At 66.9% G+C, this 115343-nt stretch carries 97 protein-coding genes, 1 tRNA gene and 1 riboswitch (2 of these 99 cut by a window edge); of the genes, 56 read left to right on the forward strand and 42 right to left on the reverse strand.

Annotation, left to right across the window (positions count from 1 at the left end; genetic code table 11):
- Positions 1-613, forward strand: the end of a protein-coding gene (locus CSC70_RS00535; protein WP_162454687.1) for a bifunctional DedA family/phosphatase PAP2 family protein. The gene continues 1388 nt to the left of window position 1, outside the view; only the last 613 of its 2001 coding nucleotides appear in the window; its start codon lies off the left edge, out of view; the stop codon is at positions 611-613.
- Between the two features lie 24 nt (positions 614-637).
- Here the strand turns inward: CSC70_RS00535 and CSC70_RS00540 are convergent, their stop codons facing one another.
- From CSC70_RS00540 to CSC70_RS00550, 3 genes are all read right to left on the reverse strand, one after another.
- On the reverse strand, positions 638-1213 hold the full coding sequence (locus CSC70_RS00540; protein ID WP_162454688.1) for an LON peptidase substrate-binding domain-containing protein: 576 nt from the start codon (positions 1211-1213) through the stop codon (positions 638-640).
- A gap of 47 nt (positions 1214-1260) precedes the next feature.
- Entirely contained in the window at positions 1261-2592 is a 1332-nt protein-coding gene (gene mpl, locus CSC70_RS00545) for a UDP-N-acetylmuramate:L-alanyl-gamma-D-glutamyl-meso-diaminopimelate ligase (protein ID WP_162455302.1), read from the reverse strand.
- A gap of 125 nt (positions 2593-2717) precedes the next feature.
- Positions 2718-3296: an adenylate kinase gene (locus tag CSC70_RS00550; RefSeq protein WP_162454689.1), complete on the reverse strand. Its 579-nt coding sequence runs from the start codon at positions 3294-3296 to the stop codon at positions 2718-2720.
- Between the two features lie 125 nt (positions 3297-3421).
- Between CSC70_RS00550 and CSC70_RS00555 the strand changes: the two genes are divergently transcribed.
- Positions 3422-4678 carry a 6-phosphofructokinase gene (locus CSC70_RS00555; protein WP_162455303.1) on the forward strand — a complete coding sequence of 419 codons (1257 nt, stop codon included), beginning with the start codon at positions 3422-3424 and terminating at the stop codon, positions 4676-4678.
- A gap of 16 nt (positions 4679-4694) precedes the next feature.
- Here CSC70_RS00555 and CSC70_RS00560 read toward each other — a convergent pair whose 3' ends face one another.
- A complete protein-coding gene (locus CSC70_RS00560; RefSeq protein ID WP_162454690.1) occupies positions 4695-5207 on the reverse strand; it encodes a hypothetical protein in 513 nt (170 codons plus the stop codon).
- Between the two features lie 262 nt (positions 5208-5469).
- On the opposite strand from CSC70_RS00560, the gene CSC70_RS00565 reads away from it, so the two are divergent.
- The 4 genes from CSC70_RS00565 (at position 5470) to ppa (ending at position 10163) form a co-directional block, all read left to right on the forward strand.
- The gene (locus tag CSC70_RS00565; RefSeq protein ID WP_162454691.1) at positions 5470-7497 is read left to right on the forward strand and encodes a sodium-translocating pyrophosphatase; all 2028 of its coding nucleotides are present in this window, start codon (positions 5470-5472) and stop codon (positions 7495-7497) included.
- 155 nt (positions 7498-7652) lie between these two features.
- Entirely contained in the window at positions 7653-8702 is a 1050-nt protein-coding gene (locus tag CSC70_RS00570; RefSeq protein ID WP_162454692.1) for a L,D-transpeptidase, read from the forward strand.
- A 57-nt stretch (positions 8703-8759) separates the two neighbouring features.
- Entirely contained in the window at positions 8760-9518 is a 759-nt protein-coding gene (locus CSC70_RS00575) for a murein L,D-transpeptidase catalytic domain family protein (protein ID WP_162454693.1), read from the forward strand.
- 117 nt (positions 9519-9635) lie between these two features.
- Positions 9636-10163, forward strand: a complete 528-nt coding sequence (gene ppa / locus CSC70_RS00580) for an inorganic diphosphatase (RefSeq protein WP_162454694.1) — start codon at positions 9636-9638, stop codon at positions 10161-10163.
- Between the two features lie 64 nt (positions 10164-10227).
- Here the strand turns inward: ppa and CSC70_RS00585 are convergent, their stop codons facing one another.
- From CSC70_RS00585 to ilvD, 4 genes are all read right to left on the reverse strand, one after another.
- Positions 10228-12093 (reverse strand): sulfotransferase, encoded by a 1866-nt coding sequence (locus tag CSC70_RS00585; protein ID WP_162454695.1) that lies wholly within the window; start codon positions 12091-12093, stop codon positions 10228-10230.
- Between the two features lie 194 nt (positions 12094-12287).
- On the reverse strand, positions 12288-12452 hold the full coding sequence (locus CSC70_RS14525; protein WP_170293791.1) for a hypothetical protein: 165 nt from the start codon (positions 12450-12452) through the stop codon (positions 12288-12290).
- A gap of 65 nt (positions 12453-12517) precedes the next feature.
- The gene (gene thiC, locus CSC70_RS00590) at positions 12518-14395 is read right to left on the reverse strand and encodes a phosphomethylpyrimidine synthase ThiC (RefSeq protein WP_162455304.1); all 1878 of its coding nucleotides are present in this window, start codon (positions 14393-14395) and stop codon (positions 12518-12520) included.
- Between the two features lie 100 nt (positions 14396-14495).
- Positions 14496-14591: riboswitch (TPP riboswitch) on the reverse strand.
- Positions 14592-14608: 17 nt separating this feature from the next.
- Entirely contained in the window at positions 14609-16450 is a 1842-nt protein-coding gene (ilvD, locus tag CSC70_RS00595) for a dihydroxy-acid dehydratase (protein ID WP_162454696.1), read from the reverse strand.
- 325 nt (positions 16451-16775) lie between these two features.
- Here ilvD and ilvC point away from each other — a divergent pair, with 325 nt between their 5' ends.
- The 5 genes from ilvC (at position 16776) to CSC70_RS00620 (ending at position 22582) form a co-directional block, all read left to right on the forward strand.
- Complete coding sequence (ilvC, locus tag CSC70_RS00600; protein ID WP_281349585.1) at positions 16776-17831, forward strand: ketol-acid reductoisomerase; 1056 nt, start codon at positions 16776-16778, stop codon at positions 17829-17831.
- Positions 17828-19561, forward strand: a complete 1734-nt coding sequence (gene ilvG / locus CSC70_RS00605; protein WP_162454698.1) for an acetolactate synthase 2 catalytic subunit — start codon at positions 17828-17830, stop codon at positions 19559-19561. Before ilvC ends, ilvG begins: the two co-directional genes overlap by 4 nt.
- A complete protein-coding gene (locus CSC70_RS00610) occupies positions 19545-19799 on the forward strand; it encodes an ACT domain-containing protein (protein ID WP_162454699.1) in 255 nt (84 codons plus the stop codon). The genes ilvG and CSC70_RS00610 overlap by 17 nt, the downstream gene beginning before the upstream one ends.
- Positions 19800-19883: 84 nt before the next feature.
- Positions 19884-21032, forward strand: coding sequence for a threonine dehydratase (locus CSC70_RS00615; protein ID WP_162454700.1), 1149 nt, complete (start codon positions 19884-19886; stop codon positions 21030-21032).
- Positions 21029-22582, forward strand: a complete 1554-nt coding sequence (locus tag CSC70_RS00620; RefSeq protein WP_162454701.1) for a 2-isopropylmalate synthase — start codon at positions 21029-21031, stop codon at positions 22580-22582. The genes CSC70_RS00615 and CSC70_RS00620 overlap by 4 nt, the downstream gene beginning before the upstream one ends.
- A gap of 25 nt (positions 22583-22607) precedes the next feature.
- On the opposite strand, the gene leuB is transcribed toward CSC70_RS00620, so the two are convergent.
- The 4 genes from leuB to leuC are packed head-to-tail and all read right to left on the reverse strand — an operon-like array spanning position 22608 to position 26406.
- Positions 22608-23678, reverse strand: a complete 1071-nt coding sequence (gene leuB, locus CSC70_RS00625; RefSeq protein ID WP_162454702.1) for a 3-isopropylmalate dehydrogenase — start codon at positions 23676-23678, stop codon at positions 22608-22610.
- A gap of 51 nt (positions 23679-23729) precedes the next feature.
- Positions 23730-24284: a YbhB/YbcL family Raf kinase inhibitor-like protein gene (locus CSC70_RS00630; protein WP_162454703.1), complete on the reverse strand. Its 555-nt coding sequence runs from the start codon at positions 24282-24284 to the stop codon at positions 23730-23732.
- 47 nt (positions 24285-24331) lie between these two features.
- The gene (gene leuD / locus CSC70_RS00635; protein WP_162454704.1) at positions 24332-24985 is read right to left on the reverse strand and encodes a 3-isopropylmalate dehydratase small subunit; all 654 of its coding nucleotides are present in this window, start codon (positions 24983-24985) and stop codon (positions 24332-24334) included.
- A complete protein-coding gene (gene leuC, locus CSC70_RS00640; RefSeq protein ID WP_162454705.1) occupies positions 24982-26406 on the reverse strand; it encodes a 3-isopropylmalate dehydratase large subunit in 1425 nt (474 codons plus the stop codon). The genes leuD and leuC overlap by 4 nt, the downstream gene beginning before the upstream one ends.
- Positions 26407-26533: 127 nt before the next feature.
- On the opposite strand from leuC, the gene CSC70_RS00645 reads away from it, so the two are divergent.
- Entirely contained in the window at positions 26534-27418 is an 885-nt protein-coding gene (locus tag CSC70_RS00645; RefSeq protein ID WP_162454706.1) for a LysR family transcriptional regulator, read from the forward strand.
- Positions 27419-27424: 6 nt separating this feature from the next.
- Here CSC70_RS00645 and CSC70_RS00650 read toward each other — a convergent pair whose 3' ends face one another.
- The gene (locus CSC70_RS00650) at positions 27425-27970 is read right to left on the reverse strand and encodes a DUF2165 family protein (RefSeq protein WP_162454707.1); all 546 of its coding nucleotides are present in this window, start codon (positions 27968-27970) and stop codon (positions 27425-27427) included.
- 133 nt (positions 27971-28103) lie between these two features.
- On the opposite strand from CSC70_RS00650, the gene CSC70_RS00655 reads away from it, so the two are divergent.
- The 8 genes from CSC70_RS00655 to CSC70_RS00690 all read left to right on the forward strand — a co-directional run bounded on the left by CSC70_RS00655 (position 28104) and on the right by CSC70_RS00690 (position 35844).
- Positions 28104-29282 (forward strand): dipeptidase, encoded by a 1179-nt coding sequence (locus CSC70_RS00655; protein ID WP_246189310.1) that lies wholly within the window; start codon positions 28104-28106, stop codon positions 29280-29282.
- Positions 29283-29427: 145 nt separating this feature from the next.
- Positions 29428-30087: a thermostable hemolysin gene (locus tag CSC70_RS00660; protein WP_162454709.1), complete on the forward strand. Its 660-nt coding sequence runs from the start codon at positions 29428-29430 to the stop codon at positions 30085-30087.
- Positions 30084-31559, forward strand: a complete 1476-nt coding sequence (locus tag CSC70_RS00665; protein WP_162454710.1) for an AMP-binding protein — start codon at positions 30084-30086, stop codon at positions 31557-31559. Before CSC70_RS00660 ends, CSC70_RS00665 begins: the two co-directional genes overlap by 4 nt.
- Positions 31559-32242: an iron-containing redox enzyme family protein gene (locus tag CSC70_RS00670; RefSeq protein WP_162454711.1), complete on the forward strand. Its 684-nt coding sequence runs from the start codon at positions 31559-31561 to the stop codon at positions 32240-32242. The genes CSC70_RS00665 and CSC70_RS00670 overlap by 1 nt, the downstream gene beginning before the upstream one ends.
- A complete protein-coding gene (locus tag CSC70_RS00675; RefSeq protein WP_162455305.1) occupies positions 32242-33081 on the forward strand; it encodes an SDR family oxidoreductase in 840 nt (279 codons plus the stop codon). Before CSC70_RS00670 ends, CSC70_RS00675 begins: the two co-directional genes overlap by 1 nt.
- Positions 33062-33730 carry a tetratricopeptide repeat protein gene (locus tag CSC70_RS00680; protein ID WP_162454712.1) on the forward strand — a complete coding sequence of 223 codons (669 nt, stop codon included), beginning with the start codon at positions 33062-33064 and terminating at the stop codon, positions 33728-33730. The genes CSC70_RS00675 and CSC70_RS00680 overlap by 20 nt, the downstream gene beginning before the upstream one ends.
- Before the next feature lie 21 nt (positions 33731-33751).
- Complete coding sequence (locus tag CSC70_RS00685) at positions 33752-34441, forward strand: response regulator transcription factor (RefSeq protein WP_162454713.1); 690 nt, start codon at positions 33752-33754, stop codon at positions 34439-34441.
- Between the two features lie 17 nt (positions 34442-34458).
- A complete protein-coding gene (locus CSC70_RS00690; RefSeq protein ID WP_162455306.1) occupies positions 34459-35844 on the forward strand; it encodes an ATP-binding protein in 1386 nt (461 codons plus the stop codon).
- 17 nt (positions 35845-35861) lie between these two features.
- Here the strand turns inward: CSC70_RS00690 and CSC70_RS00695 are convergent, their stop codons facing one another.
- Together CSC70_RS00695 and CSC70_RS00700 are read right to left on the reverse strand one after the other, a co-directional pair.
- Positions 35862-39041: an efflux RND transporter permease subunit gene (locus CSC70_RS00695; protein ID WP_162454714.1), complete on the reverse strand. Its 3180-nt coding sequence runs from the start codon at positions 39039-39041 to the stop codon at positions 35862-35864.
- A 94-nt stretch (positions 39042-39135) separates the two neighbouring features.
- Positions 39136-40239 carry an efflux RND transporter periplasmic adaptor subunit gene (locus CSC70_RS00700; RefSeq protein WP_162454715.1) on the reverse strand — a complete coding sequence of 368 codons (1104 nt, stop codon included), beginning with the start codon at positions 40237-40239 and terminating at the stop codon, positions 39136-39138.
- Positions 40240-40317: 78 nt separating this feature from the next.
- Between CSC70_RS00700 and CSC70_RS00705 the strand changes: the two genes are divergently transcribed.
- The 3 genes from CSC70_RS00705 (at position 40318) to CSC70_RS00715 (ending at position 43167) form a co-directional block, all read left to right on the forward strand.
- Positions 40318-40986, forward strand: coding sequence for a TetR/AcrR family transcriptional regulator (locus CSC70_RS00705; RefSeq protein WP_162454716.1), 669 nt, complete (start codon positions 40318-40320; stop codon positions 40984-40986).
- A 145-nt stretch (positions 40987-41131) separates the two neighbouring features.
- Positions 41132-41788 (forward strand): protein-L-isoaspartate O-methyltransferase family protein, encoded by a 657-nt coding sequence (locus CSC70_RS00710; RefSeq protein WP_162454717.1) that lies wholly within the window; start codon positions 41132-41134, stop codon positions 41786-41788.
- 20 nt (positions 41789-41808) lie between these two features.
- The gene (locus CSC70_RS00715; RefSeq protein WP_162454718.1) at positions 41809-43167 is read left to right on the forward strand and encodes a TolC family outer membrane protein; all 1359 of its coding nucleotides are present in this window, start codon (positions 41809-41811) and stop codon (positions 43165-43167) included.
- Between the two features lie 97 nt (positions 43168-43264).
- Here CSC70_RS00715 and CSC70_RS00720 read toward each other — a convergent pair whose 3' ends face one another.
- Positions 43265-43903 carry a DUF4136 domain-containing protein gene (locus tag CSC70_RS00720; protein WP_162454719.1) on the reverse strand — a complete coding sequence of 213 codons (639 nt, stop codon included), beginning with the start codon at positions 43901-43903 and terminating at the stop codon, positions 43265-43267.
- A gap of 40 nt (positions 43904-43943) precedes the next feature.
- Complete coding sequence (locus tag CSC70_RS00725) at positions 43944-44492, reverse strand: DUF4136 domain-containing protein (RefSeq protein WP_162454720.1); 549 nt, start codon at positions 44490-44492, stop codon at positions 43944-43946.
- A gap of 311 nt (positions 44493-44803) precedes the next feature.
- Between CSC70_RS00725 and CSC70_RS00730 the strand changes: the two genes are divergently transcribed.
- The gene (locus tag CSC70_RS00730) at positions 44804-45211 is read left to right on the forward strand and encodes a hypothetical protein (RefSeq protein WP_162454721.1); all 408 of its coding nucleotides are present in this window, start codon (positions 44804-44806) and stop codon (positions 45209-45211) included.
- A 145-nt stretch (positions 45212-45356) separates the two neighbouring features.
- Here CSC70_RS00730 and CSC70_RS00735 read toward each other — a convergent pair whose 3' ends face one another.
- Both CSC70_RS00735 and CSC70_RS00740 read right to left on the reverse strand, forming a co-directional pair.
- Positions 45357-46883 (reverse strand): phospholipase D-like domain-containing protein, encoded by a 1527-nt coding sequence (locus CSC70_RS00735; protein ID WP_162454722.1) that lies wholly within the window; start codon positions 46881-46883, stop codon positions 45357-45359.
- A gap of 154 nt (positions 46884-47037) precedes the next feature.
- Entirely contained in the window at positions 47038-49014 is a 1977-nt protein-coding gene (locus CSC70_RS00740) for an alkyl/aryl-sulfatase (protein ID WP_162454723.1), read from the reverse strand.
- 519 nt (positions 49015-49533) lie between these two features.
- On the opposite strand from CSC70_RS00740, the gene CSC70_RS00745 reads away from it, so the two are divergent.
- Complete coding sequence (locus tag CSC70_RS00745) at positions 49534-50205, forward strand: Crp/Fnr family transcriptional regulator (RefSeq protein WP_211369384.1); 672 nt, start codon at positions 49534-49536, stop codon at positions 50203-50205.
- A gap of 1 nt (position 50206) precedes the next feature.
- Here the strand turns inward: CSC70_RS00745 and CSC70_RS00750 are convergent.
- The 3 genes from CSC70_RS00750 to dtd all read right to left on the reverse strand — a co-directional run bounded on the left by CSC70_RS00750 (position 50207) and on the right by dtd (position 52787).
- Positions 50207-50282 (reverse strand) — tRNA-Ile (locus CSC70_RS00750).
- A 97-nt stretch (positions 50283-50379) separates the two neighbouring features.
- Positions 50380-52257 carry an RNA polymerase sigma factor RpoD gene (gene rpoD, locus CSC70_RS00755; RefSeq protein WP_162454725.1) on the reverse strand — a complete coding sequence of 626 codons (1878 nt, stop codon included), beginning with the start codon at positions 52255-52257 and terminating at the stop codon, positions 50380-50382.
- Positions 52258-52346: 89 nt separating this feature from the next.
- Positions 52347-52787 carry a D-aminoacyl-tRNA deacylase gene (dtd, locus tag CSC70_RS00760; RefSeq protein WP_162454726.1) on the reverse strand — a complete coding sequence of 147 codons (441 nt, stop codon included), beginning with the start codon at positions 52785-52787 and terminating at the stop codon, positions 52347-52349.
- A gap of 83 nt (positions 52788-52870) precedes the next feature.
- Here dtd and CSC70_RS00765 point away from each other — a divergent pair, with 83 nt between their 5' ends.
- From CSC70_RS00765 to CSC70_RS00785, 5 genes are read left to right on the forward strand one after another with little or no spacing between them, the layout of a single operon-like run.
- Positions 52871-53785, forward strand: coding sequence for a lauroyl acyltransferase (locus tag CSC70_RS00765; protein ID WP_162454727.1), 915 nt, complete (start codon positions 52871-52873; stop codon positions 53783-53785).
- Positions 53782-54312 carry a PH domain-containing protein gene (locus CSC70_RS00770; protein ID WP_162454728.1) on the forward strand — a complete coding sequence of 177 codons (531 nt, stop codon included), beginning with the start codon at positions 53782-53784 and terminating at the stop codon, positions 54310-54312. The genes CSC70_RS00765 and CSC70_RS00770 overlap by 4 nt, the downstream gene beginning before the upstream one ends.
- The gene (locus CSC70_RS00775; protein ID WP_162454729.1) at positions 54258-55841 is read left to right on the forward strand and encodes a PH domain-containing protein; all 1584 of its coding nucleotides are present in this window, start codon (positions 54258-54260) and stop codon (positions 55839-55841) included. Before CSC70_RS00770 ends, CSC70_RS00775 begins: the two co-directional genes overlap by 55 nt.
- A 59-nt stretch (positions 55842-55900) precedes the next feature.
- Positions 55901-56671: a glycosyltransferase family 2 protein gene (locus tag CSC70_RS00780; protein WP_162454730.1), complete on the forward strand. Its 771-nt coding sequence runs from the start codon at positions 55901-55903 to the stop codon at positions 56669-56671.
- Positions 56668-57714 (forward strand): glycosyltransferase family 9 protein, encoded by a 1047-nt coding sequence (locus tag CSC70_RS00785; RefSeq protein ID WP_162454731.1) that lies wholly within the window; start codon positions 56668-56670, stop codon positions 57712-57714. Before CSC70_RS00780 ends, CSC70_RS00785 begins: the two co-directional genes overlap by 4 nt.
- Here CSC70_RS00785 and CSC70_RS00790 read toward each other — a convergent pair.
- The 5 genes from CSC70_RS00790 to def all read right to left on the reverse strand — a co-directional run bounded on the left by CSC70_RS00790 (position 57695) and on the right by def (position 62606).
- Positions 57695-58555 carry a glycosyltransferase family 2 protein gene (locus CSC70_RS00790; RefSeq protein WP_162454732.1) on the reverse strand — a complete coding sequence of 287 codons (861 nt, stop codon included), beginning with the start codon at positions 58553-58555 and terminating at the stop codon, positions 57695-57697. The genes CSC70_RS00785 and CSC70_RS00790 overlap by 20 nt on opposite strands.
- Before the next feature lie 64 nt (positions 58556-58619).
- A complete protein-coding gene (locus CSC70_RS00795) occupies positions 58620-59648 on the reverse strand; it encodes a CDP-glycerol glycerophosphotransferase family protein (protein ID WP_162454733.1) in 1029 nt (342 codons plus the stop codon).
- A gap of 102 nt (positions 59649-59750) precedes the next feature.
- Positions 59751-61049 (reverse strand): 16S rRNA (cytosine(967)-C(5))-methyltransferase RsmB, encoded by a 1299-nt coding sequence (gene rsmB / locus CSC70_RS00800; RefSeq protein WP_162454734.1) that lies wholly within the window; start codon positions 61047-61049, stop codon positions 59751-59753.
- Entirely contained in the window at positions 61046-61978 is a 933-nt protein-coding gene (gene fmt / locus CSC70_RS00805) for a methionyl-tRNA formyltransferase (RefSeq protein WP_162454735.1), read from the reverse strand. The genes rsmB and fmt overlap by 4 nt, the downstream gene beginning before the upstream one ends.
- Before the next feature lie 112 nt (positions 61979-62090).
- Positions 62091-62606 carry a peptide deformylase gene (def, locus tag CSC70_RS00810; RefSeq protein ID WP_162454736.1) on the reverse strand — a complete coding sequence of 172 codons (516 nt, stop codon included), beginning with the start codon at positions 62604-62606 and terminating at the stop codon, positions 62091-62093.
- A gap of 133 nt (positions 62607-62739) precedes the next feature.
- Between def and CSC70_RS00815 the strand changes: the two genes are divergently transcribed.
- From CSC70_RS00815 to CSC70_RS00845, 7 genes are all read left to right on the forward strand, one after another.
- Positions 62740-63867, forward strand: coding sequence for a LysM peptidoglycan-binding domain-containing protein (locus CSC70_RS00815; RefSeq protein ID WP_162454737.1), 1128 nt, complete (start codon positions 62740-62742; stop codon positions 63865-63867).
- Positions 63868-63946: 79 nt separating this feature from the next.
- Positions 63947-65074, forward strand: coding sequence for a DNA-processing protein DprA (gene dprA / locus CSC70_RS00820; protein ID WP_162454738.1), 1128 nt, complete (start codon positions 63947-63949; stop codon positions 65072-65074).
- A 46-nt stretch (positions 65075-65120) separates the two neighbouring features.
- Positions 65121-65594, forward strand: coding sequence for a DUF494 family protein (locus tag CSC70_RS00825; protein ID WP_162454739.1), 474 nt, complete (start codon positions 65121-65123; stop codon positions 65592-65594).
- Positions 65595-65669: 75 nt separating this feature from the next.
- On the forward strand, positions 65670-66101 hold the full coding sequence (locus CSC70_RS00830) for a pilin (RefSeq protein ID WP_162454740.1): 432 nt from the start codon (positions 65670-65672) through the stop codon (positions 66099-66101).
- Between the two features lie 56 nt (positions 66102-66157).
- Positions 66158-67270, forward strand: coding sequence for an RDD family protein (locus CSC70_RS00835; RefSeq protein ID WP_162454741.1), 1113 nt, complete (start codon positions 66158-66160; stop codon positions 67268-67270).
- Positions 67267-68184 carry an RDD family protein gene (locus CSC70_RS00840; RefSeq protein WP_162454742.1) on the forward strand — a complete coding sequence of 306 codons (918 nt, stop codon included), beginning with the start codon at positions 67267-67269 and terminating at the stop codon, positions 68182-68184. The genes CSC70_RS00835 and CSC70_RS00840 overlap by 4 nt, the downstream gene beginning before the upstream one ends.
- 151 nt (positions 68185-68335) lie before the next feature.
- The gene (locus tag CSC70_RS00845; protein ID WP_162454743.1) at positions 68336-70843 is read left to right on the forward strand and encodes a DNA topoisomerase I; all 2508 of its coding nucleotides are present in this window, start codon (positions 68336-68338) and stop codon (positions 70841-70843) included.
- A 50-nt stretch (positions 70844-70893) separates the two neighbouring features.
- Here CSC70_RS00845 and CSC70_RS00850 read toward each other — a convergent pair whose 3' ends face one another.
- Positions 70894-72258 (reverse strand): glutamate--cysteine ligase, encoded by a 1365-nt coding sequence (locus CSC70_RS00850; RefSeq protein WP_162454744.1) that lies wholly within the window; start codon positions 72256-72258, stop codon positions 70894-70896.
- Between the two features lie 208 nt (positions 72259-72466).
- Between CSC70_RS00850 and CSC70_RS00855 the strand changes: the two genes are divergently transcribed.
- Together CSC70_RS00855 and CSC70_RS00860 are read left to right on the forward strand one after the other, a co-directional pair.
- Positions 72467-73183: a VIT1/CCC1 transporter family protein gene (locus CSC70_RS00855; protein ID WP_162454745.1), complete on the forward strand. Its 717-nt coding sequence runs from the start codon at positions 72467-72469 to the stop codon at positions 73181-73183.
- 114 nt (positions 73184-73297) lie between these two features.
- On the forward strand, positions 73298-75145 hold the full coding sequence (locus CSC70_RS00860; protein WP_162454746.1) for a glycoside hydrolase family 13 protein: 1848 nt from the start codon (positions 73298-73300) through the stop codon (positions 75143-75145).
- Positions 75146-75154: 9 nt separating this feature from the next.
- On the opposite strand, the gene yihA is transcribed toward CSC70_RS00860, so the two are convergent.
- Complete coding sequence (gene yihA / locus CSC70_RS00865) at positions 75155-75766, reverse strand: ribosome biogenesis GTP-binding protein YihA/YsxC (protein WP_162454747.1); 612 nt, start codon at positions 75764-75766, stop codon at positions 75155-75157.
- Positions 75767-75915: 149 nt separating this feature from the next.
- Here yihA and CSC70_RS00870 point away from each other — a divergent pair, with 149 nt between their 5' ends.
- From CSC70_RS00870 to CSC70_RS00885, 4 genes are all read left to right on the forward strand, one after another.
- Positions 75916-76728 (forward strand): c-type cytochrome, encoded by an 813-nt coding sequence (locus CSC70_RS00870; protein ID WP_162454748.1) that lies wholly within the window; start codon positions 75916-75918, stop codon positions 76726-76728.
- A 112-nt stretch (positions 76729-76840) separates the two neighbouring features.
- Positions 76841-77509, forward strand: a complete 669-nt coding sequence (locus CSC70_RS00875) for a thiol:disulfide interchange protein DsbA/DsbL (RefSeq protein ID WP_162454749.1) — start codon at positions 76841-76843, stop codon at positions 77507-77509.
- Positions 77510-77585: 76 nt separating this feature from the next.
- Positions 77586-78428 carry a thiol:disulfide interchange protein DsbA/DsbL gene (locus tag CSC70_RS00880; protein ID WP_162454750.1) on the forward strand — a complete coding sequence of 281 codons (843 nt, stop codon included), beginning with the start codon at positions 77586-77588 and terminating at the stop codon, positions 78426-78428.
- Between the two features lie 24 nt (positions 78429-78452).
- Complete coding sequence (locus CSC70_RS00885; protein WP_162454751.1) at positions 78453-79253, forward strand: endonuclease/exonuclease/phosphatase family protein; 801 nt, start codon at positions 78453-78455, stop codon at positions 79251-79253.
- Here the strand turns inward: CSC70_RS00885 and CSC70_RS00890 are convergent.
- Positions 79250-80044 carry a sulfite exporter TauE/SafE family protein gene (locus CSC70_RS00890; protein WP_162455307.1) on the reverse strand — a complete coding sequence of 265 codons (795 nt, stop codon included), beginning with the start codon at positions 80042-80044 and terminating at the stop codon, positions 79250-79252. The genes CSC70_RS00885 and CSC70_RS00890 overlap by 4 nt on opposite strands.
- Positions 80045-80130: 86 nt before the next feature.
- Between CSC70_RS00890 and CSC70_RS00895 the strand changes: the two genes are divergently transcribed.
- The 3 genes from CSC70_RS00895 (at position 80131) to CSC70_RS00905 (ending at position 84214) form a co-directional block, all read left to right on the forward strand.
- Positions 80131-82074 carry a transglycosylase SLT domain-containing protein gene (locus tag CSC70_RS00895; protein WP_162454752.1) on the forward strand — a complete coding sequence of 648 codons (1944 nt, stop codon included), beginning with the start codon at positions 80131-80133 and terminating at the stop codon, positions 82072-82074.
- Positions 82075-82182: 108 nt separating this feature from the next.
- Complete coding sequence (locus tag CSC70_RS00900) at positions 82183-83409, forward strand: multifunctional CCA addition/repair protein (RefSeq protein WP_162454753.1); 1227 nt, start codon at positions 82183-82185, stop codon at positions 83407-83409.
- A gap of 502 nt (positions 83410-83911) precedes the next feature.
- Positions 83912-84214: a hypothetical protein gene (locus CSC70_RS00905; RefSeq protein WP_162454754.1), complete on the forward strand. Its 303-nt coding sequence runs from the start codon at positions 83912-83914 to the stop codon at positions 84212-84214.
- A 131-nt stretch (positions 84215-84345) separates the two neighbouring features.
- Here CSC70_RS00905 and CSC70_RS00910 read toward each other — a convergent pair whose 3' ends face one another.
- Positions 84346-85176, reverse strand: coding sequence for a proteasome-type protease (locus tag CSC70_RS00910; protein ID WP_162454755.1), 831 nt, complete (start codon positions 85174-85176; stop codon positions 84346-84348).
- Positions 85177-85286: 110 nt separating this feature from the next.
- Between CSC70_RS00910 and CSC70_RS00915 the strand changes: the two genes are divergently transcribed.
- Both CSC70_RS00915 and CSC70_RS00920 read left to right on the forward strand, forming a co-directional pair.
- On the forward strand, positions 85287-86471 hold the full coding sequence (locus CSC70_RS00915) for a class I SAM-dependent methyltransferase (protein ID WP_162454756.1): 1185 nt from the start codon (positions 85287-85289) through the stop codon (positions 86469-86471).
- 2 nt (positions 86472-86473) lie between these two features.
- Complete coding sequence (locus CSC70_RS00920; RefSeq protein ID WP_162454757.1) at positions 86474-86869, forward strand: VanZ family protein; 396 nt, start codon at positions 86474-86476, stop codon at positions 86867-86869.
- A 61-nt stretch (positions 86870-86930) separates the two neighbouring features.
- Here CSC70_RS00920 and CSC70_RS00925 read toward each other — a convergent pair whose 3' ends face one another.
- Together CSC70_RS00925 and CSC70_RS00930 are read right to left on the reverse strand one after the other, a co-directional pair.
- Positions 86931-89009 (reverse strand): N-acetylmuramic acid 6-phosphate etherase family protein, encoded by a 2079-nt coding sequence (locus CSC70_RS00925; protein ID WP_162454758.1) that lies wholly within the window; start codon positions 89007-89009, stop codon positions 86931-86933.
- 65 nt (positions 89010-89074) lie between these two features.
- Complete coding sequence (locus CSC70_RS00930) at positions 89075-91399, reverse strand: beta-N-acetylhexosaminidase (protein ID WP_162454759.1); 2325 nt, start codon at positions 91397-91399, stop codon at positions 89075-89077.
- A gap of 114 nt (positions 91400-91513) precedes the next feature.
- Here CSC70_RS00930 and CSC70_RS00935 point away from each other — a divergent pair, with 114 nt between their 5' ends.
- Positions 91514-92770: an exo-beta-N-acetylmuramidase NamZ family protein gene (locus tag CSC70_RS00935; protein WP_162454760.1), complete on the forward strand. Its 1257-nt coding sequence runs from the start codon at positions 91514-91516 to the stop codon at positions 92768-92770.
- A gap of 25 nt (positions 92771-92795) precedes the next feature.
- Here CSC70_RS00935 and CSC70_RS00940 read toward each other — a convergent pair whose 3' ends face one another.
- From CSC70_RS00940 to CSC70_RS00960, 5 genes are all read right to left on the reverse strand, one after another.
- Entirely contained in the window at positions 92796-95096 is a 2301-nt protein-coding gene (locus tag CSC70_RS00940; RefSeq protein ID WP_162454761.1) for a family 20 glycosylhydrolase, read from the reverse strand.
- Positions 95097-95197: 101 nt separating this feature from the next.
- Entirely contained in the window at positions 95198-97939 is a 2742-nt protein-coding gene (locus CSC70_RS00945; protein WP_162454762.1) for a TonB-dependent receptor, read from the reverse strand.
- 213 nt (positions 97940-98152) lie between these two features.
- Positions 98153-100315, reverse strand: coding sequence for a beta-N-acetylhexosaminidase (locus CSC70_RS00950; RefSeq protein WP_162454763.1), 2163 nt, complete (start codon positions 100313-100315; stop codon positions 98153-98155).
- 115 nt (positions 100316-100430) lie between these two features.
- Positions 100431-102710, reverse strand: coding sequence for a TonB-dependent receptor (locus CSC70_RS00955; RefSeq protein WP_162454764.1), 2280 nt, complete (start codon positions 102708-102710; stop codon positions 100431-100433).
- Positions 102711-102810: 100 nt separating this feature from the next.
- Entirely contained in the window at positions 102811-103851 is a 1041-nt protein-coding gene (locus tag CSC70_RS00960; RefSeq protein WP_162454765.1) for a glucokinase family protein, read from the reverse strand.
- A gap of 400 nt (positions 103852-104251) precedes the next feature.
- On the opposite strand from CSC70_RS00960, the gene CSC70_RS00965 reads away from it, so the two are divergent.
- The 7 genes from CSC70_RS00965 (at position 104252) to CSC70_RS00995 (ending at position 112328) form a co-directional block, all read left to right on the forward strand.
- Positions 104252-105511, forward strand: coding sequence for a sugar MFS transporter (locus CSC70_RS00965; protein WP_162454766.1), 1260 nt, complete (start codon positions 104252-104254; stop codon positions 105509-105511).
- Positions 105512-105556: 45 nt separating this feature from the next.
- Positions 105557-106621 carry a LacI family DNA-binding transcriptional regulator gene (locus CSC70_RS00970; RefSeq protein WP_162454767.1) on the forward strand — a complete coding sequence of 355 codons (1065 nt, stop codon included), beginning with the start codon at positions 105557-105559 and terminating at the stop codon, positions 106619-106621.
- The gene (locus tag CSC70_RS00975) at positions 106618-107682 is read left to right on the forward strand and encodes an SIS domain-containing protein (RefSeq protein WP_162454768.1); all 1065 of its coding nucleotides are present in this window, start codon (positions 106618-106620) and stop codon (positions 107680-107682) included. The genes CSC70_RS00970 and CSC70_RS00975 overlap by 4 nt, the downstream gene beginning before the upstream one ends.
- A gap of 93 nt (positions 107683-107775) precedes the next feature.
- Positions 107776-108918 (forward strand): N-acetylglucosamine-6-phosphate deacetylase, encoded by a 1143-nt coding sequence (nagA, locus tag CSC70_RS00980; protein ID WP_162454769.1) that lies wholly within the window; start codon positions 107776-107778, stop codon positions 108916-108918.
- Complete coding sequence (locus CSC70_RS00985; RefSeq protein ID WP_162454770.1) at positions 108915-109928, forward strand: N-acetylmuramoyl-L-alanine amidase; 1014 nt, start codon at positions 108915-108917, stop codon at positions 109926-109928. Before nagA ends, CSC70_RS00985 begins: the two co-directional genes overlap by 4 nt.
- Entirely contained in the window at positions 109919-110995 is a 1077-nt protein-coding gene (locus CSC70_RS00990; RefSeq protein ID WP_246189284.1) for an acyltransferase family protein, read from the forward strand. The genes CSC70_RS00985 and CSC70_RS00990 overlap by 10 nt, the downstream gene beginning before the upstream one ends.
- Positions 110996-111278: 283 nt before the next feature.
- The gene (locus CSC70_RS00995; protein WP_246189311.1) at positions 111279-112328 is read left to right on the forward strand and encodes a PQQ-dependent sugar dehydrogenase; all 1050 of its coding nucleotides are present in this window, start codon (positions 111279-111281) and stop codon (positions 112326-112328) included.
- 24 nt (positions 112329-112352) lie between these two features.
- On the opposite strand, the gene CSC70_RS01000 is transcribed toward CSC70_RS00995, so the two are convergent.
- From CSC70_RS01000 to CSC70_RS01015, 4 genes are all read right to left on the reverse strand, one after another.
- The gene (locus tag CSC70_RS01000; protein WP_162454772.1) at positions 112353-112763 is read right to left on the reverse strand and encodes a GFA family protein; all 411 of its coding nucleotides are present in this window, start codon (positions 112761-112763) and stop codon (positions 112353-112355) included.
- A gap of 69 nt (positions 112764-112832) precedes the next feature.
- Positions 112833-114167: a DEAD/DEAH box helicase gene (locus tag CSC70_RS01005; protein WP_162454773.1), complete on the reverse strand. Its 1335-nt coding sequence runs from the start codon at positions 114165-114167 to the stop codon at positions 112833-112835.
- A gap of 315 nt (positions 114168-114482) precedes the next feature.
- On the reverse strand, positions 114483-114863 hold the full coding sequence (locus CSC70_RS01010; protein ID WP_162454774.1) for a VOC family protein: 381 nt from the start codon (positions 114861-114863) through the stop codon (positions 114483-114485).
- A 92-nt stretch (positions 114864-114955) separates the two neighbouring features.
- On the reverse strand, positions 114956-115343 hold the 3' portion of the coding sequence (locus tag CSC70_RS01015; RefSeq protein WP_162454775.1) for a DUF1801 domain-containing protein. Its footprint extends 14 nt past the window's final position; 388 of the gene's 402 nt are visible here — the last part of the coding sequence; the start codon falls outside the window, past its right edge; the stop codon is at positions 114956-114958.

Here is a 115343-nt window from a genome sequence, read left to right on the forward strand (position 1 = left end):
GCATGCGCCGCGCAACGTCGATGCGACCCTGGCCCGATTCGAAATCCCGCTGCCGACGCCGTCATTGGCCATCGACGCTTGGTGGAGCGACGACTGGCGGCTATTGCCGGCGCGACGCAACGAATTCGACGACGTGCAGCGCTGGCCGCTGGACGTACAGATCGCCGGCCCGCTGCCGCAGCTGCAGCGGCAGCTGGAAGCCGATGGCTGGCAGGTGCAACCGCAAGCCAGCTGGGAGCAGGCGCTGAACCTGCTGGACGCCGACCTGCCGATCGACGAACAGCCGGTGCTGCCGGCTACCCTGGACACCCGCGCCGAAGACCTGCTGATGCTGAAACTGGTGCCCGGCAGCCAGCGCATCCAGGCCTTGCGCCTGTGGGCCGCTCCGGCCCGGCTGCAACCGGGCGACGTGCCGCTGTGGATCGGCAGCGCGCAGACCCTGCAGCACCATCAGGCGTTGGGGATGATCGGCCTGTGGTTGCCGCTGGCCGAGGCCGATGCCTCGCTGGAGTCGCTGGCAGCCAGTCTGCAGGGCGTGTCGCTGCGGATCGAGCCGCGCGAAACCTCGGGCATTCCGGTCCTGCGCGCACGGCTGGACGACGGCACAGATTGAATCAAAGAAAAGGCGCGCCGCCCGCTATACCCAGGCCAGCAGGCTGTCGAGCCGTGCATGCGGATCGTCTTCCTGCAACAGTTGCAGGCGCTGTCCCTGACTGATCGGCAGCAGTTCGGCCAGGCGCCAGCCCAGCCAGGTGGCGTCCTCCCGCTGCGCGGGCGGGATATTGCCCGCTGCCGGATCGATCTGCTCGAGAATCTTTTCCAGCACGGTCGCCAGCACCGCATGCTCGGGACGCAGTCGCGCCGGATCCTCCGGCATGCACCAGACCACCTCGCCCATCACCAGACCATTGTCGCGCACCCGCGTGCGCACGACCCGGAAACGGCGCCTGCCGCGCAGGCGCAACGCCAGCAGGCCGTCTTCGCCGAGGTCGAAATCCTCGATCCGCGCCTCGGTGCCGTAGGCCGCGGGCGTGGCCGGCGCACCGACCTCCTCGCCTTCCAGGATCAGGCAGACGCCGAACCCGCTGCCGTCGCGGCCGCAATCGCGGACCAGGTCCAGATAGCGGCGCTCGAACACCCGCAGCACGATCAGGGCGCCGGGCACCAGCGCCGCATGCAGCGGGAACAGCGGCAGCGTCGTGGTTTTCTCCATGCGGCCATCCTACGTCAGCCGGCGCGCATGGCAGGTGAAGCGGCTACCTATCCGGCGTCATCCTGCAATGCGTCCAGGAACTTCCGCGGCGCACCGTCGAAACCGCCGTTGGACATGAACACCACATGGTCGCCGTCGTGCACCGTGCCCAGCAGCGCGGCGACCAGCGCATCGGCGTCGGCAACCGCCTGCGCACGGCCGCGGATGGCCGCCACCACCGCGGCCGCGTCCCAAGGCAACTGCGGACGGGCAAGGAACACCACCTCGTCGGCCGCGTCCAGCGACGGCGCCAGCGCGGTGGCATGCGCGCCCAGCCGCATCGAATTGCTGCGCGGCTCCATCGCCACCACGATACGGGCGTCGCCGACCCGTGCCCGCAATCCGGCCAGAGTGGTCGCGATGGCGGTCGGGTGGTGGGCGAAATCGTCGTAGACGGTGACTCCGCGTGCCTGCCCCAGCACTTCCAGCCGGCGTTTGATGCCGCCGAAATCGCGCAGCGCCGGCATCACCACCGCCGGGTCCACGCCGACCGCGGCACAGGCAGCCAGTGCGGCCAGTGCGTTCAGCACATTGTGGTCGCCCAGCAGCGGCCATTCGACCGTGCCGATCTGCTCGCCGTCGCGCAGCACGGCGAAAGCGCTGCCGTCCGCCTGCCGCTTGCGCGCGCTCCACTCGAAACCGGGGTCGAAGCCGAAGCGTTCCACCGGTGTCCAGCAGCCCATCGCCAGCACTTCGGCCAGATGCGCGTCGTGGCCGTTGACGATCAACCGCCCGCGGCCGGGTACGGTACGCACGAAATGATGGAACTGGCGCTGGATCGCCGCCACGTCGGGAAAGATGTCGGCGTGGTCGTATTCCAGGTTGTTGAGGATCGCCACCGCCGGCCGGTAATGCACGAACTTGCTGCGCTTGTCGAAGAACGCGGTGTCGTACTCGTCCGCTTCGACCACGAATTCGCGACCGCCGCCGACCCGCGCCGAGACGCCGAAATCCCCGGCCACGCCGCCGATCAGGAAGCCGGGCTCGCGACCGGCCGCCTGCAGCAGGAAGGCCAGGATCGTGGTCGTCGTGGTCTTGCCGTGGGTGCCGGCCACCGCCAGTACCTCGCGCCCGGGCAGTACGTTCTCGCGCAGCCACTCGGCGCCGGAGGTGTAGGCGCGCCCGCTGTCGAGCACCGCTTCCACTGCCGGGTTGCCACGCGACAACGCATTGCCGATCACCACCTGCTCGCAATCGGCGGAAATGTTCTCCGGCAGATAACCCTGGCGCAGGGCGATGCCCAGCCGCTCCAGCTGGGTGGACATCGGCGGATACACCGCCTGGTCGCTGCCTTCGACCTCGTGGCCCAGTTCGCGCGCCAGCGCCGCCACCCCGCCCATGAAGGTGCCGGCGATACCGAGGATATGCAGTTTCAAATCGGAACGTCCGTGCGGAAACCGCACACTTTAGCGGAGCCGCTGGCGTCCGCCAGTCCTTCCCGGTGAATCCGGGCGGGGACGCGCAATCAGCCGACGTCCTTGCCCGGCGCCAACGCCTCGACGATGCGGTTGAACACCTCGTCCAGCTCGCCGACGCCGTCGACCACGGTCAGCTCGCCTTCCTGACGGTAGAAATCGATCACCGGCGCGGTCTGGTCGGTATAGACCTGCAGGCGCTTGCGCACCGATTCGGGATTGTCGTCGGCACGGCCCTCGGCCTGGGCGCGGCCGGCGATGCGCTCGACCAACAGTTCGGTCGGCACTTCCAGCTGCACGGCAGCATCGAACTTCTGCCCCAGCCGGGCCAACAGCTGGCCCAGCGCGGCGGCCTGCGCCAGGTTGCGCGGATAACCGTCGAGGATGAAGCCGGCCTCGGTATCCGCGCGCGAGAAACGGTCTTCCAGCATGCCCAGCAGGATGTCGTCGCTGACCAGTTCGCCGCGCGCCATCACTTCCTTGGCCTGCAGACCCAGCGGACTGCCGGCCGCCACTTCGGCGCGCAGCAGGTCGCCGGTGGAGATGTGCGGCACCTGCAGGTAATCCTTCAGCCGCGCTGCCTGCGTGCCCTTGCCCGAACCGGGCGGACCCAAAAGAACCAGTCGCATCGAATCACTCCCTCAACCAGAATTGCGGACGGCGGCTTGCCGCGCTGCGTTAGAATCACGCGCCCGTGCGCACCGCTCTGACAACTGCAGCTTACCGCATCCACTTCCACGGAAACCTACCCACCATGGTCGAAGGCACCCTGCTGTACGCCCAGTCCGGCGGCGTCACCGCCGTCATCAACGCCACCGCCTCGGCCGTCATCGGCGAGGCTCGCGCCCGCAAAATCAAGGTGTTGGCGGCCCGTAACGGCATCCTCGGCGCTCTGCGCGAAGAACTGATCGACACCTCGAAAGAATCGGCGGCGGCGATCCGCGCACTGGCGCACACGCCCGGCGGCGCGTTCGGTTCGTGCCGGGTCAAGCTGAAATCGCTGGAGCAGGACCGCGCCCGATACCTGCGCCTGCTGGACGTGCTGAAGGCGCACGACGTGCGCTGGTTCCTCTACAACGGCGGCAACGACTCGGCCGACACCGCCAACAAGGTGTCTCGGCTGGCCGCCGAATTCGGCTACCCGCTGACCTGCATCGGCGTGCCCAAGACGGTCGACAACGACCTGGCGGTGACCGACTGCTGCCCCGGCTTCGGCTCGGCCGCCAAATACACCGCGGTGTCGGTGCGCGAAGCCGCGCTGGACGTGGCGGCAATGGCTGAAACCTCGACCAAGGTGTTCGTCTACGAGGCGATGGGCCGCCACGCCGGCTGGCTGGCCGCGGCCGCCGGCCTGGCCGGGCAGGGTCCGGACGAAGCGCCGCACCTGATCCTGTTCCCGGAACGCGCCTACGACGAGGCCGATTTCATGGCCAGGGTGAAAAAGATCGTCGAGCGCGTCGGCTACTGCGTGGTGGTCGCCAGCGAAGGCATCCAGACCGCCGACGGCCGTTTCGTCGCCGATGCCGGCGGCGGCAAGGACTCGTTCGGCCACACCCAGCTTGGCGGCGTGGCCTCGTTCCTGGCCGGCCGGGTCAAGGACACGCTGGGCTACAAGGTGCATTGGACCCTGCCCGACTACCTGCAGCGCTCGGCGCGCCACCTGGCCTCGAAGACCGACGTCGAACAGGCCATGGCGGTCGGCAAGGCCGCGGTGCAGTTCGCGCTGAAGGGACAGAACGCGACGATGCCGGTGATCGTGCGCACTTCGGACGCGCCGTATCGCTGGAAGATCGGCTGCGCGCCACTGGACAAGGTGGCCAACCACGAGAAGATGTTCCCGAAGAGCTTCATCCGCCGCGATGGCTACGGCATCACCGACAAGGCGCGCGCCTATTTGGAACCGCTGATCCGCGGCGAGTTGCCGCCGCCCTACGGCCGCAACGGCATCCCGGCCTACGTGCAGCTCAAGAACGTCGCGGTGAAGAAGAAGCTTCCGGCCTGGGAAGGCTGAACCGCGGCAGCAACCGTCAACGGCAGGGCTTGCCTTCCATGCTCAGCTGCGCCGCGTATTGGGTGACCGCCGCCAGCTTGCCGGCGGCGGCGGTTTCCTTCGCCTCCTGCAGATAGACCCGCGCCTGGCCCTGGCCATCGTAATCCGGCCGGTTGTCGCGCGGCAGGCGCCAGACCCGAACCACCGCCTGCCGCGAAGGACAGTCGGTGCTCGGCACCCGGATCACGTCGTTGAGCTTCCAGCCTTTCGCTTCGGCCGGCTGCGCCTGCCCGAAGTCGACGTACTGCGCGCGCGGCTGGCACTGCGGATGACTGCGCGCCGCGACGAAGCGGTAGGGCGCGGCGGCATCGCCGGTGAACACGCCCTGCAGCACCGCGCAAGCCTCCGGGATCTGCCGCAGCGTATGCGCGACGCCGACCGCCTGCGGCGTGCCGACACCGCGCTCGATCTCGGGTGACGTGGCCGCGAGGGCAGCCGTCGCAGCCAGGATCGGCAGCATCAGGGCGAGCTTCGGAAAGCGACGGTGCATTGCACAAATCCATGCGGTGATGGCGAAACGATGGCCGTCAGGCTGCCACGCCGGCACTGAATCCCGGCCGCCTGTCTGGCGGGCATGGCAGTGGCGGTTCATAATCGGACCGCTCCAGGACATGTCTGAACCCGCTGGCATCCGCGCAAGGGAACGCGCAGGACTGCATTCCATCGTTCGACGCTCCATCGGGATGCTTCCTCTCCGTCGGCACGGCACCCAGGCACGCCTGGCATCATCAACGACCTTGGGAGAGGGGTTCATGCTGGAACAATATGGTTTGGCGCTGGCACTGGCCTGCGCGGTAGTCGCGATCCTGTACGGAATCATCTCGGCGCGCTGGATCCTGCGGCAGCCCGCAGGCAACGAGCGCATGCAGCAGATCGCGAACGCAGTCCAGGAAGGCGCACGCGCCTACCTCAACCGGCAGTACAGCACCATCGCCATCGCCGGCGTGGTGCTGTTCGTGCTGATCGGTTTCTTCCTGACCTGGCCCACCGCCATCGGCTTCCTGGTTGGCGCGGTGCTGTCCGGCGCGGCCGGCTACATCGGCATGAATGTCTCGGTGCGCGCCAACGTGCGTACCGCCGAGGCCGCGCGCAAGGGCATGGGGCCGGCGATGGACGTGGCATTCCGCGGCGGCGCGATCACCGGCATGCTGGTGGTCGGGCTGGGCCTGCTCGGCGTGGCCGGCTACTGGGCGCTGCTGCCGCGCTTCGGCATTCACGGCGAGGAGGCGCTGCACGCGCTGGTCGGCCTGGCCTTCGGTTCCTCGCTGATCTCGATCTTCGCCCGCCTCGGCGGCGGCATCTTCACCAAGGGCGCCGACGTCGGCGCCGACCTGGTCGGCAAGGTCGAAGCGGGTATCCCCGAGGACGACCCCCGCAACCCGGCGGTGATCGCCGACAACGTCGGCGACAACGTCGGCGACTGCGCCGGCATGGCCGCGGACCTGTTCGAAACCTACGCGGTCACGGTGATCGCCACCATGCTGCTGGGCTTCCTGATGTCGGCCGATGTCGGCAGCAACGGGGTGCTGTATCCGCTGGTGCTGGGCGGGGTGTCGATCATCGCCTCGATCATCGGCGCGTTTTTCGTCAAGGTGAAGGCCGGCGGCTCGATCATGGGCGCGCTGTACAAGGGCGTGATCGTGTCCGGCGTGCTGGCCGCGATCGCCTACTACCCCATCACCACCCTGCTGATGCCCGACAACAGCCACGGCGCGATGAACATCTACGTCTGTGCGCTGATCGGCCTGGCCCTGACCGGCGCCATCGTCTGGATCACCGAGTACTACACCGGCACCCAGTACAAGCCGGTGCAGCACGTCGCTTCCGCGTCCACCACCGGCCATGGCACCAACATCATTGCCGGGCTGGGCGTGTCGATGAAGTCGACCGCGCTGCCGGTGATCGCCGTGTGCGCGGCGATCTGGGCCTGCTTCGCCCTCGGCGGGTTGTACGGCATCGCCATCGCCGCCACCGCGATGCTGTCGATGGCCGGCATGATCGTGGCGCTGGACGCCTACGGCCCGATCACCGACAACGCCGGCGGCATCGCCGAAATGGCCGAACTGCCGTCCGAGGTGCGCGACATCACCGACCCGCTGGATGCGGTCGGCAACACCACCAAGGCGGTGACCAAGGGTTACGCGATCGGTTCGGCGGCGCTGGCGGCATTGGTGCTGTTCGCCGACTACACCCACAACCTGCAGGCGGCCAACCCCGGCAAGACCTTCGCCTTCGACCTGTCCGACCACACCGTCATCATCGGCCTGCTGATCGGCGGCCTGATCCCGTACCTGTTCGGTGCGATGGCGATGGAGGCCGTCGGCCGCGCCGCCGGCAGCGTGGTCGAGGAAGTGCGTCGCCAGTTCCGCGACATCGCCGGCATCATGGAAGGCACCGGCAAGCCCGACTACAGCAAGGCCGTCGACCTGCTGACCCGCTCGGCGATCAAGGAAATGATCCTGCCCTCGCTGCTGCCGGTGGCGGTACCGATCGTGGTCGGCCTGCTGCTGGGTCCGAAGGCGCTGGGCGGCCTGCTGATCGGCACCATCGTCACCGGCCTGTTCGTGGCGATCTCGATGACCACCGGCGGCGGCGCCTGGGACAATGCCAAGAAGTACATCGAGGACGGCCACTTCGGCGGCAAGGGCTCCGAAGCGCACAAGGCCGCGGTCACCGGCGACACCGTCGGCGACCCCTACAAGGACACCGCCGGCCCGGCGATCAACCCGCTGATCAAGATCATCAACATCGTCGCCCTGCTGCTGGTGCCGTTGCTGTAACTGCAGGCGATGACCCACGCCCTTCTCCCCCGCCGAAGGGGGGGGGGAGAAGGCGCTACAGCCAGCCGGAACGGACGGCAACTGCGGCTTCGACACCTGGCGCCTGTTGCCTGTTGCGCGACAATGTGCAGCCTCTGCCTTCGAACCCCGCCGTCATGTGCCACACCTCCCGTCTGGCTCTTTCCCTGCTGATGCTTGTATTGACCGGAACGGCCTTCGCACAGGACGCCGCCTCACCAGTACCGGTGGATACGCCCGACCCGCTCGCGCTGAAGCCTGGCGAATTTCTCTGGCACCCGGAGATCGCCCCGCAAGGGCCGATCGTGTTGGTAGTCAGCCTGGACGAGCAACTGGCCTACGTGTACCGCAACGGCATGGTCATCGGCGTGTCAACCATCAGTTCCGGCAAGAAGGGCAAGGAAACGCCGACCGGCGTGTTCACCATCCTGCAGAAGAACAAGGATCACCGCTCCAATCTCTACGATAGTGCGCCGATGCCGTACATGCAGCGGCTGACTTGGGACGGTATCGCCCTGCACGCCGGCAATCTGCCCGGTTATCCGGCCTCGCACGGCTGTGTGCGCCTGCCGATGGCGTTCGCCCAGGAGCTGTTCTCGGTCACCCGCAACGGCGATACCGTGGTGGTGGCCGACGCAAAGGCCGGCGCCGCCAGTGTGGCCCACCCGGCCGTACTGGCGCCGGTGGACGGCAGCGGCCAGATCGCCGGAACGGAAATCGGCCAAGTCAGCTACTGGAACCCCGACGCCAGTCCGGAAGGTCCGCTTGGCGTGCTGGTCAGCCTGGCCGATCAGCGCGTATACGTGCTGCGCAACGGTGCACGCATCGGCGAGGCATCGCTCCGGGTCGAGGACGATTTCCGCATCGGCGGCTCGATATTGATGGTGATGGGCAGCGAAACCGAAGACGGTCCCAGCCTGCTCGACCCCTCGCAACCCCGGCGCCGCTGGGCGGCCTATCCAATCCTGGGCGCCGATGCCAAACCGCTGGCGATGCTGCAATTGCAGCTGCGTGAGCACCCGCTGCAGGTGGACGCCGCCTTCACCCGCCAGCTTTATCCCATGCTGGTGCCGGGCACGACCGTACTGCTGACCGACCTGCCTGCCACCCGGATGCCTGCCGACGGCACCCGGGAACTGCAGCCCGTACTGAAAGCCGAGCCGTCAGTCGGGACGAATCCACGCTGAACGTATGCACCGGCCGCGGATTGACCGGCCCGGCTGGCCGGCTGCTATGCTCGGCCCATGCTCCCCCGTATGCTCGTCGTGCTGACCTTGTGCTGCCTGACCTCCCTGCCGCGTGCGGGTCAGGCCACCGGCGACCACGCCGGCGCGGCAGGACCATCGCTGGCCGAGGCGCTGGCACACACGGCGCCGGCACTGGACCGCAAGATACTGGACCTGGCCACCCGGGCCATGTCCTGCGCAATGCGCCAACCCGAGATGTCGGCGCGACCGGCTACTCTCAGCGTGATCGACTTTTCCCTGCCTTCGACCCGGCCACGCCTGTGGGTGTTCGACCTGCAGAAGCGACGGCTGCTGTTTGAAGAATGGGTCGCCCATGGCCGGAACACCGGCGCCAATCTGGCCACCCGGTTCTCCAACCGCAACGGCAGCAACATGTCCAGCCTGGGTAGCTTTGAGGCACAGGAAACCTATATCGGCAAGAATGGCTATTCATTGCGCCTGCGCGGACTGGAGCCGGGCTACAACGACCTGGCCCGCGAACGCGCCATCGTCATCCACGGCGCCCCCTATGTCAGCCAGGGCCTGATCGACAGCCAGGGCCGGTTGGGCCGCAGTCTGGGCTGCCCCGCCGTTCGAACCGCGGTGGCGAAGCCACTGATCGACAGCATTCGCGAAGGCGGCTTCGTGTTTGCCTATTACCCGGATGCCGAGTGGCTGGACCATTCCCGACTGCTGCAGCCCGGGTGCAACGGCGCAACGACCCTGACCGCATCTTCACCCAGCGCCACCGAGCCCTTGCAGGTCGCAACCAACTGAGACCAGACGCAGCAGCCGGGCGCGTCCATTGGTCGAAACCCGTCCCACGGTTGCTGCAACGCAACACTGCAGCGCGTAGAATGCTTGCCCTCCCCTGCAAGCTTTGGAGTCGCACCCATGGGCCTGGACCACGTCCCCACCGGCAAGAACCCCCCCGACGAAATCAACGTCGTCATCGAGATCCCGAAGGACTCGGAGCCGGTGAAGTACGAGGTCGACAAGGAAAGCGGCGCGATCTTCGTCGACCGCATCCTCTCCACGCCGATGCGCTACCCCTGCAACTACGGCTACATCCCCAACACCCTGTGCGGCGATGGTGACCCGGCTGACGTGCTGGTGGTGCTGCCGCTGCCGCTGATCCCCGGCTCGGTCGTTCGCTGCCGCCCGGTCGGCGTGCTGCGCATGACCGACGAGGCCGGCAGCGACGAGAAGCTGCTGGCGGTGCCGGTCTCGAAGATCTTCGACGGCTACTCGCACATCGAGGACATCGGCCAGGTCTCCCCGCACTGGCTGGAGCGCATCGGTCACTTCTTCGAGCACTACAAGGACCTGGAGAAGGGCAAGTGGGTCAAGCTGGACGGATGGGGCACCGCTGCCGAAGCCAAGCAGATCCTGCTCGACTCCATCGAGCGCGCGAAGAAGTAGTCCGCGAGACCAAATCCGAGCTGGTCGCCACTCCCCCGGAAGTGGCCAGCTTCACTAATTCGATTCAGAGTCCAGCCGCACTAGCTGCGCGTTCCATGGTTATTCGCCACTGGCTCAATCGGGGCTCGATTTCTGCAGCATGTCGCCGCCATTTATCCGGATCAGGCTGCGTTAGCGTATAACGTGACAAGGGCAGTTGATCGTCCAGCTCGCAATCCCAAGACCAGTCGGCCCAACGGGAAAGGCGCATCGCTTCCTGTTGTGGATTTGCAAGAAACCGTTCGTAATCGACTGCCGTCCAATCAGCTGGCGGCAATGACTCCAAGTCATCAAGCATTAGGCGCATGGCCGTTTCCCACTGGCGCACAACGATTTCGGCCAAGGGTTGCCCACTCAACTCCCGCCATCCTGGCGTCAGCAGAAATGACCACGCCGGCCCCTTCCAGTCGGGAAGTGAATACATCTGGAAACGACCGGACTTCCACCCGTCAATCATGCTTCCACACACTTGGCGAGGATCGCGATGCAGAAAAATGAACTTCGCATCTGGAAACACGGCCTTGATAAACGGAATACGCAATGCATTCTTTGGTGTTTTCTCCAGCATGCGAATCGAGGTCAGCAGATCAGGTGCGCTTCCAGAACGATTTCTCAGCGCTGCGAGGAACCTGTTCTGCAACATTTCCACAACAACCGGAGTGGCATCAGCACTATCCAGCCGATTGGAATCAAAATTCCGTTGCATCGGCGACAAGCCATCGATTCCTTCTATCACCTGATGACTTTCATCGCCAATCGTATAAACATCAGGAGCGCCCGCAAGTGTTTCGAAGAGAAGGGTCGAACCGGAACGTGGAGGACTCACAACGAATACTGGGCATTCCAGTTTCGCCGCTGAAAGCACCTTACGCGACGCAGCCTCTGCCGGTTCCAAGGAAGATTCGGCATGAATAACTGGTTCGCCATGAACATCCCTCTGCGCTGTGATGTCCACGCCCGGAAGCGCCATGTCGAGAACATGCCAGCTCAAGGCGTGCCAGAACCCCACTTCGTTCCGGAGTGCTATCTGCTCTACGCCAAGTCCAAGTAATTGTTTTCGGGTGGCATCCAGAAGGGTTTGATAACGTGATCGGCCTGCCTTATCTTCTCCATAGCGAGCCCAAAGCGCCTGCCAACACCTGGAAAACCTCAGCAGCGCAGACTGGATCGGACCCAATCTTGGGCCGGGCACGCACTCCCCCAGCAAGAACACCATGTGCTCACGCAGCTCCCATGGCGACATTACTGCTGGTGCATTGACGCGCTCGAAATCCGGATACGCTGTTCCTCCCTGTGCAGGTGGATGCATGCGAGGACGCCACTCGCCCCGGTAGGCCTTCCCCGGCGCACGCCCTTCAGACAACAAATCCCAGAATCGTTCACCCCCAACCGTATCCGCAACCAAATGGATACGCTGCACATGGCCGCTGTTAAGCACCCTATGCTGCCGCCAAGTATCAAAAATCCAACACTCCCCTTCCTTCATGTTGACCTCCGCATCGCCGCATTGGAAGCGGACGTCCGGTGTGGTCACAATGGGAATATGCACGCGCATACGCTCACGCCAGTAATAATTGACATCGACATGCGCCTTTACTTCTGCAGAACCGTCCAGGCGCATCAATCGAGCCCGCCCCCATGTGGCGCCAAGCTCTGAAAGCACCTGCATCATGTACGGAGATTGCTCGAGCCATGGAGTAGGCCGCATATCACCGGTGAGCGCATCGCTATCGGGATCGCCATCGGTGGTGATCAATGTAAGTGCGCTATTTCCGGCTTCATGCGCCGAGCGGGGGCGCCAGGCGCTCTCATCAAATGCCGTTGCCTCCCGAAGCAAGGCAGCAGCATCGAACATGACTGGTAACTGGATGAAAGGGACCTGTAATTTCATGACTGTCTCTGCCTCGTGGGTCCGAAGCTGCCCACATCTGGTCACATGATACTGACAGATGCCGCACGGCTCATGCAGCATATGCTCGGAACCACGCATCGTCTGCACTCGCTATTCCGCCAACTGTGAATCCCTTGCGAATCACTCAAATATGCCGCGGCTCCAATATGGGTTAAGCGCCTGATTATCAGACACTAATTGAAATGGTAGACAAGCGCGTAATAGACCACGTAGACCCACGACAGGATGCCGTGAACGATGGCCCACAGCAGCGACTTGTTGGCACTCCAGGAAATGGTGATGGCCAGGGCGGTGCCGAAACTGACCCCGGCCTTGATCACGGTGGTACCTGTACTCATCGCAACTTCTCCGGCATGGGTGGTCGCATGACGATAGCGCATCGGGCATCGATTAACGGCAAAGCTCACTCCTCCCGATAGACCCGCGCGCCCTGGGCGCGGAACTCGGCTGATTTCTCCGCCATGCCCGCCTGCAGCGCGTTGCCTTCGTCCACCCCATGTTCGGCGGCATAGTCGCGCACATCCTGGGTGATCTTCATGCTGCAGAAGTGCGGGCCGCACATCGAGCAGAAGTGGGCCAGCTTGTGCGCCTCCTTCGGCATCGTCTCGTCGTGCATCGACTGCGCCTTTTCCGGGTCCAGGCCCAAGTGGAACTGGTCCTGCCAGCGGAACTCGAAACGCGCCTTGGAGAGCGCGTTGTCGCGCACCTGCGCACCGGGATGACCCTTGGCCAGATCGGCTGCGTGCGCGGCGATCTTGTAGGTCATGATGCCGTCGCGCACGTCTTCGCGATTCGGCAGGCCCAAGTGCTCCTTGGGGGTCACGTAACACAGCATCGCGGTGCCGTACCAGCCGATCATCGCCGCGCCAATCGCGCTGGTGATGTGGTCGTAGCCCGGCGCGATGTCGGTGGTCAGCGGCCCCAGCGTGTAGAACGGCGCCTCGCCGCATTCGCGCAGCTGCTTGTCCATGTTCTCCTTGATCAGCTGCATCGGCACGTGGCCGGGACCTTCGATCATGGTCTGCACGTCGTGCTTCCATGCGATCTTGGTCAGTTCGCCCAGCGTTTCCAGTTCGCCGAACTGGGCGGCGTCGTTGGCGTCGGCAATGCTGCCCGGACGCAGACCGTCGCCGAGCGAGAAGGCCACGTCGTAGGCCTTCATGATCTCGCAGATGTCCTCGAAGTGTTCGTACAGGAACGATTCCTTGTGGTGGGCCAGGCACCACTTGGCCATGATGCTGCCGCCGCGCGAAACGATGCCGGTCACGCGCTTCGCCGTCAGCGGTACGTAGCGCAGCAGCACGCCGGCGTGGATGGTGAAGTAATCCACGCCCTGCTCGGCCTGCTCGATCAATGTGTCGCGGAAGATGTCCCAGGTCAGTTCCTCGGCGCGACCATCGACCTTCTCCAGCGCCTGGTAGATCGGCACCGTGCCGATCGGCACCGGCGAGTTGCGGATGATCCACTCGCGGGTTTCGTGAATGTGCTTGCCGGTGGACAGATCCATCACCGTGTCGCCGCCCCAGCGGATCGCCCACACCAGCTTCTCCACTTCCTCGGCAATGCCGGAACTGACCGCGCTGTTGCCGATGTTCGCGTTGATCTTGGTCAGGAAGTTGCGGCCGATGATCATCGGCTCGCTTTCGGGGTGGTTGATGTTGTTCGGCAGGATCGCGCGCCCACGGGCGATCTCGTCGCGGACGAATTCGGGGGTGATGATTTCCGGGATGGCGGCGCCGAAACTCTCGCCCGGATGCTGCGCACGCAGCGCGGCGTCGCGCACCGCTTCCAGTCGCTGGTTCTCGCGGATCGCCACGAATTCCATTTCCGGGGTGACGATGCCGCGGCGCGCGTAATGCATCTGGGTGACGTTGGCGCCCGCCTTCGCCCGCCGCGGCAGGGCGCGGTTCGGGAAGCGCACCGCGTCGAGCTTCGCGTTGGTCTCGCGGGAACGACCGAATTCGGAACTCAGCGCGGACAGGCGCTCGCTGTCGTCGCGTTCGGCGATCCATCCCGCACGCAGCGGAGACAATCCCGCAGACAGGTCGATGCGCGCTTCCGGATCGGAGTACGGGCCGGAGGTGTCGTAGACGGTGACCGGCGGATTGTCCTCGCCACCGAACAGGGTCGGCGTGCGGGTCAGCGCGATCTCGCGCATCGGCACCCGGACATCCGCGCGCGAACCCTCGACAAAGATCTTGCGCGAGCCGGGGATCGGCCGGGTCACGGATTCGGACAACTGTTCGGTCTGCTGGATCAGCGAGGCGGGCACGGCGTTCATCGGTTCGTCCTGTGGTCCGGCCGCGAGGAATTCGCGGCCGCGAACGAAGCGAAGGCGCATGGCGGGCCGGTGGGGTCTGAAACGCAACGACATCCCGCCTGGCGCAACCTGCGAAGCTTCCCTACGCCGGCATCACCCGGATCAGGTTCGAAGGGACTGTCTCAACCAGCCGTGGCCGGTACCCCCGCTTCGACAGCCATTACACCACAGCCCCTATATCGTCTCCAGCATCTCCCGGTCACGCACCGCGCCCTTGTCGGCGCTGGTGGCCAGCAGGGCGTAGGCCTTCAGCGCCAGGCTGACCTTGCGCTCACGGGGCTGGGACGGTTTCCAGCCGGCGGCGTCCTGTTCAGCGCGACGCGCGGCCAGCGCCTCGTCGGCGATCAGCAGTTCGATGCGGCGCGCGGGAATGTCGATGCGGATGCGGTCGCCGTCGCGGACCAGGCCGATGGCGCCGCCAGCCGCGGCCTCCGGCGAGCAGTGCCCGATCGACAGACCCGAGGTGCCGCCGGAGAATCGGCCGTCGGTCAGCAGCGCGCACTGCTTGCCCAGACCCTTGGATTTCAGGTAGCTGGTCGGATACAGCATCTCCTGCATGCCGGGGCCGCCCTTCGGCCCTTCGTAGCGGATCACCACGACGTCGCCGGGTTGCACGCGGTCGCCGAGGATGCCTTCGACTGCGGCGTCCTGGCTCTCGAACACCCGTGCCGGGCCCTCGAACACGTGGATCGATTCGTCCACGCCGGCGGTCTTCACCACGCAGCCGTCGCGGGCGATGTTGCCGTACAGCACCGCCAGGCCGCCTTCTTTCGAATAGGCATGCTCGAGATCGCGAATGCAGCCTTCGGCGCGGTCGGTATCCAGCGACGGCCAGCGTTCGGACTGGCTGAAGGCGGTCTGGGTCGGGATTCCGGCCGGCCCGGCCTTGTAGAAGGTGGCGACGGCCTCGTCGTCGCTGCTGGCGACGTCCCACCTGGCGATCGCCTCGCCCAGCGTCTTCGCGTGCACGGTCGCCACGTCGAGATGCAGCAGTCCGCCACGCGCCAGTTCGCCGAGGATGGCCATGATGCCACCGGCGCGGTGCACGTCTTCGACATGGTATTTCTGCGTGTTCGGCGCCACCTTGCACAGTTGCGGCACGCGCCGGCTCAACGCGTCGATGTCACGCATGGTGAACGCCACCTCGGCCTCCTGCGCCGCGGCCAGCAGGTGCAGGATGGTGTTGGTCGAACCGCCCATCGCGATATCCAGCGTCATCGCATTCTGGAATGCCTCGAACGTGGCAATGCCCCGCGGCAGCGCGGTCGGATCTTCCGCGCCGTACCAGCGGTGGCACAGCTCCACCGCCAGCACGCCGGCGCGCTTGAACAGCGCCTCGCGGTCGGCATGGGTGGCGACCACGGTGCCGTTGCCGGGCAGCGACAGCCCCAGCGCCTCGGTCAGGCAGTTCATCGAGTTGGCGGTGAACATGCCGCTGCACGAGCCGCAGGTCGGGCAGGCGCTGCGTTCGACCGCGGCCACGGTCTCGTCGGACACGTTCGGGTCGCCGGCCATGATCATCGCGTCGATCAGGTCGAGCTTGTGCTCGGCCAGCCGGGTCTTGCCGGCCTCCATCGGCCCGCCGGAGACGAATACCGTGGGGATGTTCAGCCGCAACGCGGCCATCAGCATGCCGGGGGTGATCTTGTCGCAGTTGGAAATGCACACCAGCGCGTCGGCGCAGTGCGCGTTGACCATGTATTCGACCGAGTCGGCGATGACCTCGCGGCTGGGCAGCGAATACAACATGCCGTCGTGGCCCATGGCGATGCCGTCGTCGACGGCGATGGTGTCGAATTCCTTGGCCACCCCGCCGACCCGTTCGACCTCGCGCGCGACCAGTTGGCCGAGGTCCTTCAGGTGCACGTGACCGGGCACGAACTGGGTGAACGAGTTGGCGATAGCGACGATCGGTTTGTGGAAGTCGTCGTCGCGCATGCCGGTGGCGCGCCACAGCGCGCGCGCGCCGGCCATGTTGCGGCCGTGGGTGGAGGTCCTGGAACGGTATTCGGGCATCGGGGGGAGTGCTTTCGGCAAGCGCCGCGGAAAGCCGGGATTTTGCGGCGTTTGCACCGTTGCATGTGCAACCATTTTCGATGAAACCTATCGGCGCTCCTCGCGCTTGACACGGTCGCGATTCGCATGGTTTCCTAACGCACTATGTTGCATCGCCACACGCCAATGACGAACGCGCGCCGCGCAAGCGACGCTGCCCTCCTCGTACTCGTCCTCATTACCTCGCCTACAGGTGCGGGACGAGCCGGCGCGTAAACGAAAAGCACGCCAGATTCTCAGAACCCCGCACCGCAAGGCGCGGGGTTTTTGTTTGAAGGCCTTCCGAATTTTTCCGACACCCTTTCCCCAACACCACACAGACTTCCAGGATCCGACCATGACCACGCAGAACCTCCCCCAGCCCAAGATCGCCATCGTCGGCTACGGCAGCCAGGGCCGCGCGCACGCGCTGAACCTGCGCGACTCCGGCTTCGACGTGACCGTCGGCCTGCGCCCGGGCGGCCCGACCGAGGCCAAGGCCACCGCCGACGGCTTCGTGGTCAAGAGCCCGGCCGAAGCAGTCAAGGACGCCGATCTGGTTGCGGTGCTGACCCCGGACATGGTGCAGAAGAAGCTGTACGAGGACGTGCTGGCCGCGAACATGAAGCCCGGCGCCTGCCTGCTGTTCGCGCACGGTCTGAACGTGCACTTCGGCATGATCGCCCCGCGCGAGGACCTGGACGTGGTGCTGGTGGCGCCGAAGGGCCCGGGCGCGCTGGTCCGCCGCGAGTACGAGATCGGCCGCGGCGTGCCGTGCATCTACGCCGTCTACCAGGACAAGAGCGGCAACGCCGAGCAGCTGGCCCTGACCTATGCCGGCGGCCTGGGCGGCGCCCGCGCCAACATCATCAAGACCACCTTCAAGGAAGAGACCGAGACCGACCTGTTCGGCGAGCAGGCCGTGCTGTGCGGCGGCGCCTCGTCGCTGGTGCAGGCCGGCTTCGAAACCCTGGTCGAAGCCGGCTACCAGCCGGAAATCGCCTACTACGAAGTGCTGCACGAACTGAAGCTGATCGTCGACCTGTTCTACGAAGGCGGCATCACCCGCATGCTGGAATTCATTTCCGAGACCGCGCAGTACGGCGATTTCGTCAGCGGCCCGCGGGTGATCGACGCCTCGGTCAAGGCGCGCATGAAGGACGTGCTGACCGACATCCAGGACGGCACCTTCGTCAAGAACTGGGTCGCCGAGTACGAAGCCGGCCTGCCGAACTACAGGAAATTCCAGCAGGCCGACAAGGATCACCCGATCGAACAGGTCGGCAAGGCCCTGCGCGCCAAGATGGTGTGGCTGCAGGCCAACGCCTCCCAACCGGATACAGACGAGCAGGCCGCCGCATGAACGCAACTCCCGCCCCGGCGACGCCGCGCAACGGCGCCCGCTGGCTGGCCCACGCCCTGGAAGCCGAGGGCGTGGACACGCTGTTCGGCTATCCGGGCGGCACCATCATGCCGTTCTACGACGCGCTGGTGGATTCGTCGCTGAAGCACATCCTGGTGCGTCACGAACAGGGCGCGGCGCTGGCCGCCAACGGCTACGCCCGCGCCAGCGGCAAGGTCGGGGTCTGCGTGGCCACTTCCGGCCCCGGCGCCTCCAACCTGGTCACCGGCATCGCCGACGCCATGCTGGATTCGGTGCCGATGGTCTGCCTGACCGGCCAGGTCGGCACCCCGCTGATGGGTACCGACGCCTTCCAGGAGCTGGACGTGTTCGGCATGACCCTGCCGATCGTCAAGCATAGTTTCCTGGTGCGGCGGGTCGAGGACCTGCCGCACGCGGTGGCCGAAGCCTTCCGCATTGCCCGCGAAGGGCGCCCGGGGCCGGTGCTGATCGACCTGCCCAAGGACGTGCAGATGGCCGACGCCTCGCACCTGCCCGACCATGTTCCGGCAGAAATGCAGGCCCCACCGCCGCCCGATGCGGCGCAGCTGGCCGAAGCGATGGCGGCGATCGCCGGGGCCGAGAAGCCGGTCGTCTACGGCGGTGGCGGCATCGCCCTGGCCGACGCGGTCGATGCCTTCCGCCAGTTCGTCGATTCCACCCGCCTGCCGACCGTGCTGACTCTGCGCGGGCTGGGCGCCCTGCCCGGCAACCACCCGCAATTCCTCGGCATGCTGGGCATGCACGGCAGCCGCGCGGCCAACATGGCGGTGCAGGAATGCGACCTGCTGCTGGTGGTCGGCGCGCGCTTCGACGACCGCGCCACCGGCAAGCTCAACGAGTTTGCGCCGTTCGCCCGGGTCATCCATCTGGACGCCGATGCCTGCGAGATCTCCAAGCTGCGCGCAGCCGATATCGCCCTGCCCGGCGACGTGGCCGCCGGCCTGAAGGCGCTGGCCGGCGCGCGCAGCACCTGCGACGACTGGCGCAAGCGCTGCAACGACCACCGCAACCGCTTCGCCGCCCGCTATGACGCCCCCGGCGCCGACATCTACGCCCCGGCGCTGCTGAAGCGGCTCAGCGAAGTCGCGCCGGCCGACACCGTGATCGCCTGCGACGTCGGCCAGCACCAGATGTGGGTGGCCCAGCACTGCAAATTCGACCATCCGCGCAACCACCTGACCAGCGGCGCGCTGGGCACGATGGGCTTCGGCCTGCCGGCGGCGATGGGCGCGCAGTTCGCCTGCCCGGACCGCACCGTGGTCCTGGTCAGCGGCGACGGCAGTTTCATGATGAACGTGCAGGAGCTGGCCACCATCGCCCGCTGCAGGCTGCCGGTGAAGATCGTGCTGCTGGACAACCACGCACTGGGCATGGTCCGGCAGTGGCAGGAACTGTTCTTCGCCGAGCGCTACAGCGAGATCGACCTGAGCGACAACCCCGACTTCGCCGCCCTGGCCGAAGTGTTCGGCATTCCGGCCAAGCGCATCGACCGCCGCAACCAGGTCGAGGACGCGCTGGTCGACCTGCTAGCCCAGCCCGGCCCGGCGCTGCTGCACGTGGCGATCGACGTCAAGGCCAACGTCTGGCCGCTGGTGCCGCCGAACCACGCCAACAGCTCGATGCTGGAAGCCAATCCCGCCAAACCGCCGCAACCCCAGGAGCCCAAGTCCCATGCAATACCGGCTTGACTTGGTGCTGAAACCCGCCGAGGGCGCGCTGGTGCGCACGCTCGGCCTGATCGAGCGCCGCGGCTTCGCCCCGCGCGCGATCAACGGCGCCCCCGACCCGGCCGATGGCCGCTGGCGTGTGCAACTGGTCGTGGACAGTGCGCGGCCAGTCGAGGGCCTGCGCCTGCAACTGCTGAAGCTGTACGACTGCGAGGCGGTCGAAGCCACGGCGCTGCCCCGGCAGGAGCAGGCGGCATGAGCCGCCGGCCGCCTTCGCGCACCGCGCCCCCGGCCGAAGTGGTCCGGAGGCGTCTTCTTCGAGCTTGCCCGCTCGCCTGCCTCCATGCCTGATTCCCGCGCCACCGCCAGCAACGAAACGGACGTCGGCGACGTAAGCGTCTCCGTGGCCGACGTGCTGGCCGCGCAGGCGCGCCTGCGCCGCTACCTGAGCCCGACCCCGCTGCACTACGCCGAGCGCTTCGGCACCTGGCTGAAGCTGGAGAACCTGCAGCGCACTGGTTCGTACAAGGTGCGCGGGGCGCTGAACGCCATGCTGGCCGGGCTGGAGCGCGGCGACGACCGCCCGGTGATCTGCGCCTCGGCCGGCAACCACGCCCAGGGCGTAGCCTGGTCAGCCTACCGGCTGGGCCTGCAGGCGATCACGGTGATGCCGCTGGGCGCACCCGCCACCAAGATCGCCGGCGTGCAGCATTGGGGCGCCACCGTGCGTCAGCATGGCGAAACCTACGACGAGGCCTACGCCTTCGCCCGTGAACTGGCCGACCACAACAGCTACCGCTTCCTGCCCGCGTTCGACGACCCCGATGTGATCGCCGGCCAGGGCACCGTCGGCATCGAGATCGCCCCGCACGCGCCGGACGTGGTGATCGTGCCGATCGGCGGCGGCGGCCTGGCCTCGGGCGTGGCGCTGGCATTGAAGTCCCAAGGCATCCGCGTGATCGGCGCCCAAGTCGAAGGCGTGGACGCGATGGCCCGCGTTCTCAAGGGCGGCCTGGCCACGCGCGACCCGGCCGCCACCCTGGCCGACGGCACCCGGGTCAAGGTCCCAGGCTTGATCACCCGCCGCCTGTGCGCCAACCTGCTGGACGACGTGGTCATCGTCCGCGAGGCCGAATTGCGCGAAACCCTGGTCCGGCTGGCGCTGGAGGAACACTTGATCGCCGAGGGCGCCGGGGCGCTGGCGCTGGCCGCCGGCCGCCGGGTCGCCGGCAAGCGCAAGTGCGCGGTAGTCTCCGGCGGCAACATCGATGCCGCAGTACTGGCACAATTGCTGTCCGAAGTGCGGCCCCGGCCGCCGCGCAAGCCGCGCCGTCGCGTGCAGGAAGCCAATCCGGTCCTGCCCGCCGTGCGCGGCAACGCCGCAACACCCCCCCACACCACCACCGCGAAGCAGCACGAAAGCCCGGACGCCGACCCGCGTCCGCCGTTGCGCATCGCCGCCGCAGCCGTAACCGAGGAACCCGTCTGGTGAACACTTCAACCGCAACCCAACGCATCCGCATCTTCGACACCACGCTGCGCGATGGCGAGCAGTCGCCGGGCTGCAGCATGACCCCGCCGCAGAAGCTGGTGATGGCGCGCGCGCTGGCCGAGCTTGGCGTGGACGCGATCGAGACCGGCTTCCCGGCCAGCTCGCAGTCTGACCGCGAGGCGATGGCGCTGATCGGCGCCGAAGTCCACGAGCCGGTGCTGGCAGTGCTGTCGCGCTGCCTGCCGGGCGACATCGAGACTTCGCTAAAGGCGCTGGAAGCCGCATCCAGGCCGCGCCTGCACCTGTTCCTGTCGACCAGCCCGCTGCACCGCGAGCACAAGCTGCGGATGAACAAGGAGCAGGTGCTGGAATCGGTCCGCACCCACGTCGAGATGGCCCGCCGGCACATCGACGACATCGAGTTCTCGGCCGAAGACGCCACCCGCACCGAACTGGACTTCCTGGCCGAGGTGGTCGGCGTGGCAATCGCCGCCGGCGCCACATCGATCAACCTGCCCGATACCGTGGGTTTCACCACTCCGGACGAGATCCGCGAGATGTTCCGCCACCTGATCGAGACGGTACCGGGCGCGAAGGATGTCGTGTTCAGCGCGCACTGCCACAACGACCTTGGGCTGGCGGTGGCCAACTCGCTGGCCGCCATCGAGGGTGGCGCTCGCCAGGTCGAAGGCAGCATCAACGGCATCGGCGAGCGTGCCGGCAACTGTGCGATCGAGGAAATCGTGATGGCACTGAAGGTGCGCAACGCCTTCTACGGCTTCGACACCAGCATCGATACCCGCCGCATCGTGCCGACCTCGCAACTGCTGTCGCGGTTGGTCGGCATGCCGGTGCAGCGCAACAAGGCGGTGGTCGGCAGCAACGCCTTCGCCCACGAATCGGGCATCCACCAGCACGGCATGCTGCGCCATCGCGGCACCTACGAAATCATGCGCCCGCAGGACGTCGGCTGGCCGGATACGCAGATGGTGCTGGGCCGGCACAGCGGCCGCGCCGCGGTCGAGGCGCGCCTGCGTGCGCTGGGCTACTGGCTGGACGAGGACGAGCTGGGCACGGTGTTCGAGCAGTTCAAGGCCATGTGCGAAAAGCAACGCGTGGTCACCGACGCCGACCTGCAATCGCTGATGCAGGACGACAGCAGCGGCAGCGGCTACCGGCTGGCCTCGATGACGGTCAGCGACGCCGGTCATCGCGCCAGCGCCACCGTCGAGCTGTCCGACCCGGACGGCAACCGGGTCACCGAGACGGTCGAAGGCGACGGCCCGGTCGATGCGCTGTTCTCGGCGCTGGCCGCCGCCACCGGCGTCGACCTGACCCTGGAAAGCTACCAGGTGCACAGCGTCGGCTTGGGTACCGACGCCCGCGGCGAAGCCAGCCTGAGCGTGCAGTACGAAGGCGAGGAGTACGAAGGCACCGGCACCAGCAAGGACGTGATCGAGGCCAGCGCGCTGGCCTGGCTGGACGTGGCCAACCGCCTGCTGCGCCAGCGCCAGGGTACGCCGGCCGGCGGCGAAGTCGCCGCCGCCTGACCTGGGTCGTGCGGGATCGTCGCGGCTACAGCGCTGCGACGACCGCCGCGCCCATCTCGGCGGTGCCGACCTTGCGCCCGCCGTCGGCGCAGATGTCCGCGGTGCGCAGACCCTGGTCTAGCACTGCACCGACTGCGCGCTCGATCGCATCGGCCGCGTCGGCACAGCCGAAGCTGTAGCGCAGCATCATCGCCGCCGACAGGATCGTCGCCAGCGGATTGGCCACGCCCTGCCCGGCGATGTCCGGAGCCGAGCCGTGTGAAGGCTCGTACATGCCCTTGTTGTCCGCATCCAGCGACGCCGACGGCAGCATGCCGATCGATCCGGTCAGCATCGAGGCCTGGTCGGACAGGATGTCGCCGAACATGTTGTCGGTGACGATCACGTCGAACTGCTTTGGCGCGCGCACCAACTGCATCGCCGCGTTGTCCACGTACATGTGCGACAACTGCACGTCCGGATAGTCCTTCGCCACCTCTTCGACCACCTCGCGCCACAGCTGGCTGGACGCCAGTACGTTGGCCTTGTCGACCGAGCACAGCTTCCTGCCGCGCTGCATGGCCGCGTCGAAACCGACCCGCGCGATCCGCGCGATCTCGCCCTCGCTGTACGGCAAGGTGTCGTAGGCACGGCGCTGGCCGTCCACCGTCTCGCGACCGCGCGGCGCGCCGAAGTAGATGCCACCGGTCAGCTCGCGCACGATCAGGATATCCAGGCCGGCCACCACCTCGGGCTTCAATGTCGAAGCCGCCGCCAACTGCGGATACAGCAAGGCCGGACGCAGGTTGGCGAACAGGCCCAGTTGCGAGCGGATCTTCAGCAGCCCGCGTTCGGGACGCAGCGCCGGATCGATCGTGTCCCACTTCGGTCCGCCGACCGCGCCCAGCAGCACCGCATCGGCCGCGCGCGCGCGCGCCAGCGTCTCATCCGCCAGCGGCGTGCCGTAACGTTCGTAGGCCGCGCCGCCGAGGTCGTCGTATTCCAGTTCCAGTTGCAACCCGAACGCCGCATCGGCGCGCTGCAACACCTTGACCGCCTCGGCCATGATTTCCGGGCCGATGCCGTCGCCGGGAAGTACCAGAATCTTGTTGCTCATGCTTTCCTTGTTGGACGCCTGCGCGCCGTGGACTGATGGATCAAGCGGCCGTCAGCGGCCGTAGCGTGCGGTCAGGCTGGCCTGCCCGAGGACATTGGCGTGGACCATGAAGCCGACCATCGCGGCGCTGGCGTCGGCCGGCACTTCGATCTGCTCGACGCCGAGCGCATAGACGGTGAACACGTAACGATGCGGCGCGTCGCCGGGCGGCGGGCAGGCGCCACCGAAGGCATGGGTGCCGAAATCGGTGCGCCCCTGCACGGCACCGGCCGGAAGCGCGGCGCCATCGGCCGCACCGGCGTTCTCGGCCAGCGCGGTCGTGCCGGCCGGAAGGTTGTAGACGACCCAGTGCCACCATCCGGAGCCGGTCGGCGCATCCGGGTCGTAAGCCATCAGCGCATAGCTCTTGGTACCAGCCGGGCCCGGCGTCCATTGCAGCGCGGGCGAACGGTTCTGCCCGGAGCAGCCGAAGCCGTCGAACACCTGCGCCTCGGTCAGCGTGTCGCCTTCCTGCAGGACCGGGCTGGTGAGGACGAACTCCTGCGCGCAGGCCGAGGTCGCGAACAGGCAGGAAAGCAGCAGCGGAAAAATCGCGAGTTTGCGCATGGCCATCGTCCTCATGTGGTGGAAGCGGGCGGATTCCCGGCTCCCGTTCACTCCCTGCCCAGCGCGCCGAACAGCCACGGCTGCGCCGAACGGTGCCGCGCCTCGAAAACGCGGATTGCATCCTGATCCTGCAAGGTCAGGCCGATGTCGTCCAGGCCGTTGAGCAGGCAATGCTTGCGGAAGGCATCGACCTCGAAGCGGTGCTGCACGCCATCGGGCCGGGTCACCGTCTGCGCCGCCAGGTCCACGGTCAGCGAATAACCCTCGCTGGCCTCGCACTGCGCGAACAGCGTATCGACCTCGTCGGCCGGCAGCACGATCGGCAGCAACCCGTTCTTGAAACTGTTGTTGAAGAAAATGTCGGCGAAGCTGGGCGCGATCACCGCGCGGAAGCCGTATTCGTCCAGCGCCCACGGCGCATGCTCGCGGCTGGAACCGCAACCGAAGTTCTCGCGTGCCAGCAGCACGCTGGCGCCGGCGTAGCGCGGGAAGTTCAGCACGAAATCCGGGTTGCGCGGGCGGGCGCTGCTGTCCATTCCGGGTTCGCCGACATCCAGATACCGCCACTCGTCGAACAGGTTGGGCCCGAAACCGGTGCGCTTGATCGATTTCAGGAACTGCTTGGGAATGATCTGGTCGGTATCGACGTTGGCGCGGTCCAGCGGGCAGACCAGGCCGGTGTGTTGGGTAAAGGATTTCATTGCAGCATCTCCCGCACGTCGACGAAATGACCGGCCACCGCGGCGGCGGCGGCCATCGCCGGGCTGACTAGGTGGGTGCGTCCGCCGGCGCCCTGGCGGCCTTCGAAATTGCGGTTGGAGGTGGACGCGCAGTGCTCGCCACTGCCCAGCTTGTCCGGGTTCATCGCCAGGCACATCGAGCAGCCCGGCTCGCGCCACTCGAAGCCGGCTTCGATGAAGATCGTGTCCAGCCCCTCGGCCTCGGCCTGCGCCTTGACCAGTCCGGAGCCGGGCACCACCAGCGCCTGCTTGATGCTGGCGGCGACCTTGCGTCCCCTCGCGACTTCAGCCGCGGCACGCAGGTCCTCGATCCGCGAGTTGGTGCAGGAACCGATGAACACCCGGTCCAGACGAATATCGGTGATCGGCTGCTCGGCCTGCAGGCCCATGTATTTCAATGCGCGGGTGATCGAATCCTTCTTCACCGGATCGGTTTCGCGCGCCGGATTCGGCACGCTGGCATCGATCGGAAGCACCATCTCGGGAGACGTGCCCCAGCTGACTTGCGGCTTGATGTCTTCGGCACGCAGTTCGACCACCGTGTCGAACGCCGCGTCGTCATCGGATACCAGCGTCTGCCAGACCTTGACCGCGGCATCCCAGTCCGCGCCCTTCGGCGAGAACGGCCGATCCTTGACGTAGGCGATGGTCTTGTCGTCGACCGCGATCAGGCCGACGCGCGCGCCGCCTTCGATCGCCATGTTGCAGATCGTCATGCGGCCTTCGACCGACAGCGCGCGGATCGCACTGCCGCCGAACTCGATGGCATGGCCGTTACCGCCTGCGGTGCCGATCTTGCCGATCACCGCCAGCACGATGTCCTTGGCGGTCACGCCCGGCGACAGGGTGCCGTCCACCCGCACCAGCATGTTCTTCATCTTCTTGGCGACCAGACACTGGGTGGCCAGCACGTGCTCGACTTCCGAAGTGCCGATGCCGTGCGCCAGGGCTCCGAACGCACCGTGGGTGGAGGTATGCGAATCGCCGCAGACCACGGTCATGCCCGGCAGGGTCGCGCCCTGCTCGGGGCCGATCACGTGGACGATGCCCTGGCGCGCATCGTTCATCCTGAACTCGAGGATGCCGAAGTCGTCGCAGTTCTCGTCCAGGGTCTGCACCTGCAGGCGCGACACCGGGTCGGCGATCGCCAGCAGGCCGCCGGCGCGTTCGACCTGGGTGGTCGGCACGTTGTGGTCCGGGGTGGCGATGTTGGCGTCGATCCGCCACGGCTTGCGCCCGGCCAGGCGCAGGCCTTCGAACGCCTGCGGCGAGGTAACCTCGTGCAGGATGTGGCGGTCGATGTAGATCAGCGAGGAACCGTCGTCGCGGCGCGTGACCTCGTGCATCTCCCACAGCTTGTCGTACAGCGTCTTGCCTGCCATCGGCGGTTCCCGGTTCCGTGGTGGGTGGCCGGGCAGCTCAGTGCCCGGCAGGGAAGCCATGCTAGGCACTTGCAATCAATAAAACAAATTCATATTTTTCATTCATTGGATAACCAGTGGAAATGAAATGGATCTGGCCAGCCTGCAGGCCTTTCTTGCCATCGCCGAGACCGGCAGCTTCTCCGCCGCCGGCGAACGCCTGCACCTGACCCAGCCAGCCATCAGCAAGCGCATCGCCGTGCTGGAAGCACAACTGCAACGGCGCCTGTTCGACCGCATCGGCCGCGAAGTGGCGCTGACCGAAGCCGGCCAGGCCCTGCTGCCGCGCGCGCGCGGCATCCTCGACGAACTCGACGATGCCCGCCGCGAACTGGACAACCTCGGCAGCCGGGTCGGTAGCCGGCTCAGCCTGGCCACCAGTCACCACATCGGCCTGCACCGGCTGCCGCCGTTGTTGCGGCAATTCGGCCAGTCGCACCCGCAGGCTGCGCTGGACATCCGCTTCCTGGATTCCGAACAGGCCTGGTCCGAGGTGCTGCACGGCCGCGCCGAGCTCGCGGTGACCACCCTGGGCCCGGCCGCGCCACCGCTGCGCACGACGCCGGTCTGGGACGACCCGCTGGAATTCGTCGTCGCCCCCGATCATCCGCTGGCCGGCCGCTGCAACATCGGCCTGGCCGAACTGGCGGCCCATCCGGCGGTGCTGCCCGACGCCAACACCTTCACCCACCGCATCGTCGCCGAACGCTTCGCCGCCGCCGGACTCAGCCTCAGCCTGCGCATGACTACCAACTACATGGAGACCAACAAGATGCTGGTCGCCGTCGGCCTGGCCTGGAGCGTGCTGCCGCACACGCTGATCGATACCCAGACCACGGTGCTGGATGTGCCGGGCGTGCGCCTGAGCCGGCAGTTAGGCCACGTCAGCCACGCCGGCCGCACCCTGTCCAATGCCGCGCGCGCCTTCATGGCCCTGCTCGACGCCGAGGCAGCGGCAGGGTCCGTTGAATAACGCCGCTCAGTCCCGCATCGACAACAACCCGAACAGCAGCAGACCATAGACCGAGAACTGGAAAGCGCCGTTGTACGAACCGCTGCCGATCGCGGTCTGCCACATCTGCCACAACGCGGCGCCGAATACCCCGAACAACAGGAACCATACAAGAATCGCCACGCCAACGCCGTTGATGGCGTGACGCTTCGCCCGCAAGAAGGTGTCGCCATCCGCCATCCTGTGCCGCCACATCTGCCAGGCGCCCGCCGACATCAGCAGGCCGGCGGCGAATTCCAGCAGCAACACGAGTATCAACGATGCCCAGATCAAGGCCGGATGCACGATGGCCGGAACGATCGACTCCGGGTAGGCGGCGTGGTCGGCCCGACTCAGCACATAGGCAAACGAGGCGTACATCCCACCATCGAGGTTCATGACGTTCTGGACGGCGTATGCCAGGGCAAGCAAACCGAAAATAGCCGTGAACACGGCTTTCCATACGCGGATGTTCACAAGTTTCCCCTTCTCATGGACATGCATGGCCGTTTCTACGCCGATCCCGCTGCGCACGCAACACGCCACGCCTGCGCGGGAACTGGTTTAGCATCGGGATTCCCCTCGCGCCATCGGAGTCCGCATGTCCCTCATCCGTCGCCCGCTTGCCCTGCTCTGCCTCGGATGGCTGTTCGCCGCATCGGGTGCCATGGCGGAACCACCATCGCAGGCACAGGCACTGGAGCTGCAGCGGAAAATACTGACTCTGGACACCCATCTGGACACGCCGGCCAATTTCGGCAATCCGGACTGGAGCATCCTCGACGATCACAGCGCCAGCGGCCGGCAATCGCAGGTGGACTATCCGCGCATGGTCTCCGGCGCGCTCGACGGCGGCTTCTGGGCGATCTACACCGGACAGGGGCCGCAAACCGTCGAGGCCGACCTGAAGGCGCGCGACCACGGCCTGAAGCGGCTGATCGAGATCCGCGAAATGCTGGCCGCACATCCGGACACCTTTGCACTGGCGCTAACCGCCGACGATGCCGCGCGGATCAAGATCGAAGGCAAGCGCGTGGTCTACATCAGCATGGAAAATGCCTCGCCGCTGGTGCATGACCCCAGCCTGCTGCAGTTCTACTACGCGCAAGGCCTGCGGCTGATGAGCCTGGTGCATTTCGCCAACAACCAGTTGGCCGATTCGGGCACCGACCCGAAGGGCGCGCAATGGAACGGCCTCAGCCCGGCCGGCCAGGCGCTGGTCGCCGAGGCCAACCGGCTGGGCATCGTGCTTGACCAGTCGCACGGCTCGGACGCCGAATTCGACGCCCTGCTGGCGCTGTCGAAGACGCCGATCATCCTCTCGCACAGCGGCGCGCGCGCCGTCTACGACCATCCGCGCAACATCGACGACGAACGCCTGAAGCGGCTGGCCGAAACCGGCGGGGTCATCCAGGTCAATTCCTACGGCGGCTACCTGATCGACATCCCCAAGGACGAAGCGCGGCTGCAGGCCGAGGCCGAACTTCAACAACGCTTCGGCGACGACCCGGAAAGCCTGCCGGCCGCACAACAGGACGAATACCGTGCGGCATGGAAGGCGATGAACGAAGCGCACCCGCTCAAGCGCGCCAGTATCGACGACTTCTTCCGTCATCTCGACCACGTCCTCGAAGTCGCCGGACCCGAGCACGTCGGCATCGGCATGGACTGGGATGGCGGTGGCGGCGTGATCGGCCTGGACAGCGTGGCCGACCTGCCGAAGATCACCTCGCACCTGATGGAGAAGGGTTACAGCGAAGCGCAGATCGCCGACATCTGGGGCGGCAACGTGTTGCGCGTGCTGCGCCGGGCCGAGGCCTACGCCGCCAGCGGCAAGACTGACTGAAGTCTGCGCCTGCGAACGCCGCATTCATGCGCCGGACAGCCTGCGGGCGGCTGCACGGCGCATTGAACGGATTCTTCAGCCAACCCTTACGAACGGCTAACACGCAGCTCATTTTCGCTTAATCCGCGGCAGCCACGATGCTGCCATGCGCAAATACTCCTCCCCATACGCGGCTGCCGGCCGCGCCAATGCGGCGCAACGGATAGACCCCAACCACCCGCAACGCGGCGAAGTGGAAGCGTTCATCGCCGAGGTCTACCGGCAGCGTTTCGACACCCGCCTGCATCATTTCCTGCCGCACCTGCTGGCGTTCCGCGACGACGACGACCGCTTGCGCGCCGCGGTCGGTCTGCGCCGTGCCGACGAAGGCGCCCTGTTCGTCGAGCAATACCTCGACGCGCCGGTGGAACACGAGATAGGTCGTGCCCTGCGCCGCGAAGTCGAACGCCGCCATGTGGTGGAAGTCGGCAACTTCGCCGCACGCGACGCCGGCGACGCGCGGCGCATCATCGAACACGTGACCGGGGTACTGCACCGCGCCGACCTGCGCTGGGTGGTGCTGGTGGCCACCCGCCAGCTGCGCAACGCCTTCGATCGCCTGCAGCTGTCCACCTCGATCCTGGCGCCGGCGCAACGCGAACGACTGACCGACGACGGCACCGACTGGGGCCGCTACTACGACACCGGTCCGCAGGTCGTGTACGGCAATGTCGCCGCCGGACAGGCCTTCCTGTCGCTGCGCGCCACCGAGGCATCCGACGATGCGCCGGCGGTGCTGCCCTGCCCGTGTCTGGCGATGTCATGAGCGACCTCGACGACCTGCTGCTGCAACCATTGCGGCATGACACGCGTCCGCGCGTGCTGGTCGCCGAACCCCTGAACGGCGCACAGCTGTTCGCCAGCGCCGCGCGCATCGCCGATGCAGTGTCCGCGCTGGGCCTGTCGCGGGTCGCCAGCCGGCTCGACAACGGGCCGCAGTGGCTGGCGCTGGACCTGGCCCTGCGCCGGCTCGGCGCCGTGCACGTGCCGCTGCCGACCTTCTTCACCCCGCAGCAGGCGCAGCACGCCCTGCACAGCAGCGGTGCCCAGGCGCTGGTGGAAATGGCGGCCCCGCACACGGCAACCGCGGCGCACGTGCCGTTGCCCGAAGGCCTGGTCGCCAGCCTGCTGGCGTACGACGAAATCGCTCTGCCGGACGGTACCGCCTGCATCACCTACACCTCGGGCACCACCGGCAACGCCAAGGGCGTGTGCCTGGACGAACATGCCCTGCTGACCGTGGCCGATTCGCTGGCCGCGGCCGCGCGACCGCTGGCCCCGCGCCGCCATCTGTGCCTGATGCCGCTGTCGACGCTGCTGGAAAACGTCGCTGGCCTGTACGCGGCGCTGCTCGCCGATGCCGAGATCGCGGTGCCGCCGCTGGCGGAAATCGGCTACACCGGTTCGGCCGGACTGGACGTGCCCCGCCTGCTGCGCTGCCTGCACCGCTACCAGCCGGAAAGCGTGATCCTGCTGCCGCAACTGCTGCTGGCGCTGGTGATGGCCGCCGAATCCGGCGCCGCGCTGCCGACCTCGCTGCGTTTCATCGCCGTCGGCGGCGGCCGTGTCGGCCAGGGATTGATGCGGCGCGCATTGGCTTTGGGCTTGCCAGTGTACGAAGGCTACGGTCTGACCGAATGCGCCTCGGTGGTTTGCCTGAATCGCCCCGGCGCGCGCCGCCCCGGCAGTGTCGGCCAGCCGTTGCCGCATGCCTCGGTCTGGCAGCGCGACGGCGAGCTGTTCGTCGAAGGCGTGCGCTGCCTGGGTTACCTGGGCGACGACGCATTGCCGCCCGGCGCCATCGCCACCGGCGACCTCGGCCACATCGACGAGGACGGCTTTGTTCACGTCACCGGCCGCCGCAAGCACATGTTCATCACCTCCTACGGCCGCAACGTCTCGCCCGAGTGGATCGAAAGCGAGCTGCTGCAGCACCCGTTGCTGGCGCAGGCGGTGGTCAGCGGCGAGGCGCGTCCCTGGAACGTGGCCGTGCTGTGGCCGCGCCGCGCCGATGCCGGCGACGACGCCATCCGCCGCGCGCTGGCCGAGGTCAACCGCGGTCTTCCCGACTATGCGCAGGTCGCCGATTTCGTCCGCGCCGAAGCGGCGTTCGGACTGGGCAACGGACTGCTGACCGCCAATGGCCGGGTGCGCCGCGAAGCCGTGCTGGCGCGCTACGCCGGCGCCATCGACGCCCGTTACCCCTCTTCGACATCCCTCACTTCCGGAGCATCCTGATGAGTTTCCACGACGACCTGCTGGCCCAGACCGAAGCCGAGCGCGCCGCCCTGATCGGCGTGCCGATCATCCAGTCCGCGCTGGCCGGGCGCATTTCCCACGACGACTACACCGCCTTCCTGCGCCAGGCCTATCACCACGTGCGCCACACGGTGCCGCTGCTGATGGCTTGCGGCGCGCGGCTACCGGCCCGGCTGGAATGGCTGCGCACGGCGATCGGCGAATACATCGAGGAAGAGATGGGCCACCAGGAGTGGATCCTCGACGACCTGGCCGCCTGCGGCATGGACCGCGCGGCCGAGGCGGCCTCGGAGCCTTCGCTGGCGACCGAACTGATGGTGGCCTATGCCTACGACACGGTGATGCGCGGCAATCCGGTCGGCTTCTTCGGCATGGTGCTGGTGCTGGAAGGCACCAGTGTGGCGCTGGCCACGCGTGCCGCCGAAACCATCGAAACCTCGCTCGGCCTGCCGCGCAACGCGTTCGTCTATCTGCGTTCGCACGGCGATCTGGACATCGAGCACACCGGCTTCTACGAGTCGCTGATGAACCGGCTGGACGATGCCGATGACCACCGCGCGGTGCTGCACGCCGCGCGCCGTTTCTACGTGCTTTACGCCGACATCTTCCGCAGCCTGCGCCAGGACGGCGAACGGCGCGACACCGCGAGGCAGGCGGCGTGATTCCGCTGCAGGGGCGCAGCGTGGTCGTCACCGGCGCCAGCGGCGGCATCGGCACCTGCCTGGTCGCCGGGCTGGTCGAGCACGGCGCGCACGTGGTCGCCGTCGCCCGTCAGAGTCACTCGCTGATGGTGTTGAAGGACAAGCATGGCGATGCGCTGGAAGCGATGACCTGCGACATCGCCGACGATGCCGACCGCACGCGCCTGTTGGTCCGCCTGCGCTCGCTGCAGACGCCGCCATCGATGCTGGTGCTGAGCCATGCGATGGACGGCTTCGGCCTGTTCGAGCAGCAGTCCGAAGCCAGCCTGCGCCGCCTGGTCGACACCAACCTGACCTCTTCGATGCTGCTGCTGCACGCCATGCTGCCGCTGCTGCGTGCGCAGCCGCAGGCCGCGGTGGTAGCGATCGGATCGACCTTCGGCAGCCTGGCCTTCCCCGGCTTCGCCGCCTACAGCGCCAGCAAGTTCGGCCTGCGCGGATTGATCGAGGCGCTGGCGCGCGAGTACGCCGACGACGACGCGCTGCGCTTCCAGTACCTGTCGCCGCGCGCCACCCGCACCCGCTTCAACTCGCCAGCCGCGCAGGCGCTGAACCGCGAACTGTCGGTGCACGAGGACCGGCCCGAGGAAGTTGCCCGGCGGCTGCTCGCCGCCATCCGCCGCGGCGATGCGCGTCTGCAGGTCGGCTGGCCGGAAAAACTGTTCGTGCGCCTGAACGGCGCATTCCCGTGGCTGGTCGACGGCAGCCTGCGCGGCAAGCTGGCGGCGATCCGTCGCCATGCATTGCCACTCGACACTCGTCCCGATACGGAGAACCTCGATGAACCCGTTTCTCACTGAATGCAGGCGTCTGCTCGCCCCTGCCCTGTTGCTGGCCGCCGCTGGCTCCGCTCTCGCCGCCGACACCCTGACGCCATCAGTCGCTGCCGTCCGCGACGACTGGGCCAAGGCCGTCTACGCCACGCCCAAGCCGCAGCGCCAGGCCGCGCTGGAAGCATTGTCGCAACGCGCCGCCAGCGCACGCGATGCGCAGTCGCAGGATGCCGACGCGCTGATCTGGGACGGCATCGTGCTGTCCAGCCTGGCCGGCGAGCGCGGCGGCATCGGCGCGCTGGGACTGGTCAAGCAGGCGCGCAAGGATTTCGAGCAGGCGCTTGCGATCGACCCGACCGCGCTCGACGGCGCCGCCTACACCAGTCTGGGTGCGCTGTATTACCAGGTGCCCGGCTGGCCGATCGGCTTCGGCAACGACGACAAGGCCCGCGACTACCTGCTCAAGGGCCTTCAGATTGATCCCGACGGGATCGACGCCAACTATTTCTACGGCGACTTCCTGCGCGACCAGGGCGACTGGAAGAACGCCGACGCCGCGTTGCAGAAGGCGAAGTCCGCGCCGCCGCGTGCCGGCCGCGAACTGGCCGACAGCGGCCGCCGCAAGGAGATCGACAGCGCGCTGGCCGAAGTCCGCAAGCATCTTGCGCAGCCCTGAACCGATGACCACACTGGGCCGATGCGCATCCTGCTGGTGGAAGACGACGATCTGCTTGGAGAAGGCATCCGCACCCTGTTGCGCCGAGCCGCGTATTCAGTGGACTGGGTCCATGACGGTCCGGGCGCGCTGACCGCGATCCGCGATGGCAACTTCGACCTGGTCGTGCTCGATCTCGGGCTGCCCGGCCTGGACGGCATCCAGGTGATCCGCCAGTGCCGCGACCGCGGCGCCGACGTGCCGATCCTGGTACTGAGCGCACGCGAACGCCCGTCCGACCGCGCCACCGGGCTGGACGTCGGCGCCGACGACTATCTCGGCAAACCGTTCGACCCCAACGAGCTGCTGGCGCGGGTACGCGCGCTGTTGCGGCGCAGCTCCGGCCGCGCCACGCCGCTGCTGGTCCACGGCGCGCTGACGCTGGACCCGGCGGCGCTGTCGGCCAGCTGGCAGGGGCGCGCGCTGGACCTGACCCGCCGCGAATTCGCCCTGCTGCGACTGCTGATGGAATCCAACGGCCGGCCGCTCAGCCGCGAATCGGCGCAGCAGCGCCTGTACGGCTGGAACGAGGACGTGGCCAGCAACGCCGTCGATGTCCACGTCCACCAGCTGCGACGCAAACTGCCAGAAGGCATGATCCGCACCGTGCGCGGCGTCGGTTACGCGCTGGACCCGCAGGTCGCCGGTGCGCGGGACGGCAATTCGCCATGAGATCGATGCGGCGAACGTTGCTGCTGTCGCTGATCGTGGTGATGTCACTGGTGATGGCGGTCGCCGCCGGCTTCAGCTACCGCGCCGGACTGCAGGAAGCGGGGGAAATGTTCGACGCCAAGCTGGCCCACTCGGCGCGGGTGCTGGTCAGCCTGGTCGATGCGCCGCTGGGTGATCTGGCCGAACATCCCGGCGACAACGATCCGGTGGTGATCCACGGCTGGCATGGCCAGGCACAGGGCGTCGGCGATGCGCTGGCTTTCCCCAGCGGGCATGCCTACGAAACCAAACTGGCGTTCCAGGTGCGCGATGTACAGGGCCGGCTGCTGCTGCGTTCGGACAGCGGTCCGGACACGCCATTGGCGCCGCGCGAACCGGGCTTTCGCAACGTGGTCCTGGACGGCGAGCAGTGGCGCAGCTTCACCCTGCAGGCACCGAGCGGGCGCTGGTACCAGTCGGCCGAACGCGCCGACATCCGCCGCGAGATCGCCGGCGACATCGCCCTGGGTACCCTGCTGCCGCTGCTGCTGGCGCTGCCGTTGCTGGCGCTGTCGGTGTGGTGGGTCGTGCGCTGGGCGACCCGCGGACTGGCGCAGGTCTCCGAGGAAATCGGCGCGCGCGCGCCCGAACGCATGCAGCCGATCCGGCTGCAGCACGTGCCGGAAGAGATTCAGGGCCTGGTCGCGGCGACCAACGGCTTGCTGGCGCGTCTGGAGGCCAGCCTGGCGCGCGAACGCCGCTTCACCGCCGACGCCGCGCACGAGCTGCGCACGCCGCTGGCGGCGCTGAAGGTGCATGCCGACAACCTGCGCCATGCCGCCGACGAGGGCGAACGCAGCGAATCGCAACGCCAGGTCGATGCCAGCGTCCGCCGCATGGAGCGGCTGGTCGCGCAACTGCTGTCGCTGGCCAAGCTCGAACCCGACGCCCCGCGCGATTTCCACGACGTGGTAGACATGTCCATCCTGGTCCAGCGCCAGGTCGAACAGCAGTCCGCGCTGGCCGCCGCACGTGATATCGAACTGGTGTCGCAAATCCAGTCCGCACCGATGACGGTGCATGGCGAAGAGGTCGCGCTGGAAACCCTGGTCCGCAACCTGCTGGAGAACGCCCTGCGCTACACCCCACGCGGCGGTCGGGTCGAGATTGCGCTGGCCGACGATGGCGATGCGCTCAAGCTGCGGATGGAAGACTCGGGCCCCGGTATTCCTCCGCACGCGCGCGAACGCGTGTTCGAGCGTTTCCACCGCGAACTGGGAACCCAGACCGAAGGCAGTGGCCTGGGCCTGCCAATCGTCAGCCAGGTGCTTGCCCTGCATGGCGGCGCGATCACGCTGGACGATTCGCCGGCGCTGGGCGGACTGCGCGTGCGCGTGCGCCTGCCGCGGCAACCGGCGCACTGAAACCGCCGGCTGCGCTGTCAGTCGACCCGTTCTTCCGGCCGGACCCGGAACCAGGCCGCGTACAGCGCCGGCAAGAATAGCAGGGTCAGCACGGTCGCCACCGCCAGTCCGCCCATGATCGCCACCGCCATCGGCCCGAAGAAAGCGCTGCGCGACAGCGGGATCATCGCCAGGATCGCCGCCAGCGCGGTCAGCACGATCGGGCGGAAACGGCGCACGGTGGCGTCGATCACCGCGTGCCAGCGGTCGTGGCCGGCGCGGATGTCCTGTTCGATCTGGTCGACCAGGATCACCGAGTTGCGCATGATCATGCCCGACAGCGCGATGGTGCCGAGCATGGCGACGAAGCCGAACGGCACCCGGAACAGCAGCAGCGCCAGGGTCACCCCGATCAGTCCCAGCGGCGCGGTCAACAGCACCAGCACCACTCGCGGGAAGCTGCGCAGCTGCAACATCAGCAAGGTCACCACCACCAGCAGGAACAGCGGCATCCCGGCCTTGATCGAATTCTGCCCACGCGCCGAATCCTCGATCGCGCCACCGACTTCCAGCAGGTAGCCATTGGGCAGAGCGGAACGGATCTGGTCCAGGGTCGGCTCGATCTGCGCGACCACGGTCGGCGCGGTCAGCTCGGTCCCGATGTCGGCGCGTACGGTGATCGTCGGCAACCGGTTGCGGTGCCAGATGATGCCGTCCTCGAAGGCGTATTCCAGCGTGCCCACCTGTGCCAGCGGCACGCTGCCGCCGCTGGCGATCGGCACCGCCAGGCTGCCGAGCAGTTGCAGCCGGGTGCGCTCGTCCTCCGGCCCGCGCAGCAGGATCTCGACCAGCACGTTGTTCTCGCGATACGTGCTCACGTGCAGTCCCGACAGGGAGCTGGCCAGGAACTGCGCCACCTGGCTGCTGCTGACGCCCAGCGCGCGCGCGCGTTCCTGGTCCAGATTGACCCGCACCACCTTGCTGGGCTCGTCCCAATCGAGGTTGACATTGGTGGTGTTGGGGTTGGCGCGCACCTTCTGCTCGACCTGGCGCGCGATCTCGCGCACGCGGTCGATATGCTCGCCGGACACCCGCAGCTGGATCGGGTATCCCACCGGTGGGCCGTTCTCCAGCCGGGTCACGCGGAACTGCAACTGCGGGAACTGCGGCCCGACTTCGTCGATCAGCCAGCGGCGCAGGCGTTCACGTGCTTCGATATCCCTGGCCAGCACCACGAACTGGCTGAAGTTGGTCTGCGGCAACTGCTGGTCCAGCGGCAGGTAGAAGCGCGGCGAACCGGTACCGACATAGGCCACGTAGTTGTCGATGTCCTCGCCGCGCGCAGCCAGCAGCTTCTCCAGCCGCAGCGCCTGCTTCTCGGTTTCGCGCAGCGACACGCCTTCGGCCAGTTCCATGTCGACCATCAGTTCGGGACGGGTCGAGTCGGGGAAGAACTGCTGCGGCACGAAGCGGAACAGCAGCACCGAGGCAACGAACGTCGCTATGGTGATCCCGATCACCAGCCAGCGATGGCGCAGGCAGGCGTCGAGCAGGGCGCGGAAGCGCCGGTAGAACGGCTTCTGGTACGGGTCGTGCTGGTGGTGCTCGCCGTCCTGCTCCGGCACCGGCGCCAGCACATCGGCGAACGCCGGCCAGCGGTCGGCCAGGCGCTCGCGCCAGCCGCGCCAGCGCGCCGCCAGCGAACCGGGCTTCGGCGCCGCCTTCGGCAGATGCAGGTCCGGCAGCATCTTGTCGCCCAGGTACGGGATGAACAGCACCGCCGCGATCCACGACACCAGCAGGGCGATGGTCACCACCTGGAACAGCGAGCGGGTGTATTCGCCGGTGCTGGACGCGGCGGTGGCGATTGGCAGGAAACCGGCGGCGGTCACCAGGGTGCCGGTCAGCATCGGGAAGGCGGTGCTTTCGTAGGCGAAGCTGGCCGCACGCAGGCGGTCGAAACCCTGCTCCATCTTGATCGCCATCATCTCCACCGCGATGATCGCGTCGTCGACCAGCAGGCCCAGCGCCAGCACCAGCGCACCCAGCGAGATCTTGTGCAGGCCGACCCCGAAGTAGTGCATGACCGCGAAGGTCATCGCCAGCACCAGCGGGATCGACACCGCCACCACCAGGCCAGTGCGCAGGCCCAGCGAGAAGAAGCTCACCAGCAGCACGATGGTCACCGCCTCGGCCAGCACCCGCACGAATTCGCCGATCGATTCGCGCACCGCGTGCGGCTGGTCGGAGACCTTGCGCAACTGCATGCCCAGCGGCAGCGTGGCCTGCAGGCGGCGGAACTCGTGCTCCAGGGTGTCGCCGAGACTGACGATGTCGCCGCCGTCGCGCATCGCCACCGCGATGCCGATGGCGTCCTCGCCCATGAAGCGCATGCGCGGCTGCGCCGGATCGGAGAAGCCGCGGTACACGCGGGCCACGTCGGCCAGACGGAAGGTGTTGCCGTTGGCGCGGACCGGGAAGTCGCGGATCTGCTCGACCGAATCGAAGCCGCCGCTGATGCGCAACTGCACGCGGTCGCTCGGCGTCTCGAAGAAGCCGGCCGCGACTATCGCGTTCTGCTGCTCCAGCGCCTGCTGGATGCTCGCCAGCGGGATGCCGAGGGTGGCCAGCTTGGTGTTGGACAGCTCGATCCACACCTTTTCGTCCTGCAGGCCGACCAGTTCGACCTTGGCCACGTCCGCCACCCGCTGCAGTTCCAGCTGGATGCGGTCGGCATATTCCTTCATCACCGCGTAGTCGAAACCCGGCGCGGTCAGCGCATAGATGTTGCCGTAGGTGTCGCCGAATTCGTCGTTGAAGTACGGGCCGTACACGCCTTCCGGCAGCGTGGCGCGGATGTCGCCGACCCGCTTGCGCACCTGATACCACAGCTCCGGCACTTCGTCCGAATGCATCGAATCGCGCGCCATGATGATGACCTGCGACTCGCCGGGCCGCGAATACGAACGCACGTACTCGTATTCGCCGGTGCCCATCACCGCCTTCTCGATGCGCTCGGTGACCTGCCGCGAGACTTCCTCGGCGGTCGCGCCCGGCCACTTGGTGTTCACCACCATCACCTTGAAGGTGAACGGCGGATCCTCGGACTGGCCGAGGTGGCGATACGACCAGGCGCCGACGATCGCCAGCACGATCATCGCGTACAGCACCAGGCCGCGATTGGTCAGCGCCCACTCGGACACGTTGAAGCGACGCATGCTCAGTGCTCCCCCGGGCTTGGCGGCGCGCCGCGAGTGGCCTGACGCCCAGCGGATCGGATCATTCGGTCGGCTCCACCCACTGCGACCGCACTCACTGCAATTCCAGCGGCTTGTTGTCGTGATCCACCGGCGCGACCTGCTGCCCTTCGCTGAGCAGGTGGCCGCCGGCCGACACGATCCAGTCGTCCGCGGCCAGCCCCTGCAGCACCGGCACGCTGTCCTCGCCGTACGCGCCCAGCTTCACCGGTCGGGAGTTCACCTGGCGGCTGCCGGGATCGACCACCCACACCGCGGCGCTGCCGTCGACCCCTTTCTGCACCGCCGATAGCGGGATGCTCAACGCCGCCGCGTCGCCGCCCTCGCGCAGGAACACCCGCGCGCTCTGCCCCAGTTCCACCTGCTGCGCGGCGGCCGCGTCCAGCCCGACCTTGGCCGTGTAGGTCCGGGTCTGCGCGTCGGCCGCCGGCGAAAGCTCGCGGATACGGCCCTGCAGCCGCTGTCCGGGCGCGTTCCACAACTCGATCCAGGCCGGCTGGTCGACGCCGAACTCACGGATACGGCTTTCCGGCAACGCAATCACCACGTCGCGATCGCCGTCCGCGGCCAGGGTGAACACCGTCTGCCCGGCGGCGACGACCTGCCCGACTTCGACCTGGCGCGAGGCGACCACGCCGTCGCGCGGCGCGCGCAACTGCGAATACGCCTGCTGGTTGCGCATCACGTCGAACTGCGCGCGCGCGGCCCGTGCCTGACCTTCGGCCGCCTTGTAGGCCGCCTCTTGCGCGTCGAAAGCGGACTGGCTGACCAGCTGTTCGCGCACCAGCCGCGCATAGCGGTCGCGGTCGCCGCGCGCGCGCGCCAGATCGGCTTCGGCGGCGGCCAGTTGCGCCCGCGCCGCTTCGGCCTGCAGGCTCAGGTCGCCGGGATCGAGCACTGCCAGCACCTGGCCCTGGCGGACCCGGGTTCCGGTGCTGACATCGCGGCGGACCAGCTTGCCGGCCACCCGGAACGCCAGCGGACTTTCCTCGCGCGCCCGGACTTCGCCGGCGTAGGCCGACAACGCCGCCTGTTCGCCGCCCTGCGGATGCGCGACCAACGCCGGGCGGACCGGATCGACCGCTGGCGATCCGCCACAGGCCGACAGCATCACCGTTGCCAGTAATATTCCGAATCCCTGCAGATAGCGCTTGCGCATCGGCGATCCCGCCCTTGGAATAAATGAACTGAATGGTATAATATATACAGTCGCATCGACTGGTCTACCATTGACAGCATGGTTTCCGCGCCAAAATCCGCCGCCGCCCGCAAGCCGCCGTCCCGGCAGGCTACCGGCCCCGGCCGCCCGAAGGATCTGGGCAAGCGCACCGCCATCCTGGAGGCGGCCAAGCAGCTGTTCATCCGCGAAGGCTTCGCCGGCGCCAGCATGGACCAGATCGCGGCCGAAGCCCGGGTGTCCAAGCTCACCGTCTACAGTCATTTCGGCGACAAGGAAACCCTGTTCGCCGAAGCGATCCGCTGCAAGTGCGAGGAACTGCTGCCGGAAGAGCTGTTCCAGCAGTCACCGAAAGGCCCGCTGCGTGAGCAGATGCTGGTCATCGCCCGGGCATTCTTCACCCTGGTCAGCACCGACGAGTCGCTGGCCATGCACCGGGTCATCATCAACGCCCAGCATACCGATACGCCGTTGCGGGAAATCTTCTGGAAGTCGGGCCCACTGCGCATCCACGAGGCCTTCTCGGCGTTCCTGCGCAACCGGGTCGCCGCCGGCGAGCTGGCCATCGACGACATCGACCGCGCGGCCAAGCAGTTCTTCTGCCTGGTCAAGGGCGAGCTGCATGCGCAGATGATGTGCAAGCTGTGCCAGCCCCCCACTCGCGCGGAGGAAAAGGCCCATCTGGAGGCCACCGTGGACTTCTTCCTGAAGGCCTATGCGCCGGCATGACGTCCGCGCGCTCGCGGCCGTCGGGCCGGAGGTCTCGGTGACTTCCGGCACTGCGTATGGGTGTACTACTACGGCGATGCTTCCACCTCGCCGCGCGCGGAAGCTGTTGTCCTAAAATGACGTCCCCACGCCGGATACTCCCACCATGACGATCGATTACGCCCAGGCCCGCGAGAAGATGGTCGAGCAGCAAGTCCGCCCCTGGGACGTGCTGGATCCGGCCGTGCTCGAGGTGTTGGCCCGCCTGCCGCGCGAGGCCTTCGTGCCCGAGGCCCACCAGGCCCTGGCCTATGCCGACCTGGAACTGCCGTTGGGTCACGGCCAGCGGATGATGAAGCCGGTCGTCGAAGGCCGCACCCTGCAGGCGCTGACCGTGCAGCCGGACGAGGCGGTACTGGAAGTCGGCACCGGCAGCGGATACCTGTCCGCCTGCCTGGGCCAGCTGGCCCGCGAGGTCGTCAGCCTGGAAATCCACCCGGATCTGGCCGACAGCGCCCGCCAGCGCCTGGAAACCAGCGGATACGGCACCAATGTCCGGGTGGAAACCGCAGATGCCCTGCAGTACCCGTCCGAGCGCCGCTTCGACGTGGTCTGCGTGACCGGCGCGCTGGTGGACGTACCCGAGCGCTTCCTCGGCTGGCTGCGCCCCGGCGGCCGCCTGTTCGCGATCCGCGGGCATTCGCCGGTCATGGAAGCGGTGCTGGTGCGCAACGATGTCAACGCGCCGCGCATCGAATCGTTGTTTGAAACCGATCTGCCCTATCTTGTCGGTGCCGCCCCGGCGCCGACTTTCGTGTTCTGAGATTACCGAAGGAATTCCGCATGAGCCGTCGTCCCCTTTCCCTCGCGCTGGCCTTGGCGCTGTCCGCCTTCGGCGGAACCGCGGCCGCCACCGACCTGCTGGAAACCTACGAGCTCGCCCGCAGCGGCGACCCGACCCTGGCGATCGCCGAATCCAGCACTTTCTCGCAGAAAGAGGGTGCCGTGCAGGCGCGCGCCGCCCTGCTGCCGCAGATCAGCGGCAGCGCCAGTTTCAACCGCGACTACAATGCCGGCGACGACGCCATCGGCGACCCGCGCTACAGCGGCCGCGCGTACCGCGCCTCGCTGAGCCAGAGCGTGTTCGACTGGGGCCGGATCAACAACCTGCGTAGCCAACGCGCGCTCAGCGAAGCCGCCGACTACGACCTGGAAGCCTCCAACCAGGACCTGATCACGCGCACCTCGGCCGCCTACTTCACCGTGCTGACCGCGATCGAATCGCTGGCTGCGGCGCAGACCAACGAACGCGCGCTGCAGAAGCAGTACGACTATGCGCAGAAGCGACTGGACGTCGGCCTGGCCCCGATTACCGACGTGCACGAAGCCCGCGCCCAGTACGACAACGCCCGCGCCAACACCATCCTGGTGCGCAACTCGCTGGACGACAGCTATCGCGCACTGGCCGAGCTGACCGGCCAGCCGCTGCACGACCTGCAGGCCCTGCCCGACGATTTCCGTCCGGAACTGCCGGCCGGCGGCGACGCCGAATCGTGGGTCGGCCAGGCGTTGGAGAACAATCCCTCGCTGCGCGCCAGCGACCTGGAAGTCCGCTCGGCCGAGCACAACGTTTCCGCGGCGCGCGCCGGGCACCTGCCTTCACTGTCGCTGGGCGCCGACTACGGCAACAGCTCGTCGTGGAACGACCAGCACCAGTACCTGGGTCTGTCCGACCGCAGCGAAGGCTACGGCTACGGCCTGACCCTGTCGGTGCCGATCTTCGCCGGCGGTGCCACCCAGTCCGGCGTGCGCCAGGCCCTGGCCTCGCGCGACATCGCCCAGGACCGGCTGGAAGCCACCAAGCGCGCCCTGGTGCGCAACACCAGCAGCGCCTACCAGGCCCTGGTCGCCGGTGTCAGCGAAGTCGAGGCGCGCCGCCTCGCCGTCGTGTCGGCGCAAAGCGCGCTGGAAGCCTCGCAAGTCGGCCTGGAAGTCGGTACCCGTACCGTGCTGGACGTGTTGCAGAACCAGCGCACGCTGTTCAACGCACAGCTCGACTACGCGCAGTCCAAGTACAACTTCCTGCAGAACCGCCTGCTGCTGGAGCAGGCGGCCGGCACGCTGGACATCGACGATGTGCGCGACATCAACCGCCTGCTGACGGTTTCGGCCGATGCCCGGCTGGAGAGCGGCTCGATGTAGTCTGCTGCGGCAACGGCTTCGCAATACGCAAAACGGCGGGTTCCCCCGCCGTTTTGCGTTTCCGGGCCATTGCTGGCCAAGCGTGTTTCCGCGCGGTTTACTTCGGCGCCGCCGGCAGGCTCTTCAACGTGCTGGCGGCGATCCGGTCCAGGCGCTCCTGGCTGCCGTCGCCCTGCATGACCATGCCGGTGTTGCTGGCGCTCCACAGCAGACGCACGCTGCGCGGCTCCAGCACCTCGACCAGCAATCCGCCCTGCACATAATCGTGGGAAACCACCTTCAGCAGCGGTTGTCCGTCCTCGGCCTCGGCAACGATCTGCGAACAGCCGCCACTGGTGCACTTGACCGCCGCCTGTGGCGTTCCCGCCACCACGTCGGACCCGACCGCCTGCGCGTCCTGCACGTCGCGCACGCCGACCCGGTAGGCAATGATGAAATCGGCGCTGCCCGCCGCGGCAGGCTGGTAGCCCTTGGCCTGCAATGCCTTGTCCAGCGCCGCCTGCAGGCGGGCGCGAAACTGCGGATCATTGACCCGGGCATCCTGTTCGGCGACCTGCTGCGGCGGCATCTCCAGCCAGGCATAGCCCGGACCCGGCAGGGTGCCGGCCGGCTTGACCACCTTCACCTCCGGTGGCGGCAGGCTGGAAACGGTCGGCGACGTGCTGGAGCAGGCCGCCAGGCCCAGCGCCAGCATCAGGCCCGCACCGCCGAACCGCAGGCCGGCACGCGCGCTCATCGGAAATTTTGATCGTGTCATCGGCTGCAAGAGCGTTCCTTTACTTGGTCGCCGAACCCGGCGGGAAATCGGCGAACATCTTGCTGACGCCAGCCTGCATGCCTTCCTGCAGTTTCTCCGGCGAACTCGGCAAGGTGCCACTGGCACTGCCGCGCCAGATCGCCTGCTTGGTCTTGGCATCGAACAGGTCCACCACCAGGGTGCCGACATCGTAGGTGCGCACGGTGGTCGTGGCAGGGGCCATGCCGACACCGTACCAGGCCGGGCTGTACCAGCCCCAGCCGGCATAGGCCGGCGCGCTGTAGAAGGTATCGACGGTCTGCTTCTGCTCGGTGGCCACATGCGCGGCCACGGCAACATCGGCATCGGCGGACTCGACCCAACCCTTCGCCTTCAGCTGGGCATTGACCGCATCGACGATGCGCTGCTGCATCAGCGGCGAGGCGGCATCCGGTCGCTGGATCCAGGTGAAGCTGTGGTACTTGTCGAACTGTGCATTGGGGTCCGAATCGGTATGCACGGTCGGGGTGGAGGCGCAGCCCGCCAGCGCCAGCATGGCGGTCACACCGAGGATCTTCTTCATGCTCATCTTCGTCGGCCTTGAGTCGGGAAGGAATCGGATATCGAAGCAGGCGTCGATTCTAGCCCGTTTTCCCGACGGGGCAATTGTCCCGACAGCGCAAACGCCCGGCGTTTCCATCCCTAGAATCCACCATGTCGCCGAGCGCGGGGCGGCGCCCGACAGGGCCATGGGGAAGTCGCGCCGCCGTCATGGATGAATCTCAGGGAAGGACGCTTCCGCCGGCCGGAAGCAGGGCTCCGGTGTGCCTGCACACCGGAAGCCGGGAAAGATCATTGCGTCGCCCGAACAATCCGAACATTCATCCAGCGAGGCTTCCGATGCACATCACTTCCGCAGCACCGTTGTTCCACCGTCCCGTTCGCCTGGTCTTCGCATTGCTGCTGCTCGGATTGAGCCTGCCACTGCTCGCCGCGCCGTCCAACAAATGGCGGATAGAAGCCGATGGCCGCAGCAAGGTCGACGGGCAGGTTGAATTCGCCTTCACTCCGGAGGGCGGTGGCGCCATTCCACTGGTGGTCGATATTCCTGCCCGCACCCGCGAGAACGATGCGGCCAGGCTGATCCGCGATGCCGTCCGCAGCCAGTTCGGCGAAGCGGTCTACCATGCCGAGATCGATGACGGCGAGGACGTCCTGGTCAAGGCCAAGGGCGATACTCCCGACTTCGACCTGAGCATCGTGCGCAATACCGCGGCCGGGCTGAAGATCGAGCTGGACCGCGAGTGAGCTACAGGGCAGCAGGCGTTTCGTCTGCTGCCCCTGCCTGGATTCCGGAAAAAGGCTGCATGGAGCCGCCTTATTGCCCCTCTGCCCCCAGCATCGAATCATCGACAATGAGGGCAATGGATCTGCGGGCAGCATTTGCCGGCAGCTACAGCTGCGACTCGACCGGCATCAACTTCATCAGCCAGGCCAGGAAGCGCTGCGTCGCGCCAGCCTCCGGCTCGTGTTCCCATTCGCGCTCGCCGTCGCTCCAGACCAGGCGGCCGTCGCGCAATTGCACCTGCCAGGCGTTGCGCGGGCGCAGCTGGCGCTGAAAGATCGCCGCCAGCTGCTCGGCCAGCGCCGGATGCCGGACCAGCACGCCCTGCTCGCAGTTCAGCGAGGTCGATCGCGGATCCAGGTTGTAGGAGCCGACGAAGACCTCGTCGTCGTCCATCACCATCGCCTTGGTGTGCAGGCTGGAACCGCTGGAACCGCGCAGGCTCTGCCGACCGCCCTGCCCGTTCGGCTTCAGTTCCCACAGCTGCACGCCGCCTTCCAGCAGGTCGCGGCGATAGCGCGCATAACCGCCATGGACGGCGGCCACGTCGGTGGCCACCAGCGAATTGGTCAGGATGCGGATCTCCAGGCCACGCTGCGCGCCGCGGACCAGTTGCTCGGCACCGGCCTCGCCGGGAACGAAGTACGGCGAGATCAACCGCAGTTGCTGTTGCGCCGCCGCCATCGCCGGCAGCAGGGTCTGCAGCACGGCCGAGCGCTCTTCTTTCGGCAGGCTTGCCTTCATCGGATCGTCGCTGACGAAGCGCCAGTCCGAGCTCCACTGCAGCCGCCCCTCGCCCCGCAGCAGCGCTTCCACCTCGGGATCCTCGCGCAGCACCTGGGCGTAGGGACTGGCGCGCAATTCCTCGTCCAGTCCGTCCAGCGCCTCGCGCAAGGCCTGCAGCGCCGATTCGCTGGCCGCCTGCGGCGACAGCTGGGCAATCGGGTAATTGGACGGCGCATTCCAGAAGTGGTCGAAATTGACCTGCACCGCGGTCGCCGCCGGCCCGACCATCAGCATGTCGAGGTCGACGAAGTTGGTCTCCTCGCTGGCGCCGAAGTATTCGTCGCCCAGGTTGCGCCCGCCGGCCAGGGCAATGCGGTTGTCGACGATCCAGCTCTTGTTGTGCATGCGGTGGTTCAGCCGCTTGAAACCGGTGGCGAACTCGCCGGCCTGGCTGAGCGCGCCGCTGCGGCTGGCCATCGGGTTGTACAGTCGCACCTCGATCCGCGGATGCGCGTCCAGCGCGGCGAATCCGCGGTTCTTGGCCCGCGCATCCAGATCGTCGACCAGGATGCGCACCCGCACCCCGCGGTCGGCCGCGTCCAGCGCCCGTCGCGCCAGCAGGCGGCCGGTCAGGTCGTCGTGCCAGATGTAGGTCTGGATATCCAGGTTCTGTTCCGCCACCCGCGCCGAGTACGCGCGCAACGCATACGCTTCCGCGCCGCTGCTGACCAGCCGGAATCCGGACTGGTCCGGATGCGCGGACTGCAGCGGATCGAGCAGTTCGGCCAAGGCGCCACTCGTTGCCGGAGGCGATGCGAATTCATCCGGCAACTCGGCCCGCGGCGGCAATTGCGCACACGCAGCAAGCGCCAGCACCACCAGCACCCACAATCCCCGTACCGCTCTCATCGGCCGCCTCTCCTTCATCGGCGCAGATACTACGCCATGCCGGCCACTGGAAAATTCAGATCAGCGCAACAAAAAGGCATCCGCGCCTGAGCGCGGATGCCGGACGAATACCCCGAAAGCCCTGCGATGATCGTCGCAGGGCCGGTCACGCGAGTTACGGGGTGACGATGTTGAACCACAAACCGAACTCGTCCATCAGGCCGAAGAACTGCGCCCAAGCGTCCTCGTTGCCTTCCACCTTGATGTCGCCGGACGCCACCAGATCCTTGAGCTTGGCATCGCCCAGCTGGACATCATCCAATGACTTCTTGGTCAGGGTCACCGTCGAGTCCGGATTGGCCGCCAGCTTCGTGCTGTAGTTCAGCACGCCGTTCTCGACCGAGAGCGTATACGCCTCTCCGAGGTCGGAGAAGTTGATGTTGAGGTTCAGGTTCTTGCCGGCGGCACGTTCGCCATTCAGCTTGACCGCCATGTAGTCGAACAGCATTTCCGGCGGCATGGCGCGGATGGTATCCGGACTGTCGGTGCCGGCCAGCGGCAGGTCCGGCGTACCGGTACGCAATTCGGAAGCACCCTGCAGGTACACCGAACGCCACGGTCCGGACTCGGCCTGGTAGCCCATCTGCTCATAGGCGTCGGCCAGCAGTTCCTTCGCGGCGGTGTTCGACGGATCGGCGAACACGACATGCTTGAGCGCAGTCGCCACCCAACGGTATTCACCCTTGTCGAAATCCGCCTTCGCCCGCTTCACGATATCCGATGCACCGCCCATGTACTCGACGTACTTCTTGGCCGCCATTTCGGGCGGAAGATTGTTCAGATCGGAAGGGTTGCCGTCATACCAGCCCATGTAGCGCTGGTAGACCGCACGCGAATTGTGGCGCAGGCTGCCGTAGTAGCCCCGGCCCGACCACAGCTGCTCCAGTTCGGGCGGCAGCTTGATCATCTCGGAGATTTCTTCGCCGGTATAGCCCATGTTGAGCATGCGCACCGACTGGTCGTGGATGTACTTGTACAGGTCACGCTGCTTCTTCAGGTAATCGATGATGCGGTCATGTCCCCACATCGGCCAATGGTGGCTCTGGAACTTGACGTCGACATTGTCGCCGTACAGCGCGATGGTTTCGTCGATGTAGTGCGCCCAGTTCTTGGCGTCACGCACTTGCGCACCACGCAGGGTCAGGATGTTGTGCATGGTGTTGGTGGTGTTTTCCGCCATCCACAACGCGCGCAACTGCGGGAAATAGGTGTTCATTTCCGCCGGCGCCTCGGTGCCCGGCGTCAGCTGGAACACCATCTTCACGCCATCGATGGTCATCTCCGTCCCGCTCTTGGTGATGATGTCGGTCGGCTCGATCAGCGTGTTCTCGCCAAGCGGATTGGTCATGCCGAGACCCGCGTTGACGCCACCGGTGGGGCTGCGCGGCAGCAGCGCGCCGTACATGAAGATCGCGCGGCGCGACATGGCGTTGCCCGCGGTCACGTTCTCGCTGATGGCGTGCTCCATGAAACCTTCCGGGACGATGATCTTGACCTTGCCGGCCTTGACATCGGCCTCGTCCACCAGTCCGCGGACACCACCGTAATGATCGACGTGCGAATGGCTGTGCACCACCGCCTTGACCGGGCGCTTGCCCAGATGCTTCTCGACAAGGTCCATTGCGGCACGTGAGGTCTCGACCGTGGTCATGGTGTCGAAGACCAGCCAACCCGTATCGCTCTGGATGACGGTCAGGTTGGACAGATCGTATCCGCGCACCTGGTAGATCCGATCCGAAACCTTGTACAGGCCATACAGTGCATTCAGTTGCGCATTGCGCCACAGGCTTGGATTCACCGTATCCGGCGCCGGCGCATCAAGCTTGATGAAGTCGCTGTAGCTGTTGGCGTCCCATACCACGGCACCGTTCTTGTCCTTGATCAACAGGCGTTCGGGCCGATCCATCAACCCGCGTTCCGCGTCCTCGAAATCCTGCTTGTCGTTGAAAGGCAGCGCTTCCTGCACAGCGGCATTGGCCGCCTTGGTGGCCGCCGTTGCCGGCTTGCCTACAACGGGCGACTGCGCGGCTGCCGGAGCGGTGATCAGGACACCCAAGGCCACCACTCCGATCAATCTGCTCGAGATCTTCATTCATCGTCTCCTGTGTGAATTGAGCAGGAATACATTCCCATTCCAGCATGACAAAACCTGCACTGCATGTTCCCCGCGGAAAGCCACGTCATCCCGATGCAGCATCGATCCAGCCCCCTATCGCACGAACCATCCCGCATGTTCGTTACCGAATAGCCGTGCGATTCAACTTTTATTACCGTTTTCTGTATTACAGAATGTTGAAACATACGGCTGCGTCTGCTGCCTGCTCGCACAGAACACCGCCACGAAACTCTTCCGTTATCCAGGCAGGCAACACGATTCGGAATCTTCCCGCACCCGAATCGGCGCAATCCCCTTGCTGCCGACCGCCCTCACAATTGAAACTCACGTTATCAGGGCGACTCGATCCCGTTTGTACCCAAGCGGACAATCTGAAACGGCATACTGGCAAGATGTGCCGCATTCGGTACGCTGCCATCCTCGCCAGATATTTCCATTGGCGCGATTGCACTGCGACCAATCAACATCATTTGCTCAGGGGGCCACGGCATGCGCATGAGCCGGGACATCGCCGACAGGATACTGACCCAGAACGGCTGGCTCTCCCGCCAACCCCGGGATTTCCAGCTCGAGGTACTCAGCCATTCCATCCTCGAACGCTACGAAGCCAAGGAAACGATCTATCGATTCGAAGGGCCGCTCGGTGGCGCCTACGGATTGGTCAGCGGCACGCTCAGCGTCAACGCGTCGACCCCAGGCGGCGTGCCGCGCATCATCCACGTCGGCTCGGCGGGTTCATGGACAGGCGAAGGCTGTTTCCTGACCCGGCAACCGCGTCGCATCGAATTGCGCGCGCTGGTCGAAACCTGGCTGATGCACCTGCCGCTGTCGGCAATGGACCGGATGGCGGAAAAGGACCCGACCGTGATCCGCAATTTCGCGCAGATCCTGGTCGCCAGCACCGATACCCTGATCCGGGTCGTGCACGACCTGCAGAAACCCGAGGCGGACAAGCGGATCGCATCGATCCTGCAACGGGTCGCATGGTCCGGCCCCACTCCCATCTCGCTGTCGCAGACCGAGTTGGGCGTCATGGCCAACGCCTCGCGCAAGCAGGTCAACGCCGCCTTGCGCAAATTCGCCGAGGCCGGCTGGCTCAGCCACAGCTACCGCTCGGTCAGCATCATCAAGCCGGAAGAATTGCTGCGCTATTCCGAGAGCGATTGACTGGTGGGCCCACCAGGATTCGAACCTGGAACCAAAGGATTATGAGTCCTCTGCTCTAACCGTTGAGCTATAGGCCCGCGGACGTGCCGGTGACTGCGCATTGTATCCGCGACGCGCCCGCAAACGACAAACCCGCCTTGCGGCGGGTCTGCGCGGAAACCATGCGTTTGCGGATCACTCGATGTCGAGGAAACTGCGCAGCTGTTCCGAACGGCTGGGATGGCGCAGCTTGCGCAGGGCCTTGGCCTCTATCTGGCGGATGCGCTCGCGGGTGACGTCGAACTGCTTGCCGACCTCTTCCAGGGTGTGGTCGGTGTTCATGTCGATGCCGAAGCGCATGCGCAGCACCTTGGCTTCGCGCGGGGTCAGCCCGGCCAGCACGCTGCGCACCGTTTCCATCAGATTGATGTTGGTGGTGTTCTCGATCGGGGACTCGACATTGATGTCCTCGATGAAATCGCCCAGGTGCGAGTCCTCGTCGTCTCCGATCGGGGTCTCCATCGAGATCGGTTCCTTGGCGATCTTCATCACCTTGCGGATCTTGTCCTCGGGCATGTCCATCTCCTTGGCCAGTTCCTCCGGCGTGGCCTCGCGGCCGTACTGCTGGAGCATCTGGCGGGAGATGCGGTTGAGCTTGTTGATGGTCTCGATCATGTGCACCGGAATGCGGATGGTGCGCGCCTGGTCGGCGATCGAGCGGGTGATCGCCTGGCGGATCCACCAGGTGGCGTAGGTCGAGAACTTGTAGCCGCGGCGGTATTCGAACTTGTCGACCGCCTTCATCAGGCCGATGTTGCCTTCCTGGATCAGGTCGAGGAACTGCAGGCCGCGGTTGGTGTACTTCTTGGCGATCGAGATCACCAGGCGCAGGTTGGCCTCGACCATTTCCTTCTTGGCCTTGCGCGCCTTGGCTTCGCCGTAGGCCATGACCCGGCTGGTTTCCTTGATGTCGGCCAGGGTCATGTACATCGCCTTTTCGACCGCGATGGTGGCTTCCTGCTCGGCGACGATCTGGTCCTTGACCTCGCGCAGGCCGGACGACCACTTCTGCTTGCGCTTGAGCACTTCATCGACCCAGCCCAGGTTGGTCTGGTTGCCTTCCCAGGCGCGGATGAAATCCTTGCGCGGCATCTTGGCCACCTGGGTGGACAGGTGCAGCACCTTGCGCTCGTGGTCCCTGATCTCGCCGAGCACGTCGCGCACGCGCCGGACCAGGGTATCGGTCAGCGCCAGCGGCAGCTTGAGGGTGACGAAGATATCGGCCAGCTCGGAACGCAGCTTGACCACGGCCTTGTGGTCAGCGCCGTTCTTGGCGTGGGAGCGCTTGAACTTGGCGTAGGCGGCAGCCAGCTCGGTCATGCGGCGGGCGACCTCTTCCGGATCCGGACCGGTCGGGCCGCTGTCCTCGTCGCTGCTGTCGTCATCGTCGCTGTCGTCGTCCGAATCGCTGTCGTCGTCGTTCGACGAGCTGGCGCTGGCGGACGACGTGTCGTCGGCCGCGGCTTCGGCCGCGGCTGGCTCTTCCTCGTCGTTGAAGCCGACCACGATCTCGGCCAGGCGCTTCTTGCCTTCCTTGTGCTGCTCGTAGTCTTCCAGCAGCAGTTCGACCGACCACGGGAAATTGCCCAGCGCGGCCTGCACCTGGGCCAGGCCCTCTTCGATGCGCTTGGCGATGGCGATTTCGCCTTCGCGGGTCAGCAGCTCGACCGTGCCCATCTCGCGCATGTACATGCGCACCGGGTCGGTGGTGCGACCGCCTTCGGTATCCAGCGAGGTCAGCGCCGCGGCGGCTTCCTCGGCCGCGGTCTCGTCGACTTCGCGGTTGCCGGTGTTGCCGTCGGCGAGCAGCAGGGTTTCGGCATCGGGCGCGACTTCGTGCACGTCGATGCCCATGCCGTTGATGATGCCGATGATGTCCTCGATCTGCTCCGGGTCGACCAGGTCGTCGGGCAGGTGATCGTTGACCTCGGCATAGGTGAGATAGCCTTGCTCCAGACCCTTGCTGATCAGCAGCTTGAGGTCGGATTGCGGGGCAGGACGTTCGTTGGCCATGAGTGCTTGCGCCACCGGCTGTGGAAGAGGGAGAACCCGGCATTATACCAGCCCGGGCCGGCGATAGTCCCGTTCGGGCGCCGGAAACTTCAGGCCCGAAGCAGGAAGGTCACCGGCCCGTCGTTGACCAGGCCAACGACCATATGGGCACCGAAGCGGCCGGTTTCCACCCCCGGCGGGTGTTTTTCCCGACAAATGGCGACCAGACGGTTGAAACCGCGTTCAGCCTCGTCCGGCGCCGCGGCCGTGGTGAAGCTGGGGCGCATGCCGGAACGGGTGTCGGCGGCCAGGGTGAACTGGCTGACCAGCAGCAGCCCGCCGCCGGTGTCGGCCAGCGAACGGTTCATCCGCCCGCCGTCGTCGGCGAACACCCGGTAGCCCAGCAGGCGCTCGGCCATGCGCCGGAACCGGGCCTCGTCGTCCCCCGGCTCGACCGCGACCAGGGCCAGCAGGCCGGGGCCGATAGCGCCCACGACATGGCCGTCGACGCTCACGCGGGCTTCGCTCACGCGCTGGATCAGGGCAAGCATCGACGGGGTTCGCGGGGCGTCATGCGCCAAGGATAGCCGCCCGGCCCGCACGGCCGGTCATTGCCCACCGCTACACTGGGCCGATGACCCCCGAAACCCAGGCCAGCTTGCTCTACCGTGGCGTCGCCCTGCTGGCCCGCCTGCCGTGGCCGTGGCTGCGCCGCCTGGCCGATGCGATCGCTTGGCTGTGGCGGCGGATCGACGCCCGCGAGAGCCGGGTCGCCCGCCGCAATATCGAGCTGGTCTATCCCGAACTGCTGCCGGCCCAGCGCCGGGAACTGCATCGTGCCATCCTGCACACGACCGCGCGGCAGGCAATGGAGACGCTACGCTTCTGGACCCGTCCCGCGCACGAGAACCTGGCACGGCTGTCGCCGCGGGACGGCGAGCCGCTGTACGACCAGGCACTGGCCAGCGGCCGCGGCGTGATTGTCATTGCCCCGCATTTCGGCAACTGGGAACTGCTGAATCAGTGGCTGGCCTCGCGCGGGCCGATCTCGATCCTGTACGCGCCACCCGAGTCGGCGATGGGCGACGCCTTCCTGAACCGGGTGCGCGGCGCCGACGCCATCACCCAGGTCCGCGCCGAGGAGCCGGCCGTGCGCCAGTTGTGGAAGGCGCTGAAGGACGGCGGTGCGGTCGGCATCCTGCCCGACCAGCAGCCCAAGCAGGGCGATGGCGAATTCGCGCCGTTCTTCGGCATTCCCGCCCTGACCATGACCCTGGTCTCACGGCTGGCCGAGCGCACCGATGCCATCGTGCTGTGCGCCTGGTGCGAGCGCACCGGGCCGGACCTGCAGTTCGCCCTGCATGTGGAACCGGCGCCGGCGCAGATTGCCGATCCCGACCTGCTGCAGGCCACCACGGCGCTGAATGCCTGCATCGAGCACGTCGCCCGCCGCGATCCCGCACAGTACCAATGGACCTACAAGCGCTTCAGCTGGCGTCCGCCGGGCAGCGGCGAGCCCAATCCCTACACGCTACCATCGTCCTCATGAGCTCGGTCCCCGTACCTCCCGCCTCCGCATCCTCTCCGCCCGAGCTGCCGCAGAGCTGGGATCGCGAGGAATGGCACCCGCTGCCGCCGCGCGGCGCGGTATTCGCCGCCCTCGGCAACGCCATCGGCTGGGGACTGCCGGGCGTCGGCATCGGGCTGGCCCTGGTCCTGCCGCTGCGCCTGCCGCTGTGGATGCTGCTGCTGCCGGCGCTGGCCGGGGCGGCATTCGGCGCCTGGATCGGCTGGAAGCGCCACCGCCGCACGCGCTGGAAGCTCGACGAGGACGGCTTCGCCGTGCAGCACGGACACTGGTGGTTCCGCGAAACCCGGGTGCCGGCCTCGCGCGTGCAGCATCTGGACCTGAAGCGCGGGCCGTTGGAACGCTGGGCCAACCTGGCCACCCTGGTCATCCACACCGCCGGTACCCGGATGGCCGCGGTCCCGGTCGGCGGACTGGATGCCAACGACGCCGAATGGCTGCGCGACCGGCTGGCGCGCCAGCTCGACGAGGTCGGCGACGCGCTGTGAGCCAGGCGCAGGCCGACATCGCCACGCCGGATCGCCGGCTGCATCCGTGGTCGTGGCTGTTCGTGCTGATCCAGCAGCTGAAGCAGTTCGTGCTGCCGCTGGCGGCACTGCTGTTCTTCGGCAGCCGACGCGGACCGGGCGGCGACTGGGCGCTGATCGGTCCGCTGATCGGTGTCGGCGTGCTGGTACTGATTTCGGTGCTGCGCTATTTCACCTATCGCTACCGGATCGGCCGCGATTCGCTGACCATCCGCGAAGGCTGGCTGCACCGCAGCCTGCGCGAGATTCCGTTCGCCCGCATCCACAACGTCGGCCTGCACCAGAGCCTGCTGCACCGGCTGTTCGGGGTGGCCGAAGTGCGGCTGGAGTCGGCCGGCGGACAAAAGCCCGAAGCGGAGATGCGGGTACTGCGGCTGGACGAAGCGCTGGCGCTGGAAGCCAGCGTGCGCCGGCAGAGTCGCGCCGGCACCGTGGCCGGGGACGATCCACATCCGGCAGCGCAGCCTGCCGCGCAGGGCCACACCCTGTTGAGCCTGTCGGCGGCGGAGATCATCCGCCTGGGCCTGGTCTCCAACCGCGGCATGATCGTGTTCGCCGCTGCCTTCGGCGCGGCCTGGCAGTTCTTCCCCGACGACTGGATGGCGCATCTGGTCGAACGCTTCGGTCGCCAGCTGTTCGGCTATGCCAGCCATCTGCAGCTGAGCCTGGTCGTCGCCGCGACGGCCGCATTGCTGCTGTTGCTGCTGGCCTTGGCCCTGCTGCGCCTGCTGTCGGTGCTGCTGGCCTTCCTGCAGTACCACGGCTTCCGGCTCAGCGAATCGCAACACCGGCTGACCGTGGAGCGCGGCCTGCTCACGCGCCTGCGCACCAGCGTGGCGCGACGGCGCATCCAGGCCTGGAGCCTGTACGAAGGCTTCCTGCATCGCCGCTTCAAGCGCCGCAACCTGCGCATCGATACCGCGGTGGCGGAAATGCAGGGCCAGGGCGATGGCCGCGCGCTGAAGGAACTGGCGCCGATCGCCAGCCCGGATGCCTGCGATGCACTGGTCCGCCACCTGCTGCCGCAGGCGCAATGGCCCTGCGCCAACTGGCTGCCAGCCGCGCGTGGCACCGCATGGCGGCTGTTCCTGCCCGGTGCGGTGTTCTGGTTGCTGCTGGCCTCGGCACTGGCCATCGCCTTCGGCCAGCCACTGTTCCTGCTGCTGTTGCTGTGGCTGCCCTGGAGCGCATGGTCGGCGCGGCAGCAGGCGCGGCGGATCGGCTATTCGGTCGACGAACAACTGGTCGCCGTGCGCGGCGGCTGGTGGTCGCGCTGGTGGCGCTTCGCCGAAATCGACAAGCTGCAGGCGCTGCGGCTGTCGCGCTCGCCGCTGGACCGCCGTTTCGGCACCGCCAGCCTGTGGCTGGACACCGCCGGCGCCACCGGCCTGGCGCCACCGCTGCGGATCCGCTACGTGCCCCAGGCGCAGGCGCACGAACTATACCGGCAACTCGGGCAGGCGCTGGGCAGGCGCCGGCTACGCTGGTAACACCGGCTTCGCAAAGCGGCGTCACACTCGCAGGCCTTTCCTGGCCTGCAACAGCGCCCGTGTCCGACTTGCTTCCGCTCTCCGGTGTGGTCATCGCTCGCAACGAGGCCGACCGCATCGGACGCTGTCTGGCTTCGATGGCGCCGCTGTGCGCCGAGATGCTGGTGCTGGATTCCGGGTCGGACGACGACACCGTCGCCGTCGCCCGGGCACACGGCGCGCGGGTCGAACACCAGGATTGGCTGGGTTTCGCCGCGCAGAAGAACGCCGCCATTGCCCGCGCCAGTCAGCCGTGGCTGTTGCTGCTGGATGCTGACGAATGGCTGGCCGAAGGCAGCGCCGATATCCTGCGCGACCTGTTCGCCAGCGGTCGCGTCGAGCAGGCCGACGTCTGGAACCTGCAGCGCCGGAACCGCTTCCTCGGTCGCTGGCTGCACGACCGAGAGCACGCCGAGCGCCTGATCCGCCCGGACCTGCGCTACCTGCCGATGAAAGTCCACGAACGTCCCGACCTGCGCGGCAAGCGGGTGGCCGCCTGCAGGGCGGTGATCGAACACGACACCGCACGCTCGCTGCACCAGCACCGGCAGAAGTTGCAGCGCTACGCGCAGTTGTGGGCCGAACAAAAACACGCCGGCGGCCACCATTGCGGCCCACTGTCGCCATGGACGCATGCCGGCGCCTACTGGCTGAAGGCCTACCTGCTGCGCGGCGCCTGGCGCGACAGGCGGGCGGGCTGGAAGTTCCATGCCTGCCATGCCAAAGCCGTCGTCGGCAAATACCGTAAGCTGCGCGCCATGAATCGAACACCGAACAAGCGCGCGGCATGAGCGCCCGCCCGTTGGTCGTGCGCTGCGGCGCCCTCGGCGACGTGGTGATGCTGACCCCGATCATTCGTCTGCTCACCGCCCGTTACGGCAGTCCGGTCGAGGTCGTCGGTTCGGGCGACTGGACGCCCCCCCTGCTACACGACCTTCCCGAAGTCGCCCGTGTGCAGCTGATCCGCAGTCGCAGCACCCCCTACCTGCTGTGCCCCAGCCAGTGGGCGCTGGTGCGATGGCTGAAGGCCCGCGGCCGCGGCCCGGTGTACCTGTGCGACGACAACCCGGACATGGTCGGCCTGATCCGTCGCGCCGGCATCCCCGAGGCCGATATCGTGCATCGCCCCGCCGGCGACGAAACACTGGAAGACGGCGTCACTCCACGACTGTGGCCCGACCGCTGGATTCGCATGGGTCTGCTCGACCCGGCGGCCGGTTATCCGGCACGGCAGGACATCGACGGCGAGGCCTATCGCCTGCCGACCCTCGCCGTCGCCGATGCGGCCCGTCGCGACTTCGACCAATGGCGCCAGGCCAGGCGCCTCGACGGCCCGCTGGTCCTGTTCCAGCCCGGCAACAAGCGCACCCACAAGCGCGGCGGCGTCGCCACCCGTTCGCATCCGAAATACTGGCCGCCGGCCTGCTGGGCCGAGGTTGCCCAGGCCGTCTGGCAGGCGCTGCCCGGTGCGCAGGTCCTGCTGTGCGGATCGCCGAACGAACATGGTGTGCTGGAAGATATCCGCGCCGCCGTCGGCAACGATCCGCGCCTGCACAATCTGGCCCGAGAACTGCCGGTTCCACGCCTGCTGGCCTTGCTGCAACAGGCGCACAGCATGGTTTCGGTGGATACCGGCCCGGCGCATGCCGCCGCCGCGCTGGCCTGCCCGCTGGTGGTGCTGTTCGGCGCCGCATCGCCGGCCAAGTGGCGACCGCTGGGCCCGGGCGACATCGCGGTACTGGGGGGCACGAAGGGGGAACACAGCCGGGTAGCGGACATCGGCCCCGACGAAGTCGTCGCCGCCTGGCGCGCACTCAGGCCGCGCTGCGGATGAGCCCCGCCGCCCCTTGCGCGACCAGTTGTGCGATGCCGTGGTCGGTGCGGGTGATCCGCTCGGCCCGGGTCCGGGCGCGGATCGCCAGGTTGGCGTCGATCGAGGCTTGCGTGCGGTAACCGCGCGCATGGTCCAGATGCAGGCAGATGGCGCGATGGCGGATCCGCTTGCCGCGGACCCCCGCATTTTCCAGCCGTTCGCCGAATTCGCGGTCCTGCCCGCCGTAGCCCATGCGCTCGTCGAAACCGTTGGCCGCCAGCAGGTCATCCTTCCAGCCCGAGGCGTTGTGCCCGTTCCAGGTGGCGTTGACCGGCACCAGCGCATCCAGCCAGTCGGCGAACGCGCCTTCGGCCGTCAGCTTCACGTCGCGCGGCTTGCGGGGCAACCCCTGCCCGCGCAGCCATTCGATATCGAAACAACGCTGCACTGCGATGTCTTCATCGCCGATCGCCGTGCTGATATCCAGCGGCAACTTGAAATAGCCGCCGGACAGGAACCGCCCGCGTTCGCGCAGGCGCAGGTGGGTGGAAACGAAGTCCCGGCGCGGGACGCAGTCGCCGTCGGTGAAGATCAGATAGTCGCCGCGGCTGTCGACGATCGCCTTGTTGAGAATGCGCGATTTCCGGAACCCTTCATCCGGCTGCCAGACGTGGCTCACCTCGAACGGGACTCGCCCACGCAATGCATCCACCGTTTCGCGGGTCGCGTCACCCGAACCGTCGTCGGCCACGATCACCTCGAAGTCGGCGCGATCCTGCACGGCAAAACCCAGCAACGTCTTGCGCAACCACGCTTCCGAGTTGTAGGTGCTGAAGATGACGCTGGCGACCGGAACGGGCATGGCGCCCGCATGTTCGGCGCCGCCCGTGACAACCGCGGGTCGACGGCATTACAGCCGCATTGCCTCAGGCCGGGCCCCAGTAGCCGATGCGCTTGCGGATCTTCAGCTTGCGCCACCAATTGCGCGGTTTGGGCTTGCGGTTGCGCCCGCCCTTCGCGATGAAGTCGTCGATGGCATCGAGAATGCGCTCGCTCGACCTGCCGTCCTGGTACGGATGGATGCTGTCGGCGTATTCGCGGATCGCCGCCATCAGTTCCGGCGGCCGCGACAGCGCGCGGCGGATCGCCGGTTCGAACTGCGCGGGGTCGTCGATGTCGATCAGCTGCGGGCCCGGGCGGCGGTTCCTGAAGGTGACGACCGGCTTGTGGGTCAGCAGGAATTCGTTGAGCGCCGACGAGGTGTCCGAACACATCAGGTCGGCCTGGCCGAACAGTTCGAGAATGTTGTCGTCGTCGGCGAAGCGCAGCCACTCGTTCTGCAGCGCACGGAATTTCGCCACCGTCTCCGGGTTCATCTTCGGGTGGAAGGTGACGACCCAACGCCATTCGCCACTGCGCGAGAGACGCCTGACCTCGTCGTAAAGGGTTTCCGCTGCGCTCCACGACGGCGAAAAAGTCGAGTGGTACAGGATCACCGGAGGTTGCCGCAGCGGCGGCGGCCCGCCGCCGAATTCCTTCATGAAAGGATCGATCTTCGGCCAGCCGGTCTCGACCACGCTGAAGTGGCCGACTTTGTCCGCGATGGCCTTGAACTGCCCGGTGTCGCGTGGACCGGTCGTGCAGTACAGGTCGAAAAACCCGCGGATGTAGATATGCCGGGGCTTGCCGGCATCGAAACCGTGAAAAGTCTCGACCTTCACGCCCGGGAAGAAATGCGGCACCGCGTTGCTGCCGGTGATGATCGCGATCGGGTTCCACGCGCGCACCTGCTGCGTGGTGGTGAGCAGCTTCTCGCCTTCGATCAGGTCTTCGGCGCCGGGACCGTCGAAGAACCATGCCGCCTCGCCGCCTCGTGCGCGGATCGCCTCCTGCAGCGGACGCAGGATCGCCAGCGCGTAACGCTCGGAACCGTAAAGCAGATAGTGCTTCGCCACCCCGTCTCCCCGGATCACCTTGCATCAAGCCTGGAATCGCAACGTCTGCGCTCGGTCGGCGATATTACACCTGCGTGACAGACTCCCGGCGAGATCGAAGGATCAGGCTTTCCTCTTCGACAGTCGGGCCAGGAAGAATCCGTCGCGACCGCCTTCGCCGGGCAGGGTCTGGCGGCCGACGCCGGAGACATGGCCGAAGCCTGCGTCCAGCGGCTCGGTCACGGCGTCGGGGGTACGCGACAGGAAGGCGTCGATCTGGCGTTCGTTCTCGTCCTTCAGGATCGAGCAGGTCGCGTACAGCAACACGCCGCCGGGCGCGAGTACCGTCCACAGCGCATCCAGCAGGCGCGCCTGCAGGGCGACCAGGGCATCAATGTCCTGCGCGCGTCGGTGCAGCAGCACGTCCGGCTGGCGGCGGACGATGCCGGTGGCCGAGCACGGCGCGTCCAGCAGCACCACGTCGAACAGCCGGCCGTCCCACCAGGCGGCGGTGTCGGCGGCATCGGCGGCCTTCAACTGCGCCTGCGCCCCGACCCGCTGCAGGGTGTCAGCTACCCGGCGCAGGCGGCGCGGATCGACGTCCAGCGCCAGCAACTGCAACGAAGGATCGCGTTCCAGCAGGTGCGCGGCCTTGCCGCCCGGTGCGGCACAGGCATCCAGCACGCGCGCGCCGGCGGGCGGCGCCAGCGCATCGGCGACCGCCTGCGCGGCGGCGTCCTGCACCGAGACTTCGCCTTCGGCGAAACCCGGCAAGGCGGACACCGCCAGCGGGGTGTCGATCCGCACCGCATCGGCGAGGCGGTCATCGGCCGTGCCCTCGATGCCGTCGGCATCCAGCTTCTGCAGCCAGTCCGCGCGCGCGATCCGCGCGCGGTTGACCCGCAGCCACAACGGCGCCGGTTCGGCACTGGCGGCAAAGATGGCGGCGGCCTGCCAGGGCCAATCGGCGGAAACCCGCGCACGCAACCAGCCGGGCCATGCCTCGGCCGGATCGGCTGCCGGCAGCCCTTCGCGTTGGGCACGCCGCAGCAGGGCATTGACCATCCCGGCCTGGCGCGACCGGCCCAGCGCGCGGGCCGCTTCGACCGTGGCCGACAGCGCCGCATGCGGCGGCAGCTGCAAGGCATCCAGCTGGGCGAAGCCGGCCAGCAGCAGGCCGCGCAGCTCGGCGTCCCTGGCAGTGAGTGGTTTCGGCATCCACGCCTGCAGCGCCGCGTCGTAGCGGGTGCGCTGGCGCAGCGCGGCGAAGCAGATCGCTTCCAGCAAGGCACGGTCGCGGCTGTCGTCGAAGCGCGGCAGTGCCGTCGCCAGTTCGGCCTTCAGCGAACGCCCGCGCAACACCGCGGCAAGTACCCGCGCGGCGGCGACGCGGACGGCGACGCCGGCAACCGGATCGCTCATACCGGCGATAGCGGCAGCGACAGGTCGCGGCGCGCGTTCAGCCAGTCGGCGGCGGTGATCGCCTTGCCGCCGTCGCGCTGGACCACGCGCAGGCGCAGCACGCCTTCGCCGCAGGCCACGTCCAGGCCGGCCTTGCCGGCCGCCAGCAGGGTGCCGGGCGCGGCGTGATGGGCCTGATCGACGGCGATCGCGCCGTGGATGCGCAGGCGCTCGCCGGCCAGCTGCGCCTCGGCCACCGGCCACGGTTCGAAGGCGCGCACCTTGCGCGCCAGCGCGACGGCCGGCTGGTGCCAGTCCAGCTTCGCCTCGTGCTTTTCCAGCTTGTGCGCATAGGTGACGCCAACGTCCGGTTGCGGCTGCGCGAGCGGACGCATGCCGGCACGCAGCAGGCCCAGGCCATCGGCCAGTACCCGGGCGCCCAGTTCGGCCAACCGGTCGTGCAGCTGGCCGCCGGTTTCGGCATCGCCGATCAGCGTGCGCTGGCTCAGCAGCACCGGACCGGTATCCAAGCCGGCCTCCATCTGCATCAGGCAGACGCCGGTTTCGGCGTCGCCGGCCTCGATCGCGCGCTGGATCGGCGCCGCGCCGCGCCAGCGCGGCAACAGCGAGGCATGCACGTTCCAGCAACCGTGGCGCGGGATTTCCAACACCTTGCGCGGCAGGATCAGGCCGTAGGCCACCACCACCATCAGGTCGGGCGCCAGCGCGCGCAGCGCCTGCCGGCTCGTCTCGCCCTTCAGCGACTCCGGCTGCAGCACCGGAATGCCGCGGGCGATGGCCTCGCGCTTGACCGGCGACGGCGTCAGTTCGCGGCCGCGACCAGCCGGCCGGTCCGGCTGGGTGTACACGGCCACCACCTCGCCGAGGCGAGCCGCGGCACGCAGGGCGGGGACGGCGAAGTCGGGGGTGCCGGCGAAGACGATCTTCATGCGGGAAGCGAGGAACGAGGAGCAAGGAACGAGTGGGGAGAAACGAGGAACGCGTGGGCGCGCGAATCCGCTTTCTCTCGTTTCTCGTTCCTCTGCACTACTTTTCTGTTGCTCAGGCCGCGGCCTGCCGGCGTTGCTTGGCCAGCTTCTTGCGCACCATCTCGCGCTTCAGCGGCGACAGGTAGTCGACGAACAGCTTGCCGTCCAGGTGGTCCATCTCGTGCTGGATGCACACCGCCAGCAGGCCGTCGACATGAAGTTCCTGCGCCTGACCCTGACGGTCGAGAAAGCGCACGGTGATTTCATCGGCGCGGGTGACATCGGCGAAGATGCCCGGCACCGACAGGCAGCCCTCCTGGTAGACCTGCTCGCCGGCCTTGTCGAGGATTTCCGGGTTGATGAACACCTGCGGCCGGTTCTTCTCCTCGCTGACGTCAATCACCATGAACCGCTGGTGCACGTCCACCTGACTGGCCGCCAGACCGATGCCCGGCGCCTCGTACATGGTCTGGAACATGTCGTCCAGCCGCTGCTGGAACGCCGGTTCATGAATGTGAGTCGGCTCGACCGCCACCGCCTTGGTGCGCAGGCGCGGGTCCGGGAATTCGAGGATGGGAAGCAGGGCCATGGCAAGAATCAGGATGGGGGCGGAAGCCGAATACGGCAAGGGCTCACGAATTCTAACCCCGGCGCTTGCCCTGTGAGCCGGAATCTGCACTATAGTTAGCGACCACCTGTCGGGGAATCAGGTACATACCACCATGTTTAAACATTTTCGTACGGTTCTCGCCGCCGCCGCATTGACGGTCGCCACCGTCGCCGTGGCCGCCGAAATGACCGACGGCCACCCGGACACCTATGTGGTGAAGAAGGGCGACACCCTGTGGGACATCTCCGCCCGCTTCCTGAAGAAGCCGTGGCTGTGGCCGGAGATCTGGCAGGCCAACCCGCAAATCCAGAACCCGCACCTGATCTATCCCGGCGACGTCATCAGCCTGGCCTACCTGGACCGCGTGGCGGTGCAGCCCGGCCCGCGTGATGAAGCGCCGATCGGCGCCATTCCGCTGTCGGACATCGAGCCGTTCCTGAAGGATCGCAAGGTTGTCGACAGCTTCGAGCATCTGCCCTACGTGGTCGGTCTGGAAGACAACCGCCTGCGCTCGTCCAACGGGCAGCTGATCTACGCGCTCGGCCTCGACAGCGGCCAGCCGGGCCAGCGCTACGCCATCGTGCGCCCGACCGCGATCCACTCCCGCGGCAAGTTCAACACCGACCTGGATTTCCGCGGCGGCCATATTTCCGGCGACGACAGCGCCTGGAAGGACTACGCGGTCCCGGACGAAAGCAGCGAACTGCTCGGCTACGAACTGGCCAAGGTCGGGGTCGGCGTGTACAAGCAGGGGCCCGTCGGCGATGCCGACGCCAGCACCCTGGTGCTGGAAGACGAAGGCCTGGAAGTGCGCACCGGCGACCGCCTGGTCCCGGTCGAGGCGCAGCCCTACGACCTGCAGTTCTTCCCGCACGTCCCGCGCAGCCTGCCGGCCGACGGCCAGTTGCGCGTGCTGGCGGTGGCCGACACCTTCACCTCGGCCGGACCGCGCGACGTGATCGCCATTTCCGGCGGCAGCCGCGAAGGCATCGACAACGGCACCGTGTTCTCGGTCTGGCGCCAGGGCAGCCACGTCAAAGACAACGTGGTCCACCGCGAATCCTCGCGCATGGACGATGCCTTCAAGGATGGGACCGGTCGCGCCACGCTGCCGGACGAATACGCCGCCCATGCCATGGTCTTCCGCACCTTCGACAAGGTCAGCTATGCGCTGGTGATGGAAGGGATCAAGCCGGCGCGCGTCGGCTACGAACTGAAGCATCCCGACGCGACTTATTGACCGGCTTCGGGGTTTTCCTACCCCTGCCTGCGACGGCGCCCGAGGGCGCCGTCGTCGTTTGCGCGCTAGGCTGCGAACGATGCACGACGACGATTCCCTTGCCCTGCTCCGGCTGCTGCGAACCGGCGGCCCGATGGCGCCGCGTCGCGCACTGCTGGAGCGGCATGGCACGGTTCGCGATGCACTGGACGCCGGCCCCGGCGCATGGCGTCACGCCGGCCTCGGCGAGGCCCAGATCCGCGCCCTGCAGGAGCCCGGTGATGCGCAACTGCAGACCGCGATGGACTGGCTGGCCCGGCCTGACCACTACCTGCTGCACTACCGGCACCCGGATTACCCACCGCTGCTGCAACGCCTGCCCAGCCCGCCGCTGGCGCTGTTCGTCGATGGCGATCCGGCCGCGCTGTGGCATCCGGGCATCGCCGTGGTCGGCAGCCGTTCGCCGACCGCCGGCGGGCGCGACAACGCCCGCGATTTCGCCCGCGCGCTGGCCCGGGCCGGGATCGCCGTGATCAGCGGCATGGCGACCGGGATCGACGCGGCCGCCCACGAGGCCGCGCTGGAGACGGCCGAGGGCATCACCGTGGCGGTGCTCGGCACCGGGCCCGACCTGGCCTATCCGGCCGCGCATGCCGGCCTGCGCACGCGCATCGCCGCCCGTGGCGCCGTGATCAGCGAGCACCTGCCCGGCACCCCGGCCAAACCCGGACACTTCCCCAGCCGCAACCGGATCCTGGCCGGGCTGGCCCTGGGCACCCTGGTGATCGAGGCCAGCGAACGCTCTGGCGCCCTGATCACCGCCCGCCAGGCCACCGATTTCGGCCGCGACGTGTTCGCCGTGCCCGGCTCGATCCACAATCCGATGGCGCGCGGCTGCCACCGGCTGATCCGCGAAGGCGCCGGGCTGGTCGAAAGCGCCCACGAGGTGCTGGCCGCGGTCGCGCCGCTGGCCGACGACTTGGCGGCCGCCCTGCACCACCGCCTAACGGCCCCGGATACCCCCGGTTCAGCTTCGGCAGACGCCCCGGCAGGGCTGGACCCCGACTACCAGACCTTGTGGCAGGCCCTCGGCCACGACCCAATCCCTATGGACAAGCTGGTCGAGCGCACCGGATTGACGGCCGCCGCCCTGTCCTCCATGCTGCTGGTCATGGAACTGGACGGGCGAGTGACGGTCGAACACGGACGGTACTCGCGCAAGCGCTAGTTCCACTTCCTCCACAGTGCCGCCGGGCGGCATAGATCGAGGGGCGATGAAAGAGAGCATCCTGGACGTTCTGCTGTACCTGTTCGAACACTACTTCACCGAAGACGCCGACCCGGTCCGCGACCGCGATTCGCTCCAGAACGGCCTGATCCAGGCCGGTTTCAGCCCCGCCGAAATCAACAAGGCCTTCGACTGGCTGGACGCGCTGGCCGAACAGCGGCCGACGGCGGGCGCCGCGCGCGCGGACGGCCCGACCCGGGTCTACCACGGCCCGGAACTGGAAAAGCTGGACGTGGACTGCCGCGGCTTCCTGCTGTTCCTGGAACAGCACGGCATCCTCGACGCCGACCAGCGCGAACTGGTGCTGGACCGCGCGATGGCGCTGGACCAGGACGAACTGGACCTGGACGACCTCAAATGGGTCGTGCTGATGGTGCTGTTCAACCAGCCCGGCTCTGAGGCGGCCTACGCCTGGATGGAAACCCAGATGTTCGCCGACGAACCCGAACCGGTGCACTGAGCCCCGTCGATGTCCGCCCCGCCGCCGCTGCCTGACGGCGCATCCGTCGCCGCGACGCCTTCGCGCCCGCCGCGGATGGCAACTTGGAAGATCGTGCTGATCGTCTGCGCCGCGCTGGCGCTACCGGTGCTGGTCATCGTGGCGATCCTGGCGGCGATCGCCATTCCCGCCTATCAGGACTACACGCTGCGCGCCCGGGTGTACACCGCGGTCGCGGCGGTCGCGCCGTTGAAGACGCAGATCGTGCAGTTCGAAGACGAGCAGCAGGCCTGCCCCGGCAACGATGACGAAGGCTTCGGCGCACCGGAGAGCTACGCCGGCGATTCGGGGGCCGCTGTCCGCATCGGCGAATTCGACGGCCGCTGCGGACTGGAACTGCACCTCGACGATCCCAGTCCCCGACTCGACGGCAAGGTTCTGCGCCTCGAGCACGATGCCGAGAGCGGCGACTGGGACTGCAGTTCCGATATCGAGGTCAGATACCTGCCCGCCTCCTGCCGCGGCTAGCGCCGCGGCGCCCGGATAAGGTAACTTCCGTTCCGGAAGGAAGCTCTGGGGGATGGATGTCCATCTGGTTTTACGCCGATGCCGACCGGCAACGGCAGGGGCCGCTCGCGACCGACGAACTCAAACGTCGATTCCATGCCGGCGACATCGGCCCGGACACCCTGGTCTGGCGCGATGGCATGCTGCAATGGCGTCCGCTGGCCGATCTGATGGCGCAACTGGGAATGACGCCGCCGCCTGCGGCGGTGGAATCGCCATCGCCCCTGGCGCCCGCCGCTCCGCCGTCGCTGCCGCCGGAACCCGAGCCGGAACTGTCCACGCCTGTCGCAGACGCGCCGGCTTCGGGCCGCGCCGTCTTCGCCCTGGGCAGCGACCCGGTCGAACCGGCGCCGGCGCGCGACTACGTGCCCAGCAGCTATACCCCCGTGTCCGACAACCCCTACGCACCGGCGCGCTCGCCGCTGACCGGGCAGCTGCCAGCACGCATGGCCGCCGCGGACGAGAATGTGGTCTACGCCGGATTCTGGAAGCGGGTGGCCGCCTCGATCATCGACAGCCTGATTGTCGGCATCGCCGGCGGCCTGACCGCCGAAGCGTTGGGCGGCATCTTCGGCGACCTGTCCGGCAGCGGCGCGCTGGGGACCTATGTCGGCACGCTGCTGCTGACGCTGTGCATCAATGTCTTCTACTACGCCGGCTTCCACTCCGGCTTCGTGTACGCCACACCCGGCAAGATGGCGGTCGGCATCAAGGTCGCGCGCAGCGACGGCGAACCGATCGGCTTCCTCCGCGGGGTGGCGCGTTATTTCGCCCTGTTTCTCAGCAGCCTGATCCTGTGCATCGGCTACCTGATGGCCGCCTTCACCGCACGCAAGCAGGCCCTGCACGACATGATCTGCGACACCGTGGTCGTCGACAAATGGGCCTTCACCGGCCAGCCTGGCATGCAGCGCCGCGAACTGGGCGCGGTGACGACCGTGGTGCTGGTGCTCGGTGCATTGATGCTGGTAGCGTGGATGGTGATCGTCATGGCCATCGCGTTGCCGGCCTATCAGGATTACGTGCGCCGCGTCCGCGCGCAGCAGCACAGCCTGCAGGCCGTGCCGGCACCGGCCGGACACGTCGCTGATACCCGTCTGTTCCACATCGACACAGGAAACCTTGCATGAGCCAGTGGTATTACGCCGACCGCGACCGACAGCGCCAGGGGCCGGTGGAATCGGAGGAACTTGCGCGCCTGTTTCGTTTCGGCAGCGTCGCCCTGGACAGCCTGGTCTGGCGCGAAGGCATGCAGGAATGGCAGCCGTTGTCGGATTTCGGCAACGAGCTGCGATTGCTGGATGCGCCGGACGAAACGACCGCCGAGCCGGCCGCCGATACGCTGGATGCGATCGTTCCGGAACCCGCGGCCGTCGCGTCGCCCTACGCGCCGCCGGTGGCGGCGGTGAGTTCGGACGAGGCTTTCCACGCCGGCGGCGAAGTCGTGTACGCGGGCTTCTGGAAACGGGTGGCGGCGTATCTGATCGACGGTTTCATCGTCAACATCGCCGCGCAGATCGTGCAGATGGTGTTGATGCTGGTGTTCTTCGGCCTCAACGCCAGCGCGATGTCCGGCGACCCTTCGGGCATGTTCAACAGCGTCGGCGGCATCCTGTTCATCCTGGCCGCCTACCTGGTGCCGCTGCTGATCGGCGCCGGCTACTACGCCGCTTTCCACGCCTCGTCCAAGCAGGCCACGCTGGGCAAGATGGCGGTCGGGATCAAGGTCGTGCGCAGCGACGGCCACCGGATCACCCTGCTGCGCGGCATCGCCCGCTTCTTCGGCCTGATCCTGAGCGGCCTGATCGTCGGCATCGGCTTCCTGATGGCCGCCTTCACCGGCCGCAAGCAGGCCCTGCACGACATGATCTGTGACACCCTGGTGGTGGACAAGTGGGCCTACACCGCCCATCCGGAGTGGCAACGGCGCGAACTGGGCACGGTCACCATCGTCATCCTGGCGATCTTCGGCGTGCTGATCCTGTTGATGCTGGCCTTCTTCGGCATGATGATGGGAGTGCTGTTCGCCAACCTACCGAGCTGACCCCGGCCCGGGGCCCGGCTTGACAGCCCGGCCCCGACCGTGATTCCACTATATATAGTGTCTTGCCGAGCGCCCGGGATTCCGTCCCGGGCGTCCTTGTCTCCCTAACTGCCTCGTCGCGGCCCCGGCCGCGCCCGGAACCGCCCCGCCCATGGCCAAGAACCTCCTCATCGTCGAATCGCCCGCCAAGGCCAAGACGATCAACAAGTACCTCGGCAAGGACTTCCAGGTCCTGGCCTCGTACGGCCATGTCCGCGACCTGGTGCCCAAGGAAGGCGCGGTCGACCCGGACCACGGCTTCGCCATGCGCTACGACCTGATCGACAAGAACGAGAAGCACGTCGAGGCCATCGCCAAGGCCGCCAAGGCCGCCGAAGGCATCTTCCTGGCGACCGACCCGGACCGCGAAGGCGAGGCGATCAGCTGGCATATCGCCGAGATCCTGAAGGAGCGCGGCCTGCTGGACGACAAGACCCTGCAGCGGGTGGTGTTCACCGAGATCACGCCGCGCGCGATCCGCGAGGCGATGTCGCAGCCGCGGCAGATCTCCGAGCCGATGGTCGATGCCCAGCAGGCGCGCCGCGCGCTGGACTACCTGGTCGGCTTCAACCTGTCGCCGGTGCTGTGGCGCAAGGTGCAGCGCGGGCTGTCGGCCGGGCGCGTGCAGTCGCCGGCGCTGCGGATGATCGTCGAGCGCGAGGAGGAGATCGAGGCTTTCGTCGCCCGCGAGTACTGGAGCATCGAGGCCGAGTGCGCGCATCCCTCGCAGGCGTTCACCGCCAAGCTGACCCGGCTGGACGGCAGGAAGTTCGAGCAGTTCACCATCACCGACGGCGATACCGCCGAAGATGCGCGCTCGCGGATTGCCGCTGCTGCGCAAGGCGCGCTGCACGTCACCGACGTGGCCAGCAAGGAGCGCAAGCGCCGCCCGGCGCCGCCGTTCACCACTTCCACCCTGCAGCAGGAAGCCTCGCGCAAGCTCGGCTTCACCACCTCGCGCACGATGCGGGTGGCGCAGAAGCTGTACGAAGGCGTGGCCCTGGGCGACGAAGGCACCGTCGGCCTGATCAGCTACATGCGTACCGACTCGGTGAACCTGTCGCAGGAGGCGCTGTCGGAGATCCGCGACGTCATCGCCCGCGACTTCGGCACCGAATCGCTGCCGGACAAGCCCAACTTCTACCAGACCAAGTCGAAGAACGCGCAGGAGGCGCACGAGGCCGTGCGTCCGACCAGCGCGCTGCGCACGCCGGCGCAGGTGGCCACGTACCTGGACGACGACGGCCGCCGCCTGTACGAGCTGATCTGGAAGCGCGCCGTGGCCTGCCAGATGGTGCCGGCCATCCTGAACACCGTCTCGGTCGACCTGGCCGCCGGCAGCGAGCACGGCTTCCGCGCCAGCGGCACCACCGTGGTGTTCCCCGGCTTCCTGGCCGTGTACGAGGAAGGCAAGGACCAGAAGTCGGCCGAGGACGACGACGAAGGCCGCAAGCTGCCGGCGATGAAGCTGGGCGATCGTGTGCCGCTGGACCGCATCCACGCCGACCAGCACTTCACCGAGCCGCCGCCGCGCTACTCCGAAGCCAGCCTGGTCAAGGCGCTGGAGGAATACGGCATCGGCCGGCCGTCCACCTACGCTTCGATCATCCAGACCCTGCAGTACCGCAAGTACGTGGAACTGGAGAACCGCCGTTTCCGACCGACCGACGTTGGCCGCGCGGTGTCCAAGTTCCTCAGCAGCCACTTCACCCGCTACGTCGACTACGACTTCACCGCCAGGCTCGAGGACGAGCTGGACGCGGTCAGCCGCGGCGAGGAGGAATGGGTGCCGCTGATGGAGAAGTTCTGGGGCCCGTTCAAGGATCTGGTCGCGGAGAAGTCCGAATCGGTCGACCGCAGCGAAGCCACCGGCGCGCGCGAACTGGGTACCGACCCCAAGTCCGGCAAGCCGGTCAGCGTGCGCCTGGGCCGCTACGGGCCGTATGCGCAGATCGGCACCGTCGAGGACGAGGAAAAGCCGACCTTCGCCAGCCTGCGCCCCGGCCAGTCGATGCACACCATCTCGCTGGAAGATGCGCTGGACCTGTTCCGCCTGCCGCGCAAGCTGGGGCTGAGCAACGACGAGGAAGTCAGCGTCGGCATCGGCCGCTTCGGCCCGTTCGCCAAGCGCGGCAGCACCTACGCCTCGCTGAAGAAGGAAGACGACCCCTACACCATCGATCTGGCCCGCGCGGTGTTCCTGATCGAGGAGAAGGAAGAAATCGCCCGCAACCGCATCATCAAGGAATTCGACGGCAGCGACATCCAGGTGCTGAACGGCCGCTTCGGCCCGTACATCAGCGACGGCAAGCTCAACGGCAAGATTCCCAAGGATCGTGAGCCGGCCTCACTGACCCTGGAAGAGGTGCAGAAACTGCTGGAGGAAACCGGCAAACCGGCGCGCCGCGGTTTCGGCAAGAAGGCCCCGGCCAAGAAGGCTCCCGCGGCGAAGAAGGCGCCGGCGAAGAAAGCCGCCACGAAGAAAGCACCGGCCAAGAAGGCCGCCAAGAAGACCGTCACCAAAAAAACCGTCGCCCCCGCCGAGGAACCGGCCAAGTCGCTGCTGACCCCGGCCGCGACCACGCCGGGCAAGAAGCGAGTGATCAAGAAGGCCGACTGAGCCGGCGACGAAATTGATAGCCGCCTCCCCGCCGTGCGGCGGTCGTCGCCTCAGTAGGCGAACTGGCGGAATACCGGGTCGATGTCGCCGTTCCACTCGCCGTGGAACAGCTCCAGCTTGCGTTCGGCCGGGGTCTGCCCGGCTTCGGCAATCTCCAGCAACGGATCGAGGAAGGCGGTCTCGTCGGCGCCGTTGCCGTTGAGGCGGGCGCGGCGGCGCAGGCCGGCAATTGAAATCTTCAGCGCCTCGCGCGCCAGTTCGCGCACGCTGGCGCCGCGGAACGGCAGCTTCAGGGCGTGTTGCGGCACGCCGTCGCGCAACGCATGGCGCTCGGCCAGACTGAAATCCTTGACCAGGTCCCAGGCCGCGTCCAGCGCCGCATCGTCGTACAGCAGGCCGACCCAGAACGCCGGCAGCGCGCAGATCCGGCTCCACGGGCCGGAGTCGGCACCGCGCATCTCCAGGAACTTCTTCAGCCGCACTTCCGGAAACGCCGTGGTCAGGTGGTCGGACCAGTCGCGCAGGGTCGGCAGCGCGCCCGGCAGGACCGGCAGGCGGCCGTCGAGGAAATCGCGGAAGCTCTGTCCACTGGCGTCGTGGTAGATGCCATCGCGGTAGCTGAAGTACATCGGCACGTCGAGCATGTAGTCGACGTAACGCTCGTAGCCGAAGCCGTCCTCGAACACGAAGTCCAGCATGCCGGTGCGGTCGGCGTCGGTGTCGGTCCAGATGTGCGAGCGGTAGCTCAGGTAACCGTTCGGCCGGCCTTCGGTGAACGGCGAATCGGCGAACAGCGCCGTGGCTACCGGCTGCAACGCCAGCGAGACGCGGAACTTCTTCACCATGTCCGCTTCGTCGGCGTAGTCCAGGTTGACCTGCACGGTGCAGGTGCGGGTCATCATGTCCACGCCCAGCGAACCGACCCTGGGCATATAGTCGCGCATGATCCGGTAACGGCCCTTGGGCATCCACGGCATGTCCTGACGCCGCCACTTGGGCTGGAAACCCATGCCCAGGAAGCCCAGCCGCAGTTCGTCGGCGACCTGGCGCACCTCGTTGAGGTGGCTGCCGACCTCGACACAGGTCTGGTGGACGCTCTCCAGCGCCGCGCCGGACAGTTCCAGCTGGCCGGCCGGCTCCAGGGTGACCGAGGCGCCGTCCTTGAGCAGGGCGATCACCCGGCCGTTTTCCTCCTGCGCCTCCCAACCGAACCGGGTCAGGCCTTTCAGCAGCGCCTCGATCCCGCGCTCGCCGTCGAATTCGGGCGGCCGCAGGTCGTCCAGGCGGAAGCCGAACTTCTCGTGCTCGGTGCCGATGCGCCAGTCCGCGCGCGGCTTTTCGCCGGCCTGCAGGTAGGCGGCCAGTTGCGCGCGGTCGGTGATCGGCAGGTCGGCGGCGGTGCTGGCGCTGGACAAGGCGGGCTCGGACGGGTGGTGAGGTGCGATGGCGAGCTGCGGCTGACCGCATCGCCGGGCGGCACTATAGCCTGCCCGGCGGGCCGTCCGCGCCCGGGTCGGCGGTTTCCAGCGTTCCATGCATGAGCACGGCATGGCATGAGCACGACATGGGCACGAACGCGTCTCATCTCTGCGACGGCCATCGGCATTGGCTAGGCTGTCCGCCATGCCGCGCACCCGACCACCTTCGCCCAGCCGCCATCCGGAACGGCACCGCACGCAACGCGCCGGCTGGCTGCGCGCCGGCGTGCTCGGCGCCAACGACGGCATCGTCTCGATCGCCGGCCTGGTGGTCGGCGTGGCCAACAGCGGCGCCGGTCCGGAGACGATCCTGGCCTCCGGGGTCGCGGGGCTGGTCGCCGGCGCCATGTCGATGGCCGCGGGCGAATACGTCTCGGTGCAGTCGCAGGCCGATACCGAAGCGGCCGACCTGGCGACCGAGAAGCGCGAGCTGGAAGAAGAGCCCGGCAGCGAGCTGGACGAACTGACCCAGATCTACGTGCAACGCGGCCTGCAGCCTGCGCTGGCCGCGCAGGTGGCCGAACAGCTGACCGCGCGCGACGCGCTGGCCGCGCACGCGCGCGACGAGCTCGGCATCACCGAAACCCTGCGTGCGCGGCCGTTGCAGGCGGCGCTGGCCTCGGCCGCCGCCTTCACCGTCGGCGCGCTGCTGCCGATCGCCGTGGCCGTGCTGGCCCCGGACGACCGGGTGGCGTCGATCACCACGGTCGCCACCGTGCTCGGCCTGCTGTTGTCCGGCGGGATGGCCGCACGGATCGGCGGCGCCCCGGTCGTGCGCGGCGCGCTGCGGGTCGCGTTCTGGGGCGCGCTGGCGATGGCGGCCGCCGCCGCCATCGGCCGCCTGTTCGATGTGACGGTCTGACGCGCGCAGGGTTTGCTGCGGCACCGCACATACGAATTCAACCTGTCGCAGCGTTGTCGCCGGTGAACCGCGCTTGTAGCCTGCGCGGCACCCCATCGACCCGGAGCTGCTGCCGTGCGACTGGCGACGATCCTGTGCTTGCTGCTGCTGGTTGCGCTCCTGCCGGGGACGCACGCGGCCACCCGCATCGACCGCATCGAACCGGCCAACTGGTGGGTCGGCATGAAGCACCACCGGATCGAACTGATGGTGCATGGCAACGCGATTTCGGCGCTGACACCGCGGTTGCGGCACCGGGGCGTGCGCATCGTCGAGGTGCAGACGACGGAAAATCCGAACTACCTGTTTGTCACCGTCGAGATCGCCGCCGATACCGCGCCCGGCGAGTTCGACATCGAACTCCTCGACGACGGCGATGTCGTCACGGCCCATCCGTGGCGCCTGGATGCGCGCGACCCCGCCCCGCCGCGCGGCTTCGGCGGCAACGATGCGGTCTATCTGATCACCCCGGACCGCTTCGCCAACGCCGACCCCGGCAACGACAGCATCGACGGCATGCGGGAAGCGGCGAACCGCGCCGACTCCAACGGCCGCCACGGCGGCGACATTGCCGGCATCCGCAGCCACCTGGACTATATCGCCGCGATGGGATTCACCCGGATCTGGCCGACGCCGCTGCTGGAAAACGACCAGCCCGCCTATTCCTACCACGGTTACGCCATCACCGACCTGTACCGGATCGACCCGCGTTTCGGCAGCAACGCCGACTATCGTGCGCTGGCGCACGAGGCGCGCGAACGCGGCATCGGCCTGATCCTGGACGTGGTGCTGAACCACATCGGCTCGCAGCACTGGTGGATGCGCGACCTGCCAAGCCAGGACTGGATCAACAACGGCGGCCGGTTTGCGCCCACCAACAATCGCCGCACCACCATCCAGGACCCGCATGCCGCGGCCGCAGACCGCGCGCGTTTCGTCGAGGGCTGGTTTTCCGAATCGATGCCCGACCTCAACCAGCGCAACCCGCATCTGGCGACCTACCTGATCCAGAACACGCTGTGGTGGATCGAATACGCCGGCCTGGCCGGGATTCGCGAGGACACCTTCGGCTATGCCGACACCGACTTCCTCGGCGCCTGGGCGCAGGCGGTGATGAACGAATACCCGGAGTTGTCGATGGTCGGCGAGGAGTGGAGCCCCAATCCGGCGATCGTCGCCCACTGGCAGCGCGGCAAGCTCAATCCCGACGGCCACGTGCCGCACATGACCGGGATGATCGACTTCCCCACCCAGCTGGCGTTGCGCGATGCGCTGCTGCACCCGCAAGGCTGGGACGATGGCTGGACGCCGCTGTACGAGATGCTGGGCAACGACTTCCTGTACCCCGATCCGGATCGCCTGATGGTGTTCGTCGAAAACCACGACAGCCCGCGGTTGCTGGCGCATCTGGACGGCGACCTCCGCCTGTGGAAGCTGGCGATGGCCTGGCTGGCCACGGCGCGCGGGACACCGCAGTTCTACTACGGCTCGGAAGTGCTGTTGCGCGGTCCGCGTGAACGCAACGATGGCCTGTTGCGCGCCGACATGCCCGGCGGCTGGGCCGGCGACGGCGCCGACGCCTTCAGCGGACGCGGGCTGTCGCCGGAACAGCGCGATGCGCAGGACTACGTGCGCAGGCTGTTCCAGTGGCGCAAGCGCGCGCCGGTGCTGGAAAACGGCCGGCTGACCCACTACGCGCCGCAGGACGGGGTGTACGTGTACTTCCGCCACGACGACCACCACCGCACGGTGTTCGTCGCCTTGAACCGGAACCCCGGCACGGCAACACTGGCGCTGGACCGCTTCGCCGATTTCGTGAAGCCGGGCGACCGCGGCACCGACGTGTTGGCAGGCAAAGCCGTCGAACTGGGCGGTACGTTGCGGATCGCGGGCAAGAGTGCCGCGATCATCGAACTGGACTGAAGTCCGGGCTCAGAGCAGGGCCAGCCAGCCCATCACCACCGCCCGCGCCTCCTCGACTCCCTGCTTCGACGCCGCCGAGAACGTCTGCACGCTCACGCCGTCGCCATACGCTTCGGCCAGCGCCTTGCGCACCGCCTGCAGCGCCTGCGCCTGCTGGCCGCGGCCCAGCTTGTCGGCCTTGGTCAGCAGCGCGTGCGCCGGCAGGCCGCGCTGCACGGCATAGCCCAGCATCTGCCGGTCGTAGTCCTTCAGCGGGTGGCGGATGTCCATCACCACCACCAGCCCGCGGAGGGCATGGCGGCTGGCGAAGTACTGGTCGATGAACTGCTGCCAGTGCGCCTGCAGCTCCAGCGGCACCTTGGCGTAGCCGTAGCCGGGCAGGTCGACCAAGTGCTGGTCGGGCCGGACCTGGAAAAACACCAGTTGCTGGGTGCGGCCGGGGGTCTTGGACACCCGCGCCAGCGCGTTGTGGCCAGTCAAGGCGTTGAGCGCGCTGGACTTTCCGGCATTGGAGCGGCCGGCGAAAGCGACCTCGGCGCCGGCGTCGGCCGGCAGCTGCGTGCGGGTATGCGCCGACAGCAGGTAACGCGCGGCATTGAGCGGATTGGACGGGTTCGACATGCCGCTAGGATGGCACGAGCGGGGGCCTCGCACCCGTCACGGCCGCGGCCGATGGGCGCGAGAATTGACCATTCCGGTCCGGCATGACGATAATTCGGGGGTTTCCAGCCGTCGTCGGACGGCGTTTCCTGTGTTCACGGAGCTCTAGCATGCGCCACGCTCGCGTTTTGGGATTTGCCGGACTGGCCGCTGCGGCCGTGGCGGTGGTGGCTTACGCCCAGACCACGGTGGCGCCGCTGCCGGAAGAAAACCCGGTCGAAACCGTGCCGCTGGAATCGGTCGGCAGCGAACTCGACCTCAGCCAGACCGTCTGGGGCGACGCCCAGGCCGGGCAGGGCAAGGCGTCGGTCTGCGCCGCCTGCCATGCCGCCGACGGCAATTCCATCGTGCCCATGTACCCGCGCCTGGCCGGCCAGAGCGAGCGCTACATCGCCCACCAGATGGCGCTGATCGCCAGCGGCCAGCGCAACAGCGGCGCGGTCGTGGCGATGGTGCCGTTCGTGCAGGGCCTGACCGCGCAGGACATGCGCGACATCGGCGCCTATTTCGCCACCCAGACGGGCGGCGCCGGCCTGGCCGACGACGGCGTGGTCGCCGACGGCCCCTACGCCGGCATGAAGTTCTACGAGATCGGCCAGCAGCTGTACCGCTCCGGCGACGCCAGCCGCGAAATCCCGGCCTGCATGGCCTGCCACGGTCCGACCGGCGCCGGCAATCCGGGCCCGGCCTATCCGCGACTCGGCGGCCAGCATCAGGAGTATCTGGTCACCCGCCTGCAGGAATACCGCACCGGCACCACCACGCAGACCGATCCGGCGCTGTTCAACATCATGGCCCAGGTCGCCCATTCGCTGACCGACCAGGAAATCCAGGCGCTGTCCAGCTACCTGCAGGGCCTGCACGACCGCGCCGACGACGCTGCCGGCGGCGGCAGCGAGACGGTCGCCGCCGCCGCGCACTGACCGCCCGGCCGCCTTTGCGGCCGGCATGGCAGGCTGCGTTCATCCCCCCGGCACGATCATGTCCGGACGCGGCCGCCGGGTCGCCCGCCCCGTTCGCCGTCACCGAGAGCCGATGAAGCCCCTGATCCGCGTCCTGCTTCCGTTGCTGCTGTGCCTGTCCCTGCTGCCCGCCGCCGCACTGGCCGAGCCACCGGCGATCCCCGGTTTGCAGGAAGGCGTCGATTACCGGTTGATCGAAGGCGGCAAGCCGTTCGCGCCGCAGGCCGGCAAGATCGAGGTGGCCGAGGTCTTTGGCTACACCTGCATCCACTGCTACCACTTCGAACCGATCCTGCAGGCATGGAAGCGCCAGCTGCCGAAGGACGTGCAGGTGGTACCGGTGCCGGCCGCGTTCGGCGGCTACTGGATCCCGTACGCACGCGCCTTCTATGCCGCGCGCCGGCTCGGCGTGCAGCAGAGCACCCATCAGGCGGTGTTCGACGCCCTGCACCTGAACCATTCGCTGCCGATCCAGAACGCCTCGGCCGACGAGATCGCCAGCTTCTACGCCAGCCAGGGCGTGGGCCGCGCGCGCTTCATGGCTGCGCTGCGCGGGCCGGAGGTCGACGCCGACCTCGAGCGCGCGCGCGACTGGGCCATGCAGGCGCAGGTGACCGCCACCCCCAGCCTGATCGTCAATGGCAAGTACCTGGTGATCGGCGGAAACAGTTTCGACGACCTGCTGAAGACCGCCGAGGCGCTGGTCGCCCATGAGCGGCAAGCCCTGCGCAAGGGCCGCTGAACGGCCATCACGACATTGAAAATCCCTCGCCAGCGGGCATAGTGTCCGCCTGCAACCCGATTCCGGAGTCCCGCCGATGAAACTGCGTCACCTCCTGCCCCTGCTGGCCGTGCTGGCCCTGTCCGCCTGCAGCAAGCAAGAGCCGGTCGCCACCCCGGCCGTCGAGCCCGCCGCCGTCGAACAGGCCCCGGCCGCCGTCGAACCAGCCACCACAGCCGAAGCAGACGTCCCCGAGGCCGCGGACAGCGCGCAGGACACCGAAGCCACCACCGTCGAGGCCGAGACCGCCGAGACCGCCGCGCCGACCGCACCACCGCCGCCCGCCGCGCCGTACACCGGTCCGGCGCTGGTGCCCGGTACCGATTACCTGGAGATCCCCGGCGGCCAGCCGCTGGACCCGCTGGCCGGCAAAGTCGAGGTCGTCGAGGTGTTCGGTTACGTTTGCCCGGCCTGCAACGCCTTCCAGCCACTGGTGTCGCACTGGAAGACCACCCTACCTGGCGACGTGCGCTTCACCTATGTGCCGGCGCCGTTCGGCGGCACCTGGGACGACTACGCGCGCGCCTTCTATGCTGCGCAGATCATGGGCGTGCAGGAAAAGACCCACGACGCGCTGTACCGCGCCATCCATACCGAGCGCACGCTGAAAGGCGAGCGCGGCCGCGATTCGGTCGAGGACATCGCCGCCTTCTACGCCCGCCACGGCGTCGACGCCAAGCAGTTCCAGAGCACCATGGACAGCTTCGCCATCGCCGGCAGGATCAGCAAGGCCAAGCAGTTCACGACCCGCAACCAGGTCACCGGCACGCCGAGCATCGTCATCAACGGCAAGTACATCCCCAAGGGCCAGAGCTGGGAGCAGGTGCTGCACAACGCCGATGCGCTGATCGCGATGGAACGCGCCGGCGGCGTGCGCTGATCCGGACCCCCGATCACCCCCCACATGACTGCCTCCGCGGACATCCGCCGGCTGCGCCTGCTCAGCGCCAACATCCAGGCCGGCTCCAGCACCCGCCGCTACAGCGACTACGTGACCCGCAGCTGGTCGCACGCGCTGCCGGCGGGCAACAAGCGCAGTAGTCTGGATACGATCGCCGAACTGGCCAGCGGCCACGACATCGTCGGCCTGCAGGAGGCCGATCCCGGCAGCCTGCGCTCGGGCTTCACCAACCAGACCCACTACCTGGCTGAACGCGCCGGTTTCGGCTACTGGAGCCACCAGCCCAACCGCAACGTGGCCAAGGTCGCCGGCAGCGCCAACGGCCTGCTGAGCCGGCTGGAGCCGGTGGAGGTGGCCGACCATTCCCTGCCCGGCCGCATCGCCGGGCGCGGCGTGCTGCTCGGCCGCTTCGGCGAGGGCGACGACGGCCTGGTGGTCGCGGTAGCGCATCTGTCGCTGGGCGCGCAATCGCGGCGCTCGCAGCTGTCGTTCCTGGCCGAACTGCTGTCCGGCTACCGCCATGTCGCGCTGATGGGCGACTTCAACTGCACCTGCGACCGCCCGGAGATGGAACTGCTGTACGCGCGCACCCGGCTGGCGCCGCCGGCGCACCGGGTACCGACCTTCCCCAGCTGGCGGCCGCAGCGGGCCATCGACCACATCCTGGTCAGCCCCGAACTCAACGGCGTCGCGCCGCGGGCGATGCCGGCGGCCAATTCCGACCATCTGGCGCTGGCGCTGGACATCGAAGTCCCGGCCAGCGCCCTGCAGATTCCCGGCGACGCCGGCCGCAGCGCCGCCTAGTAGCCGCCCAGCGCCACGCTCAGACCGACCAGCAGCAGGAAGGCGGCGAAGATCCGCTTCAGCGACTGCCCGCTGATCCGGTGCGCCAGCCGCGCGCCCCACGGCGCGGCCAACACCGAGGCCACCGCCACCCCGATCGCCGCCGGCAGGTACACGTAACCGACGGCGTACTGCGGCAGCGCCCCGGCCGGCGCATGCAGGGCGTAACCCAGCGCACTGCCCAGGCCGATCGCCACCCCGCAGGCGCTGGAAGTGCCGACCGCACGCACCGGCGCCACCCCGCGCCAGACCAGCAGCGGCACGGTCATGCTGCCGCCGCCGATGCCGACCACCGCCGACAGCGCGCCGATGCCGACACCGGCGCCGCTCATCGGCCACCCGGTCGGTGGCGGCACCGCGGTCGCGGCGACGCCGTCGCGGCGTCCGCCGCGCAGCATCTGCCACGCCGCCAGCAGGCAATACCCGGCCACGATCCAGCGCAGCGCCGCATCGTCCACTTTCACCGCCAGCCCGCTGCCCAGCCAGCCGCCCAACAGCAGCCCCGGCACCATCCATGCCACCGTCGGCCACATCACGCTGCCGCGGCGATGGTGCGAAAACGCCGACGATGCCGCAGTCAGCACGATGCTGGCCAGCGAACTGGCCAGCGCGGCGTGCATGGCCGCGTCCTTCGGCACCCCGAACTGCGGCAGCAGCCATACCAGCGCCGCGACCAGCACCAGGCCGCCGCCGATCCCCAGCAAACCCGCCAGCAGGCCGGCGACCACACCCAGCAGCGGAAACACCCACATCGATTCCAAACGTTTCTCCTTCGCGATGCTCCACCGCCGGCGCGGATGCACCACCGATTCAGAGCGCGTCCCGTACCATGCGGCGCATGAAGGGTTTCGATTCTCTCATTCTTGCCGCAGTGCTGTGGCTGCCGGCATTGCCGCCGCTGCACGCGCAGGATCTGGACGCGGGCCGGCCACAGATCGAAAACGCGCTGCGCGCCGCCGAACGCGGCGACTACCGGGCGCAGGATTTCCCGGCCGTGGCCAGCCATCCTCTCAACGGCTGGGTCGAGTTCGCCGACCTCTCGCGCAACGTCAACACGCTGTCACGCGCACGCGGCGAGGCATTCCTGAAGCGCTACGCCGGCCAGGCCGTGGCCGAACGCTTCCGCGATCACTGGCTGGCCGCGCTGGCGCGGCGACAGGAATGGCCGGCCTTCCTGGCCGCCTGGCAGCCGAACGACGATGCCGGCCTGCGCTGCGCCTGGCTGAACGCGCGCCAGGCCACCGGCCATCTCGACGACGCCTGGACCGCCGACGCGCAGGCGGTCTGGACCAGCAGCGGCAAGTCGCTGCCCAATGCCTGCGATCCGGTGTTCGCTCTGCTGGCCAGCCGCGGCGGATTGGGCCCGGAGCTGCGCTGGCAACGCATCGACCTGGCCGCCGAGGCCGGGCAGACCGGGGTGATGCGCCACATCGCCCGCGACCTGCGCAGCGCCGACGAAGCGCTGGCCAACGATTACGCCGCCTTCATCGACGCCCCGCACGCCCGCGCACTGGACTGGCCGAAGACCGAACGCAGTCGGCAGATGGCGATGTACGGCCTGATGCGGCAGGGCCGACGCGACCCCGACCTGGCCGAACGCCAGCTGCCGGCCTACGCCAACGCGCTGGACATGAGCGCCGCCCAGCGCGGCCAGGTGCAGTACCAGATCGCGCTGTGGACAGTGGCCTCGTACCTGCCCGATTCGGCGCGGCGGCTGGACGAGGTCCCCGACGCCGCCTACGACGAGCGCCTGCACGAATGGCAGGTGCGCGAAGCGATGGCACGCGGCGACTGGCGCAACGCCCTGCGCGCGCTGCGGCGGATGCCAGCCGCGCAGCGCGACGATTCGCGCTGGCGCTATTTCGAAGCGCGGTTGGCCGAGAAGACCGGCGAAGCCGCCGAGGCCCGGCGACTGTACGCGCTGGCGGCGCGCGCATCGACCTTCCACGGCTTCCTCGCCGCCGACACGCTCGGCCTGCCCTACGCGCTGTGCCCGTGGGAACCGGACGACACCGCCGCCGCCAAGGCCGCCATCGCCCGCGACCCGGCCATCGTGCGCGCGATGGAGCTGTGGAAGCTTGAACGCAGCGGCTGGGCAGTGCAGGAGTGGAAATCGGCGATGGCCCGCTTCGACGACACCCAGCGCCGGCTGGCGGTGGAAGTGGCGCAGGACAACGCCTGGTTCGATCGCGCAGTGTTCTACCTCGGCCAGAACCCGGACGAATATCGCCTGTATTCGCTGCGCTTCCCGCTGCACCACGACGCCGCAATCCGCCGCGAAGCCGCCCGCCATGCGCTGGACCCGGCCTGGGTCGCGGCCGAGATCCGCGCCGAGAGCGTGTTCAATTCGCGCGCGCGCTCGCCGGCCGACGCGCGCGGGCTGATGCAGGTGCTGCCGTCCACCGGCGCGGCCACCGCGAAGAAGCTGGGCCGGGCCTGGGGCGGCGCGGGCAGCCTGTACGACGCCGATACCAACATCGCCCTCGGTACTGCCTATCTGCGCGAAGTGCTGGACAAGTACGGCCTGCCCTACGTTGCCATCGGCGCCTACAACGCCGGACCGACGCCGACCGCGCGCTGGCTGTCGCAGCGTCCGAACTACGACGCCGATTTCTGGATCGAAACGGTCAGCTACAAGGAAACCCGCGAATACATCGCCCGCGTGCTGGCCTTCAGCGTGATCTACGACTGGCGGCTCAACGGCGACGCCCTGCCGCTGAGCGAACGCATGCAGGGCCGCATCGACGCCCCGCGCAAGGCCTTTGCCTGCCCCAGCGCGTAGTCGATGTTCTTCTTCCCCCACCTGCGGGGGAAGGTGCCAAAGGCGGATGGGGGCGAGCTCTTTCCCACCAACCGCAAGCGCAGGCATGAATCGGGCATCATTGCCCGCATGGAGATCTATCTCGTCGGCGGCGCGGTGCGCGACCGGTTGCTGGGCCTGCCACCCGGCGACCGCGACTGGGTCGTGGTCGGCGCCACCCCGCAGCAGATGCTGGAACTCGGCTACACGCCAGTCGGACGCGACTTCCCGGTGTTCCTGCACCCGCAAACCGGCGAGGAATACGCACTGGCACGCACCGAGCGCAAGAGCGGACGCGGCTATCGCGGTTTCGTCGTCGACGCCGACCCGTCGGTCACGCTGGAAGAGGACCTGCAGCGGCGCGACTTCACCATCAATGCCATCGCCCAAGCCGACGACGGCCACTTGATCGACCCCTGCGGCGGCACGCGCGACCTGCAGGCGCGGGTGCTGCGCCACGTCGGCCCGGCCTTCGTCGAGGACCCGCTGCGAGTGCTGCGCGCGGCGCGCTTTCTCGCCCGCTTCGCCCCGCTGGGTTTCACGCTGGCGCCGGAAACGCAGGAGCTGATGCGGCAGATCGCCGCCTCCGGCGAACTCGACGCACTGGTCCCGGAGCGGGTCTGGCAGGAACTGCGCAAGGCCTTGCGTTCGGCGAAACCCTCGGCCTTTCTGTCCACCTTGCGCGAAACGCACGCGCTGCAAGCGGTATTGCCGGAAATCGACGCGCTGTACGGCGTGCCGCAACGCGCCGACTACCACCCCGAGATCGACACCGGCATCCACCAGCAGATGGTCAGCGACATGGCCGCGCGACTGGCCCCGGGCGACGACCTGATCGGCTTCGCCGCGTTGACCCATGACTTGGGCAAGGCGCTGACCCCACCGGATCAATGGCCGCGCCATGTCGGCCACGAAAGTGCGGGAATCAAACCGCTGCGCGCCCTGTGCGAACGGCTGAAGCTGCCGGCCGAGCACCGCGAGCTGGCCATCGCCACCTGTCGCGAGCACCTGCACGTGCATCGCCTGTTCGAACTGCGCGACGCCACCGTGCACGAACTGCTGGCCCGCTGCGACACCTTCCGCAAACCCGAACGCATCGCACAGATCGCTACCGCCTGCGAAGCCGACGCCCGCGGCCGCCTCGGCCACACCGACGACGACTACCCGCAAGCCACCGAACTGCGCCGCCTGCACGCCGCCGCCCTGGCCATCAACGCCCGCGACCTGGTGCAATCGGGCCTCAGCGGCCCCGAAATCGGCGAAGCGCTGAAGCAGGCCCGCATCGCCGCCATTGCCGCCGCACGCAAGACCGCCTGACACAGCACCGTTCCACCCGCTAGTTTCAAGGCGTAACTCTTACGCCCCCTGATGGCCTTCGATAACACTTGTTTCCACAGTCGCCGTAACGCGCAGAAATCACAATCCAAGCCTATGGACCGATGGGCGAATCACCGTGTTTGCCGCCTATATCGCACCGGCGTCACTTGCCGTTGGCCTGGATATACCTGCAAACCCGGTACGGATAGACCTGCTCGGCACGCAAACTGTAGTGTTTCACTCGCAATCTGCGGCGAACCTCCTCCAACAAGCGGGGAGGCGCCCGACCACGGACTCATTCGATATGACTGCAGGCTTACGGGCATATTCCATATGCAGGCATCCTTGCCGCATAACGCCCTCAAGGCCGCATCCCACTTCCCCCGTCGATATCAGCACAGCCCCTTGTTTTTTGTCGGAATTATTGGATTGACACACCCAACAGCCAGCCACCAGAATCCCGCTTACGCCCCGATTTGGGGTCTATTAGTAGTTAGGCAGCATGAAAAGCGATCCCGTTGCCACCGTTGAGATTGACGAGAAAGGCCGGTTGCACATCAAGCCGGCCACCCAAGATTTTCCATTCGCCTATCGTGAGGCAATGGAGGTCACATGGGAGCCGGACAGACGCTCGCTCAGTTCACCTATTCCGCGGCAGTGGAGCTATGGTCGTTGGTTCCAGCAGATTCTAGCTGTAGCATCTGCCCAAGGCGTCCGTTTGGTTCTCGGGCCACATACGCTGTGGATCAATGTTTCGGCCGACATCCAACTTGAGATCGCAGCGGCGGCGACACATGCTGCCTAACAATTCATTCAAGTCGATGCCGTTTCGCGGGCCGGCTTAATTCAAGCTCGCAGGGCGGACTCAAGCCCCCCCCCTTCTTCTTGAAGCCCTGAAGACAGCGATAAGTCTCGAACAGCGGGCCGGGGGCCGCCCTACTGCTGGCCCTGCTCGTCGGCAATGTCCATCTTGGGCGCCACACGGCGCGGGGGGAGCGGTGGCAGCTTGGCCTCGTCCTGCACCGGCGGGCGCGGGGCTTCCCATTCGAACGGCGGCAGGCTGTGCATGGCCGCTTCCAGCTTGCGCGACCAGGTTTCGTGGATTTCGGCGAACAGCGGGGTGTCGCCTTCCAGCCGCATCTGTTGGGTGATCTGCAGGTCGCCGACGCGGACCAAGGCCAGGTCGATCGGCAGGCCGACCGACAGGTTGGAGCGGATGGTCGAATCCAACGACACCAGCGCGCAGCGAGCGGCGTCTTCCAGACTGGTTTCCGGACGCAGGATGCGGTCCAGGATCGGCTTGCCGTACTTGGATTCGCCGATCTGCAGGTACGGCGTTTCCGGCGAAGTCGAGATGCAGTTGCCCAGCGGATAGATCAGGTACAGGCCGGGGCGCTCGCCGGCGATCTGCCCGCCCAGGATCAGGGTGGACTGCACGCTGACGCCCTTCTGCTGGGCTTCCTCGCCGACCCGCGCCTGGCTGGCCACCAAGATGTCGCCGACGTACTCGGCCACTTCGTACAGGTGCTTGAAGCTGCGCAGGCTGCGGCTGGCGGTGACGTCGTCGGCGTCGCGGCGCAGTTTGGACACGGTCAGCTGGGTGGTGGCCAGGTTGCCCGAGGACATGATGACGAAGACCCGGTCGCCGGGCCATTCGAAGATATGCATCTTGCGGTAGACGCGCACGTCGTCGAACGAGGCGCTGGTGCGGGTGTCCGCCGCGAAGACCAGGCCCTGGTCCGTTTCGATGCCGACGCAGTAAGTCATCCGGTTACCATGATGCAGTGCACGAGAAGCATGGTAGGCGGGCCGGCCGGACTTGGCTAGGGCGGCCCCGGCCGGCGCTTTCGGGCCATCGACTCACAATTGGAAACGCCATGCCCGCCGCCCTGCCCGCCCCCGACGCCAATGCCCTGCAGCACAGCGCCCGCCTGTCGGCGCTGATCGGCGAGGAGATCGGCCAGTCCGGCGGCAGCATCCCGTTCTCGCGCTTCATGGAGCGCTGCCTGTACGCGCCTGGGCTGGGCTACTACAGCGCCGGCAGCACCAAGTTCGGCGCAGCCGGCGACTTCGTCACCGCGCCGGAACTGGGGCCGCTGTTCGCCGCCTGCGTGGCCGAGGCGGTGGCACCGGTGCTGCGCCAGCTGGGCCCGGACGCGGAATTCGTCGAGATCGGCGGCGGTTCCGGCGCCTTCGCCGAAACCGCGCTCAAGCGCCTGCTGCAGCTGGACGCGATGCCGGCGCGTTACGCCATCCTCGAACCCAGCGCCGACCTGCGCGAACGCCAGCGCGAACGCCTGGCCCGCCAGCTGACGCCGCTGGTGTTCGACTGCATCGAATGGCTGGACACGCCGCCCGCCACGGCCTGGAACGGAGTGCTGTTCGCCAACGAGGTGATCGACGCGCTGCCGACTCCGCGTTTCGTTCTGCGCGACGGCGAAGTGTTCGAGGAGTGCGTTGCGATCGACGCCGATGGCGGCTTCGCCCGCGTCGACCGACCGGCCGACGCCTTGCTGGCGGCGGCGGTGCGCCATGTCGAACGCGACCTGCAACGATCGTTCGCCGATGACTACCGTTCGGAACTGCTGCCGCAGTTGCCGTACTGGGTGCAGGCAGTGATCGGCGGCTTGCGCGACGGCGCGATGCTGTTCGTCGATTACGGCTATCCGCGCGGCGAGTTCTACCTGCCCGAACGCGATGCCGGCACCTTGCGTGCGTTTTACCGCCAGCACGTGCACAACGACGCTTATCGCTGGCCGGGCCTGCAGGACCTGACCGCATCGGTGGATTTCACCGCGCTGGCCGAAGCCGGCACCGGCGCCGGGTTCGAACTGGCCGGCTACTGCAGCCAGGCCAGCTTCCTGCTCGGCAATGGCCTGGCGCAGCGGCTGCAGGAGGTGCAGGCGCGCGGCGACGAGGCGCTGTCGCTGAAGTTCGCCAACGAGGCGAAGAAGCTGACCCTGCCCACCGAGATGGGCGAGCGCTTCCAGGCGATGGGGTTCGTGCGCGGGGTCGAGTTCGGCGCCGCCTTCCTGGAGGGCGACCTGACATGGAGGCTGTAGCCATGCGCGCGCTGAAGCCGCTGCGCCGACGCGGGTTGTGGCTGGGCCTGTGGCTGCTGGCGGTGGCCACGGTGATCTGGGTCTGCCTGGCGCCGCGACCGCCGCTGGAAGTGCCGCTGCCGGAGAACGGCGACAAGCTCGAGCACCTGCTGGCCTACTTCGTGCTGATGGCCGGCGCGGTGCAGCTGTTCGCCACCCGTCGCGCCCTGCTGTGGGTGGCGGTCGGGCTGTTCCTGCTGGGGATCGGCATCGAATGGGCGCAGGGTGCGTGGACCAGCACGCGCTCGGCCGACGTCTGGGACGCGGTAGCCGATACGCTCGGCATCGGCCTGGGACTGGCCACGGCGCTGACGCCGTGGCGCGACCTGCTGCTGCGCTGGGCGGGCCGCACGCGCTGACCCGCGTCGGGAACCCCCCTCCCACTTGCGGAAGAGAGGGCCGAAGGCGGGTAAGGGCGCCTCAGTCGAAATCGCCCAGATAATCGTCCAGCCGGCGGCGTTGCAGCAGTTCCGCCGCAGCGTCCCAGGACACCGCTTTCTGCTCGCGCAAGCTTTCCAGCACGCGGACGATGGCCAGCTCGACTTCCGGACTCTGGCTCAACGCCGGATCGTGCTGGCGATGCTCAATGACGTCGAACAGTACCGCATTGGCTTCGGCATAGCTCAACGGTTCGGTCTGGCCATGCGCCTTGCGCCAGGCGTCGCTGCCCAGCACCGCGTTGACGTGCAGCTGGATCAGATAGGTGGCGCGCCCGATCAGCTTCAGGTTGCCCGGCTGCACCGCGGTCATGGTGTTGCCGACCACGCGCCCCAGCTTGGCCATGATCCCGGTGGAATGACCGTTGAGCATCATCTTCAGCGCGATCATCTGGCTCAGCCCGAACGGGTCGCGCTGCGGGACCACCAGTTGCAGCAGTTGCAGGTCCGGCGCCTGTTCGCGCAAGGCGGCCAGCGCTTCGGCCGACAGCGGCGCGTCGTCGACCGCGACCACGAAGGTGCCGGCGCCCGCATTGGCGAAGTCGTGTAGCCAGGCCTGGCTGAGCGCCTGCGCGCTTTCGTCGCCGAGCAGGATCAACGCGCCGAGATCGCCGGCCTGCGGACCGTTGTGCTCGCGGTTGTGCGGCGACCAGGCCAGGTCGTAGCGATGCTGCTGTTCGGCGCCGGCGAAGGCCAAGCTGCGTTGTGCAGCCTCATGCAGGTAGGCATCGTCGATCTGGGTGTCGAACGGCGCCTTGTACAGCGCCGGATCAAGGCCGTGGAAAGGGCGTTGCAGCAGCGCCTGCCAGGCCTGCGCGGGGTCCTCGGTGGGCGCCCACACCTGGATCCACGAGCGCCTCTGCTCGGCATCGACCGGATCCAGCGCCGCCAGGCGGAAGGTCGGCGCGCGTTCGGTCACGTCGACGAATACCGGCATCAGTGCGCGCTGGGCCAGGTAAGTGGCGTGATGGCCGGCCGCGTAGGCCGCGGCCTCGCGATTAGTCCACGCGCTCACCTGCGGCGCGCTGGCGGCGACGGTTTTCTGGATGGCGGCGAAATCGCGCAGCCGCGAGGCAATGTCGGCCTTGGCGTCGAAGCCCAGATCCTGCATCTCTGCGGACGTCAGCAGCGGGGTCAGCAACTGCTTGACCGCATCCTCCAGCACCATGCCCAACGCATACAGGCTGGTGGTGGTGGCCTGCATGCGGGTCGAACCGGTGATCGATTGCGGCCCGGTCGGCAAGCTGATCTTGCGGATCGCCGGGTCCTCGATCACCCGCCGGCTGCGCTCGAACGGCAGCAGCACCGAATCCGGATTGTTGTAGACGAACCAGGTGCGCTCGGGGTGGCCCGGGTTCAACTCGCTGGCGGCCAGCGCGGTACCGATCACCGCCGAAGTCTCGCCGCCTTCGGTGACCGCGAACACCACGTCGCCGCTGGCGATGCCGTTGTCCTGCAATTGCAGGCGACCGATCAGCTGCAGGTCCTCGAAGCCTTCCAGCGAACTGATCATCGCGCGGTCGCCGCCGGTGATCTCGCCACGCACACGCTCGCCGATGCCGGGCAGGGCCTGTTCGATCTTCGGCCACGCGCTGCTGCGCATGGCGCGCTGCCAGAACGGACGCCACAAGCCGCTTTCCAGGGTCTCGGCCAACCGCCCGGTCGAGCCGGTGCCGTAGAAATAGATGCGATGGCCGCCGCGCAGGGCGTCCTGCATCGCGCGCGAGGCGTCCTGCAACTGGCCAAGGCGGGCCGGGTCGGCGGCGACCTCGGCGAAGGCGTGGGTGACATCGCGATCGACTGCGTACAGTGCATCCAGCCCGGCGCTGGTATCGCCGGCGATGCGCCGGCTCAGGTCCATCGTTTCCGGGTGGCGCTGTTCGGTCAACAGGCTGTGCAGCTGGAACTGCTGCCGGTGCTGCAGGTAGTCCAGCGACGCCGCCGAGGGCTCGATCCCGAGCAAGTCGGTCACCGGACCGGTCGACGCGGCGTGGGCGGAATGGACGCCGAGCAGGCCGGACAGGCCAAGCAGGGCGCAGCACAGGGTGCGGTGGACGGGCATGCGGAGTTTCCTGTGTGGCTCATGAAAGGGGTTCGCTGCGGGCATCGTCGCGGATGTCGTTGGGGTCAACGCGTTTCCGCGGCCGAAGCGGGCAACAGAGTGATGCGATCCAGCAGCCACATGGCCGGCCGGGTATCGCCGCTGAAGCGCAGGCACAGCGTCTGCGCACTGTCGAATTCGCGGTCGAGCGTGGCGTGCACGGTGACGAAGCCGTCGGCGTCGGGATCGGCCGGCATCGATGTGTGGGCCACGCGCGGGCCGTCGCAACCGCCACTGCGCACATCGAGCTCGCCGTACGCGCGGGTGGTCGGCAGGTAACGGCGCTTGGCGTCTTCTTCGGCACTGAGGCGAATGAAATACGGCAGGCGACCGGCACGGACCTCGATCCGGTCGATGCCTTGCAGCGGTGCATCGTTCCATTGCCAGCACGGCGCCAGGAAGGCAACGTCGAACAACGCGCGTTCACCGCGCAGCGGGCCGTCGTCCTCCATCCGCAGCACCGGTCCGCTGTCCGGACAGGCGGCCAGCTGCTTGTTGTCGCGGCTCAGCAGGGTGTCGCGGTCGATGCGCAAGTCCTGCGGCACGTCCAGCGCCGCATCGTTGGCATAGGCGGCCGCGCGCAGCTCCACCGGCAATCGGACATCGAAGCGCAACGGCTGTTCGGGCATCGCCGCGTGCGGTTCGCTGCCGTCCAGCGTGTAGCGCAGCGGATACCCGAGCGGGTTGGACAGCGTGATCGTCGCCGTGCCGGCCACGGCACCCGCTTCGGCATCGACCTCGACCCGGAATGGCGTGCGCGCGTAGCCGATGTCCAGCGTGCGGTAGCGACGCAGCTGCGCCGGCAACCTGCCCAGGAAACCGGCGTAGTCCTTGCGTGTGGCCGGCGTCCAGCCAGCTTCGGCCAGCGCGGCCAAGCGCGGGAACACGGCGTGTTCGACGCCGGCAAACGTGCGCGTGTCGCCGGTCCACATGTTGGCCTGCAGGCCCAGGACATGGTGGTGCTGCGCCGCATCCAGCTCGGCGGGGACCGGATCGAAGTCGTAGACGGTCTGCAGCGTGACCCGCTTCGGCCGGCCCGCCGGTTCGTCAGTCGACCCGGTCTGCAGGTAGTCGAAATACAGCGAAGCCACCGGCGACATCACCACATCGTGTCCCTGCCGCGCTGCTTCGATCCCGCCTTCGGTGCCGCGCCACGACATCACCGTGGCCTCCGGCGGCAGACCACCTTCCAGGATCTCGTCCCAGCCGATCAGGCGCTTGCCGTGCTTTTCCAACAGGGTTTCCAGGCGGCCGATGAACCAGCTCTGCAGCTTGGCCTCGTCGGCGATACCAAGCTCGCGCATCCGCGCCTGCACCCGCGGCGAGGCCTTCCACTGGTCCTTGATTGCCTCGTCGCCGCCGATGTGCACGTAGGTACCGGGAAACAGGTCGGTGACTTCAGCCAGCACCGTATCGAGGAAGGCGAAGGTGGCGTCCTCGATGTTGAACAAATTGGCATGGATGCCGCGATCGGCCGAAACCGCGATCGCCTCGCCGCTGACGCCCAATTGCGGATACGCGGCGATGGCGGCGGTGGCGTGACCGGGTACGTCGATCTCCGGTACCACGGTGATGTGACGCGCGGCAGCGTAGGCGACGATGTCGCGGATCTGGTCCTGACTGTAGTAGCCGCAGTAGGGCACCGGTTCGCCGCTGTCCGGGTCGATACCGCCATCGCCGGCCGGAATCCGGCAACTGCCGACTTCGGTCAGCTTCGGATAGCGCTTGATCTCGATTCGCCAGCCCTGATCATCAGTCAGGTGCCAGTGAAACACGTTGAGCTTGTGCAGGGCCATCGCGTCGAGGAGTTTCTCGATATCCTCGACCGACTGGAAGTGGCGGGCCGAGTCGAGCATTAGCCCGCGCCATGCGAAGCGCGGTGCATCTTCGATATGCAGGGCCGGCAGCCGTACCGGACCATTGCCTTCGCCCGAGGTCAGCAACTGCCACAGGGTGACCGCACCGTAGAACAGGCCCGCCTCGCTGCTTGCCGCGATCGTGATGCCATCGGCGGTGATATCGAGCGAATAGGCTTCCGGTGAAGTTTCTGTATCCGTCTGATCGAGAGCGAAGCGGATGCCGGAACCGCTACCGCCGATCTTGGGTTGCACGGACCCGGTGGCCACCAGCAGGTCGATGAACTGCCTCGCCACGCGCTGCGCGGCTTCACCATCGGCCACCACCGGCGTCTTCGCATCAATCACGAAGCTGCCGTCCTTCGTTTCCAGACTGGCCGGCATCGGGATCAACCGCGGCGTGGTTACGGCGATATCGTCGGACGGCTGGCGTGTGCAGGCCGCCAGGCACAGCAGCAACAGCAGGCTCGCCAGCAGGGTCGGGAAACGGATCATGCGGCGTGAATCCTCGTTGCGGCTGCGATAGCGACGTCACGATAGCAAACCCCGGCGGCGGATTCGGCTATCGTTGCATTTGACCGTCGTTTCCGCGCTCGCGCGTCCCCGCTCATGCTAAGTCCTTCATCGAAATTCCGCCGAATTGTCACGACACTTTCGTGGCGCGCCTGCGGGCTGGCCAGCCTGCTGTTCCTTTCGCTCACGGTTGCGCACGCGAGCGAGGGGCCGGCACCCGGCATCGAGGTGCTGCTCGACGAACATGCCGGCGAACTGCACGGCAAGCGCATCGGCCTGATCACCAACATGACCGGCGTCGATCGCGAGCTGCGCAGCGATATCGACCTGCTGGCCGCACGCAAGGATCTGCAGCTGGTTGCACTGTTCGGGCCCGAGCACGGCGTACGCGGCGATGCTCAGGCCGGCGAACACGTCGACTCGACCATCGATGCCGCCACCGGCCTGCCGGTGCACAGCCTGTACGGCGCGCAGCGCGAACCGACGCCGGAGATGCTGCAGGGCATCGATCTGCTGCTGTTCGACATCCAGGACATCGGCACGCGCTACTACACCTATCCGTACACGCTGGCCGGGGCGTTGCGCGCGGCCCGGCGCGCCGGCATCCCGCTGTGGGTACTGGACCGGCCGGATCCGGTCGGCGGCGTGCAGGTCGAAGGACCGGTGCTGGAGCCGGACTACGCTTCCTTTGTCGGCATGTTTCCGATCCCGGTTCGCCACGGCATGACCATCGGCGAACTGGCGCGGCTGTTCAACGACGGCTTCGGCATCGGCGCGCAACTGCAGGTGGTGCCGATGCGCGGCTGGCGACGCGAAGACGCCGAACCCGGCGGCGCGATGGCCTGGGTGCCGCCGTCGCCGAACATGCCGATCCGCGATACCGCCCTGGTCTACCCGGGCACCGCGCTGTTCGAGGGCACCAACGTGTCCGAAGGACGCGGCACCACGCGGCCGTTCGAGACCATCGGCGCGCCCTTCGTCGATGCGCAGGCTTTGGCCGCACGAATGAACGCGCTCGACCTGCCCGGCGTGCGTTTCCGCCCAACCTGGTTCACGCCGGCGTTTTCCAAGCATGCCGGCGAGCTGTGCGGCGGCGTGCAGCTGCACGTCACCGACCGCGAGACCTTCCGGCCGTTCCTGACCGGGCTGGCCCTGGTCAAGATGCTGCACGACGACTACCCGCAGGATTTCGAGTTCCTGCCGGGACAGCCGCCATTCTTCGACAAGCTGACCGGCAACGGCTGGATCCGGGCGGCGATCGAACAGGGACAGTCGCTGCAGGACATGCAGGCACGCTGGCAGCCGGCGCTGCGCGAGTTCGAAGCATTGCGCCGGCGCTATCTGCTCTACTGAGTCCATACCCGGATCAGGAACGAACTCAGTTCGGCCGCAATTCCACCCGGTCCAGCGCCCACATCGTCGGCCGGGTATCGCCGGTGAAATAGATGCACAGGTCGGCGCTGTCGCCGGCAGCGGCCAGCGGCGTTTCCAGAGTGACGAAACCGTCGGCATCCGGCTGCGCTGGCAACGGCAGCGTGGCCAGGGTCGGACCCTCGCAGCCGTCGCGCACCACCAGTTCCCCGTTCGCCGTCGTCGCTGGATGGAACTTGCGTCCCGGTTCGTCATGCGCGAGCTGGAAGTAATAGGGAATACGGCCAGCGCGGACGCGCAAGCCGCCGATCCCGCGCAGGTCGGCCTGTTTCCACTCCCAGCACGGATTGAAGATGTCCACGTTGAACAGCGCGCGCTCGCCGCGCAGCGGGCCGTCGTCCTCCAGCCGCAGCATCAGCGCGTTGGTGCACATGGCCAACTGCTCGTCATTGCGGGCCAACAGCGATGTTGCATCGATGTCCAGCGCATCCGGCGCTTCCAACGCCGCGCCCTCGAAGAATGCTGCGGCCCGCAGATGCACCGGCAACGGCAGCGACAGCGGTTCGGCATAGGCGGGCGATGCTTCCGTCGGCGCGCTGCCATCGGTGCTGTAGCGGATGTCGGCATAGCCGGCCGGATTGCTCAATGCGATCTCGGCGGTGCCGGCGACGCGGTCGGCCTTGGTGTCGAACACCACCTGGAACGGTGTGCGCGCGTAGTCGATGCCCAGCGCGCGGTAGCGGTGCAACTGCGCCGGCAACCGGATCAGGAAGTCGGCATAGTCCTTGTACGCGGCCGGCGACCAGCCGGTTTCGGCCAGCGCGGCGATTCGCGGAAAGATCGCATGCTGCACGCGCGTGAAGCTGCGCATGTGCTCGGTCCACACGTTGGCCTGCAGGCCGAGAATATGTCGGCGCTTGTCCGCATCGAGTTCTTCCGGCACCGGCTCGAAGGCGTACACGTCCTGCAGGGTCACCAGGGTCGGTCGGCCCGGAGGCTCGTCCGTCGATGCGGTCTGCAGGTAATCCAGATACAACTTGTTCCATGGCGACATCACCACGTCGTGGCCCTGATTGGCGGCCTCGATCCCGCCTTCGGTGCCGCGCCACGACATCACCGTGGCTTCCGCCGGCAGACCGCCTTCCAGGATTTCGTCCCAGCCGATCAGGCGCTTGCCGCGCGCGGCGAGGAACTTTTCCAGCCGCGCCACCAGTACGCCCTGCATGGCCATCTCGTTGTCGACGCCGAATTCCTTCATCCGCGCCTGCACGCGCGCCGATGCTTCCCACTGGTCCTTGACCGCTTCGTCGCCGCCGATGTGCACATAGGCACCGGGGAACAGGTCGGCGACTTCGGCCAGCACGTTCTCCAGGAACTCCAGCGTGGGTTCCTCGACATTGAACAGATTGCTGAACACGCCCCATTCGCCGACCGGCAACAGCGGTTGGTCGGTGGTCCCCAATTGCGGGTACGCGGCGATGGCGGCGGTGGCGTGGCCGGGCACGTCGATCTCCGGCACCACGGTGATGTGACGCGCGGCGGCGTAGGCGACGATGTCGCGGATCTGGTCCTGGCTGTAGTAACCGCAGTACGGCACCAGCTCGCCGCTGTCCGGGTCGATGCCGCCGTCGCCTGCCGGAATCCGGCAGCTGCCGACTTCGGTCAGCTTCGGATAGCGCTTGATTTCGATCCGCCAGCCCTGGTCGTCGGTCAGGTGCCAGTGGAACACGTTGAGCTTGTGCAGGGCCATCGCGTCGAGCAGTTTCTCGATGTCCTCGACCGACTGGAAATGGCGGGCCGAGTCGAGCATCAGTCCGCGCCATGCGAAGCGCGGTGCGTCTTCGATATGCAGGGCCGGCAGCCGCACCGGGCCATTGCTTTCGCCCGAGGTCAGCAACTGCCACAAGGTGACCGCGCCGTAGTACAAGCCCGCCTCGCTGCTTGCCGCGATCGTGATGCCATCGGCGGTGATATCGAGCGAATAGGCTTCCGGAGAAGCTCCGGCCTGCGCCTCGTCGAGAACGAAGCGGATGCCGGAACCGCTGCCGCCGATCTTCGGTTGCACGGCCCCGGTGGCCGCCAGCATGTCGATGAACTGCCTCGCCACACGCTGCGCCGCTTCACCATCGGCCACCACCGGGGTCTTCGCATCGATCACAAAGCTGCCATCCTTCGTTTCCAGATTGGCCGGCATCGGGATCAACCGCGGCGTGGTCGCGGCGGTATCGTCGGACGGCTGGCGTGTGCAGGCCGCCAGGCACAGCAGAAGCAACAGGCTCGCCAGCAGGGTCGGGATCTTCGTGGTCATCGCGGCTCCGGTACGTCGTGATGGGGGCAGTGTAGAAAAAAGGGGCCCGGAAACCGGGCCCCGGAGGGAAGTACAGCCAATGATTGCCTATCCGCGCAAGATCAGAACTTGAAACGGAAATTCAGGTAGTACTGCCTGCCGTTCTGGTAAATCGAGCGCGGCTGGTCCTTGTTCAACGCGTAGTACTTCAACTTGGGCTCATTGAGGTTCAAGCCGTCCAGCGTGACCGTCATCCAGTCGGCAACTTTGTAGCCAAGCGAGACGTTCACCACGTCGGTATCGTCCTGGTAATAGGCGGTCGCCCGGTCCAGCCCGCTGTAGAACGAGGAGCGGAAGGTATAGTTGATGCGGGCGTTGAAACGGTCGTTCTCGAAGTAGCCGCCGATGTTGTAGGTGTTCTTCGAGGTGCCGACCAGGTCACCGCCACCCTTTTCTTCCGCGTCGGCGTAGGTGTAGTTGGCATTGATACCGAAGTACTCGCCGATCGGCTGTTCATAGGTCAACTCGAAACCCTTGACCTTGCCATCGGTGTTGTAGGGCACGGTCAGGACATAATCGGCCAGATAGCCCTGCGGCGTGGTCGTGCTGTAGGTCATGTACTGCTGGGTGACATGACCGTAGCCGACGTAGTTCTTCAGGTCCATGTAGAACACGCTGCCCGCCAGCAAGGCGCGGGGCGCGAAGTACCACTCCAGCGATGCGTCGAAGTTGGTGGAGAGGATTGGCTCCAGATCCGGGTTGCCGCCACTACCCGAGCCGATGCCGCCATCCGTGGAAGGCGGGCTGAGCGAGATCGCGCCGGCGAGCGCCGAATAGTCCGGACGGGTCATCGTGCGTGAAACCGCCAGACGCGCAACCATGTCGTCCGAGACTTCGTACTTGAAGTTCACGCTCGGCAACAGATCGTTGTAGGTATGTTCGGTGATGACGGGGACGTAGGGCCCGAAGTCCGATCCGGTGACCGCATCGGGGTCGCCGGTGCCGGAAATATTGTTATGGATGCGTTCCTCGGTGCGCACGAAACGCAGGCCCACATTGCCGCTCCAGCGGTCGCCTTCCATGTTCAGCTGCACATAGGCGGCACTGCTCTTCTCTTCCAGGGCGTAGATGCCGGCCCAGTCGCTGCGGGTGACCGGGTTGCGATTGGTCAGGCGGTTGTACTCGGCCAACTGTTCCGGGGTCAGGTACCAGATATCGCGCGGGAAGCTGCCGCCGAGACCGTCGGCGAAATTGCCAGGGTAGTTGTGCGAGCTGACCGGGATGTTGTCCAGGTCCAGCGGCGAGTCGGTGCCGACCGGGCACCAGTTGGCCTGCGACCAGTCGAAAGGCACCGCATTGCCGTTGGCGTCGATGCATCCGGGTCCCTGTCCGGTAGCGGTCTTGGATTCGCGGCTGTGCTCCGCATAGCGCAGACCGAACTGCAGCGAGGTCATCGCACCGCTGTCGATGAAATACTCGCCATCCAGTTGTGCCCAGTCTTCCTTGTCCTCGACCTTGACGTCCTGGTAGCCGAAAATCCAGCCTAGGGAAGTAGTTTGAGCCGAGGTGTCCTCGCCGACATACCAGTCGGCCGCGCCCACGCCATTCAGACCCCAGCCACCGCCGCTGCCGACGCCGACGTTCCACTCGGCCACGTCCTGGGTCGGCGTCTCGCCGGTACCTCTGGAAGTGCCGATCTGTCCCTTCAAGCTGAGCTTGTCGCTGACATCCCAGTCCGCATCGAAGCTGACGTAGGAGGAGTCCGCGCTGGAGTCGGGGCGGGAAATCTGGTCATAGACGCCGTAAGTGGTGCCTGCAACCGGATCGAAATCGGCCTGTACCAGCGTCCCGTTGCGAACGACATAACCAGGATTCGGCGCCTGCCCGTTCCCCTGTGCCAGGAAGTGCGTCACCCACAACAGATAATTGCGGTTGTAGTTTTCCGCGTCCTGGTTCGAGACGAATGCGTTCAGGTCCAGGGTCAGGTTGTCGAGCGGCTTGAATTGCAGGTCGATCAACCCGCCGGTGCGCTTGCGCTTCTGTTCGAACAGGGCCGAGCCGATCATGGTCGGGTACCACACGCCAGCCAGGTCGGGATTCGTTGCCGCCAAGGCGCTGTCGGCACCGACTTGTTCGTAACCCAGGATTTCCTGGCCATCACGGCGCAAGCTGCGCTCTTCGGAGAAGGCCTGAACCATCACGCCGAAGGTATTGGCGTCGTTCTTCCAGTTCAGCAGGCCGCTGAATTGCGGCTCGGTCTTGTCCGGCAGATCCGAGTACACGGCGCCGATCGAGGCTTCCGCAGTCAGGTTCTCGGCGAATTCCAGCGGCTTGCGGGTAATGATGTCCACCGAACCGGCGACGCCGCCTTCGACCAGGCTGGCCTGCGAGGTCTTGTGTACCACGATCTGGCTGACCAGCTCCGACGGCAGCAGGGTGTAGCTGACGCTGCGGCCCACGGTGCCGGTCTGGTTCAGCACGAACCAGTCACCCGAGGCGATGTTGTGCCCGTTGAACAGGGTCTGGGTCAGGCTGGGATTTGTGCCACGCATGCTGACGCGGTCGTTCTCGTCGAATCCGCCTTCATTGGCACCTGCCGAACTGACAGTCACGCCGGACACGCGCTGCAGCGAGTCGGCGATGTTCTTGTCAGGCATCTTTCCGATGTCCTCGGCGGTGACGACTTCGACGTGCGACTTGGCTTCGCGCTTGACGTCGAGCGATTTTTCCATGCTGCCGCGAATGCCGACGACGGTCACGGTGTCGAGGTCGGTTGCGGTGTCCGTCTCCTGCGCGTGGGCCTGCGCAGCAAAGCCCAGGCTCGCCACGATCGCAGCAGAAAGGATTGATTTTCTATGATTCATGATGCTTCCCCATCGCTGGTTGAATTGAGGCGGCGTCGCCGCAGCCCGGTTTGCTTCTTGCGGATGAACTCCTGCAATAGCCGACTTGCTTAATCACCCGTCTTTTGCAGGCGACTTGTCCGCATCCGTTGCGGGATTGCTCACAGTTGCGGTGTTGCACTCAGCATTGACAGTGTTCGACAGACAACCGGGTACGGGCATCTGCCGTCAATATCAGTGGTTGCCAGCTTTGGCCAAGTCGGTCAATTTGTGGATGGCTGGCACAATGGTGATCAACAGGTCGGCTGGGGGTTGCGTCGGCGCCATCATCACTGACAACACGGACTCAGAAGCCTTGGCGGCCAGATCCTGGTTGTTTAGTAACGTGGTCGCACTGCTTGTCCAGGTTTCATCAGGCATGGCACCGGAGTCGTGCAGGGCAAGCGCTTCCAAGCCCAGGCTGCACAACTTTTCGACGGTTTCGGAAACCGGGAGGGCAGAACGCAGCGCTGGGTGTCGGGTTGCGGAAGCGGCGAACGCGGCATGATTGGCCTGCCAGCGGATGAGCATGGATTTGATTTCCGCACTGACGGAGGCATCGCCTGCCACCAGGCTGTTGACCAGTGCGACAAAGTGCGTGGCGGGCTGGCTGTCCGGTGAGGCGGCATCCGCCAACTGATTGAAGTGCTGCACGCTCGGCGTCTGTCCGCGCATCATGTCGCGCATGGCGTGCATGTGGGCAAAATTCCGTACCGGAGCAGTCACTTCTAGCAGGGTCGCCGCCGGACCGGTATCGCCGGGGGCAATTCTGGACAACATGCGTTCCTGGTTAGCACGATCCTGAAGACCTAACGTGCGCAGCAGGTCCTGCACCGCAAACAATCGTGCGTGCAGGTCATCGATATCCCTGGTTGCAGCCGGTGACCAAAGACGCTCGCCAACCGCGGCCAGACGTGGCCAGACGCGGCCGTCGAGCATTTCGTCAGTGACGATCTCGGACCAGATGGGCGCTTCGCCGCCAATGACCAGCGCGCTCTGCGAGGGATCCAGCTTGAGCCCGGGAACTTTCAGCATGTCGTCGCTGAAGAAGGTGGAGATTTCGGGAAATGCGGCCTTGATGGCGTTGTAATTGTCGGGGTCCAGCGCGTAGGCCGTCGGGTCCAGCGGGTCCACCTGATAGTGAAATGCGGAAGGATTGAGGTGGTCGAGGTAGTACCCGGATGACACGATGACGCGCTTACCCGTGCCAGTGGCCTTGGCCACCGCAGTGGAGCTCTTCCACGTCTGTATGACGATGTCGTCCGGGGTCTCACCGTGGATCACGTCTTCCCAGCCCAGCAGCTTCTTGTCGTGCTTCTTCACGATGGCCGACAGCCGATCAAGGAAATAAGCTTGCAGCGCTGTCTTATCTGCAAGGCCATTCTGGGCCATGAACGCTTGGATGGTTTCGCTCTGTGCCCAGTCCGCACCACTGACCTCGTCACCGCCGGCGTGAAAGTAGGGTGAGGGAAAGAGTCCGGCTATTTCCTTGACGAGATTGTCGAGGAGTTCATAGGTCTTCGGGTCGATTGGATTGATCGCGGGCCCGGTCAGACCGACCTGTGCACCAGGCGCAGAGGCAAGAAAGGGGTAAGCAGCAATCATCGCGGCGGTGTGTCCGGGCAGATCGATCTCTGGAACGATCGTCACCCCGCGGTCGGCTGCGTAGGCCACCAAGTCACGAATCTGGCCTTGGGTGTAGAAGTCGCCGTTTGTTGCCTCGGTGAGCTTGGGATATTGCAGACTCTGGATGCGGAACGCTTCGTTGTCGCTCAGATGGAGGTGCAACACATTCAGCTTGACGATTTCCATGGCGTCGATCTGCCGCTTGATGGCGGCTACCGACATGAAATGCCGGGCGGTATCGATCATCAATCCGCGCCATGCAAAACGTGGCGCGTCCTGAATGCTTGCGACGCGGACATGTGCGCCATCATCATCTTGGTACACAAGTTGACGCAGTGTGGCCAATCCGCGCAATACGCCGATCTGCGTATCAGATTTGAGTACCAGCTCGCCCCTGCTGAACTGAAGTGAATACGCCTCCGCACTCGCAGGCAGGTCAATGCTGGTCCGAGTCTCGGACGTGCAGCATTCGATTTTCAGCAACGGGCCATTCGCAGCCATGCCGTACTGCCCGCTGATCGTGTTGACGTCTGCGACGAACCTTGCAGCGGCGGTCGCAAGCATGTTGTTACTGGCCTTCCCGGAAAACTCGATGCGGAACTGTCCGTTCAACGGCAGCGAATCCTTGCCGAAGGTGACATGCGATGGCACTGGCAGCAAGGTCTGGGCAAATGCGGGCACGCCAGCAACCGAGAGCAACAGTGCCATACTGAATGACAAAATATTGTTCATGACTATCAACCTTTCAATGAAGCGGAACTGTCATGGATCCGAATGGGTGTGGAATCACAGCCCCGCCTGCAGGCGAATGGAAAAAGCACTGCGGCGGGCGGAGCTGCCTTGCCGATCAGAAGTTGTAATCAAAGCCAATACCGATGGTACGGAACGATTGCGGCGTCAGCTGCTGGCTGACCCCCCCTGGATTCAGCACCGCGGTAGAGAAGGAAACACCCCGGAAGCGCTCATCCAGCAGATTGCGTGCATACAGATTGATATGCCAGCGCCCGTCGCCAGCGCCGATGCCGATCGAGGCATTGAGCAAGCCATAGGCATCAGTGTCGGTTGCATCCTGCCCCACGGTGTTGCTGTACTTGCTGCGCCAATTCCACGCTAGGTTGCCGTCAAGCATCAGGTTGCCGCCAACAGGGTGCTGGTACACCGCCTGCAGCGAGGCTGAATATTTGGATATGCCGGACGGAGCCAGCCCCTTCAGGTTGGCCAGCAACTGGCCATTGCCATCGGTGTAGCACGGGATGGAATTCAGGGCTGGGCAGGCAACGACATAGTCGCCGAACTCGGCGTCGGTATAGCCGGCATTCGCCATTAGGGTCAGGTCTTCATTGACACGGAACGAAGTTTCCAGCTCAAGGCCCTTGCTCTTCATCTTGTCGGCGTTGGCCAGGTGAAACTGCGCCATGGCATCGTCGTAAACCTGTGTCTGGAAATCCTTGAATGTGGCGATGTACACGGAGGCATTAAGGGTCAGTCTGCGATCGAAGAACCTCGACTTGATTCCGGCTTCGTAGCTGAGCGAGGTTTCCGGATCAATTCGGTTGGTTGCGCCGCTCAGCACATCGATCGACGGACCCTTGTAGCCTTGGGCGATGGTCAGGTATTCCATGACGTCGGCGCTGGATTCGAATTGCAAGCCAAGCTTGCCTGAAATGTTGTCCTCGCTAGTGGAACCCGATGACGGCACGCTGGGCACCAGGGGCACAATCGGAATGTCGTTGAAGGTAGGGTATGGCGTCACGTAAAAATCACCATCCACCTTGTCATGAGTATAGCGGGCACCCACGATGGAAGACAGCTTGTCGGTGATGGCGTATGTCGTGGACCCGAAGACGGCATAACTGGTCGTAGTGGCGTCCAGATTGGTCATGCCATCAGCCGTGAGATTCAGCAAGTACGGCCAGCTATTGGCACCGGTAAGATCGAAGGCACCCAGCTTGATTTCGTCGGCTTCGACTACGGTATGGCCGTAAAACAGACCCGCGACATATTCGAGCCTGCCACCGGTGGTCGTACCAGCAAGCCGAAATTCCTGAGTGAGTTGCTTGCTGTCGTTGTAGGTAATGCTGTCATTCAGGACATTGGTCGGCAAGAGATCTATGTCGGCAATCTGGGCCAGTTCCAGGTCGCGGTAGGCGCTGATGGAAGTCAGCGTGGCATTGCCGAAGGTGTAGTCGACCTTGACGGACCCCCCATTGTTCTTGGTATCGGCGTACCAGTCTTCGTCCGCGTAGCTCTTGGGGTCGTCGCTGGAGAAGTTGTCGTTGGTATGGTCTCCGAAAATGCCCGCAGCAAGGATGTCGTCACTGACCGTGTAAGGCAGGAGGGGCGATCGAGAAAACGCACTCTGGTGTTCGGCAGCGATCAAGATGGAGAGCTTGTCGCTCGGCTCGATCAGGTACTTGGCACGGATGCCGTAGTTCTTCAAGTCACCCGCGCTCCAGTCATGGTAGACGTTGTCCGCATAGCCATCTTGCTGCTGGTGGTAGCCGGACAGGCGCAGCGCGGAAATCGAATTCACGCCCACGTTCAGGGTGGCCTGTGCGACCTGTTCGTTGCGGCTGCCCAGGGCAAGATGCACGTTGCCGCCAGTGATGCCGATTTCCGGGTTCTTGGTGATGATGGAAATGACACCGGCCGACGCATTCTTGCCAAACAGGGTGCCCTGCGGGCCGCGCAACACTTCGATGCGTTCGATGTCGTTGAATCCTGTGGCGCCCGGATCGCGCGGCAAACCGATCAGGACGTCATCCACGACCACACCAACCGTTTGCTCGGTGCCGTAATTGAAAGCTTGGGTACCGATGCCGCGGATTTTGAAGCTGGCACCATTTCCGGGTACGTCGGTCGGGTAGGTGACGCCGGGGGTGATGTACTGGATGTCGGTAATGTTGCTGGAATTCAGGGCCTGCAACTGTTCGGTGTTGATGGCGCTGATAGATGCCGGGACCTTCTGCAGGGATTTTATCTGGTGGGTTGAGGTGACAGTCACCTCGTCCATGGTCTGGACTTCATCGGGTTTGGCTTCGGGGGAGGCTTCTTGGGCGATAACTTGAGCAGACAGGCTCAAGCTGACCAAGACTGCAACGGACAGGATGTTGTTTTTACATTTCATGACATGTATTTCCTGTTGTTCTGTGGGGTCAAGCGAATGCTTCGCCAGCGAGATTTACGTACATCCGATCCTATTCGGACCACCCTTTCACATCGGCGTCTTACAACTCCACGACGCCACCCTCCCTTAGGCCCAAGTACCAGTTGGCGGCGCCGATGACGCCCAACTGCCCGTGCTCGACCAGGCGCACGGGAATGCGTTCCAGCGCCGCGCGCATCGGTCCCTTGTCGAGGAACCGTTCGACGAAGCTGCTGTGGATCAGGAATTCGCGAATCTGAGGCAGGATGCCGCCGGCCAGGTAGATGCCGCCCTGCACGCCGTACAGCAGGGCCATGTCGCCGACCGTGCTGCCGAGCAGGCCGCAGAAGATTTCCAGCGTCTCGCGCGCCAGCGCGTCGCTGCCGTCCATCGCGGCGGCGCTGATTTCGCCCGGGGTCGCGAAGGTGAGCTCAACCGCGCGCAAGCTGCACAGCGTGGTGTATAGATTGAGCAGGCCGGGGCCGGACAGCGCGTGCTCGACCGGCACGTGCGAACGCGTCTTCAGCATTTCCGTCAGCAGCGCGATCTCGATGGCGTTGCCGGGCGTCAATGCCGCCTGACCGGCTTCGGTCGGCAGCACCACCGGGCGCTTGCCGGCGGGAATCCACACCGCCGCGCCCAGGCCGGTACCCGGCCCCAGCACCAGGGTCGGGCCGCGGGTCGGCGGGGTGTCCGGACCGGTGAGCTGCAGCACCTGGCTGGCATCGACCAGCGCCGCGGCATGCGCGACAGCCTCGAAATCGTTGACCAGCCGCAGGTCCAGGAACTCCAGACGTTCGCGGATGTCGCGCGGCGACAGCCGCCACGGCAGGTTGGTGGTGATGACGGTTCCGTCTTCCAGCGCATAACCGGCGCTGGCGATGACGCCGCGCCGGACCGGCTCGCCGTCCAGGCCGGAGAGGAATTCGGCAAAGATCTCGGTCAGCCCCGGGTACTGTGCGCAGGCGTACTTGCGGTATTGCAGGATCCGCACCGGCTGGGTGCCGTCGCCCGGATGGATCAGGCCGATGCGGACGTGCGTGCCGCCCACGTCCGCGGCGACGAACGGAACGTTCAGCGCGTCCGACCCTGTTGCTGGCTCGATCAATGCAACCACATCCATCTCCGCTGGCTCGTGCTTGCGGGGGGCAATCAGGCGGCCTCCCGTCGGAGCGGAATGTGGGTCAAGTTTGACAACGTTGTCAACAGCTGGCGTCAAACAGATGACAATCGGCTGCCACAAGCGCACAAAAATGGAAAATTAACAGGGGGAATGGTCACAATCGCGACATATTTGACAAAATATGTTCATTATTCAGTGAGCTGCGAGGTTGGAAGGTCATGGCATCTGGAAGAACTGTGAGTAATTCTCGGAAGTGGCTGATGATGGATTCGATCGCCCGATACCGCCCCGGCTGGCCTTGCCGAAAATTTTGTGACAACGTTAGCTTCTGTCCCGCCTCCGGCACCGCCATGACGAAGCCGAAAGCGGAACCTCTGCCATCCGAGGGAATACGCCAGCCATGACTGCCTCCCGCACCACCACGTCCATCGCCATCATCGGCGCGCTGTTCTTCATCTTCGGCTTCGTCACCTGGCTCAACGGGCCGTTGATCACGTTCTCGCAGCTGGCCTTCGACCTGGACGAGGTCAACGCCTTTCTGGTGCTGATGGCGTTCTTCCTGTCGTACTTCTTCCTGGCCATCCCGTCCTCGTGGATCCTCAAGGCGACCGGCATGAAGAAGGGCATCGCCGTCGGCCTGTTCGTGATGGCGATCGGTGCAGTGCTGTTCGGCCAGTTCGCCACCCAGCGCTGGTATCCGGGTGCGCTGGGCGGGCTGTTCGTGATCGGCGGCGGCCTGGCCGTGCTGCAGACCGCGGCCAATCCCTACATCAGCATCCTCGGCCCGATCGAGAGCGCGGCACAGCGCATCGCGGTGATGGGCATCTGCAACAAGCTGGCCGGCGCGATCGCACCGTTCGTGATCGGCGCACTGGTCATGCACGGCATTGGCGATCTTTCCGCGCAAGTAGCGGCAGCCGATGAGGCGACCAAGCAGCAACTGCTCGACGGCTTCGCCGCGCGGATCCATCTGCCCTATCTGGTGATGGCCGGTCTGCTGGCGCTGTTGGCCGTGGGCGTGCTGTTTTCGCCGCTGCCGGAGATCAAGGCCGAGGAGGTCAATGCGTCCGGCGACCGGCAGGGACGAAGCAGCCTGTTCCGCTACCCGCACCTGTGGCTCGGCGCGCTGTGCATCTTCACCTACGTCGGCGTGGAGGTGATGGCCGGCGACGCCATCGGCACCTATGGCCGCGCTTTCGGCCTGCCGCTGGACCAGACCAAGTTCTTCACTTCGTTCACCCTGATCGCGATGCTGGTCGGCTACTTGGTCGGTCTGGTGGTGATCCCGCGTTTCGTCTCGCAGGAACGCTATCTGAAATGGTCGGCGATGCTCGGGGTATTGCTGGCGGTTGGCGCTTTCCTGACCCACGGCTACGTCTCGGTCGGCTTCGTCGCCGCGTTGGGTTTCGCCAACGCGATGATGTGGCCGGCGATCTTCCCGCTGGCGATCAAGGGCCTGGGTCGCTTCACCGAACTGGGCTCGGCGATCATGGTCATGGGCATCGTCGGCGGCGCGATCATCCCGCGCCTGTTCGCGGTGCTGAAGCAGCACTACGACTTCCAGTGGGTGTTCCTGCTGCTGATGGTGCCGTGCTACCTGTACATCCTGTTCTTCGCCACGCGCGGACATCGCGTGGGCATGGGCGCGGGGCGGGGCTGAGCGGCGGCTTATCATTCCGCAGCCGGGATCACGGGAACACAGCGCATGCGCAGGGCCACCATCAAGGACGTCGCCGAGCGGGCCAAGGTCTCGCTGAAGACGGTGTCGCGGGTCATCAACAACGAGCCGTCGGTGATGCAGGGCACGCGCGCGCGCGTGCTGCACGCGATTGCCGAACTGGATTACGAGCCGGACCCGTCGGCGCGCAACCTGCGCAGCGGCACCCCGTTCGTGGTCGGGCTGGTTTACGACAACCCCAACCCGTACCACATCATCGGCGTGCAGAACGGGGTGCTGGCCGCCTGCAAGGAAACCGGCTTCGGCCTGCAGATCCATCCGGTCGATGCGACCTCGCCGCTGCTGGCCGACGAGCTGGTCGAATTCGTGCGGCGCTCGCGCCTGGCCGGGCTGGTGCTGACCGCGCCGATGTCCGAGCGCGACGACCTGGTCAAGGCGCTTGCGGCACGCGGGGTGGCGCTGGTGCGGATCATCGCCGCTACCGAGGACCCCGACGACGGCCTGCCCTGCGTGTACGTGGACGACCGCGACGCCGCCTACGAGATCACCGAACACCTGATCCAGCTGGGCCACCAGCGGATCGGCTTCCTGTGGGGCGGCCCGCAGCACCGATCCAGCGGCGAACGCTACGCCGGCTACGAGCAGGCGCTGAAGGATTACGGCATCACCCTGGACAAGCACCTGGTGGTGCCCGGCGACTACACCTTCGACGACGGTTTCCGTGGCGCGCGACGACTGCTGGCGCTGCGCGAACCGCCGACAGCGATCTTCGGCTCCAACGACGAAATCGCCGCTGGCGTGCTGGCGGCAGCCAAGTCGGCGGGGATGAACGTACCCTACGACCTGTCGATCGCCGGTTTCGAGGACAGTCCGTTCTCGCGGCAGTCGTGGCCGCCGCTGACCACCGCCAAGCAGGCCACCGAAGACATCGCCCGGCATGCGGCGCGCCTGCTGATCGCCGGCCTGCGCCACGACGCCTACGAGGAAACGTCCGTCGCCGTGCACAACCAGGGCTTCGTGCCGCAACTGGTCGTGCGCGGCTCCACTGCCCCCATGCGCCCGAGCGCGCCCGAATCCAAGACCCCGGCATGACCGACCGCAGCACCCCGCCCAGGGCGGACGCCACCCTGATGTTCAACGAAGCTGCGCAGACCGCCGACGTGGTCGCCGCACAGTTCCGGCACAACCATGCCGTCGTCGCCGAACTGGCCGCGCAGCTGCGCGCCGATCCGCCGCCGTTCGTGGCCACCTGCGCCCGCGGCAGCTCCGATCACGCCGCCACCTACGCGAAATACCTGTTCGAAACCCAGCTCGGCTTCGTCACCGCTTCGCTGTCGCCGTCGGTCGGCTCGGTGTATGCGGCAAAGCAGCGGCTGAAGGGCGCGCTGTTCGTGGCCATTTCGCAATCGGGCAAGAGTCCCGACCTGCTGCACAACGCCGAGGCTGCGCGTGCGGCCGGCGCGCGCGTGGTGGCGCTGGTCAATGTCGAGGACTCGCCGCTGGCACAGCTGGCCGACACCGTCATCCCGCTGCATGCCGGCCCCGAGCGCAGTGTGGCCGCGACCAAGAGTTATCTGGCTTCGCTGTCGGCGATCCTGCAGCTGGCCGCGCTGTGGAAGAACGAAGCGCCGCTGCTCGATGCGCTGGACAGCTTGCCGCAGAGCCTGCAGGCCGCGTGGCGCAGCGACTGGTCGGCACTGACCGAAGGGCTGGTCGACGCGCGCAACCTGTTCGTGCTGGGTCGTGGGCTGGGATTGGCCGCGGCGCAGGAGGCGGCGTTGAAGTTCAAGGAAACCTGCGGCCTGCATGCCGAGGCCTACAGCTCGGCCGAGGTCAAGCACGGCCCGATGGCGCTGGTCGGACCGGGGTTCCCGGTGCTGTGCTTCGCCCAACCGGACGAAACCGAGGCCGGCACGCTGGCGCTGGCGCGCGAGTTCCGTGGACGCGGCGCCCAGGTGTGGGTGGCGACTTCGTCCGACCTGAGCGGCGGCGATGCCGGCGAATGGCTGCCGCTGGTGCCGGCCACGCATGCGGCCTGCGCGCCGCTGCTGACAATCCAGAGCTTTTACCGCGCAATCAATGCGCTGGCGCTGCGTCGCGGACACAATCCCGACGTGCCGCCGCACCTGAACAAGGTTACCGAAACGATGTAGGAGCGGCGCCAGCCGTGATGAATTCCTTGAACGCCTGATCGCGGCTGACGCCGCTCCTACAATGACCAGGCACGCTGCAGGATCGGATCCACGATGAGTACGTTTGCCCTGACCCATGCGCAAGTTCTGACTGACGACGGGTTCCAGTCCGGGCTTGCCGTTCTGGTCGAGGACGGCAGGATCGCTGCACTGGTCGATGCCGCCGATGCCGGCGCGCGCGCCGATGTCGTCCATGATCTCGGCGGCGCCTGGCTGCTGCCGGGTTTCATCGATGCCCAGGTCAACGGCGGCGGCGGCGTGCTGTTCAACAATGCGCCGGACGTGGACGCATTGCGGCGCATCGCGCAGGCGCATCGCCGTTTCGGCACCACCGGCCTGCTGCCGACCCTGATCAGCGACGATCTGGGCGTGATGCAACAGGCCATTGCCGCCGTGCAGCAGGCGATCGACGAAGGCGTGCCGGGCATCCTCGGCATCCATCTGGAAGGGCCGTACCTGGCCCCGGCGCGCAAGGGTACCCACGATGCCGGCAAGTTCCGGGTTCCGGATGCGCGCGAAGTTGATATCGCCACCACGCTGCGCGGCGGCCCGACCCTGATCACGCTGGCGCCGGAACAGGTCCCGGTCGAAAGCATCCGCGCCTTGGTCGAACGCGGCGCGATCGTCGCCGCCGGCCACACCGCGGGCAGTTACGAACAGATCCGCGCCGGGCTGGACGCCGGCGTGCGCGGCTTCACCCATCTGTACAACGCGATGTCGCCGCTGCAGGGACGCGAGCCAGGCGCGGTCGGCGCAGCGCTGGAAGACCGCGACAGCTGGTGCGGCATCATCGTCGACGGCGTGCACGTGCATCCGGCCAGCCTGCGGGTGGCGCTGGCCGCCAAACCGCGCGGCAAGCTGTTCCTGGTCACCGACGCCATGCCGCCGGTCGGCGCCGACGACCCCAGTTATGCGTTGTACGGCGAAACCATTACCGCGGTCGACGGCGTGGTCCGCAACGCCGCCGGCGCGCTGGCCGGTTCCGCGCTGGACATGGCCACCGCCGTGCGCAACAGCGTGCGCCTGCTTGGACTGTCGCTGGACGAAGCCGCGCGGATGGCCTCCACCTACCCGGCCGAGTTCCTCGGCATCGCCGACCGCCGCGGCCGGATCGCGCCGGGACTGCAGGCGGACCTGGTGGCGCTGGACGCCGAATTGCAGGTGCGCGCGACCTGGATTGCCGGGGCGATGGCATGAAGGCGCCGCTGGCGCGCTTGCGGCCGGCGCTGGCGTTGCTCGCGACCTTGGTGCTGGCGGCCTGCGGCCACGATGTGCGCGAAACGGTGTCGCCGCTGTCCGGTCACGTGATCTGTCTAGACCCCGGCCACGGCGGCACCGCCGACAGCGACCACTACCGCCAGGGTCCCGGCGGCGAACGCGAGGAATGGATCAATCTGCGTGTGGCCAGGTTGTTGCAGACAAAGCTGCAGCAGGCCGGTGCACGCGTGGTGATGACCCGCACCGAAGACGTGTTCGTGCCGCTGGACGAACGTGCCCGTATCGCTCGCGACGGTGGTGCCGAATTGTTCCTGTCGATCCACCACAACGCCGCTGCCGATCCGCAGGCCAATTTCCCGATCGTCTACTTCCACGGCAACGCCAGCGAAAACCTGGCCGGGGTAGCCCTGGGCCGGGCGCTGGTCGACGCCCTGCGCGGCAACGGTTTCCATGCCGCCGATACTCCCGGCGATGTCATTTCCGACTTCGCCATCTTCGCCGACGCCGGTGCGGCCGTGCTGCGCGGCAGCTACGGCATCCCCGGCGTCATCGCCGAGGCTTCGTTCTTCAGCAATGCCGACGAGGAAGCGCGACTGAAGACGCCCGGGCACAACCAGCGCGAAGCCGATGCGCATTTCGCGGCGCTGGAGAAGATGTTTTCCGCGCCATTGCCGCCGGTTTACCCGAAGCAGTCGCGCACGCCGTCGCCACCACCGTTCCGCGGCCTGCAGGAGGCCGAACGCATGGATGGCGCCGCGTTGCGCTGGCGCAGCGATTACGAGCAGGCCGTGCAACTGGAACGCGAGCAACCGGACACGGCTTATGCGCTGTTCACCGAATCGGCGCGCGGATTCCCGGATTCTCCACTGGCCGGCCGCAGCCACCAGCATCGCGCCGAACTGCTGCGACGCGCCGGCAAGTCCGAGCAGGCCGAACAGGAACGACTGCGCGTGCGCGAGCACTATCCGCTGACGCCGACATGGCCGTGATGCCGCGCCGTTTCGCTTCGGTCGACGCGCTGCGCGGGATCACCGTGGCGGCGATGCTGCTGGTCAACAATCCCGGCGACTGGGACCATGTCTATGCGCCGCTGGAGCACGCCGAGTGGCACGGCTGCACGCCGACCGATCTGGTGTTCCCGTTCTTCCTGTTCATCGTCGGCGTATCGGTGGCGCTGGGCATCGTGCCGCGTTTCGAGGCCGGCGCCGATCCGGGCGCGCTGCGCCGTGGCGTGGTCTGGCGCGCAGCCAAGATCGTCGGCCTCGGCCTGCTGCTGCATGCCATTGCTTGGTGGCTGCTGGACAAACCGCACTTCCGCCCGTGGGGCGTGCTGGAACGCATCGGCCTGTGCTTCCTTGCGGTGGGCCTGCTGGCCACCACGTCATCGCGACCGCGCCTGCAGTGGGCACTGATCGCGGTCCTGCTGCTCGGTTACTGGGCGCTGCTGGCTTGGGGCGGCAGCTACGCGCCCTGGGAGAACCTGGCCAGCCGGCTCGATACCTGGCTGCTCGGTCCGCTGAACTACCAGTTCGATCCCGCCACCGGCCGTGGCCACGACCCGGAAGGCCTGCTCAGCACCTTGCCAGCCATCGCCACCTGCCTGCTCGGCCTGCGCGCCGGCGACTGGCTGCGCAGTGGTCGCATCGGCCGGCTGTGCGTCGTCGCGGTCGCGGCACTGTTGCTTGGCCTGGCCTGGGCGCAGGTGTTTCCGCTGAACAAGAACCTGTGGACCTCGTCGTACGTATTGTGGACGGCAGGCTGGGCGATGCTGGCGCTGGCCGTCTGCCATGCGCTGATCGACCGACGCGGCTGGCCGGCGCTGGGACGCAGCTTCGGCGTCAACGCCATCGCCGCCTATGCCGGCTCGGCACTGATGGTCTATCTGTTCGCCTGGCTGGGCTGGTGGGGGCCGATCTACCGGGCCGGTTTCGCCGACTGGATGACGCCACGTTTCGGCCCGTATGTGCCGTCGCTGGCCTTCGCCCTGACCTTCGTCGGGGTCTGGTGGATCGTGGTGCGGTTGATGGATCGCCGCGGCTGGTACCTCAAGCTTTGACGATATCGTCACGACTTCGACGGCGATCTGCGGTACAACATCCACCATCATCTAAGGGATGACGGAGACGACGATGAAAATTCTCGGCCCCGCGTGTAGCGGTTTGCTGCTGCTGGTGGCGGCGTGTGGCGGCGCCAGCTCGCGGGCGTCGGATGCGCCACGGACCATCGCTGCGGAAGACAGCAGCGCCGAGGCGCGTGGTGCGCATGTGGCCAATTCAGCAGCCATGCGCACCGAAGCAACGCCTGCGCGCAGCACCGGCGGCAACCTGCCGGTGCGGCACATGCCCGATCCGCCATTCGTCGCTACGTCGGTGGCGCGCTTCGACCAGCCGTGGTCGATGGCCTTCCTGCCCGATGGCCGCCTGCTGGTCAGCGAGAAGCCGGGCAAGCTGAAGCTGCTGGACATCGCCAACGGCAACATCGGCGAGATTTCCGGCGTGCCGACCGTGGCCTATGGCGGCCAGGGCGGTTTCGGCGACATTGCCCTGCATCCGCAGTACGCCGACAACGGATGGATCTATCTCAGTTATGCCGAGCCGGGCGAAGGCGACGTGCGCGGCGCGGCGGTCGCGCGTGCGCGCCTGCAGCTGGACGCCGACGGTGGCGGCCGGCTGCAGGATCTGCAGGTTATCTGGCGCCAGGTCCCTAAGGTCACCGGCGAAGGCCATTACGGCCATCGCCTCGTCTTCGATGGCGACGGCAAGCTGTGGATCAGCTCCAGCGAGCGGCAGAAGTTCGACCCGGCGCAGGACATGGCGAGCAACCTGGGCAAGATCGTGCGCCTCAACGACGACGGTAGCGTGCCGGCGGACAATCCCTTCGCCGAACAGGGCGGGGTAACCGCGCAGATCTGGTCGCTGGGCCACCGCAACGTGCTGGGCCTGGCTTTCGACGGCGAGGGCCGGCTGTGGGAAGTGGAAATGGGGCCGCGTGGCGGCGACGAGCTGAACCGGGTCGAGCGCGGCAGCAACTACGGCTATCCGATCGTCTCCAACGGCGACCATTACGATGGCCGCAACATCCCCGACCACGACACCCGCCCGGAATTCAATGCGCCGGAAGTGTGGTGGACGCCGGTGATCTCGCCATCCAGCCTGATCGTCTACTCGGGATCGATGTTTCCGTACTTCAAGGGCAACGGCTTCGTCAGCGGACTGTCGTCGAAGTCGCTGGTGCGGATCGAGTTTCACGGCGATCACGCCCGCGAAGCCGCGCGCTACGACATGGGCGAGCGCATCCGCTGCGTGCGGCAGGGGCCCGATGGCGCGTTGTGGCTGCTGGAGGACGGCGCCAACGCGCGTCTGCTAAAGCTGACCCCGGCTGCCGGTTGAGTCCCGCGCGGCAGGGGAACATGTCTAGCCGGGGTACTGTGCAAATCCCGGCAGCTCGGTGCCGTCGCACGACCACGGCGCGCGCGAATCCTGGAAGATGCGCGCCGAAGGCAGCATGTCCGGCACATCGTCCAGTGAGCCGGCGGGCACCATCACCAGTTGCAGTTGCGGGCTGAAACGCGGCACCCGCGCACCGCATTGCGTGCAGAACGCATTCGCGAAGCGTTCCGCCTCTGGCACCTTGTAGGCGCGGACCTGATCCTCGCCGCTCTGCCATTCCAGCGTGCCCCTGACGAACAGATTGCTGGCATGACCGGTGCCGGTAGCCTTGCGACAGCGCGAGCAATGGCAATGCACGAAGCGCTGCAGTTCGCCGTTGACCGTATAGCGAACGCCGCCGCACAGGCAGGAGCCGGTCAGAGTCTGGTTGGGCATGGCATGACTCCCTTGTCAGGTGATCGTTGACCGCGTCCGACGATACACCAGTTGGAAGCCGGGTCGGATTCAGCGCGAACGCCGCCGACGTCGCTGTTGCGGTGCCTGACCTTCATTCGACTTGCGCGCTCCGGCGCCGGCATGCGCGTGCGCGCCCTGCGCCTGGCGCGAATTCTCGCCGTGCGGACGACGCGTGTGCTTGCGCGGCGGCCGTTGTCCGCCTTCGGACGCACCGGCCTTGCCCGGTGCGCTGTTGCCCCAGCGAATCGGCGTCTTCGGCACGAAGCCGTCGACATCGCGGATATCCATGTCCTGCCCCAGCAGACGCACGATCTGTCGCAGCAGCTTCGCTTCGTCCTGAGTCACCAGCGAAATCGCTTCGCCCTGCGCGCCGTTGCGGCCGGTGCGGCCGATACGATGCACGTAGTCCTCGGCCACCATCGGCAGGTCGTAGTTGATCACCCGCGGCAGCTGGTCGATATCGATGCCGCGCGCAGCGATGTCGGTGGCCACCAGCACCGGCACCCGGCCGGACTTGAAATCGGCCAGCGCGCGCTGGCGCTGGCCCTGGCTCTTGTTGCCGTGGATGGCGGCGGCGCGGACGCCGGCGTTCTCCAACTGGCGGGCCAGCTTGTCGCTGCCGTGCTTGGTGCGGGCGAACACCAGGGTCTGCACGCGCGCATCCCGCGCCAGCAGGTGCAGCAGCAGTTCGCGCTTGCGTTCGGCATCGACCGGATGCACGCGATGGGCGATGGTGCCGGCTACGGTGTTCTTCGGCGTCACCTGCACCTGCTGCGGCTCGCGCATGAACTCCAGCGCCAGCTGCTTGATCGGTTCGGCGAAGGTCGCCGAGAACAGCAGCGTCTGTCGGTTCTGCTTCGGCAGGCGGGCCAGGATGCGCTTGATCGAAGGCAGGAAGCCCATGTCCAGCATGCGGTCGGCCTCGTCCAGCACCAGCACCTCGATGCCCGACAGGTCCACGCTGCCGCGTTCGATATGGTCGAGCAGCCGGCCCGGACAGGCGATCAGCAGGTCCACGCCGCGGCGCAACGCGGTCAGCTGGTTGCCCATGCCGACGCCGCCGTAGATGGTGGTGCTGGGAACGCGCAGGTACTTGCCGTAATCACGCAGGTTGTCGTGCACCTGCACCGCCAGTTCGCGGGTCGGGGTCAGCACCAGGGCACGCGGCTTGCGCGTGGGATTGGCGCGGGCGGCCAGGTGCTGCAATAACGGCAGGCCGAAGGCGGCGGTCTTGCCGGTGCCGGTCTGTGCGCCGGCAAGCAGATCGTGCCCGGCCAGCACCAGCGGAATGGCCTGCTGCTGAATCGGGGTGGGGGTCTGGAAACCCTGTTCGTTCAGGGCGCGCAGCAAGTTGGGCGACAGCCCGAGGGATTCGAAAGACATCGATGGAAAGCTCCAGTGGATCGACCAGCGGCACTGCCAAGCCGCGCCACAAGGCGCAAGCCGGTCATGGCCGGTCGCGTATTGCCCGAAGCGTTCCCATGCCGCGCTGCGAGGAATCATGATGACGGCGGACGCCGAATGGCGCTGCCGGATTTGCGGTGGAAGGACGCCGGAGTGGCTGGGCGGCGGGTTCTGGCGAGGCCAGCCTGCTGCCGGAAGGCCCGAAGGGAAACGGACGGCCGCTGCAAACTGCGCGCATTGTAGCCTACAAAGCTGAACGAATCCGCCGCGACCGCCCGGGCCTCCTCTCGTCGTTCACTGGTCCGCAGGTGGTTCCCACAACTCGACCTTGTTGCCTTCCGGGTCGACCACCCAGCCGAACTTGCCTTGCTCGGATTGTTCGGTCGCATCGAGGACATCGCAGCCTTCGTCACGCAACGCGGCGAGAAGTGCGTTCAGATCCGCCACCCGGAAGTTGACCATAAAGGAGGCCGAACCCGGCGCCATGTACTCCGTGTCGTCGGCAAACAGGCTCCACAGAGTCATGCCCGGCGCGCTTCCGGGGCCGCCCCATTCAAACACCGCACCGCCCCAGTCGCCCACGTCGATGCCGAGGTGCTCGCGGTACCACGCGCCGAGGCGCTTGGGATCCGCCGATTTGAAGAAGATGCCGCCGATGCCCGTCACGCGTTTCATCGCTGTCTCCTGCGGTTGCATGTCCGGCAGAGTCGATCCCGCTTCGATCCGGGCGGGTCCGGAACACCTGCCGACCTCGGTGAGTCACTCAATCATGGCGGCGGCTTCAACCGCTCCAGCCGTCCCTTGCGCTTGACGATGTTTTTGTAGTCCCACTGGATATCCTGAGCTTTCTGCAGCCATCGCCGCAGATCCGCCTTGCGGACCTCGGAAACGTCGCTGAAGATGATGGAAGCGTCCTTGAACTTCTGGCCGACGATGTTCAAGGCGTCCTCTCCGAAATCGGCGCCGCTCCAGAACATCAGGCGAATTCCCGCCTTCTGCTTGCTGTAACCAGCAATCGGGTTGCCGTCCAGGAACCAGACCGGATGCCCGTGCCATACCTTGTTTTCCGCCCCAGGCAAGCCGCGGTCGATCTCACCGGCAAGCAGGTCGCACACCCGCCCGTGCTCCGGAGCCTGACTCTCGTTGTACTTGGAT

Origin of the sequence: Pseudoxanthomonas kalamensis DSM 18571 (assembly GCF_010211745.1) — a bacterium.
GTDB classification, from domain to species: Bacteria; Pseudomonadota; Gammaproteobacteria; order Xanthomonadales; family Xanthomonadaceae; genus Pseudoxanthomonas_A; species Pseudoxanthomonas_A kalamensis.

What these genes read in the sequence shown, in the direction of transcription:
- CSC70_RS00540 (WP_162454688.1), bottom strand. Translation starts at nt 1,213, where the DNA reads ATGGAGAAAACCACGACGCTGCCGCTGTTCCCGCTGCATGCGGCGCTG.
- mpl (WP_162455302.1), bottom strand. Translation starts at nt 2,592, where the DNA reads ATGGGCGGGGTGGCGGCGCTGGCGCGCGAACTGGGCCACGAGGTCGAA.
- CSC70_RS00550 (WP_162454689.1), bottom strand. Translation starts at nt 3,296, where the DNA reads ATGCGACTGGTTCTTTTGGGTCCGCCCGGTTCGGGCAAGGGCACGCAG.
- CSC70_RS00555 (WP_162455303.1), top strand. Translation starts at nt 3,422, where the DNA reads ATGGTCGAAGGCACCCTGCTGTACGCCCAGTCCGGCGGCGTCACCGCC.
- CSC70_RS00560 (WP_162454690.1), bottom strand. Translation starts at nt 5,207, where the DNA reads ATGCACCGTCGCTTTCCGAAGCTCGCCCTGATGCTGCCGATCCTGGCT.
- CSC70_RS00565 (WP_162454691.1), top strand. Translation starts at nt 5,470, where the DNA reads ATGCTGGAACAATATGGTTTGGCGCTGGCACTGGCCTGCGCGGTAGTC.
- CSC70_RS00570 (WP_162454692.1), top strand. Translation starts at nt 7,653, where the DNA reads ATGTGCCACACCTCCCGTCTGGCTCTTTCCCTGCTGATGCTTGTATTG.
- CSC70_RS00575 (WP_162454693.1), top strand. Translation starts at nt 8,760, where the DNA reads ATGCTCCCCCGTATGCTCGTCGTGCTGACCTTGTGCTGCCTGACCTCC.
- ppa (WP_162454694.1), top strand. Translation starts at nt 9,636, where the DNA reads ATGGGCCTGGACCACGTCCCCACCGGCAAGAACCCCCCCGACGAAATC.
- CSC70_RS00585 (WP_162454695.1), bottom strand. Translation starts at nt 12,093, where the DNA reads ATGAAATTACAGGTCCCTTTCATCCAGTTACCAGTCATGTTCGATGCT.
- CSC70_RS14525 (WP_170293791.1), bottom strand. Translation starts at nt 12,452, where the DNA reads ATGAGTACAGGTACCACCGTGATCAAGGCCGGGGTCAGTTTCGGCACC.
- thiC (WP_162455304.1), bottom strand. Translation starts at nt 14,395, where the DNA reads ATGAACGCCGTGCCCGCCTCGCTGATCCAGCAGACCGAACAGTTGTCC.
- ilvD (WP_162454696.1), bottom strand. Translation starts at nt 16,450, where the DNA reads ATGCCCGAATACCGTTCCAGGACCTCCACCCACGGCCGCAACATGGCC.
- ilvG (WP_162454698.1), top strand. Translation starts at nt 17,828, where the DNA reads ATGAACGCAACTCCCGCCCCGGCGACGCCGCGCAACGGCGCCCGCTGG.
- CSC70_RS00610 (WP_162454699.1), top strand. Translation starts at nt 19,545, where the DNA reads ATGCAATACCGGCTTGACTTGGTGCTGAAACCCGCCGAGGGCGCGCTG.
- CSC70_RS00615 (WP_162454700.1), top strand. Translation starts at nt 19,884, where the DNA reads ATGCCTGATTCCCGCGCCACCGCCAGCAACGAAACGGACGTCGGCGAC.
- leuB (WP_162454702.1), bottom strand. Translation starts at nt 23,678, where the DNA reads ATGAGCAACAAGATTCTGGTACTTCCCGGCGACGGCATCGGCCCGGAA.
- CSC70_RS00630 (WP_162454703.1), bottom strand. Translation starts at nt 24,284, where the DNA reads ATGCGCAAACTCGCGATTTTTCCGCTGCTGCTTTCCTGCCTGTTCGCG.
- leuD (WP_162454704.1), bottom strand. Translation starts at nt 24,985, where the DNA reads ATGAAATCCTTTACCCAACACACCGGCCTGGTCTGCCCGCTGGACCGC.
- leuC (WP_162454705.1), bottom strand. Translation starts at nt 26,406, where the DNA reads ATGGCAGGCAAGACGCTGTACGACAAGCTGTGGGAGATGCACGAGGTC.
- CSC70_RS00645 (WP_162454706.1), top strand. Translation starts at nt 26,534, where the DNA reads ATGGATCTGGCCAGCCTGCAGGCCTTTCTTGCCATCGCCGAGACCGGC.
- CSC70_RS00655 (WP_246189310.1), top strand. Translation starts at nt 28,104, where the DNA reads ATGGCGGAACCACCATCGCAGGCACAGGCACTGGAGCTGCAGCGGAAA.
- CSC70_RS00660 (WP_162454709.1), top strand. Translation starts at nt 29,428, where the DNA reads ATGCGCAAATACTCCTCCCCATACGCGGCTGCCGGCCGCGCCAATGCG.
- CSC70_RS00665 (WP_162454710.1), top strand. Translation starts at nt 30,084, where the DNA reads ATGAGCGACCTCGACGACCTGCTGCTGCAACCATTGCGGCATGACACG.
- CSC70_RS00670 (WP_162454711.1), top strand. Translation starts at nt 31,559, where the DNA reads ATGAGTTTCCACGACGACCTGCTGGCCCAGACCGAAGCCGAGCGCGCC.
- CSC70_RS00680 (WP_162454712.1), top strand. Translation starts at nt 33,062, where the DNA reads ATGAACCCGTTTCTCACTGAATGCAGGCGTCTGCTCGCCCCTGCCCTG.
- CSC70_RS00685 (WP_162454713.1), top strand. Translation starts at nt 33,752, where the DNA reads ATGCGCATCCTGCTGGTGGAAGACGACGATCTGCTTGGAGAAGGCATC.
- CSC70_RS00695 (WP_162454714.1), bottom strand. Translation starts at nt 39,041, where the DNA reads ATGCGTCGCTTCAACGTGTCCGAGTGGGCGCTGACCAATCGCGGCCTG.
- CSC70_RS00700 (WP_162454715.1), bottom strand. Translation starts at nt 40,239, where the DNA reads ATGCGCAAGCGCTATCTGCAGGGATTCGGAATATTACTGGCAACGGTG.
- CSC70_RS00705 (WP_162454716.1), top strand. Translation starts at nt 40,318, where the DNA reads ATGGTTTCCGCGCCAAAATCCGCCGCCGCCCGCAAGCCGCCGTCCCGG.
- CSC70_RS00710 (WP_162454717.1), top strand. Translation starts at nt 41,132, where the DNA reads ATGACGATCGATTACGCCCAGGCCCGCGAGAAGATGGTCGAGCAGCAA.
- CSC70_RS00715 (WP_162454718.1), top strand. Translation starts at nt 41,809, where the DNA reads ATGAGCCGTCGTCCCCTTTCCCTCGCGCTGGCCTTGGCGCTGTCCGCC.
- CSC70_RS00720 (WP_162454719.1), bottom strand. Translation starts at nt 43,903, where the DNA reads ATGAGCGCGCGTGCCGGCCTGCGGTTCGGCGGTGCGGGCCTGATGCTG.
- CSC70_RS00725 (WP_162454720.1), bottom strand. Translation starts at nt 44,492, where the DNA reads ATGAGCATGAAGAAGATCCTCGGTGTGACCGCCATGCTGGCGCTGGCG.
- CSC70_RS00730 (WP_162454721.1), top strand. Translation starts at nt 44,804, where the DNA reads ATGCACATCACTTCCGCAGCACCGTTGTTCCACCGTCCCGTTCGCCTG.
- CSC70_RS00735 (WP_162454722.1), bottom strand. Translation starts at nt 46,883, where the DNA reads ATGAGAGCGGTACGGGGATTGTGGGTGCTGGTGGTGCTGGCGCTTGCT.
- CSC70_RS00740 (WP_162454723.1), bottom strand. Translation starts at nt 49,014, where the DNA reads ATGAAGATCTCGAGCAGATTGATCGGAGTGGTGGCCTTGGGTGTCCTG.
- CSC70_RS00745 (WP_211369384.1), top strand. Translation starts at nt 49,534, where the DNA reads ATGAGCCGGGACATCGCCGACAGGATACTGACCCAGAACGGCTGGCTC.
- rpoD (WP_162454725.1), bottom strand. Translation starts at nt 52,257, where the DNA reads ATGGCCAACGAACGTCCTGCCCCGCAATCCGACCTCAAGCTGCTGATC.
- dtd (WP_162454726.1), bottom strand. Translation starts at nt 52,787, where the DNA reads ATGCTTGCCCTGATCCAGCGCGTGAGCGAAGCCCGCGTGAGCGTCGAC.
- CSC70_RS00765 (WP_162454727.1), top strand. Translation starts at nt 52,871, where the DNA reads ATGACCCCCGAAACCCAGGCCAGCTTGCTCTACCGTGGCGTCGCCCTG.
- CSC70_RS00770 (WP_162454728.1), top strand. Translation starts at nt 53,782, where the DNA reads ATGAGCTCGGTCCCCGTACCTCCCGCCTCCGCATCCTCTCCGCCCGAG.
- CSC70_RS00775 (WP_162454729.1), top strand. Translation starts at nt 54,258, where the DNA reads ATGGCTGCGCGACCGGCTGGCGCGCCAGCTCGACGAGGTCGGCGACGC.
- CSC70_RS00785 (WP_162454731.1), top strand. Translation starts at nt 56,668, where the DNA reads ATGAGCGCCCGCCCGTTGGTCGTGCGCTGCGGCGCCCTCGGCGACGTG.
- CSC70_RS00790 (WP_162454732.1), bottom strand. Translation starts at nt 58,555, where the DNA reads ATGCCCGTTCCGGTCGCCAGCGTCATCTTCAGCACCTACAACTCGGAA.
- rsmB (WP_162454734.1), bottom strand. Translation starts at nt 61,049, where the DNA reads ATGAGCGATCCGGTTGCCGGCGTCGCCGTCCGCGTCGCCGCCGCGCGG.
- fmt (WP_162454735.1), bottom strand. Translation starts at nt 61,978, where the DNA reads ATGAAGATCGTCTTCGCCGGCACCCCCGACTTCGCCGTCCCCGCCCTG.
- def (WP_162454736.1), bottom strand. Translation starts at nt 62,606, where the DNA reads ATGGCCCTGCTTCCCATCCTCGAATTCCCGGACCCGCGCCTGCGCACC.
- CSC70_RS00815 (WP_162454737.1), top strand. Translation starts at nt 62,740, where the DNA reads ATGTTTAAACATTTTCGTACGGTTCTCGCCGCCGCCGCATTGACGGTC.
- dprA (WP_162454738.1), top strand. Translation starts at nt 63,947, where the DNA reads ATGCACGACGACGATTCCCTTGCCCTGCTCCGGCTGCTGCGAACCGGC.
- CSC70_RS00825 (WP_162454739.1), top strand. Translation starts at nt 65,121, where the DNA reads ATGAAAGAGAGCATCCTGGACGTTCTGCTGTACCTGTTCGAACACTAC.
- CSC70_RS00830 (WP_162454740.1), top strand. Translation starts at nt 65,670, where the DNA reads ATGGCAACTTGGAAGATCGTGCTGATCGTCTGCGCCGCGCTGGCGCTA.
- CSC70_RS00835 (WP_162454741.1), top strand. Translation starts at nt 66,158, where the DNA reads ATGTCCATCTGGTTTTACGCCGATGCCGACCGGCAACGGCAGGGGCCG.
- CSC70_RS00840 (WP_162454742.1), top strand. Translation starts at nt 67,267, where the DNA reads ATGAGCCAGTGGTATTACGCCGACCGCGACCGACAGCGCCAGGGGCCG.
- CSC70_RS00845 (WP_162454743.1), top strand. Translation starts at nt 68,336, where the DNA reads ATGGCCAAGAACCTCCTCATCGTCGAATCGCCCGCCAAGGCCAAGACG.
- CSC70_RS00855 (WP_162454745.1), top strand. Translation starts at nt 72,467, where the DNA reads ATGCCGCGCACCCGACCACCTTCGCCCAGCCGCCATCCGGAACGGCAC.
- yihA (WP_162454747.1), bottom strand. Translation starts at nt 75,766, where the DNA reads ATGTCGAACCCGTCCAATCCGCTCAATGCCGCGCGTTACCTGCTGTCG.
- CSC70_RS00870 (WP_162454748.1), top strand. Translation starts at nt 75,916, where the DNA reads ATGCGCCACGCTCGCGTTTTGGGATTTGCCGGACTGGCCGCTGCGGCC.
- CSC70_RS00875 (WP_162454749.1), top strand. Translation starts at nt 76,841, where the DNA reads ATGAAGCCCCTGATCCGCGTCCTGCTTCCGTTGCTGCTGTGCCTGTCC.
- CSC70_RS00880 (WP_162454750.1), top strand. Translation starts at nt 77,586, where the DNA reads ATGAAACTGCGTCACCTCCTGCCCCTGCTGGCCGTGCTGGCCCTGTCC.
- CSC70_RS00885 (WP_162454751.1), top strand. Translation starts at nt 78,453, where the DNA reads ATGACTGCCTCCGCGGACATCCGCCGGCTGCGCCTGCTCAGCGCCAAC.
- CSC70_RS00890 (WP_162455307.1), bottom strand. Translation starts at nt 80,044, where the DNA reads ATGTGGGTGTTTCCGCTGCTGGGTGTGGTCGCCGGCCTGCTGGCGGGT.
- CSC70_RS00895 (WP_162454752.1), top strand. Translation starts at nt 80,131, where the DNA reads ATGAAGGGTTTCGATTCTCTCATTCTTGCCGCAGTGCTGTGGCTGCCG.
- CSC70_RS00900 (WP_162454753.1), top strand. Translation starts at nt 82,183, where the DNA reads ATGGAGATCTATCTCGTCGGCGGCGCGGTGCGCGACCGGTTGCTGGGC.
- CSC70_RS00905 (WP_162454754.1), top strand. Translation starts at nt 83,912, where the DNA reads ATGAAAAGCGATCCCGTTGCCACCGTTGAGATTGACGAGAAAGGCCGG.
- CSC70_RS00910 (WP_162454755.1), bottom strand. Translation starts at nt 85,176, where the DNA reads ATGACTTACTGCGTCGGCATCGAAACGGACCAGGGCCTGGTCTTCGCG.
- CSC70_RS00915 (WP_162454756.1), top strand. Translation starts at nt 85,287, where the DNA reads ATGCCCGCCGCCCTGCCCGCCCCCGACGCCAATGCCCTGCAGCACAGC.
- CSC70_RS00920 (WP_162454757.1), top strand. Translation starts at nt 86,474, where the DNA reads ATGCGCGCGCTGAAGCCGCTGCGCCGACGCGGGTTGTGGCTGGGCCTG.
- CSC70_RS00925 (WP_162454758.1), bottom strand. Translation starts at nt 89,009, where the DNA reads ATGCCCGTCCACCGCACCCTGTGCTGCGCCCTGCTTGGCCTGTCCGGC.
- CSC70_RS00930 (WP_162454759.1), bottom strand. Translation starts at nt 91,399, where the DNA reads ATGATCCGTTTCCCGACCCTGCTGGCGAGCCTGCTGTTGCTGCTGTGC.
- CSC70_RS00935 (WP_162454760.1), top strand. Translation starts at nt 91,514, where the DNA reads ATGCTAAGTCCTTCATCGAAATTCCGCCGAATTGTCACGACACTTTCG.
- CSC70_RS00940 (WP_162454761.1), bottom strand. Translation starts at nt 95,096, where the DNA reads ATGACCACGAAGATCCCGACCCTGCTGGCGAGCCTGTTGCTTCTGCTG.
- CSC70_RS00945 (WP_162454762.1), bottom strand. Translation starts at nt 97,939, where the DNA reads ATGAATCATAGAAAATCAATCCTTTCTGCTGCGATCGTGGCGAGCCTG.
- CSC70_RS00950 (WP_162454763.1), bottom strand. Translation starts at nt 100,315, where the DNA reads ATGAACAATATTTTGTCATTCAGTATGGCACTGTTGCTCTCGGTTGCT.
- CSC70_RS00955 (WP_162454764.1), bottom strand. Translation starts at nt 102,710, where the DNA reads ATGAAATGTAAAAACAACATCCTGTCCGTTGCAGTCTTGGTCAGCTTG.
- CSC70_RS00960 (WP_162454765.1), bottom strand. Translation starts at nt 103,851, where the DNA reads ATGGATGTGGTTGCATTGATCGAGCCAGCAACAGGGTCGGACGCGCTG.
- CSC70_RS00965 (WP_162454766.1), top strand. Translation starts at nt 104,252, where the DNA reads ATGACTGCCTCCCGCACCACCACGTCCATCGCCATCATCGGCGCGCTG.
- CSC70_RS00970 (WP_162454767.1), top strand. Translation starts at nt 105,557, where the DNA reads ATGCGCAGGGCCACCATCAAGGACGTCGCCGAGCGGGCCAAGGTCTCG.
- CSC70_RS00975 (WP_162454768.1), top strand. Translation starts at nt 106,618, where the DNA reads ATGACCGACCGCAGCACCCCGCCCAGGGCGGACGCCACCCTGATGTTC.
- nagA (WP_162454769.1), top strand. Translation starts at nt 107,776, where the DNA reads ATGAGTACGTTTGCCCTGACCCATGCGCAAGTTCTGACTGACGACGGG.
- CSC70_RS00985 (WP_162454770.1), top strand. Translation starts at nt 108,915, where the DNA reads ATGAAGGCGCCGCTGGCGCGCTTGCGGCCGGCGCTGGCGTTGCTCGCG.
- CSC70_RS00990 (WP_246189284.1), top strand. Translation starts at nt 109,919, where the DNA reads ATGGCCGTGATGCCGCGCCGTTTCGCTTCGGTCGACGCGCTGCGCGGG.
- CSC70_RS00995 (WP_246189311.1), top strand. Translation starts at nt 111,279, where the DNA reads ATGCCCGATCCGCCATTCGTCGCTACGTCGGTGGCGCGCTTCGACCAG.
- CSC70_RS01000 (WP_162454772.1), bottom strand. Translation starts at nt 112,763, where the DNA reads ATGCCCAACCAGACTCTGACCGGCTCCTGCCTGTGCGGCGGCGTTCGC.
- CSC70_RS01005 (WP_162454773.1), bottom strand. Translation starts at nt 114,167, where the DNA reads ATGTCTTTCGAATCCCTCGGGCTGTCGCCCAACTTGCTGCGCGCCCTG.
- CSC70_RS01010 (WP_162454774.1), bottom strand. Translation starts at nt 114,863, where the DNA reads ATGAAACGCGTGACGGGCATCGGCGGCATCTTCTTCAAATCGGCGGAT.